The sequence below is a fragment of the Gluconobacter sp. OJA genome (genome assembly GCF_039638325.1).
GTDB classification, from domain to species: domain Bacteria; phylum Pseudomonadota; class Alphaproteobacteria; order Acetobacterales; family Acetobacteraceae; genus Gluconobacter; species Gluconobacter cerinus.
In genome coordinates, this window is the sequence record NZ_JBDIWI010000004.1 from 1 (window position 1) to 112,800 (window position 112,800).

108 protein-coding genes and 11 pseudogenes (1 of these 119 only partly in view) are annotated in these 112,800 nt (G+C 59.0%); 50 read left to right on the top strand and 69 right to left on the bottom strand.

Annotated elements, in window-relative coordinates:
- Positions 1-132 precede the first annotated feature (132 nt).
- The 5 genes from ABDK75_RS15110 to ABDK75_RS15130 all read right to left on the bottom strand — a co-directional run bounded on the left by ABDK75_RS15110 (position 133) and on the right by ABDK75_RS15130 (position 3,465).
- A complete protein-coding gene (locus ABDK75_RS15110; RefSeq protein WP_346006317.1) occupies positions 133-957 on the bottom strand; it encodes an IS5 family transposase in 825 nt (274 codons plus the stop codon).
- A gap of 262 nt (positions 958-1,219) precedes the next feature.
- Positions 1,220-1,573 (bottom strand): DUF1223 domain-containing protein, encoded by a 354-nt coding sequence (locus ABDK75_RS15115; RefSeq protein ID WP_346006318.1) that lies wholly within the window; start codon positions 1,571-1,573, stop codon positions 1,220-1,222.
- A gap of 38 nt (positions 1,574-1,611) precedes the next feature.
- The gene (locus ABDK75_RS15120) at positions 1,612-1,962 is read right to left on the bottom strand and encodes a pentapeptide MXKDX repeat protein (RefSeq protein WP_346006319.1); all 351 of its coding nucleotides are present in this window, start codon (positions 1,960-1,962) and stop codon (positions 1,612-1,614) included.
- A gap of 103 nt (positions 1,963-2,065) precedes the next feature.
- Entirely contained in the window at positions 2,066-2,815 is a 750-nt protein-coding gene (locus tag ABDK75_RS15125; RefSeq protein ID WP_346006320.1) for a molybdopterin-dependent oxidoreductase, read from the bottom strand.
- Positions 2,812-3,465, bottom strand: coding sequence for a cytochrome b/b6 domain-containing protein (locus ABDK75_RS15130; RefSeq protein ID WP_346006321.1), 654 nt, complete (start codon positions 3,463-3,465; stop codon positions 2,812-2,814). The genes ABDK75_RS15125 and ABDK75_RS15130 overlap by 4 nt, the downstream gene beginning before the upstream one ends.
- A gap of 178 nt (positions 3,466-3,643) precedes the next feature.
- Between ABDK75_RS15130 and msrB the strand changes: the two genes are divergently transcribed.
- The 4 genes from msrB to ABDK75_RS15150 are packed head-to-tail and all read left to right on the top strand — an operon-like array spanning position 3,644 to position 6,017.
- Entirely contained in the window at positions 3,644-4,105 is a 462-nt protein-coding gene (gene msrB / locus ABDK75_RS15135) for a peptide-methionine (R)-S-oxide reductase MsrB (RefSeq protein WP_048849175.1), read from the top strand.
- 13 nt (positions 4,106-4,118) lie between these two features.
- The gene (gene msrA / locus ABDK75_RS15140) at positions 4,119-4,826 is read left to right on the top strand and encodes a peptide-methionine (S)-S-oxide reductase MsrA (protein WP_346006322.1); all 708 of its coding nucleotides are present in this window, start codon (positions 4,119-4,121) and stop codon (positions 4,824-4,826) included.
- A gap of 29 nt (positions 4,827-4,855) precedes the next feature.
- Entirely contained in the window at positions 4,856-5,386 is a 531-nt protein-coding gene (locus ABDK75_RS15145) for a sigma-70 family RNA polymerase sigma factor (protein WP_077806977.1), read from the top strand.
- Positions 5,376-6,017: a DUF1109 domain-containing protein gene (locus ABDK75_RS15150; RefSeq protein WP_346006323.1), complete on the top strand. Its 642-nt coding sequence runs from the start codon at positions 5,376-5,378 to the stop codon at positions 6,015-6,017. The genes ABDK75_RS15145 and ABDK75_RS15150 overlap by 11 nt, the downstream gene beginning before the upstream one ends.
- 71 nt (positions 6,018-6,088) lie before the next feature.
- Here the strand turns inward: ABDK75_RS15150 and yghU are convergent, their stop codons facing one another.
- From yghU to ABDK75_RS15180, 6 genes are all read right to left on the bottom strand, one after another.
- On the bottom strand, positions 6,089-6,964 hold the full coding sequence (gene yghU, locus ABDK75_RS15155; RefSeq protein ID WP_346006324.1) for a glutathione-dependent disulfide-bond oxidoreductase: 876 nt from the start codon (positions 6,962-6,964) through the stop codon (positions 6,089-6,091).
- 18 nt (positions 6,965-6,982) lie between these two features.
- Entirely contained in the window at positions 6,983-7,681 is a 699-nt protein-coding gene (locus ABDK75_RS15160) for a glutathione S-transferase N-terminal domain-containing protein (RefSeq protein ID WP_346006325.1), read from the bottom strand.
- A gap of 165 nt (positions 7,682-7,846) precedes the next feature.
- Positions 7,847-8,557 carry an SDR family oxidoreductase gene (locus ABDK75_RS15165; RefSeq protein WP_346006326.1) on the bottom strand — a complete coding sequence of 237 codons (711 nt, stop codon included), beginning with the start codon at positions 8,555-8,557 and terminating at the stop codon, positions 7,847-7,849.
- A 93-nt stretch (positions 8,558-8,650) separates the two neighbouring features.
- Positions 8,651-9,067 (bottom strand): carboxymuconolactone decarboxylase family protein, encoded by a 417-nt coding sequence (locus tag ABDK75_RS15170; RefSeq protein ID WP_077806982.1) that lies wholly within the window; start codon positions 9,065-9,067, stop codon positions 8,651-8,653.
- A gap of 90 nt (positions 9,068-9,157) precedes the next feature.
- Positions 9,158-9,832, bottom strand: coding sequence for a peroxiredoxin-like family protein (locus ABDK75_RS15175; protein ID WP_346006327.1), 675 nt, complete (start codon positions 9,830-9,832; stop codon positions 9,158-9,160).
- Positions 9,833-9,939: 107 nt separating this feature from the next.
- Positions 9,940-10,269: a hypothetical protein gene (locus tag ABDK75_RS15180; protein WP_346006328.1), complete on the bottom strand. Its 330-nt coding sequence runs from the start codon at positions 10,267-10,269 to the stop codon at positions 9,940-9,942.
- A gap of 363 nt (positions 10,270-10,632) precedes the next feature.
- Between ABDK75_RS15180 and ssb the strand changes: the two genes are divergently transcribed.
- The 5 genes from ssb (at position 10,633) to ABDK75_RS15205 (ending at position 13,317) form a co-directional block, all read left to right on the top strand.
- On the top strand, positions 10,633-11,127 hold the full coding sequence (ssb, locus tag ABDK75_RS15185; protein WP_346006329.1) for a single-stranded DNA-binding protein: 495 nt from the start codon (positions 10,633-10,635) through the stop codon (positions 11,125-11,127).
- A gap of 29 nt (positions 11,128-11,156) precedes the next feature.
- A complete protein-coding gene (locus tag ABDK75_RS15190; RefSeq protein ID WP_010505526.1) occupies positions 11,157-11,435 on the top strand; it encodes a hypothetical protein in 279 nt (92 codons plus the stop codon).
- The gene (locus ABDK75_RS15195) at positions 11,428-11,553 is read left to right on the top strand and encodes a hypothetical protein (protein ID WP_255376059.1); all 126 of its coding nucleotides are present in this window, start codon (positions 11,428-11,430) and stop codon (positions 11,551-11,553) included. Before ABDK75_RS15190 ends, ABDK75_RS15195 begins: the two co-directional genes overlap by 8 nt.
- A 152-nt stretch (positions 11,554-11,705) precedes the next feature.
- The gene (locus tag ABDK75_RS15200) at positions 11,706-11,882 is read left to right on the top strand and encodes a hypothetical protein (RefSeq protein WP_346006330.1); all 177 of its coding nucleotides are present in this window, start codon (positions 11,706-11,708) and stop codon (positions 11,880-11,882) included.
- Positions 11,883-12,648: 766 nt separating this feature from the next.
- Positions 12,649-13,317, top strand: coding sequence for a hypothetical protein (locus ABDK75_RS15205; protein ID WP_346006331.1), 669 nt, complete (start codon positions 12,649-12,651; stop codon positions 13,315-13,317).
- A gap of 211 nt (positions 13,318-13,528) precedes the next feature.
- Here the strand turns inward: ABDK75_RS15205 and ABDK75_RS15210 are convergent, their stop codons facing one another.
- Positions 13,529-13,885, bottom strand: a complete 357-nt coding sequence (locus ABDK75_RS15210) for a hypothetical protein (protein WP_346006332.1) — start codon at positions 13,883-13,885, stop codon at positions 13,529-13,531.
- Positions 13,886-14,167: 282 nt separating this feature from the next.
- Here ABDK75_RS15210 and ABDK75_RS15215 point away from each other — a divergent pair, with 282 nt between their 5' ends.
- Positions 14,168-14,428 (top strand): hypothetical protein, encoded by a 261-nt coding sequence (locus tag ABDK75_RS15215; protein WP_346006333.1) that lies wholly within the window; start codon positions 14,168-14,170, stop codon positions 14,426-14,428.
- Between the two features lie 97 nt (positions 14,429-14,525).
- Here ABDK75_RS15215 and ABDK75_RS15220 read toward each other — a convergent pair whose 3' ends face one another.
- The gene (locus tag ABDK75_RS15220) at positions 14,526-16,001 is read right to left on the bottom strand and encodes a Fic family protein (RefSeq protein WP_346006334.1); all 1,476 of its coding nucleotides are present in this window, start codon (positions 15,999-16,001) and stop codon (positions 14,526-14,528) included.
- A gap of 7 nt (positions 16,002-16,008) precedes the next feature.
- Positions 16,009-16,224, bottom strand: a complete 216-nt coding sequence (locus ABDK75_RS15225; RefSeq protein WP_063905511.1) for an antitoxin VbhA family protein — start codon at positions 16,222-16,224, stop codon at positions 16,009-16,011.
- A gap of 126 nt (positions 16,225-16,350) precedes the next feature.
- Here ABDK75_RS15225 and ABDK75_RS15230 point away from each other — a divergent pair, with 126 nt between their 5' ends.
- Complete coding sequence (locus tag ABDK75_RS15230) at positions 16,351-16,629, top strand: hypothetical protein (RefSeq protein ID WP_244901505.1); 279 nt, start codon at positions 16,351-16,353, stop codon at positions 16,627-16,629.
- 84 nt (positions 16,630-16,713) lie between these two features.
- On the opposite strand, the gene ABDK75_RS15235 is transcribed toward ABDK75_RS15230, so the two are convergent.
- The 5 genes from ABDK75_RS15235 to ABDK75_RS15255 all read right to left on the bottom strand — a co-directional run bounded on the left by ABDK75_RS15235 (position 16,714) and on the right by ABDK75_RS15255 (position 20,139).
- Complete coding sequence (locus ABDK75_RS15235; protein ID WP_346006335.1) at positions 16,714-17,109, bottom strand: hypothetical protein; 396 nt, start codon at positions 17,107-17,109, stop codon at positions 16,714-16,716.
- Positions 17,110-17,144: 35 nt separating this feature from the next.
- A complete protein-coding gene (locus tag ABDK75_RS15240; RefSeq protein WP_346006336.1) occupies positions 17,145-17,948 on the bottom strand; it encodes a hypothetical protein in 804 nt (267 codons plus the stop codon).
- A 109-nt stretch (positions 17,949-18,057) separates the two neighbouring features.
- On the bottom strand, positions 18,058-18,624 hold the full coding sequence (locus ABDK75_RS15245) for a hypothetical protein (RefSeq protein ID WP_077804182.1): 567 nt from the start codon (positions 18,622-18,624) through the stop codon (positions 18,058-18,060).
- Entirely contained in the window at positions 18,624-19,469 is an 846-nt protein-coding gene (locus tag ABDK75_RS15250; protein WP_077804183.1) for a hypothetical protein, read from the bottom strand. The genes ABDK75_RS15245 and ABDK75_RS15250 overlap by 1 nt, the downstream gene beginning before the upstream one ends.
- Positions 19,470-19,584: 115 nt before the next feature.
- Positions 19,585-20,139 (bottom strand): hypothetical protein, encoded by a 555-nt coding sequence (locus tag ABDK75_RS15255; RefSeq protein WP_149026844.1) that lies wholly within the window; start codon positions 20,137-20,139, stop codon positions 19,585-19,587.
- 448 nt (positions 20,140-20,587) lie between these two features.
- Between ABDK75_RS15255 and ABDK75_RS15260 the strand changes: the two genes are divergently transcribed.
- The 3 genes from ABDK75_RS15260 to mobF are packed head-to-tail and all read left to right on the top strand — an operon-like array spanning position 20,588 to position 24,880.
- Complete coding sequence (locus ABDK75_RS15260; protein ID WP_346006337.1) at positions 20,588-21,346, top strand: Bro-N domain-containing protein; 759 nt, start codon at positions 20,588-20,590, stop codon at positions 21,344-21,346.
- Positions 21,347-21,356: 10 nt separating this feature from the next.
- A complete protein-coding gene (locus ABDK75_RS15265) occupies positions 21,357-21,707 on the top strand; it encodes a hypothetical protein (RefSeq protein WP_346006338.1) in 351 nt (116 codons plus the stop codon).
- Complete coding sequence (gene mobF, locus ABDK75_RS15270) at positions 21,704-24,880, top strand: MobF family relaxase (protein WP_408874442.1); 3,177 nt, start codon at positions 21,704-21,706, stop codon at positions 24,878-24,880. The genes ABDK75_RS15265 and mobF overlap by 4 nt, the downstream gene beginning before the upstream one ends.
- A 48-nt stretch (positions 24,881-24,928) precedes the next feature.
- Here the strand turns inward: mobF and ABDK75_RS15275 are convergent, their stop codons facing one another.
- From ABDK75_RS15275 to ABDK75_RS15320, 10 genes are all read right to left on the bottom strand, one after another.
- The gene (locus tag ABDK75_RS15275; protein ID WP_346006340.1) at positions 24,929-26,290 is read right to left on the bottom strand and encodes a hypothetical protein; all 1,362 of its coding nucleotides are present in this window, start codon (positions 26,288-26,290) and stop codon (positions 24,929-24,931) included.
- Between the two features lie 538 nt (positions 26,291-26,828).
- Complete coding sequence (locus ABDK75_RS15280; RefSeq protein WP_346006341.1) at positions 26,829-29,144, bottom strand: type IV secretion system DNA-binding domain-containing protein; 2,316 nt, start codon at positions 29,142-29,144, stop codon at positions 26,829-26,831.
- A 4-nt stretch (positions 29,145-29,148) separates the two neighbouring features.
- Complete coding sequence (locus ABDK75_RS15285) at positions 29,149-29,589, bottom strand: hypothetical protein (RefSeq protein ID WP_346006342.1); 441 nt, start codon at positions 29,587-29,589, stop codon at positions 29,149-29,151.
- Positions 29,586-30,749 carry a hypothetical protein gene (locus ABDK75_RS15290; protein ID WP_346006343.1) on the bottom strand — a complete coding sequence of 388 codons (1,164 nt, stop codon included), beginning with the start codon at positions 30,747-30,749 and terminating at the stop codon, positions 29,586-29,588. The genes ABDK75_RS15285 and ABDK75_RS15290 overlap by 4 nt, the downstream gene beginning before the upstream one ends.
- Positions 30,746-31,243 carry a lytic transglycosylase domain-containing protein gene (locus ABDK75_RS15295; protein ID WP_346006344.1) on the bottom strand — a complete coding sequence of 166 codons (498 nt, stop codon included), beginning with the start codon at positions 31,241-31,243 and terminating at the stop codon, positions 30,746-30,748. Before ABDK75_RS15295 ends, ABDK75_RS15290 begins: the two co-directional genes overlap by 4 nt.
- Entirely contained in the window at positions 31,240-31,659 is a 420-nt protein-coding gene (locus tag ABDK75_RS15300) for a hypothetical protein (RefSeq protein WP_346006345.1), read from the bottom strand. Before ABDK75_RS15300 ends, ABDK75_RS15295 begins: the two co-directional genes overlap by 4 nt.
- Positions 31,656-31,904: an IcmT/TraK family protein gene (gene icmT, locus ABDK75_RS15305; protein WP_064273037.1), complete on the bottom strand. Its 249-nt coding sequence runs from the start codon at positions 31,902-31,904 to the stop codon at positions 31,656-31,658. The genes ABDK75_RS15300 and icmT overlap by 4 nt, the downstream gene beginning before the upstream one ends.
- Positions 31,904-33,070 carry an ATPase, T2SS/T4P/T4SS family gene (locus ABDK75_RS15310; protein WP_346006346.1) on the bottom strand — a complete coding sequence of 389 codons (1,167 nt, stop codon included), beginning with the start codon at positions 33,068-33,070 and terminating at the stop codon, positions 31,904-31,906. Before ABDK75_RS15310 ends, icmT begins: the two co-directional genes overlap by 1 nt.
- Entirely contained in the window at positions 33,067-34,065 is a 999-nt protein-coding gene (locus tag ABDK75_RS15315; RefSeq protein ID WP_346006347.1) for a type IV secretory system conjugative DNA transfer family protein, read from the bottom strand. The genes ABDK75_RS15310 and ABDK75_RS15315 overlap by 4 nt, the downstream gene beginning before the upstream one ends.
- Positions 34,058-34,510 carry a DotD/TraH family lipoprotein gene (locus ABDK75_RS15320; protein WP_346004419.1) on the bottom strand — a complete coding sequence of 151 codons (453 nt, stop codon included), beginning with the start codon at positions 34,508-34,510 and terminating at the stop codon, positions 34,058-34,060. Before ABDK75_RS15320 ends, ABDK75_RS15315 begins: the two co-directional genes overlap by 8 nt.
- 225 nt (positions 34,511-34,735) lie before the next feature.
- Between ABDK75_RS15320 and ABDK75_RS15325 the strand changes: the two genes are divergently transcribed.
- Together ABDK75_RS15325 and ABDK75_RS15330 are read left to right on the top strand one after the other, a co-directional pair.
- The gene (locus ABDK75_RS15325) at positions 34,736-35,032 is read left to right on the top strand and encodes a type II toxin-antitoxin system RelB/DinJ family antitoxin (protein WP_077804200.1); all 297 of its coding nucleotides are present in this window, start codon (positions 34,736-34,738) and stop codon (positions 35,030-35,032) included.
- On the top strand, positions 34,989-35,276 hold the full coding sequence (locus ABDK75_RS15330) for a type II toxin-antitoxin system RelE family toxin (RefSeq protein ID WP_408874443.1): 288 nt from the start codon (positions 34,989-34,991) through the stop codon (positions 35,274-35,276). Before ABDK75_RS15325 ends, ABDK75_RS15330 begins: the two co-directional genes overlap by 44 nt.
- Before the next feature lie 40 nt (positions 35,277-35,316).
- On the opposite strand, the gene ABDK75_RS15335 is transcribed toward ABDK75_RS15330, so the two are convergent.
- The 10 genes from ABDK75_RS15335 to ABDK75_RS15380 form a co-directional block, all read right to left on the bottom strand.
- A complete protein-coding gene (locus tag ABDK75_RS15335) occupies positions 35,317-38,421 on the bottom strand; it encodes an ATP-binding protein (protein WP_346004420.1) in 3,105 nt (1,034 codons plus the stop codon).
- Positions 38,422-38,434: 13 nt separating this feature from the next.
- The gene (locus tag ABDK75_RS15340) at positions 38,435-39,082 is read right to left on the bottom strand and encodes a hypothetical protein (protein WP_346006348.1); all 648 of its coding nucleotides are present in this window, start codon (positions 39,080-39,082) and stop codon (positions 38,435-38,437) included.
- A gap of 6 nt (positions 39,083-39,088) precedes the next feature.
- On the bottom strand, positions 39,089-39,520 hold the full coding sequence (locus ABDK75_RS15345; protein ID WP_099213461.1) for a hypothetical protein: 432 nt from the start codon (positions 39,518-39,520) through the stop codon (positions 39,089-39,091).
- Positions 39,521-39,623: 103 nt separating this feature from the next.
- Entirely contained in the window at positions 39,624-40,157 is a 534-nt protein-coding gene (locus ABDK75_RS15350; protein WP_064273044.1) for a hypothetical protein, read from the bottom strand.
- Positions 40,158-40,167: 10 nt separating this feature from the next.
- Positions 40,168-41,352, bottom strand: a complete 1,185-nt coding sequence (locus ABDK75_RS15355; protein ID WP_346006349.1) for a hypothetical protein — start codon at positions 41,350-41,352, stop codon at positions 40,168-40,170.
- Positions 41,353-41,419: 67 nt separating this feature from the next.
- On the bottom strand, positions 41,420-42,706 hold the full coding sequence (locus ABDK75_RS15360; RefSeq protein ID WP_346004460.1) for a DotG/IcmE/VirB10 family protein: 1,287 nt from the start codon (positions 42,704-42,706) through the stop codon (positions 41,420-41,422).
- Positions 42,703-43,680, bottom strand: a complete 978-nt coding sequence (locus tag ABDK75_RS15365; RefSeq protein WP_346006350.1) for a DotH/IcmK family type IV secretion protein — start codon at positions 43,678-43,680, stop codon at positions 42,703-42,705. Before ABDK75_RS15365 ends, ABDK75_RS15360 begins: the two co-directional genes overlap by 4 nt.
- Positions 43,681-43,691: 11 nt before the next feature.
- Entirely contained in the window at positions 43,692-44,321 is a 630-nt protein-coding gene (locus ABDK75_RS15370) for a DotI/IcmL/TraM family protein (RefSeq protein WP_064272965.1), read from the bottom strand.
- Positions 44,322-44,448: 127 nt separating this feature from the next.
- Positions 44,449-45,495 carry a hypothetical protein gene (locus ABDK75_RS15375; RefSeq protein ID WP_346004423.1) on the bottom strand — a complete coding sequence of 349 codons (1,047 nt, stop codon included), beginning with the start codon at positions 45,493-45,495 and terminating at the stop codon, positions 44,449-44,451.
- A gap of 98 nt (positions 45,496-45,593) precedes the next feature.
- A complete protein-coding gene (locus ABDK75_RS15380; RefSeq protein WP_063905465.1) occupies positions 45,594-46,370 on the bottom strand; it encodes a helix-turn-helix domain-containing protein in 777 nt (258 codons plus the stop codon).
- A gap of 163 nt (positions 46,371-46,533) precedes the next feature.
- Here ABDK75_RS15380 and ABDK75_RS15385 point away from each other — a divergent pair, with 163 nt between their 5' ends.
- The 9 genes from ABDK75_RS15385 to ABDK75_RS15425 are packed head-to-tail and all read left to right on the top strand — an operon-like array spanning position 46,534 to position 55,029.
- On the top strand, positions 46,534-46,950 hold the full coding sequence (locus tag ABDK75_RS15385) for a hypothetical protein (protein ID WP_152334238.1): 417 nt from the start codon (positions 46,534-46,536) through the stop codon (positions 46,948-46,950).
- Positions 46,951-47,004: 54 nt separating this feature from the next.
- Positions 47,005-47,391: a hypothetical protein gene (locus ABDK75_RS15390; protein ID WP_346004424.1), complete on the top strand. Its 387-nt coding sequence runs from the start codon at positions 47,005-47,007 to the stop codon at positions 47,389-47,391.
- Positions 47,388-47,930, top strand: a complete 543-nt coding sequence (locus tag ABDK75_RS15395) for a hypothetical protein (RefSeq protein ID WP_346006351.1) — start codon at positions 47,388-47,390, stop codon at positions 47,928-47,930. The genes ABDK75_RS15390 and ABDK75_RS15395 overlap by 4 nt, the downstream gene beginning before the upstream one ends.
- Entirely contained in the window at positions 47,930-49,123 is a 1,194-nt protein-coding gene (locus ABDK75_RS15400; protein ID WP_346006352.1) for a hypothetical protein, read from the top strand. The genes ABDK75_RS15395 and ABDK75_RS15400 overlap by 1 nt, the downstream gene beginning before the upstream one ends.
- 1 nt (position 49,124) lies before the next feature.
- Positions 49,125-50,663 carry a hypothetical protein gene (locus tag ABDK75_RS15405; RefSeq protein ID WP_346006353.1) on the top strand — a complete coding sequence of 513 codons (1,539 nt, stop codon included), beginning with the start codon at positions 49,125-49,127 and terminating at the stop codon, positions 50,661-50,663.
- 3 nt (positions 50,664-50,666) lie between these two features.
- Positions 50,667-53,009 carry a DotA/TraY family protein gene (locus tag ABDK75_RS15410; RefSeq protein WP_346004428.1) on the top strand — a complete coding sequence of 781 codons (2,343 nt, stop codon included), beginning with the start codon at positions 50,667-50,669 and terminating at the stop codon, positions 53,007-53,009.
- A gap of 11 nt (positions 53,010-53,020) precedes the next feature.
- Positions 53,021-53,443 carry a hypothetical protein gene (locus ABDK75_RS15415; protein ID WP_346004429.1) on the top strand — a complete coding sequence of 141 codons (423 nt, stop codon included), beginning with the start codon at positions 53,021-53,023 and terminating at the stop codon, positions 53,441-53,443.
- Between the two features lie 48 nt (positions 53,444-53,491).
- Entirely contained in the window at positions 53,492-54,505 is a 1,014-nt protein-coding gene (locus ABDK75_RS15420) for a thiol:disulfide interchange protein (RefSeq protein WP_346004430.1), read from the top strand.
- Positions 54,502-55,029 carry a hypothetical protein gene (locus tag ABDK75_RS15425; protein WP_346004431.1) on the top strand — a complete coding sequence of 176 codons (528 nt, stop codon included), beginning with the start codon at positions 54,502-54,504 and terminating at the stop codon, positions 55,027-55,029. Before ABDK75_RS15420 ends, ABDK75_RS15425 begins: the two co-directional genes overlap by 4 nt.
- 33 nt (positions 55,030-55,062) lie before the next feature.
- Here ABDK75_RS15425 and ABDK75_RS15430 read toward each other — a convergent pair whose 3' ends face one another.
- Positions 55,063-55,362 (bottom strand): hypothetical protein, encoded by a 300-nt coding sequence (locus tag ABDK75_RS15430; RefSeq protein WP_339408636.1) that lies wholly within the window; start codon positions 55,360-55,362, stop codon positions 55,063-55,065.
- A gap of 992 nt (positions 55,363-56,354) precedes the next feature.
- On the opposite strand from ABDK75_RS15430, the gene repC reads away from it, so the two are divergent.
- From repC to ABDK75_RS15445, 3 genes are all read left to right on the top strand, one after another.
- Positions 56,355-57,599 (top strand): plasmid replication protein RepC, encoded by a 1,245-nt coding sequence (gene repC / locus ABDK75_RS15435; RefSeq protein WP_346004357.1) that lies wholly within the window; start codon positions 56,355-56,357, stop codon positions 57,597-57,599.
- Between the two features lie 52 nt (positions 57,600-57,651).
- On the top strand, positions 57,652-57,936 hold the full coding sequence (locus tag ABDK75_RS15440) for a DUF2312 domain-containing protein (RefSeq protein WP_061490889.1): 285 nt from the start codon (positions 57,652-57,654) through the stop codon (positions 57,934-57,936).
- Between the two features lie 69 nt (positions 57,937-58,005).
- Positions 58,006-58,197, top strand: coding sequence for a hypothetical protein (locus tag ABDK75_RS15445; RefSeq protein ID WP_346006354.1), 192 nt, complete (start codon positions 58,006-58,008; stop codon positions 58,195-58,197).
- On the opposite strand, the pseudogene ABDK75_RS15450 reads toward ABDK75_RS15445, so the two are convergent.
- The 3 genes and pseudogenes from ABDK75_RS15450 to ABDK75_RS15460 form a co-directional block, all read right to left on the bottom strand.
- Positions 58,105-58,754 (bottom strand): annotated as a pseudogene (locus ABDK75_RS15450) (recombinase family protein). The gene ABDK75_RS15445 and the pseudogene ABDK75_RS15450 sit on opposite strands and share 93 nt — an antisense overlap.
- A 135-nt stretch (positions 58,755-58,889) precedes the next feature.
- Complete coding sequence (locus ABDK75_RS15455; RefSeq protein ID WP_004213255.1) at positions 58,890-59,450, bottom strand: recombinase family protein; 561 nt, start codon at positions 59,448-59,450, stop codon at positions 58,890-58,892.
- Positions 59,451-59,620: 170 nt separating this feature from the next.
- Positions 59,621-60,043 (bottom strand): helix-turn-helix domain-containing protein, encoded by a 423-nt coding sequence (locus ABDK75_RS15460; RefSeq protein WP_014072603.1) that lies wholly within the window; start codon positions 60,041-60,043, stop codon positions 59,621-59,623.
- A gap of 76 nt (positions 60,044-60,119) precedes the next feature.
- On the opposite strand from ABDK75_RS15460, the gene ABDK75_RS15465 reads away from it, so the two are divergent.
- From ABDK75_RS15465 to ABDK75_RS15490, 6 genes and pseudogenes are all read left to right on the top strand, one after another.
- On the top strand, positions 60,120-60,515 hold the full coding sequence (locus ABDK75_RS15465; protein ID WP_004213251.1) for a mercuric transporter MerT family protein: 396 nt from the start codon (positions 60,120-60,122) through the stop codon (positions 60,513-60,515).
- A gap of 12 nt (positions 60,516-60,527) precedes the next feature.
- Positions 60,528-60,857: a heavy-metal-associated domain-containing protein gene (locus tag ABDK75_RS15470; protein ID WP_004213249.1), complete on the top strand. Its 330-nt coding sequence runs from the start codon at positions 60,528-60,530 to the stop codon at positions 60,855-60,857.
- A 37-nt stretch (positions 60,858-60,894) separates the two neighbouring features.
- Complete coding sequence (gene merA, locus ABDK75_RS15475; RefSeq protein WP_004213247.1) at positions 60,895-62,313, top strand: mercury(II) reductase; 1,419 nt, start codon at positions 60,895-60,897, stop codon at positions 62,311-62,313.
- Between the two features lie 91 nt (positions 62,314-62,404).
- Positions 62,405-65,378: pseudogene (locus tag ABDK75_RS15480) on the top strand (Tn3 family transposase).
- A 335-nt stretch (positions 65,379-65,713) separates the two neighbouring features.
- Positions 65,714-65,971, top strand: a pseudogene (locus ABDK75_RS15485) (Tn3 family transposase); the annotation flags it as partial.
- 311 nt (positions 65,972-66,282) lie between these two features.
- On the top strand, positions 66,283-66,693 hold the full coding sequence (locus ABDK75_RS15490) for a hypothetical protein (protein WP_007284540.1): 411 nt from the start codon (positions 66,283-66,285) through the stop codon (positions 66,691-66,693).
- A 143-nt stretch (positions 66,694-66,836) separates the two neighbouring features.
- Here the strand turns inward: ABDK75_RS15490 and ABDK75_RS15495 are convergent, their stop codons facing one another.
- The 10 genes from ABDK75_RS15495 to ABDK75_RS15540 all read right to left on the bottom strand — a co-directional run bounded on the left by ABDK75_RS15495 (position 66,837) and on the right by ABDK75_RS15540 (position 76,370).
- A complete protein-coding gene (locus ABDK75_RS15495; RefSeq protein WP_007284539.1) occupies positions 66,837-67,949 on the bottom strand; it encodes a Fic family protein in 1,113 nt (370 codons plus the stop codon).
- A gap of 263 nt (positions 67,950-68,212) precedes the next feature.
- Positions 68,213-68,974: a hypothetical protein gene (locus ABDK75_RS15500; protein ID WP_007284538.1), complete on the bottom strand. Its 762-nt coding sequence runs from the start codon at positions 68,972-68,974 to the stop codon at positions 68,213-68,215.
- Positions 68,971-69,699, bottom strand: coding sequence for a hypothetical protein (locus tag ABDK75_RS15505; protein WP_007284537.1), 729 nt, complete (start codon positions 69,697-69,699; stop codon positions 68,971-68,973). Before ABDK75_RS15505 ends, ABDK75_RS15500 begins: the two co-directional genes overlap by 4 nt.
- Positions 69,700-71,835 (bottom strand): 2Fe-2S iron-sulfur cluster-binding protein, encoded by a 2,136-nt coding sequence (locus ABDK75_RS15510; protein WP_346006355.1) that lies wholly within the window; start codon positions 71,833-71,835, stop codon positions 69,700-69,702. It lies immediately after the preceding gene.
- 133 nt (positions 71,836-71,968) lie between these two features.
- Positions 71,969-72,532, bottom strand: a complete 564-nt coding sequence (locus ABDK75_RS15515; RefSeq protein WP_007284535.1) for a cytochrome c — start codon at positions 72,530-72,532, stop codon at positions 71,969-71,971.
- A gap of 66 nt (positions 72,533-72,598) precedes the next feature.
- Positions 72,599-72,991 (bottom strand): hypothetical protein, encoded by a 393-nt coding sequence (locus ABDK75_RS15520; RefSeq protein ID WP_018307592.1) that lies wholly within the window; start codon positions 72,989-72,991, stop codon positions 72,599-72,601.
- Between the two features lie 80 nt (positions 72,992-73,071).
- Positions 73,072-73,878: a copper resistance protein B gene (locus ABDK75_RS15525; RefSeq protein ID WP_062268971.1), complete on the bottom strand. Its 807-nt coding sequence runs from the start codon at positions 73,876-73,878 to the stop codon at positions 73,072-73,074.
- Positions 73,875-75,611, bottom strand: coding sequence for a copper resistance system multicopper oxidase (locus ABDK75_RS15530; RefSeq protein WP_346004361.1), 1,737 nt, complete (start codon positions 75,609-75,611; stop codon positions 73,875-73,877). Before ABDK75_RS15530 ends, ABDK75_RS15525 begins: the two co-directional genes overlap by 4 nt.
- A 76-nt stretch (positions 75,612-75,687) precedes the next feature.
- Positions 75,688-76,062, bottom strand: coding sequence for a hypothetical protein (locus tag ABDK75_RS15535; RefSeq protein ID WP_062268967.1), 375 nt, complete (start codon positions 76,060-76,062; stop codon positions 75,688-75,690).
- Positions 76,063-76,097: 35 nt separating this feature from the next.
- Positions 76,098-76,370: a metal-sensitive transcriptional regulator gene (locus ABDK75_RS15540; protein WP_061491050.1), complete on the bottom strand. Its 273-nt coding sequence runs from the start codon at positions 76,368-76,370 to the stop codon at positions 76,098-76,100.
- Between the two features lie 43 nt (positions 76,371-76,413).
- Between ABDK75_RS15540 and ABDK75_RS15545 the strand changes: the two genes are divergently transcribed.
- Positions 76,414-78,840: a heavy metal translocating P-type ATPase gene (locus tag ABDK75_RS15545; RefSeq protein WP_082783004.1), complete on the top strand. Its 2,427-nt coding sequence runs from the start codon at positions 76,414-76,416 to the stop codon at positions 78,838-78,840.
- Positions 78,841-78,932: 92 nt separating this feature from the next.
- Here ABDK75_RS15545 and ABDK75_RS15550 read toward each other — a convergent pair whose 3' ends face one another.
- Both ABDK75_RS15550 and ABDK75_RS15555 read right to left on the bottom strand, forming a co-directional pair.
- The gene (locus ABDK75_RS15550) at positions 78,933-80,210 is read right to left on the bottom strand and encodes a hypothetical protein (RefSeq protein ID WP_061491049.1); all 1,278 of its coding nucleotides are present in this window, start codon (positions 80,208-80,210) and stop codon (positions 78,933-78,935) included.
- Between the two features lie 497 nt (positions 80,211-80,707).
- Positions 80,708-83,026, bottom strand: a pseudogene (locus ABDK75_RS15555) (Tn3 family transposase); the annotation flags it as partial.
- 72 nt (positions 83,027-83,098) lie between these two features.
- On the opposite strand from ABDK75_RS15555, the gene ABDK75_RS15560 reads away from it, so the two are divergent.
- The 4 genes from ABDK75_RS15560 to ABDK75_RS15575 all read left to right on the top strand — a co-directional run bounded on the left by ABDK75_RS15560 (position 83,099) and on the right by ABDK75_RS15575 (position 88,611).
- Positions 83,099-84,454 (top strand): IS1380-like element IS1247 family transposase, encoded by a 1,356-nt coding sequence (locus ABDK75_RS15560; RefSeq protein ID WP_006473457.1) that lies wholly within the window; start codon positions 83,099-83,101, stop codon positions 84,452-84,454.
- A 282-nt stretch (positions 84,455-84,736) separates the two neighbouring features.
- Positions 84,737-85,573, top strand: coding sequence for an alpha/beta hydrolase (locus ABDK75_RS15565; protein WP_346006356.1), 837 nt, complete (start codon positions 84,737-84,739; stop codon positions 85,571-85,573).
- Between the two features lie 79 nt (positions 85,574-85,652).
- Positions 85,653-87,086 carry a coniferyl aldehyde dehydrogenase gene (locus ABDK75_RS15570; RefSeq protein WP_346006398.1) on the top strand — a complete coding sequence of 478 codons (1,434 nt, stop codon included), beginning with the start codon at positions 85,653-85,655 and terminating at the stop codon, positions 87,084-87,086.
- A gap of 55 nt (positions 87,087-87,141) precedes the next feature.
- A complete protein-coding gene (locus tag ABDK75_RS15575; protein WP_408874446.1) occupies positions 87,142-88,611 on the top strand; it encodes a catalase in 1,470 nt (489 codons plus the stop codon).
- 19 nt (positions 88,612-88,630) lie between these two features.
- Here ABDK75_RS15575 and ABDK75_RS15580 read toward each other — a convergent pair whose 3' ends face one another.
- The 3 genes and pseudogenes from ABDK75_RS15580 to ABDK75_RS15590 form a co-directional block, all read right to left on the bottom strand.
- Positions 88,631-88,861, bottom strand: coding sequence for a hypothetical protein (locus ABDK75_RS15580; RefSeq protein ID WP_346006400.1), 231 nt, complete (start codon positions 88,859-88,861; stop codon positions 88,631-88,633).
- Positions 88,809-89,030, bottom strand: a pseudogene (locus ABDK75_RS15585) (chromosome partitioning protein ParB); the annotation flags it as partial. The gene ABDK75_RS15580 and the pseudogene ABDK75_RS15585, both read right to left, overlap by 53 nt.
- Positions 89,031-89,038: 8 nt before the next feature.
- Positions 89,039-89,629: pseudogene (locus tag ABDK75_RS15590) on the bottom strand (DUF4158 domain-containing protein); the annotation flags it as partial.
- A gap of 125 nt (positions 89,630-89,754) precedes the next feature.
- Here ABDK75_RS15590 and ABDK75_RS15595 point away from each other — a divergent pair.
- Positions 89,755-90,369, top strand: coding sequence for a recombinase family protein (locus ABDK75_RS15595; protein ID WP_010512305.1), 615 nt, complete (start codon positions 89,755-89,757; stop codon positions 90,367-90,369).
- A gap of 377 nt (positions 90,370-90,746) precedes the next feature.
- Here the strand turns inward: ABDK75_RS15595 and ABDK75_RS15600 are convergent, their stop codons facing one another.
- Genes ABDK75_RS15600 through ABDK75_RS15615 form a run of 4 tightly spaced genes read right to left on the bottom strand, consistent with a single transcriptional unit; the run spans position 90,747 to position 98,418 of the window.
- Positions 90,747-93,803: an efflux RND transporter permease subunit gene (locus ABDK75_RS15600; RefSeq protein WP_122048740.1), complete on the bottom strand. Its 3,057-nt coding sequence runs from the start codon at positions 93,801-93,803 to the stop codon at positions 90,747-90,749.
- A 2-nt stretch (positions 93,804-93,805) separates the two neighbouring features.
- Positions 93,806-94,969, bottom strand: a complete 1,164-nt coding sequence (locus tag ABDK75_RS15605; protein WP_031241571.1) for an efflux RND transporter periplasmic adaptor subunit — start codon at positions 94,967-94,969, stop codon at positions 93,806-93,808.
- A complete protein-coding gene (locus ABDK75_RS15610) occupies positions 94,966-96,198 on the bottom strand; it encodes a TolC family protein (RefSeq protein WP_346006358.1) in 1,233 nt (410 codons plus the stop codon). The genes ABDK75_RS15605 and ABDK75_RS15610 overlap by 4 nt, the downstream gene beginning before the upstream one ends.
- A gap of 60 nt (positions 96,199-96,258) precedes the next feature.
- Positions 96,259-98,418 (bottom strand): heavy metal translocating P-type ATPase, encoded by a 2,160-nt coding sequence (locus ABDK75_RS15615; RefSeq protein ID WP_346006359.1) that lies wholly within the window; start codon positions 98,416-98,418, stop codon positions 96,259-96,261.
- 75 nt (positions 98,419-98,493) lie between these two features.
- Between ABDK75_RS15615 and ABDK75_RS15620 the strand changes: the two genes are divergently transcribed.
- On the top strand, positions 98,494-98,937 hold the full coding sequence (locus ABDK75_RS15620) for a helix-turn-helix domain-containing protein (protein WP_010666084.1): 444 nt from the start codon (positions 98,494-98,496) through the stop codon (positions 98,935-98,937).
- A 50-nt stretch (positions 98,938-98,987) separates the two neighbouring features.
- Positions 98,988-99,209: pseudogene (locus ABDK75_RS15625) on the top strand (cation transporter); the annotation flags it as partial.
- Positions 99,210-99,250: 41 nt separating this feature from the next.
- Here the strand turns inward: ABDK75_RS15625 and ABDK75_RS15630 are convergent.
- Positions 99,251-102,226 carry a Tn3 family transposase gene (locus ABDK75_RS15630; RefSeq protein ID WP_408874444.1) on the bottom strand — a complete coding sequence of 992 codons (2,976 nt, stop codon included), beginning with the start codon at positions 102,224-102,226 and terminating at the stop codon, positions 99,251-99,253.
- Between the two features lie 139 nt (positions 102,227-102,365).
- Between ABDK75_RS15630 and ABDK75_RS15635 the strand changes: the two genes are divergently transcribed.
- Both ABDK75_RS15635 and ABDK75_RS15640 read left to right on the top strand, forming a co-directional pair.
- Positions 102,366-102,950: a recombinase family protein gene (locus tag ABDK75_RS15635; RefSeq protein ID WP_010516174.1), complete on the top strand. Its 585-nt coding sequence runs from the start codon at positions 102,366-102,368 to the stop codon at positions 102,948-102,950.
- Complete coding sequence (locus tag ABDK75_RS15640) at positions 102,947-103,726, top strand: DUF4019 domain-containing protein (RefSeq protein ID WP_035979553.1); 780 nt, start codon at positions 102,947-102,949, stop codon at positions 103,724-103,726. The genes ABDK75_RS15635 and ABDK75_RS15640 overlap by 4 nt, the downstream gene beginning before the upstream one ends.
- Positions 103,727-103,866: 140 nt before the next feature.
- Here the strand turns inward: ABDK75_RS15640 and ABDK75_RS15645 are convergent, their stop codons facing one another.
- Together ABDK75_RS15645 and ABDK75_RS15650 are read right to left on the bottom strand one after the other, a co-directional pair.
- The gene (locus tag ABDK75_RS15645; protein WP_062105609.1) at positions 103,867-105,675 is read right to left on the bottom strand and encodes an FUSC family protein; all 1,809 of its coding nucleotides are present in this window, start codon (positions 105,673-105,675) and stop codon (positions 103,867-103,869) included.
- A gap of 93 nt (positions 105,676-105,768) precedes the next feature.
- Positions 105,769-106,665, bottom strand: coding sequence for a LysR family transcriptional regulator (locus ABDK75_RS15650; RefSeq protein WP_062105610.1), 897 nt, complete (start codon positions 106,663-106,665; stop codon positions 105,769-105,771).
- A gap of 166 nt (positions 106,666-106,831) precedes the next feature.
- Here ABDK75_RS15650 and ABDK75_RS15655 point away from each other — a divergent pair, with 166 nt between their 5' ends.
- On the top strand, positions 106,832-107,320 hold the full coding sequence (locus ABDK75_RS15655) for an IS5 family transposase (protein ID WP_346006360.1): 489 nt from the start codon (positions 106,832-106,834) through the stop codon (positions 107,318-107,320).
- 211 nt (positions 107,321-107,531) lie between these two features.
- Positions 107,532-108,610 (top strand): annotated as a pseudogene (locus ABDK75_RS15660) (IS5 family transposase).
- 67 nt (positions 108,611-108,677) lie between these two features.
- Here ABDK75_RS15660 and ABDK75_RS15665 read toward each other — a convergent pair.
- A pseudogene (locus tag ABDK75_RS15665) lies at positions 108,678-109,040 on the bottom strand (transposase); the annotation flags it as partial.
- 12 nt (positions 109,041-109,052) lie between these two features.
- Positions 109,053-109,223, bottom strand: coding sequence for a hypothetical protein (locus ABDK75_RS15670; RefSeq protein WP_346006361.1), 171 nt, complete (start codon positions 109,221-109,223; stop codon positions 109,053-109,055).
- 125 nt (positions 109,224-109,348) lie between these two features.
- Between ABDK75_RS15670 and ABDK75_RS15675 the strand changes: the two genes are divergently transcribed.
- From ABDK75_RS15675 to ABDK75_RS15685, 4 genes and pseudogenes are all read left to right on the top strand, one after another.
- The gene (locus ABDK75_RS15675; RefSeq protein ID WP_346006362.1) at positions 109,349-109,732 is read left to right on the top strand and encodes a DUF488 domain-containing protein; all 384 of its coding nucleotides are present in this window, start codon (positions 109,349-109,351) and stop codon (positions 109,730-109,732) included.
- Positions 109,729-110,001: a DUF1971 domain-containing protein gene (locus tag ABDK75_RS17860; protein ID WP_408874445.1), complete on the top strand. Its 273-nt coding sequence runs from the start codon at positions 109,729-109,731 to the stop codon at positions 109,999-110,001. Before ABDK75_RS15675 ends, ABDK75_RS17860 begins: the two co-directional genes overlap by 4 nt.
- The gene (locus tag ABDK75_RS15680; protein WP_346006363.1) at positions 109,961-110,728 is read left to right on the top strand and encodes a Crp/Fnr family transcriptional regulator; all 768 of its coding nucleotides are present in this window, start codon (positions 109,961-109,963) and stop codon (positions 110,726-110,728) included. The genes ABDK75_RS17860 and ABDK75_RS15680 overlap by 41 nt, the downstream gene beginning before the upstream one ends.
- Positions 110,729-111,016: 288 nt before the next feature.
- Positions 111,017-111,211: pseudogene (locus ABDK75_RS15685) on the top strand (IS5/IS1182 family transposase); the annotation flags it as partial.
- Positions 111,212-111,342: 131 nt separating this feature from the next.
- On the opposite strand, the pseudogene ABDK75_RS15690 reads toward ABDK75_RS15685, so the two are convergent.
- Positions 111,343-111,771 (bottom strand): annotated as a pseudogene (locus ABDK75_RS15690) (transposase); the annotation flags it as partial.
- 35 nt (positions 111,772-111,806) lie between these two features.
- Positions 111,807-112,800 carry the 3' portion of an IS110 family transposase gene (locus tag ABDK75_RS15695; protein ID WP_062105607.1) on the bottom strand. Its footprint extends 344 nt past the window's final position, so 994 of the gene's 1,338 nt are visible here — the last part of the coding sequence; the start codon falls outside the window, past its right edge — the gene reads right to left on this strand; it ends in the stop codon at positions 111,807-111,809.

The window sequence follows — 112,800 nt, forward strand, 5'->3', positions numbered from 1 at the left end:
GTCGCCATGCCAGTCCGTAAAGCCACTGCGCGACCCTCGGCTTCAGGTGTCAGGCCCGCGTCTGCTGCAGGGCCGCACGCGACCCCGCATCAGCCGCAAACCTGCCCCCTTGCTCAGAGCCTTTTTGGAAATTCACGGATGGGCGTTTCTGCGTAGCATGAGGCTGCCCATGGCGATATGGATCATGGCCTCGGAGACATCGACGCGCTGCTCGTAATCCCGCACGAGACGTCGCCAGCGGGTCATCCAGCCGAAGGTCCGCTCGACGACCCAGCGGCGGGGCAGAACCTCGAAGCCTTTCGCGCCGGCCGAGCGCCGGATGACCTCGACGCTGAAGTCCAGGAACGCTGCCTTGTCCATAAGCATCGCCCGGTCGTAGGCGCCGTCGGCGAACAGCTGCTTTACCCACGGCCAGCGCTTGCGGATCGCGTTCAGGATCATCTGGCCGCCGGCGCTGTCGGAAATATCCGCGGGCGTCAGGTGCACCATCAGCAGGCGGCCGTCGGTATCGACGGCGATATGCCGCTTGCGCCCGACGATCTTCTTGCCTGCGTCATAGCCTCGCGTCTCTGCGTGAGGCGCCTTGATACTTTGGCTGTCGATCACACCGCTCGTCGGGCTCGCTTCACGTCCTTCAGCTTCACGATCGAGCATCGTGCAGACGTCATGGATCGTGCGGAACAAGAACCGGCGCATCAGACGGCGAAACCACCAGTAGACTGTCTGCCAGGGGCCGAAATGAACAGGAAGCATCTCCCACCCGCAGCCTGAGCGCACCAGATAGCGCAGGGCGTTGAGGATCTCCCGAAAATCGACGCTCCGCTTGCGCCCTCGCGGGCTTGCAGGCGGCATCAGAGGCGCAATCTGTCCCCACTCCTCGTCGGTCAGATCAGATGGGTAGCGCTTCGTCTTGCGGGATAGAGCGGCCATGCGTGCTCGGGCTTGAGGTGTCCACATCCCAAGGGTGAATCACCTTTCAGACCCAATGCAAACCCCCATACCCCCAATTTCCAAAAGGGCTCTTAGGCCGCTGCGGACGTTCTTTAGCGGCTCTTAGAACAGCTGCATTATTTATTCGTCGTACCGTCATTTTTGGTCAAAACTACCCGATGCAGAAATAACTCGCCTCGTATTTTATAGAGATTGCCATGAATCCTTTTGATGAATTACCTCGCCGCAATCAAACCCATGAGATAGAAGATGATGCGTTAGTCGCATTTCAAAAACGCCTATCCGCGCGACCGTTGACGACGATTTCCGGCGTGAACACCTCGCGCCGATGGAACGCGTGGGCATAATCCCACTGGCGCGCCGTGAAAGCCGGTGCGCTGAACGTATCTTTCCAGCCGAGATCGTCCCAATAGGTTACTTCCCACGACAGGGTCAGCAGATCGGGACGATCGGACAATGCCAGAAGATTGGCATTCGCGGGCGGGCAGGACGAACAACCCTGGCTTTGGAACAGCTCCACCACGGTCGGGTGGTCCGGGTCCGCAGCCATGGCCGGTACCGATGTGCCGACAAGCGCCAACATGCCGCCCAGTGCGGTGGATATGACGCTTTTCAGCTTCATGAATACGCCTGCCAGCCGGATAATGCGCGAAGCCCGGCTTAGTTCGGCTTCGCCATGCTGTCCTGCGGCGCGGCCATCGCGTTGTCATGGCTCATGCTGTCGTGGCTCATGCTGTCGTGGGACATCGCGTCCTTCTTCATGCCGTGATGCGCCATGCCACCATGCTTCTTCATGCCGCCATGAGACATGCCGTTATGCGACATCGCATTCGGAGCCATCGCATCGTGCGCCATGCCGTTCTTCGACATGCTGTCATGCGCCATCGCGTTCGGCGCCATCTGGTTCGGGGTCATCGCATCGTGCGACATGGCGTCCTGTGCGTGAGCAACGCCACCCAGAGCGACGGCGGACGAGAAAGCGGCGGCAATGGCGATATTGCGAATAGACATGGTAATTTCCTGATCTGTCGATGATGTGGAGGAGGAAACATTCCGCCTCTCTGTTCTATTCTTCGGTGAGGCCCGTCGTCGGGTTACAGGGGCGCGTCTTTTTTTATGACCCGCCAAACCAGTCGTAACCCTGATCTTCCCAATAGCCGCCCGGAAAGCGGTTGGTGACCTCGATGGACGCGAGATATTTCGGATTCTTGTAGCCGAGCTTCGTTGGAATCCGGACCTTCATCGGCGCGCCATAGGCAGGCGGAAGGGCACGGTCTCCATAATCCAGCGCCAGTATGGTCTGCGGATGCAGCGCGGTCGCCATGTCGATGCTGGTCGAATAATCGTCGAAGCAGCGAAAATTGACATATTTCGCACGCAGATCCGCGCCGACCCTTTGCAGGAACATCGAAAGCGGCACACCGGACCAGTCGCCGATCGCACTCCATCCCTCGACGCAGATATGGCGTGTAATTTGCCGTTTCTGCGGCAGCGCGCGGAACTGCGCGAGCGACCACGGGCGTTTGTCCGACACCAGACCGTCAACCTCCAGGCGCCAGCCAGCGGGATCGACAGTGCGAACCTCGCTCTCGTCGTAATAGGCGTTGAACGGGAATGGATGCGTGATCCTGGATGCGTCGAATTCCCGCGCGAGCCGCTGGCGGCTGAACAGCATGGCCTGCATCCGGTCGGTGAAACGCGACATCGCGCTGAGCGCACGCTCCACGGACGGCTCGTCGTCCAGCGCACAGCCGGACAGCATCGACAGCCCACCGAGCGACAGGGCGCCTTTGAGCATCAGGCGGCGCTCGATCCGGCGCAGTTCGGGAGCGATCGCCGAGCGATCGAGGCGGTTGTGACTCATCGGGCGGTCCCCTCCTGAATGCTCGCTTCCGACGCCGCGCTCAGACGGCGGCCGAACACCATGCCGAACAGGGTCGACGGCACAAGCAGGGCGAGCACGATGTGAATGACGAGAAAGGCGACGATCAGCGTCATCATCGCGAAATGAATGCGGCGGGCGATATCGTAACCGCCGAACAGCCATGTCAGCCATCCAAGCTGCACCGGCTTCCAGATGGACAGCCCGCTTGCAACGGTCAGCAGGGCGACAATCAGCACGCCGGTATAAAGCAGCCGCTGGACAGCGTTGTAATGACCGACGGCATGGGACAGCCTGAAGCGCAGCGCCTGCGCCATATCACGACCGATGGCGCGCGGGCCGACGGGCCGCAGATCGCGGCGGAAATGCCCCGACAGCACACCATACCCCATGTAAACGACACCGGCAGCCATCAGCACCCACATCGCCGCGAAATGCCAGGCGATCCCGCCGCCCAGCCAGCCACCCAACGTGGCCCAGGCCGGGAATTCGAAAGGCAGGATGGGCGAGGCATTATAGATCTGCCAGCCACTGCCGATCATGACGAGCATCGACAATGCGCCGATCCAGTGGGTAATGCGAATAACGGGCGATGGCGTGCGGCGCGATCGCACGCGGCGTGATGAGAGCATGTCCGGGCTTTCCGACTGAATGGTCAGGTGTTGATGCGGATGCGTTCGTCAGCCAGGCGCGAAAGGTTACAGTTTCCGCCATCTCCTGACGGAAATAAAAAATTCTTCCTGCCCGCGTAACCGGACAGGGAATTTTCGCGAAGAACGCTGTGACAACCCAAAACAAGGGGGACACAACATGACATCCCGCCGCCAGTTCTTTCTTGCCGCCGTTGCCATGGCGGCATTCGGCCGCGCACGGGCCACCGGGCATTATCCCGTCACGCATACCGACGCCGAATGGCACCGCCTGCTCACGCCCGCGCAATACAATGTGCTGCGCGAGGCAGGCACCGAAATGCCGTATTCGAGCCCATTGCTCACCGAGCATCGCCCCGGCCGCTTCGCCTGTGCCGGATGCGACACGGCAGCCTTCGACGCCCGCACGAAGTTCGACAGCGGCACCGGCTGGCCGAGTTTCGACAGCGCCCTGCCGCACGCCGTGCAGGAACGTGGCGATGACAGCCTGGGCATGGAACGCACGGAGGTGCGGTGCGCGACCTGCGGCAGTCATCTCGGCCACGTGTTCGATGACGGACCGCAGCCAACGGGCCTGCGCTACTGCATGAACGGCGTGGCACTCTCGTTCCATACGGCCTGAAGGAGCTGAAATCATGACACGATCAGGACTTTTCGGCGTTTCCCTGATGGCGCTGACCACATTCGGCGCCGCCTGCCACACGGCAATGGGCGAACCCGGTCCCCGTATTCTTCCGGCACCCGTCCTGGCGGAACCGGCACCCGCGACGCACCATGCCAGCGCCGTCTTCGCGGGTGGCTGCTTCTGGGGCGTGCAGAGCGTGTTCGAACATATCCGTGGCGTGACCGCGACCCGCGCGGGTTTCGACGGCGGCGCGCGCGACACGGCGGATTATGAAACCGTCAGCAGCGGCGATACGGGACACGCAGAATCGGTCGAAGTCGATTTCGATCCGACGCAGGTCAGCTACGGCACGCTGATGCGCATCTTCTTTTCCGTCGCCCTCGACCCGACACAGGTGAACCGCCAGTTCCCGGATGACGGCACGCAATATCGCTCCGTGCTCTATACCCGCTCCACCGAACAGGCACGGGAAGCGCACGCCTATATCGCACAGCTCGACGCGGCGCATGTCTTCGCGCGGCCCATCGCAACGCAGGTGACGCCGGATCATGGATTCTACCCGGCCGAGGCGGATCACCAAAATTTCGCGGCCCGCTATCCGGATCACCCATATATCGCTACATATGACGCACCACGGATCGAGGCGCTGCACGCGTTGTTCGCATCGTCCTGGCGCCCGCAGCCTGTGCTGACGCTGGCCGACGATGGCGGGAGCTGACTCCCGCCGTAACCAGGGATGGAGGGTTCGTGACGGAAGCGGATTGGAGCCGCTGGATGGCGGCGGCTCAGGCGGGCGATGCCGATGCCTATCGCCGCGTGCTCGCCGAGGCGCAGGCATGGCTGAGACGCTTCTTTCTCCGGCGCCTGCCGCCATCCATGGTTGACGATGCCGTGCAGGACACGCTGCTGGCCGTTCACGAGAAACGGCATACATTCAATCCGTCCCAGAAGTTCGGTCCCTGGATCGCGGCAATCGCCCGATACAAATGGATCGACCGGTTGCGGGCCACCAGCCGGGTGGACGATGCACCGCTCGACGACGACCTGCCGGTGCAGGATCATGAGGAGCAGGTAACGACGGCCCATGCGCTGGAGCGCCTGCTCGGGCAGCTGAAGCCCGCGCAGGCGGAAACCATCCGCCTCGTCAAGCTGCGCGGATTGAGTATCGAGGAGGCGGCACGCCAGACGGGACAGTCCGCCACGCTGGTCAAGGTCAACATTCATCGCGGTCTGAACCGCATGAATGCTTTAGTAATGCGAGGTAGTGATGTCGACTGATCCCCTGATCGATCGGCTCGCGACCGGCCTGCGTCCCGTCAGACGGCGGACGCCGTGGCGGGACGCGACGATCCTGCTGGCGCTGGGCGCGATCGAGATCGTCTTCGTGCTGAAGCTGGGCCTGATGCGTCCGGACATGCCGCACGCCATGGGAATGCCGAGCTTCTGGTGGAAGGCCGCGAGCCTGGCCGTGATCGCCGCCGTCGGCGGGACGACGGCGCTCCTGTCGCTCGACCCCACACGCTCACCACGACGGGGTCTGCGCATCGTGGGCATGCTCGCCCTCGCGGCGCTCGCGCTCGGCTGGCTGGTGGACGTGCTTCAGGCCGGCCCCGCCGTGCTCTGGCAGCGCCTCGATCCGGCGCATGGCATTCTCTGCGCACGGAAAATCGTGGAATTATCCCTGCCGGCGGTGCTGGCGCTCGGCCTGTTCGCGCGGCGCGGCGCACCGGTGGATGCGCGCGGCACGGCCTGGGCGGTGGGCATCGCCGCCGCGGCCTTTGGCGCGCTGGCCTTCGCGCTGGCCTGTCCGTTCGACGACCCACTATATGTCGCCGTCTGGTATTCGGCGGCCTGCGGCGTCGTGACACTCGTGACGCGTCTGGTCCTGCCGCCGCTGACCCGCTGGTAGGGTGAACACCGCCATCCGGATCCGGATGGCGGCCGGGGACCGGTTTTCAGCGGGACCGGTCCACGAAAACATCAGCCCCGGGCAAGCCGGTCCTGCGTTTTCGTCTCGAAGTCGGACGCATCGTGGCGTTCGTGCAGCTGGCCTGACGGCTCGCCGACCATACGGTTGACCATTCGACCACGCCGCACGGCCGGGCGTTCGAGCAGCCGGTCCGCCCAGGCCCGGACATGCGGATAGTCCTGTACGTTCAGGAACGTGGCGGCATCGTTGTACATCCAGCCTTCCACGAGGCCGCCATACCACGGAAAGATCGCCATATCGGCAATCGTGTAGTCGTCGCCCGCGATGAACGGGCTTTCGGCAAGCCGCCGATTGAGAACGTCGAGCTGACGCTTGGCCTCCATGGTGAAGCGGTTGATCGCGTATTCGATCTTCTCCGGCGCATAGGCATAAAAATGCCCGAAGCCGCCGCCGATATACGGACCGCTTCCAACCTGCCAGAACAGCCAGTTGAGACAGGTCGTTCGCCCCACGATATCCTTCGGCAGGAACGCATCGAATTTCTCGGCGAGATACAACAGGATGGAGCCGGATTCGAACACATTCAGCGGCCTGTCCAGACCATGATCCACGAGCGCCGGAATCTTGGAATTCGGATTCACGTCGGTAAAACCGGAACCGAACTGGTCGCCCTCCCCGATGCGGATCAGCCACGCATCATACTCGGCGCCCGCATGACCCGCCGCCAGCAGCTCTTCCAGCATGATCGTGACCTTCACGCCGTTCGGCGTCCCCAGCGAATAGAGCTGGAGCGGATGGCGACCGACAGGAAGCGCCTTCTCATGCGTGGGGCCTGCGACCGGGCGGTTGATGCTGGCGAATGCGCCACCATTCTGGGCATTCCATGTCCAGACCGGCGGCGGCGTATAGGTGTTCGATGAAGACATATAACGGACCTTTCGCGATTATGCCGGGAAATTCGAAGGATAGAGCGCGCGCAGCGCCTGCTCGTCCATCTCGCTCTTGAAGGTATGGGTGGCCATCAGGGCGCGGGCACGGGCAACGGCCGGACGTGCGTTCACGAGGTTCATGAAGCGCACCAGATTAGGCCAGGGTGCCAACGGTGTGTCTGACCCTTTCATCACGCGCGGCGCGCGGTCGAGCCAGCCCCATGCCGACATGTCGGCAATGGTGTAATTCTCGCCGACGACGAAGGCGCGGCCTTCCAGATGGTCGTTCAGCACCTGATAATGCCGCTCTATCTCCCGCCGGTAGCGGTTGACGGCATAATCGAGCCCGCCGGGCGCGGCATACTGGAAATGCACGGCCTGACCGGAAAACGGGCCGAGGCCGGTGCCCAGAAACATCAGCCAGGACAGGAGCTCCGGGCGGTCGGCATCGGTGCCGAGGAACCGATCCGTCTTTTCAGCCAGATAAAGAAGAATGGCCGTGGAATCGAAGACGCGCGCCTCATGGCCGCCGGGGCCGTCCGTATCGACGATGGCCGGGAGCTTGCCGTTCGGATTGATCCTGCGGAAAGCCGGCGCGTGCTGCTCCCCCTTGCCGGTATCGATCGGTACGGCTTCATAGGGAAGTCCGGCCTCCTCCAGGAACAGCGCGATTTTCGCGGGGTTCGGTGTCGGGTGGTAGTAGAAGCGGATCATGGGCGTCCATCCTTTCGATATGTCGGCCGGGATGCTCATGGTGGATAAAATGACAACTGGTGTGGAAACGACCGGCGCGGCACCGGCGTTTCATTTAGCCGCAGGGATCGTTCCTGCAGGACGGGCGGAACCCCGTCAAAAACCGGATCGGACGCCAGCGCCGCCTCAGGCTCTCCCGATCGAAGCGCCACCGTCGATATGCAGGGTCTGGCCCGTCATGAACGATGCATCTTCCGACAGCACGAACGCGATCGCCGCCGCCACTTCCTCCGGTCTTCCGAACCGCTTCATGGGAACACCCGACAGATAGCGTTTTTCACCATCGCTGCCGGGCATGTTGTTGGCGCGAAACAGTTCGGTCTCTGTCGGACCAGGAGCGACGGTGTTGACCGTGATCCCGGTCGTGGCAAGTTCGAGGGCCCACCCCCGCGAAAAACTGATCAGTGCCGACTTCGCCGCGGCATAGGCGGTCCGTTGCACGGCCCCAAGGGCTGTCAGGCTGGATATGTTGACGATGCGTCCCCAGCCACGCGCCTTCATCCCCGGCAGAAAGGCCTGGGCCGTCAGGACAGCCGGGTGAAGATTGACCCGCATGACCTCGTCGAGAGCGGACAAGGAAACCTCTTCAAGATATTGCGCTCTGACGAGGCCGACGTTGTTGACGACACCATCGAAATCGTACCGCTCCGCAAGCTCGGCGCACAGGCGTGCCGTTGCATCGCTATCGGCAAGATCCGCCTGCACAAGGGTGCCAGGAAAGCCATCCGTGCGATTGCGCGCCAGGCCGATGACGCGATGGCCCTGCTTCGCCAGATTATGCGCCAGAGCAAGCCCGATGCCCTTGCTGGCGCCGGTAATCAGAAAGGTTCGTTGCATTGTCAGGTCTCCGGGATTGGGCGGGAGGCGGCGAAAAAGAGATCGCAGACCAGGTCACGTCGCGTTTCGAAGCCTGCGGTCCCCTGCCTTTTTTCAGAGGAGGCCGCGATGTCCGGCGTAACCGGCCGTCTTGTCCAGGCCGCGCTCTGCGATGATCGTCGTTGCGATCGGCAAAACGCTCGAAATCGCCGGAAAGCCGACATAAGGGAGCATCTGGATCAGCGCTTCCTCTATCTCGCGAAGCGGCATGCCATGATCGAGCGCGAAATTCATATGCAGGCCGAATTCATGCGGCTGTCGCAGCGCCACCATGACCGTCATGGTGATGAGACTTCTGCGCGCCTGATCCAGGCCATCGCGCGTCCAGATATCGCCAAAAACGTGATCGATGGCGTATCCGGCAATATCGGCCCCAAACGTGTTGGACGCGGCGGCGGCGGCAAGCCGCTCGGACGGCGCAGCCCCCATCAGGGCGCGTGTTGCCGCATTGCCTTTTTCTCTCGGTGTCATCGTCTGTCTCCCATTTTGCAAAGCCTCTTTCCAAGGCACCTGACGTGCGCCGGGCCGAAGCGATCGCTCGAACCGACCCGGCGCGCCGGATCAGGCCGTGACGCTCGCCGCCTTGCGCAGGGCCGGCAGCATGTCTTCAGGCTCCGGGCGGCGGGTATAGTCCGGGTTGACCTCGGCATAGAGAATCACACCGTCCTGACCGATCACGAAGCGGCCCGGCATCGGCAAGGTCCAGCTGTCGTCACCGTTGAAGCCCGGCAGATCGTTCTTCAGGTTCTGGTAGAGTTCAACGAGATAATCCGGCAGGGCGAAACGCAGGCCGAATTTTGCGGCCACATCGTTATGCGTGTCCGACAGGATCGGGAAATCAAGCGCGTTCTGGCGCACCGACTTGCGGCTGTTGACCGCCGTCTGCGGCGAGATGGCGATCAGGTTCGCGCCAAGTTCGCGGAACGACGGCAGCGCGGCTTCGAGCGCCTGTAGTTCCATGTTGCAGTAAGGGCACCAGACACCGCGATAGAAACTCACGACCAGCGGGCCCTTCGCCAGAAGATCGGCGGAGGAAACGGGATTGCCTTCCGGATCGTTCAGCGTGAAACCCGGGGCCCTGTCACCGGCCTTGAGCGCCTTCTCGGCAGCACCGGCGGCAATCAGTTCGGCAGTGGCACGGTGCATCACTTCGATGACCGCATGCGGCACGTTATAGGGCGGCTTGCCGGCTTCGAAATCGGCCTTGAAAGCATCGAGTTTTGCCTGAAGTGACATGGTCGTTTCCTTTGTCAGTCGTTGCGATATGCTTGAGATAGAGCGGTCTGCTGCATGGGGGATGACGGCTCGGACGACTATCGGTCATTCCGGGCCGGAATGGGATTTCAACCGACGGATTCAAGCGCCGGATAATCGGTGTAGCCATGCGCATCGCCGCCGTAGAAGGTCGAACGGTCATAAGGGTTCAGCGGCAGATTGCGCCGCAGACGCTCCGGCAGATCGGGATTGCTGATGAACGCCCGCCCGAAAGCGACGGCATCGGCGTCGCCTGCCCGGATGATCGCCTCGGCACTGGCGCCATCGAAGCCGCCGGCGGCGATGAGCGTGCCGCTGAACGCACCGCGCAAATGCCGGGCCGCGACCGCATCACTCTCGGCGATCAGTTCCGTGCCCTTGATGCGCGGTTCGACGACGTGGAGATAGGCGATGCCCATTTCGTCCAGCTTCTCCGCGACATATCCGAAGGTCTCTCAGGACGCTCCGGGCTTGACGGCCTGTCCCGTCGCCCGTCTTGGCCGTTGGCAGGATGGGCTCAGGAAAACGCCACCTCCATTCCTCTTTCGTCGCCGTCAGTGTGCTCGCCGCACGGGCAGGATGGGTCTAGGAAAACATCAAATACCCATTCAGTATTCAACAAGTAAATCGTCAATTTTTGAGGCCGTATTTTCTTGAAAACGGCGGTTTCCTGCGGTTTTTCGTTGACTGCGCGCAAGTAAAAACCTAGTATCTATTCATGGGTGGAGGCAATAGCGCCGAAACAGTCCAGTTGATACGTTCCCTATTTCTTGGAGGCTCTCATGGCTGGTTCCGTTAACAAAGTCATTCTCGTTGGCAACCTCGGTAAAGACCCGGAAGTCCGCAATACACAGTCCGGGTCCAAGATCGTGAGTTTTCCTCTGGCTACGTCCGACACATGGAACGACCGCCAGAGCGGGGAGCGCCGTGAGCGCACCGAATGGCACCGTGTCGTCATCTTCAATGAGCGGACTGCCGAGGTGGCGGAGCGCTTCCTCCGCAAAGGCCGCAAGGTCTATATCGAAGGCGAACTCCGCACCCGTAAATGGACCGATCAGGGCGGACAGGAGCACTACACCACAGAGGTTGTGATTGACCGTTTCAGCGGTGACCTCGTGCTGATCGACAGCAACCGTGGCAACGGCGATGCGGGCGAGGGCGGCTTTGGTGCTGGAAACAGTGGCGGCCGGTCCGGGGGATCGTCTGGCAACGGAAACCGCAATGCGGGCTGGGACGCACCGGGCGGGAACGACCTCGATGACGAAATCCCGTTTTGAGTGCCGGGGAGAAAGGGGCATAGCGTAAGATGAACAAAGACCGCCTCATGGCGCTGCTGCCTCCGCCGCAGCGCTCCAAACATAAGGAAGACCGCTACAAGGCGATTGCCAGCGTCCTTCAGACATTCGCGCTCAGCGCATGGGGGCTCGGCATCGTGACCCCACTCATCTCCGGGACAGGGCCGTTGACCCCCATGCGTGCCGTCACCTGCTTCTTTCTGGGGGCGGCGCTTGAGGCAATTTCTTTGACTTTTCTCGCGTATATCCCCTATCCTGAAGACAAGACGGAGGCGAAAACCAATGGATAACGTGACCCAGAGTATCCTGTTTATTCTTCTTCCTGCCGCTGTTTTCACCATCGGTCTGGGGCTTGCGATCGGACCGATTGCCACCCGGCTCGCAAAGTTGCGAACGTCCCATCAGTGACACCGACAGGCGGCCTCCGGGCCGCTTTTTTTTGTCCGCTCGCCCGATTTAGTCAGGCGGACGCGCCTCGACGGCGCGAACTTTGATGCCCCCAATGCTCGCCCCCCACAGGGGGGCTGCGCTAGGATAGCGGAAAAGGCTAAACTGGCCCCATGTCACGACAAACCGTCATTCGCATTGGTGCGCTAATCATTCAGGCCGCCATCCTTCTCCTGATCTGGCAGGGCGTTCTGCACCCAATCCGGGGAGGTCTGCTGGTGCTTGCCGTGGGTGGGGGAGTATTTTTCCTGACCCGGGATTCTTCCGGCACAAGTCTGGGCCGTAAGTAGAAAAAGCAAAGGAAGGGTCGGGGCGGCCCTGAAGGGTTCGCGCGCTCTATTCCGCTAGGCTCCTGCGTCGCCAAGCTCCACCGAGCCCCGACGTCCAGCCGCCCTCAACCGGGCGTCTGGCCCCCGGGTCTCGGCCCTTCCGGGTAACGGCTTGCCCGCATCCTTTTCCAATAGCGGGCGGTCCTGGTCTGGGTGATCGGTTCGTGAGACGGCTCCTCAACCTCCCCGGCCAGTCCTTCGGACTGTCCGGGGAGGCACGTTCCATGGAGGCGGCCTCGCATCCAGCGTTCAGTCTGACAGTCGCCGTGCCAGTCCGTAAAGCCACTGCGCGACCCTCGGCTTCAGGTGTCAGGCCCGCGTCTGCTGCAGGGCCGCACGCGACCCCGCATCAGCCGCAAACCTGCCCCCCTTGCTCAGGACGCTCCGGGCTTGACGGCCTGTCCCGTCGCCCGTCTTGGCCGGTGGCAGGATGGGCTCAGGAAAACGCCACCTCCATTCCTCTTTCGTCGCCGTCGATGTGCTCGCCGCACGGGCAGGATGGGTCTAGGAAAACGACAGGTATTCAGGAAGTAATCAAGAAATCTTTTTACTTGTCACGCGAAAATAAACCGCGTTTTATGGTGGTTTTCTGCGCTTTTCCTCTTGTCATGAGAGGCCGGAAAGGCTATCTTTTACTTGTCGAGAGGGATTGGCCCTCAAGACAAAGCGCCCCGGTTAGTGCTGGAACACCAAGCCGGGACTTCGCTAGACTAGAAAGGCAATTTTCATGTCCGACGCGGCAACCACAATCGCACCGAAGGCCCAGAACAGCAAGGCCGCAAACAAGGCCAGCCCTTCCGCCGTCCGCCGTTTCAACGAAGCTCGCGACCGCACAAAGGCCATTGCCTCCCCCACGCTGGCGGACGTTCTCCGTCTTGCCCCCAACGATGACAAGATTGCCGCCATTGTTCAGCATTTCGGTTTCGAGGCTGGCGACTATGACGAGCTGATGGGGGCCGGTTTGAGCATGATCCGCGACCAGTACGCGCTTCTTGAGGACGTTCTGATCGTCACCGACTTCCGGGGCGAGCGCAATTTCAAGGCCATGGAAATGCACCTTGGCCGCCTCGTGGACGGCATGGTCCGCTCTGCCTATGGGGCCGCCAACTTCTACGAGAACAAGCGCCAGATTGCCCGCGACGAGCAGAACTCTTTCAGCAACGAAAGCCGCGACGAAGACCGGCAGGGCATCGACGGCGGGGAAAACCGCGTTGACCGCGCCGTCCGCTTTGCAGCAGCGCAGGCCCCGAAGGCTTACGCGCTCGCCGTCATGGCTCAGGGCGCATGTGACGCCTACCGCGAATTGTTCGGAGAAGACTGGAAGCCTTACGTGAAGGACAACGGCCGCACCCTTACCGAGAACGTCCGCGCCGCACAGTGGGGGGCCGTTCTCTAACCCTCACAGGCCGGGCCAGCAGGTCCGGCCACCCACCGGGGCCGCGCTGACGGCCTCGGCTCTGCCCTCGGCCTCTTCTCCCGTCCGCCCTTTTTCATCTCCCGTCGTTTTTTCCGGGAAGGCGGACGCGCCTCGTCGGCGCGGAGTGTTTTGCCCCCAATGCTCGCCCCCCACAGGGGGGCTGCGCGAGGCAATCGAAGAAGGATGGTGCTTAGATTTCTTCGATCATGGACGAGACTAATTCGAGGAGCCAGCCGCCAAATCCGGCCATCAGAGCCACATCAAGAGCGCTGATCGCCTCTTTCTCATGCCCCAGAAGATAGAGGCCAAGCGAGAGAACTGCGCACAGCGCCGTAACCGGAACCGCCACGAAAAGAGCGTAGCGCGTCGAGCGGCGGAGCCAGAGCATCATCGTTGCCATGCCCGCAGAAGCGATGTGGAAGAGCGCAAAAGGCGTGCCAAGAAACTTGGTGTTGTTTCGCTCACGAATGATTGCGATCAGCCATTGGAGGCCAAAGAGAAAGAGGAAGTACGGCCAGACTTTCGGAATGGTGAGCATCTGTTTCATGTCCTTAATCACGAAGCGGACGCCTCGGATGAGGGCGTGTTTTTTGCTTCAGAAGGGCAGAATGACGCGGAATGATGCGACTGGCAGAAAAAGGGTTCGGGGCGGCCCTGACGGGTTCGTTCACTCTATTCCGCTAGGCTCCTGCGTCGCCAAGCTCCACCGAGCCACAGGGTCCAGCCGCCCTTGGTCGGGCGTCTGGCCCCTGCGTCTCGGCCCTTCCGGGTAACGGTTCACCCGCATCCTTTTCCAATAACGGTCGGTCCTGGTCTGGGGGATCGGTTCGTGAGACGGCTCCTCAACCTCCCCGGCCAGTCCTTCGGACTGTCCGGGGAGGCACGTTCCATGGAGGCGGCCTCGCATCCAGCGTTCAGTCTGACAGTCGCCGTGCCAGTCCGTAAAGCCACTGCGCGACCCTCGGCTTCAGGTGTCAGGCCCGCATCTGCTGCAGGGCCGCACGCGACCCCGCATCAGCCGCAAACCTGCCCCCTTGCTCAGGACGCTCCGGGCTTGACGGCCTGTCCCGTCGCCCGTCTTGGCCGGTAGCAGGATGGGATCAGGAAAACGCCACCTCCATTCCTCTTTCGTCGCCGTCAGTGTGCTCGCCGCACGGGCAGGATGGGTCTAGGAAAACAGGGGGCGATCAGCCGGGGCCGGGTGTTCGGGCAGACGAAAGAGACGGGCGGCTTGTCGGGTCTATCGTGGCGGTCAGGGCGGGCTGGCCGGTCAGGGTCTGACTCAGCGAGCGGCCCGGTTCAGAGGTGGGTGTCCGGCTGGCATGGCGGGCGATTTCCCGATCCGTCCCGGCCAGGTCGGTCAGGATTTCCGTTTCCCGACCGTGAGCCGCGCCGAACGCAAAGGCCTTTTCCCGACTGTCGCCATAAGCGGCCATGTCCTTCTGGACCTTGCCCAGCTCGCGCGCAAAAGCGGGATTATGCCGAAGTTCCTGTTTGATGGCCTCCCCAAGCGCCGCGTGAGGGCCTCCGGCCTTCATGCCGGTAAAGGCCTGTGCTGCATCGCCGCCCTCCTGGCGGATCGCGGTCTCGATGTCGCGGCAGACGAGGGAAGGCGGGGCCGACCAAAACGCATGAAGAGAGGCAGCGGCCTTGCGGCCGTCCTCTTTCGCCCGTGCCAGGAGCGCGCTTTCTCGCTTCTCTTCCGTAGGCCCGAAGACAGCCGGGATGACCGGACGCGGTACGGGCCGAAGCACTGGAGCAGCAGAGGCCGTCAAAAAATCGGACTGCACGGTGACGGTGTACCCGCCGTCCTTTCGGACAGCGTTTCGCAGATCCGCGACAGGCACCGCCACGATCCCGTCAGGCGTTTCAAACGCACCGGAGAGGCTGGTCCGTGTCTTGAAGATCCCCGAAACAGTTTCCCCAGGCGCGGCCGTGCGGATGACGAGGTCATCCAGCGGCCTTGCGGCAGGGCCGGAGCCCATGTCGTGCATCAGCTCCTTCAGAGCACGGGTGCGGGCGGGCGAACTGGCGTCCGTCAGCAGGGCCGCCATGGCCGGATGGTCCGGATCCTGCGTGCCGGCAATGGACGCGGAGACCATGCGGGCTCTCGTGATGACGGAGAGGTCCATGTTATGCCCGTAATGACGGCCGAGTTCCGCGACAAACGCCTCCTGCGTTCTGCCGTTGCCTTCCCGGAACGGGTGGACGTAATTGAGTTCGTTCAGAACCTTGCCGGCGATGGCCGCAAACTGCTCCGGCGTTGAGGCCTTCAGGACGTCCGGGTCGCGGATGGGCTTGAAGGCCTCGGTCAGGCCCATGTCGATATGGGAGCCGGGCAGGAAGGTGGTCGCGCCTTTGCGCATCGAGCCGATCGGTTCGACCCGTGCCCCGTCCACGACCGGCCTTTCGTGGCGCATGTGGCCCGCCCATTCATAGACGTCCTGAAAGATATGCCGATGAATGGCCTTCAGGTGGTCGGCATCGAAAGAGCCGGATGGCCCCATTCCAAGCCGGATTTCCAGAATCCTGTGGCTGGTGCGGCGGTATTCTTCAGGATGAAGTTCGGAATGGCGGCGAAGGCCGAGCCGGTTCCGCAGGACGTCTGTCTGGTCCGGATCGTCGGAGACGTTCGGGTAGGTGTAACCGTGGACGGGAGGCATCGACGCGTCAGAGGGCGGGATTCAGTCTCCGCCCCAGTTCAGCAAGGTCGATCTGCCCCGCAACGAACGACTGGCAGGCATCCTCGATAAGCGGATCATGCGTGTAGCCCTGCCGTCTCTGGGCCGCGAGAGTCCACTCGACCGCGTCCTGGCGGCGCGCGCGCTCTTCATCCGAAAGAGCGGAAAAAGGCGTCGGAGCAAAGAGGGTTTTGGCTGAACTCATAGGAAGAAAATAGCGGTTTTTGTCCGGAATGGCAAGGTTTTCCGGTGGTTCGAGGCCATTCTGAAGATGTGTTTCAAGGCGAGATTTTTTGCGTTCAGTCGCAGAACGCGGCGGCAGGATGCTCTTATGACGAAGAGCCTTTCCCCTCTCGATAGCCGCCCGAAGCACCTGACCGGGCCGCGCCTGTCTCTTGCCCTGTTCCGGATCGGATGGTCCGAGCGTCAGGCTGCCGAGAAATGCGATATGCACCGCAACCAGTTCCGGCGCTGCCTGGACGGCACGTCCTCACTTCCGGCTGATCTGTCCGTGTGGCTTCTGGATCTGGAAGCGGCCCATCTGGCCTATCCCTGTCCCCGGCAGAGAAAGGCCGATCCCATTCTCGCCGAGATCCGCAAAGCCGGGTGACATTGCCCGCGACGTGGTGGGTTCCGGTGTCTCCACGTCCAGGCTCAGGGGATATGAAAAAGGCAGCCCGGAGGCTGCCTCTTTTTATTGGTTAGCGAAAACAAAGCCTACGCTTCCGTTGGTCATGACGTATGGCGTGCAGGTCCGTCCCGGATGGACATTGGCATAGGGCTGTAACCACTTCGCCGAAATCCACATGGTCTTCCGTGCGAGGTTTACCGTCTGATAATATCCGTTAACGGGCTGGACGGCAGTGTTCACCGGGACGAGGGTGGTTGCAGGCGCCACCACCGCAGCCTGATCGGACGGGCTTTCGCGGAATGGAATGGAGAAGTTCGGATCCATCATCTGCGCATCTGTCGCGTTGAGAGTCAGGCACTTATATCCCGCTAGGGGGCTGACAGGCTTGATCGGCGATGCAGATGCACTGAAGGAATAAGACGCCGCCAAAACTGCCAGAAGGAGAAATTTATGTTTCATGGTGATTGGGTCTCCGGTTCTCTGTCTTCTGTCATTTAACTCTGGAGTACGGGAGCGTTTGCACCGGTCCCCATCTTGTTCGCAGTGCTCTGCCGCCATTCGCCGACTGTCGTTCCTGATGAGATGTTATTATTGCTCATGGCAGTAGAGGAAATGAAGTCCGACATCAGGGCGCTGTCATCGGCTTGTGCAACTTGAGCTCCCGCATGACTACCGAAATTATACATAGCTCTCGTGTCCAGCGCCGTTGGATTGCTGATCCCCTGCGCCTGCAAGGTGGTCGCTTCTTCCTTCATGTATTGGGCGGCGGCAACAGCCTGTGTGGCTGGATCCTGCTGACCTGCTGTGCCTGATGTGATGGTACTGGCAAGTCCTGGATTGGATGCGAGCGCCTTGTTCATCTCCTCTGTGTATGTGCCATTTGCCATCTGGAACGCGCCTGTGATGGTGTGGCCTGATCCGGTGGCCGTATAGACATTCTGACAGCCGGACTCCACCTGACACGTCGCGGCCAAAGCAGCCGGGTTCACGCCAAGGGAAGAAGCATTGTCAGCGGCCTGATAGCCCCATGCGCGGCTGTAGAGCGTTTGCAATGAATCCGATCCGGTCGAAACGGGCTGAGTGGTCTGGATGACCTTACCGTCTCCGCCGATCTGCTGGACGGTTCCGGCTGGGACCGTGAAGTTCGGCAGGCCGACTTCCGGATAGACGACATGCGGGACTTCCGGCAGGCCGTTAGGCACTTCGATCGACTGCGCCTGGCACGAACCGCTGAGGCCAAGTCCAGCCGAGAGGGCCAGACCTGCGATCAGAAAGGATTGTTTGACGGGGGGCGGCATTGAGCACTCCTGTGTTGGGGTGCTCAGTATCCGTCTGTCGTCTGCGACTTTGAGGGCTGTTTGAAACGCTGTCTGATGGCGCGAGGTGGTGTGTCCGAAACGGACACACCTAAATGAGGTGATCGAGGATAATTCCGAAGACGGTTCCGCCCACGATCATGGTGGCGAACCATCCGGCCCGCTTGCTGATTTCGTCCCTTCGAACCCGGGTGCCCGCCATCACGATCTGGGCCTTCATGCTCTCGGCAATTTCGCCTTTGACCGTGCCAAGGACTTCCGCGACCTTTGCCTTGACGGTCTTTTCGTCAATCTTCTGAAGCTGGCGAGAGGCTGCCACGCCTTCATGGAGAGCACGCCTGACCTCAATCACCTCCTCCGTTGCCGAGCGTGTGCATTGATCCAGCAGGCTTTCACACTTCGCGACACACTGCTCCATCCGCTTCTCGGCCTCCTGAAACAGCGCTCTGTGCGCTGCTTCGGAGTGTTCGCGATCCTTGAGGAGGAGGGCCTGATGAAGATTGTTCATCTCCATCAGAATCATGAGGCCATCCAGAACCTTGGCCTCAGGTGAACGCGGCCGAAGCGTCCACCGATGCGTCTGCTCACGGAGCGCATCCAGTGAGCTTTCAAATCTGGCCTGACAGTCGGAAATCCTCTGGGTAAGGCCGTCAGACATTACACGTCACTTTCGGCCGGAACAGGGAGACCCTTAGGCATATTCGGCAGACGAGGCTCGCCTAGCTCCCGCAGGAAGACCGGGAAGTCACGGCGATACCAACGGTCAATCGCGAGCCGGTCAAAGATTGAAGTGGTCGGGAACCCGTCCTTTTGTTCACCCTCGGCATAGGCGCGGAATGTGAGCGTTCGGTCACAGACGTCTTTCATGGGCTCGGCAGCCGGATAGAGGACGAGCTTCGCGCCGTTGTCCATGGCTTCGACAACCGCGGGGTGAATGGCAACCTCTTCAAAGACGTCATCCACGTCCAGGGAAGGAGGAATAAGGCCTTCGTTGAGAATGACTGCGGCGTTCCGGGGCGAGAACTTCTTGTTCGTTTGGAGGTCTTCCAGATAATCGAGATCTGCGCGTTCATGGCCGATGAGGAAAGCCACTGAGAGCGTGATACCCATCATGTCGAGGGCGCGTGTCAGTGATTCCGTGCTGATTAACTCATGCAGCGCTGTCCATCCGCCGCCGATGTCGAGAATGGCGTCATGGCGACTTTCCATGAGAGACTGGATCTTTTCTTCCAGCCATTTCCGCTGACGTTTCGTGTCACCGCCTGTGGGGCTTTTCGCATCATGGAAACTGGAAATGGAGTGCGACCGGTTCAGCAGATCGGTGTTCCAGATTTCGGGTGTGCCGCCCTGCTCGTGGATCGTCTGGGCGAGAGCATTAAGCAGGGTCGTCTTCCCGACCCGCTGACGGCCAATGATCGTAAAAATAACCGGCTTGCGCTTGGGGGCGGCTGCCTTCTGGTCGGCAGCGCCTGTGGGGGCTTTGGCGGCAATATCCTTGGTCATGGATGGTCGGCTCCTGATGAGGCAGCCCCCTCACTGTGAGATGGGCTTCTCTTCCTCATTCAGACGCCATAGTGCCGGGCCATTCTGCGACTTAACTCCGCCGCTCAGAAAAAAATCAGTCTGGCGTGAGCCTTCTTTTCTCTTCTCTGCGCGCCCGGAGCTTTGCCCGGATGTGTTCCAGAGACTGGCGACCCTCAGCAGAAATGTTCGTATGCGGGTCCGCGTTTCTGGAGGACGGTGACGTTACGGCGGCCGAAATGGCGGGCACCTGTGGCGTGGCGGCAGGTGGCGGCGCGACGGGTCTTTCTTCGCGTTCCGCGTAATACTCTTCCACAGCGGCAGGCCGCCAGTCTGCCGGGGTTCGGCTCGGCGGTTCTGGCGTCTGATCGGGTGCGTCGTTTGCCGGTTTTCCGACTGTGATTTTCTCTCGCTCGCTCTTGAGGCGTGACCACATTTTTCTGATGGCCCCAAGTCCAACCGGAGAGAGTTCGACCTCCACACCATCCTTTTTCGCGGCTTCGGCGATCATCTCCCAGGTGGCGATTTTCGCCTCGCGAAGTTCAGACACGATGTCCTGATTTTTTCTGAGCCACTGATAGACGGCTTTCGAGTGCGGTTGAGCAGGGCGTGTCTTGTGTGCCTCCTGAATCTCTCTCAGTGCTTTGGACATGATCACTTTCGCCCCCGCTTTGTGTCCGTTCTGGACACACCTCGCACTCTGAACCGTTTTCACGGCCTCTGGTGCGTCGGACCTCTTTTGCAGGCGAGGCATCTCCGTGTCAAGTTCGAGGCATCATGGAAGCATCTACGAGGCGTCTCCGAAGCCATTTCGAGGCTAGTGCGAAGCGACTACGAGGCATGATTGAGAATTGACGAGGCAACTATGAGGCAAAGAAAAGAGCTTCTTCATAGACCATTGCACCGTTGGTGCGGACGGCTCCGCCGTGCGGGCTTGGAAGGGCGTCGGAACTAACGACGCCCTTTGCTGTCTCCAAAGCGCGCAAGGCCGGTTATTTCAGGCATCTTAGTCGCAGACTGGCCCGGCACCATGGCAGCCGAAAGAGGAAGAGAAGCCCACCTCACAGTGAGGGGCCTGCCTCATCAGGAGCCGACCATCCATGACCAAGGACACGGATACCGAAGCGGGATTTGTCGCTGCAGAGCCAGTTCATGATGCTGCCCGTACCACCGAGTTTATGTTTCAAAACCACTGTTTGGAGGGCGTGGTTCACGAAGGTAAACTCTGGCTCCGGGCGAGCCAGGTTTGCATGGTACTGGGGCTCTCGAATTCACGCGATGCAATGCTGCGGCTGGATGATGACGAGCACACTTCAATGAAGATGATGACCCATGGAGGTTTGCAGACGGTCAACGCGGTCAGCAGAAGTGGTGCCCTTCACCTCACCTTTGTCTCTCGCTGTCCTCATGCGAAGGCCTTCCGTCGATGGGTTACCGATGCGGTCTTGCCGGAAGTTTTCGAGACAGGCTCCTACCTCGGCAAAGACCGTGCTCGGACCGGTGTTGAGGGAGCCGAGATGATGCGGCTTCGAGAGAGGCTCCGACTGCCAGGCCGGTATATGGTTCTGAACCTGCCGGGTCGGCCTCTTCACATCGAAGCGCGAGATCTGGACGAAATCCTTGTCGAGGTTGATCAGGCCGATGTGCAGGCGTTGGTGAGTTCTGCCCAACTGGTCGGCTCCTTGTGGCGGAACTTCCGAACAGAGGACGTCATCCTGAACAAGGCCGTGACAGAAAATTCCTGCGGCCAGCAGCTTGATCAGGCCATCTCTCTGAGCACTCGACTGGCGCAATGGGTCACGCAGGCGGCCATCACCGCACAGAGGGAGAGGGAACGGCCTGACGCCCTGACGAAATGATCTCAGTCGCATGAGGGCTTTCTATCCTGCCCTCATGACAGATCAGACCCAGACCCCCGACCGCGCTCCCGAGACCGATGTTTCGGATCGGGAGCTTCTTCAACATCTTCTCTCGCGCTCTGACGAGCAGGGAGAAGAGATCCGGTTCATCAGCGAAAAGCTGAGTATCCTGATTGAGCTTCTGACCCCCTCGGAGAAGGGGGACGGCCCGACACTGGACGACATTCTTGCGCGTCTGGTCGAGCTGATGAAGGATCAGGAGCCGGTCATCAGGCGCATCGACCATACGACCGCCCGCAACAACGATCTGCTTGAAGGCCGCAAGGTTCGCCCGAAAGCAGAGGACGGCCGCCCGTCATGATGACCTTCCGCAAGATCTCGGCGGAGTGCAACGGCCGGTTCGTGGCCGCCTACTTCACCGAGGGCGCGCCGGATCCGGAGCACGATTTTCGCACGGACACCGGCAAGGTGCCTGACGGCGACGGTCAGCGCCTGACAAACTACTACCTCGGCCGGGATGGCAGGGCGTCGTTCAACCCGGGCATGAGCCAGAAGATGGCCGATGTGCTTGGCGTGGATCGGCGAGCCATGCCCACGACCGAAACACTTGCGGCCCTGTTCGAAGGCAAGCGCGCCGACAATGGCGAGCAATGGTCACAGGCCAAGCGGAAGATCAGCGCCTACGACCTGACCATGGCCCCGCACAAATCGGTCACGCTGGCTGCCGAGTTTGCGCCAACACAGGCCGAAGGGGCCGCGATCTGGAACGCAGTGCAGCGGGCCAATGACGCGACCATGCAGTATGTGGCCCGTGAGCTGGGCTTTGCCCGACGCGGCCACGGCGGGGAAGACGGAGAAGAGGCCGGGGAAGTCGCCTGGACGTCCTACCGGCACCGCACGTCTCGCCCGACCCTGACCCTGCATGATGCCGAGACCGATACGACCTATCTGCGTGAGGCCCCGACCGGGGGCGATCCGCACATGCACATCCATAATTCGCTCTACAATGTCGTCGTCACCGACAGCGGCCATGTAGGCTCGCTGGACACAAAGCGCCTGCGATCCCGCGTCCATGAGTTCGGAGCCTTCTTCCAGGCGGAACTGGCGGATGAGCTTCGTAAGCTCGGGATCGCGCAGTCCTATGACGCCAAAGAGCAGGCGACCGTCATTTCCACCGTCCCGCAAGAGGCCTGTGACGCGTTCTCCAGCCGCACGGCCGAGGTGACGCGGGCCGCTCGGGCCTATGCCGAGAAGGAAGGTCACGACTGGAACGCCATGACGGCCGAGCTGAAGAACAAGATGCTCAAGGCCGCCAGTCTGGCACATCGGCAGAAGAAAAATGAGTCCGCCGACGACGCTCAGGCCTGGCGCGAGCGTGCCGCCGAGATCGGGTGGGAGCATCATAGCGTTCTCGATACATCCGAGGCTCCTGCACTATCGGTCGCGGAGCGACACGAGCAGGCCTATGCGTTTGCGGCCAAACATCTTGGCAAGGAGTTCGAGACGGCTGCCGTGCTCGATCACGACAAACTGCGGATGTACGCGGCACGCGGCCTCATCGGTGCGGGGATCTCAGGTGGCATTGAGGACATTGACCAGGTCGTCAAACTGATCGAGGACAAGGGCCTTGAGGTCCGGGGCGAACAGGTCAGCCTCGTGTCCTGCGTGAAGAACGATCGGGTCCGCGTGACCAATACGGCCCAGATCCGGGTCGAGGAGACGCTCGCCAAAGAAGCCGTGCGGGCCTCGGCGGATCGCAGCGCTTCCCTTTCGGATGCCCAACTCACAGAGGCCATCGAGCGCTGCGACCTTGATTTCGACAACGAGCACGGCCAGTCCCAGAAGGCAGCGATTTATGCTCTGGGGAAGGCCGGAAAGATCTCGATGCTCACGGGCGTTGCCGGCTCTGGCAAGACAACGCTGCTTCAGCCGCTCGTGGATGCCTGGAAGCGCGACACCCGGTTTTCGGAGAAGGGCCGTGAGATGATCGGCCTTGCGACGGCCTGGCGTCAGGCCGATGCGCTTGGCGATGCCGGCATTCATCAGCGCTACGCCATGATGCCGTTCCTCAGCCGCCTTGAGAAAGGCGAGCAGACCGTGGACGAGAACACGGTGCTGGTCATTGACGAGGTCGGGCAGATCGCGCCGCGTCAGATGCTTCAGCTTCTGGAGCTGCAACGCGCGAGCGGCTGTACCATCAAGGCCTTGGGTGATCGGGAGCAGGCACAGTCCATTGAGGCCGGTGATACCGTCGAGATCCTGCGCAGGGTTCTAGCCAAGGAGGATATGCCGGAGCTGCTGTCCACGGTCCGCCAGACGACCGCCCGCAATCGTGAGATTGCCGGACTGTTCCGTGGCGAGAAACCCGATGCGGATGCGCTGGAAGCGCTTCGACCCAAAGGGAAAGCAGCCTACGCCAACCGGGACGAGGAAAACTCGGACGATCCCCGCAATGCCTTTCACCTCGAAGAGGTGCGCCGCGCGATCGACATGAAGCGGGAGGATGGCACGATCCGGCTGGTCGGCGGCGATCAGGACGAAGTGCTGCAACAGATTGCCGAGCTGTATGTCACACGCCGCGACGCTCTGGCCGCGTCCGGTTCAACGCGTGGCATCAGCATGTCGGTCCTGACCAATCAGGACGCGGCCGATCTCAGCCGCGCCGTCCGAAGGATCCTGCAAGAGCGTGGGGAGATCTCCCGCGATGAGGTCAAGCTCGATGCGGTCGATCAGCGCGGCGAGGCCTATGAGCTTCAGGTGGCGGCCGGAGACAGACTGCGTCTGTTTCGGCGCACCTGGGGGGCGGTCGAAGGGAAGGGAACCACGGTTGGTAACAACGGCGATGTCGTGGAGGTTGTCTCTCACGGCAAGGACGGCCTGCGCGTCCGGATGAAGGATGGTCGGGAGGCAGATGTTGAGTGGCGTCGGCTGAAGGACCACAAGACCGGCCGGATCCTGCTTGGTTTCGGTCATGCCATGACCATTGACGCCGCCCAGGGCCTCACCTCAGACGAGCATATCAACGCGCTTCCACGAGGTGTCGCGACCGCAACCGGGTTCACGTCCTACGTGGCGGAGAGCCGGGCCAAGGGCACGACCTGGACCATGATCTCGGACGGCGCCACGTTCGAGGCCGTGCGTAATGGCCGGGCGCTAGGCGACACGACGGAGATCACCAGCGACGATCTGTGGAACCATGTGGCCAAGGGCATGTCCAACAAGCCTTATAAGGCGCTTGGCATGGATCTGCCTTTTACGTCGCAGGAGGAACGGGAGAAGCACGTTCAGGAACTGATCCGCCTCGGTAAGATGCAGGAGGAGATGGCGCAGGAGGATCGGGATTATGGGCGCGAGGTGGCCAACCGCGTGCAGGCGATTACATTTGAGAAGACCGCTGCGCCTAAATTGAAGGAATTGGACAAGCAGATTGAGCAGCTTTTAATTCAAGCCGGTCCCTCAGTACCAAATATCGAACAAGAACTGCGCACGAGAAGAGCAAAAATTGTAAATGCGAGGTTCCCAGACATTTTATAATATTAACATGAAAATTATATAAATTCCGATATTTTTATACGGATTTTTCTATCTTCGGTCTCGTATCTTCTTCTTTGCTATTATTATTTCGTCTTTCCATATTGACTCGTAATGTTCAGAAAATAGAAAGCTTTTCACATTTAAATCGGAGAAAATACGAGACGCTCGCGGTATTATGGAATGTTCAAATTTCCCTTTATAGATGATTCTATCCATACAGTTTTTTATTCCTATTATTCCAATTGCCTGACAAGCATATTCGAATTCGTTGGAAGATAGAACAGAGAACGGGTATTTATCTAAATATTCAACATTAATATGTTCAACTTTCATCTTTTCAGTAACTGCAAGAAAGAGCCTTTGAGATAGATACGGATTAACGAAATACCAATCTTCCATAGTTATTATCATTGAATAAGAAGGGAGATCATTGACATTGAAATTTGTGAGGCCGTTATATATATCTTTTATATTTTTATAATTTTGAACGATGGCTTCAGCTAGTATTTTTATATCCTTATCCATGTGTTGAGGGTCTATAGTTGTTTTTGATTGTAAAGTTAATCTTTTGGTCTTCGTTTCGATAAATAAGTTTGCTGATGTATCGGACAAAATCCAGTCTACTCCATGTCTGGGACTCTTATTTACTGTATATGGCTTTATTTTTGTGACAGAAAACCGCTCTTTATCACAAGCTGTATTTATAATTTCCCCAACGAAATTTTCAAAAGAGGATCCAAAAGAATTGGTAAAACGTTCATTGTTAACGAGATCATAAAAAATACCGGACGTTGATCTTCTTAGTAAATACATAGGTATCGGACAAATTACGTGGTTCCGTTTTTGTGAATCTAAAATAATTAAAGGATTTGAGATTAGAGGATTCCACGTATATGCCCAGTTCTCGTTGTATTGTTGAGTTAAACGCAGCTTTTCTTTTAGGTCTTTTAGTGAGATTATTATTTTTTCGAATATCCGACAAGACTGTTCTTGATTTATTGAAAAACGATCAAAGTTGGTTGATGTGTCAAAGTAAATGTTTCTAGATATCATAGATTTTAAAATTATCATTAGGAGTAATATTTTTTCAATTCCGAGGCCGTATTCCTCTTCAATCAATTCTCTTAAAGTTTCTTTTCCAAAAACCATGCTGGCTTTCGTAATTGATAGTCCTTCAGGGTCGTTTTGCCATATAATTTGCCTGTGAATAATACGGTCAAGTTCTAAATTATCGAACTTATTATTTATTGATCCAACGGTCGCCGCTAAATTTTCTATTTCTCGCAGCATTTCTATCGCTTTAAAGAAATGATTCCAAACACTGAGAGTCTTAGTGCCATAGGTATTGCCGTTTAATATCACCTCGCGAATTAAAATTTCTATTTCCCATGAATGGATATGCTTTTTCATTAGGGAAATATTACTTCTATGCCACGAGCAAAAATATGACGGAAGAGCGGTGTCTTCTTGTAAGAAAAGCAATATGTGCTTCAGAGCATTTAGGCTGTCGACGATCTCGAAGTTACGGATATAGTTCCTGAATGGCTTATACTGTTCGTAAAAATCCATTATTATCCTCGATTTGATGATATAGGATGATATATTTATTGTTCTTGCTTAGCAAAAATATTGCTATGTTTTTGAGATGGCATCACTCAGTCTACGAAGATCGACTATCTTATTACAAATTTATCAAAGATCATCAACATGGACGCTCTGTTCCAAAGTTAAGATTATTCCCGATACCAGCGAAGCCTAAGTGGAATCAGACTGTAATCACTGGTTCTGGTATACCCACCGCCGCGCTTTAGCGTTACGTAGGATGCACGGCACGTCGTGCCATGCATAAGCGGGTGACGGTGGACATAGTGTAGAACGCGTTTTTGGCTCCATGCCTATGCCTATGCCTATGCCTATGCCTATGCCTATGCCTGATAGACACTATAAGTCACGCCTTAAGTCTGTCACCAAGCGTCTTGGATGCAGCCAAGATTTCTCTTTCGCTCGCCCCTTTGGCGCCAGCCGTGTTGGCCGGAAGAGCCCTAAGCTGATCGCGCGTCGCCAGAACCAGCACAGCACGCCGGCGAGGCGTCCGCCCTGTCCTGCTTCCCACGAGGCGCTCCAGTTGTTCAACCTTCCCCAGAAAGGCCCCGTCCATGGGCTGAGACGGCACAAGGCTTTCATCCTTGTTGTCATCGCGATGGTAGCGGGCCCAAGCCAGCATCCCTGCAAACGGCGTGCTTCCGTCCGCCTGTCCCTGTGTCGTCGCAGTCCGCAGGTACGATGCGATTTCCGTCAGGTTCGTGCTGACATCGCCCATCAGGGCCAGATCGTCCCGGTGATTTTTATTCGCGATCTTGCCGATCAGGGCCTTGACCTCTGGCGGGAGGTCCGAGCCAGAGGTCTCGATCTGGAAGTCGCCGTTTTCCAGCGTCTCGACAACGCCCCAGGTCTCGGCGTCCGGATCTACACCATGGCCCGACTTGGGAGAGGGGAGCATGACCGGACGGGCGCGTCGGACCTCGCCGGAGCGTCCATTGATGTCGGCAAAGAAGGTCTTGGAATGAATGACGCGGCCGCCGAACATCGTCACGGCCTCACCTTCGATCAGGCTTTGCAGATCATTCCAGGGCAGGCGGGAGACTTCGCGGACCTCAGCCCCTGAGCCGTTGTAATAGCCGTAGCCATCATTCTCCACGCGGGTTGCCTGTGTCACCTCAACCTTGTCGGCCTGCTGTTCCAGCCATTCGCGCGTCTTCATGGCATCCTGAAGCCGCAGTGCATGGGTCAGGTTCGCGTTGCCGAGAAGGGAGAAGGCCTTTTCGCCAATCCGGGCCGTCAGGCCGGGAAGATCCTGAAACGAGATCCAGAACATGCAGTTCAGGCCACGGCCCATGGCGAGCATCCGGTCCATGCCGTCCGTGACATAGGCGGCCAGCTCGTCAAAGAAGATCTGGAATGGCGCATCACCAGCTCCGGCCTTCAGCTTGAACACTTCGCTCGCAGAGCCATGCAGCTTTGCCCCGAGGAGCTGGGCCATGACACCGCGCAAAGAGGCCACGACGATCTTGCCCAGGCCCGCCAGACTGTCTGATGAGTTTTCCAGCGAGGGCAGGATGACGATCAGGATGCGGCGGTTCAGGACCACATCGCGCATGATGATGTCGGCCGTCTCGGCACTGAAGATATGTCCAAGGCTCACGCCAAGCTGGGTGAAGACGCGCGAGAAATACATCTTGGCATAGCCGTGCTGCTCGGACGGCTTGTTTTCTTTCTGGGCGTTCCACTCCAGAGAGGAATCATATCCGGGCAGTTCACCGAGATAGGCCTGAAGCGGCCACAGCACATCGTCCGGAATATCCTCGACCCTGCGCTCGATGGCCTGATTGGAGCCGGGATTGCGAATGAGAAAGACCTTATGCCGGGCAAGGGTGCCGATCCAGCGCAGGTCGGTCGCATAGCGGATCGCGTCGATATTGATGGGGATGCCGTGCGTGTCGCGCATCCAGACGAGGGCCGGAACCACTGTGCCGATGAGGCCGACAGCGCGGTCGCGGAAGACGCCATTGGAATCATTGGCCGACTGTTCGCCAAGCTGGCTGACCAGCATTTCGCGGATGGCGTCCGCATTCCCGGTGGCAAATGGATTGAATGTGTTGGAATCCCGAGTGCCAGAGGCGGCGAGGAAGTTCAGCGCCAGCACCTGGTCATCGAGCCCGAACCGCCGTGCAAGGGCCAGCACATCGCCGTAAACCGTGTTGTCGCCCTTGGCGTCCACAAGGATGCAGCCCGAGCCATGGGCCAGGGCGTTCGTCATCAGGGAGACAATGGCCGTGGTCTTACCGGATCCGGTGGTACCCGGAATGGCCGCGTGCTGACGGGCTGCGTCCGAGGACATCCAAAGCTGGCGTCGGGTGCGGGCTTCCGTACCGAGATAGAGAATGCCGTTGGCCTGACGGGCCTTGCGATCTTTGGGGTTGAGATCGTTCGCATCCTTCAGCCCGCTGTAACGCGGCATGTGGAGCGGGAGGCGCTCAGGACGGAGCACCACCCAGGCCGCGACGGCCGGGGCCGCGAGAATCAGCGCGCCATCTATCGCGGGCACGAACCAGCCCAGGCCAACACCGACCAGTCCAAGCCATCCGGCCAGAGGGGAACGCAGCTCTTCCTTCGTCTTTGTCCAGAACGGGCGGGTATCGCGGTATGTCTTTCCCCGCTCGACCTGCTGATGGCCAAGCGGTGCACCAATCTTGCGAGCCGTCATGGTTTCAGTTCTCCAGCCCGAATGGCGAACCGGCCTGTGCCGGCGCGGGTGCCGGGGACGGCATTTCCAGATGCGCGGGCTGGTGCAGCGCCTTCAGAATCTGCTGTGGTGCCGTGGGTGCCGCAGCTTGCGGCTGAGTCTCCAGCGGGCCGCTGGAGGGCAACGGCGGAAGAGGTGCGGATTCCGGCATGGTAGGTGCCGACGCGTGCAGGCCGCCAAAGGTGTACAACAGACCTGCGCAGACGACGGCTGTTGCGGCAACCGGCAGGAAGCGGCGGATCCGGCCAGGCGCGGCGGTCTGCGCTCCAGCCGGGGCGATCTCGGCCTGAGCGGCCGCGAGCGGCAGGGCTTGCGGAAAATGGAGATGGATCGGGGCCGTGTTTCCCTCCTCGATGTCAAGCGTGAGGGGAGCGTTCTGGCCGTGCTGGAGAATGATGCGGGTCATGAAACTGTCTTCCAAGTGGAGCGGAGCGTGGAGAGGGCGCGATCAAGCACCGGGATGTAGAGGGGGCGACGCAGACGCTGTTCCTCGGACCAGTGGGCACGGGCGCCAGCGGCTTCGATCCGGGGATTGGGATGCACGTCTTCGTTCGGGTTTTCACTGGGGTAGCCCAGAGAGTGCAGGGCATACCAAAGCGTCCGGTCGATCAGCTTGACGATGGCGAAGGCGGGCGGCGCCAGCACACCAGCCTCAAAGCGGGCATCGCACAGAAGCGTCATAAGGGCGGTCGTGGTCCAGCCGTGACGGTCGCAGCTCTGCGCGATCGTGGCCTGCACATCGGGATCTGCAAGGAAGTCCTGCGCGTTCTTCAGGACCTCTGCGGGCACCTTCAGGCTGACCTTCGGGCCGGTATCGCCATCAAGTCCTGCGTCAGCCAGACCTTCTGACAGTTGCCCGAGCAGGGTCATGGCCTCATCGCGACGCTTGAGTTTGTGCAGCGCAAAGGCCGCAAAGAGCACCTGGGCCGCAGGTGGGGCCGCGCCCGGACCGGCCGTTGTGTAGTGCGGGCCGAGCTGACGCTCGAAGGCCTCCTGCGCGCAGACCTCGCTGAAACTACCATCGGCGGCCGTGGCAAAGCGGCTGCGCCATTCGTCAGCCGTCAGGGCCGGGTCGGCCGGAAGAGGTGCCCCGGTGGACGGCGCAACAAGCCGGGTGATGCGGCGCTTGGCGAACCCGCGCAGGGTCGGAAACATTTTTGCCTGCACGGCAATCAGGCCTTCGAGATCGAGGACAGCCCGCAGCGCCTTGTTCTCCCCGAAGAAGAGACACAGACCTGCGCAGATCCCCCCGACCAGGACTGCAACCCACCGGAGCTGCAGACCGACGATGGACAGGCCGTAATAGAGCTGGATCAGGCGAATGGACGCCGGATGGTGCAGGGCTTGGTGAAGCTGGAGGTTCAGACGCGCAAGGTCAGGCGTAGGCGACAGGATGCCGATCTGCCAGATCAGGGCCTTGCAGTAAAAACGGCTGATCTCGGTGTGGAAGGTTGACCAGACCATATAGGCCAGGACAACCATGCCCATCAGCGCAACACCGGCCAGCATCAGGGTGAGTTCTCCTGACGAGCGCGAGCCTGAGGACCGCGAAGCTGTGCCACTCATGCCGGGTCTCCTTGATGGCTGGTTCGGATCAGGGTCTGGGAAATCTCGTAAAAGCGCTTGAGATAGGCCGTGCCAAAGCGGGGCGTGTGGGAGTGATAGCCCGCGACGGCCTGCCAGAGATCACCCCGGGCCTTGGTCATTTCCTGCCCGAGGATCCAGCCGCCTGCCTCAAGATTGGCGCAGGAATTGTTCCGCAAGGCCGCATAGGCGCGGGACGGGGTGGTGTGCCAGTGCCGCGCGATCTCAGGGACGTGAATCGTATTGACCTGCATGGGGCCAAGATCGGACGTCCCGTTCGTATTCTGCACGGCCTGTCCGGGATGACCGCCTTCGACATAGAGCAGGACCAGCATGACGCCTGCTGGCACATGCGCGTTATGGGCTGACTCTTTGAGGCAGGCCACGATCTGGCGTCCGCCATCGTCCTCGGCCGAGGCAGCCGGGGCTGCCATGAGAGCCGCGAGGGCCAGTGGAAAGAAAATCAGGGTTTTCATGCGGCTTGCTCCTTCTGGACAGAGACCGGCTGAAGACGCGCCATGCTCGCCTGCCAGAGGCCGTTCAGATCGCACAGGTTGATCTGCCCGTTCTGAACCGGGAGCGCGTCCAGCACATCGAGCAGGCAAAGCAGGACCGTCACGACAGACTGCGCGTCGTGGTCGAGGACGGTCACGCCGAGGGCGGCTTCAGGATCATCGACCAGCTTCAGCCCAAAGCCGTGCCGCGTCATTTCAAACCACAGCGCCTCGGCGGTGATCAGGAACGCTGGCAGGAAACCGCTGCTGGACGCCGCGACCGTGCTGGCGCAAGGGGTTGAGTTGGTGGCATCGCTCAGAATGACGCCGAGGCCCTTCCGGTCGATGGCCCGGACCAGAACGTCTGACAGGAGCGTGAGGGCAGGAGACGGTGTCATCCGTAGCGCCTCCGTTTCCAGGTCGGCCGACCGGACCGGACGGGGCCGGTGATGAGGCGACGGACAGTTCTGAGGGCAGCGGGCAGTGTCAGGCCAAAGAAGCTGATCGTTGCAAACAGGGCGGTGCCCAGAACGCCGATATACAGCGTCGTCCAGCTCCAGTACGTGACCGTCACAAGGAGCGGGAGACAGGCCCGGCCATCAAGGATGGCCAGGCGGACAGGTTGTGCGGTTGCGCGCCACATCAGGCGTCTCTCCTCCAGGCGTCGTTGGCGGTCTTTTCAGTAATCACCCCCTCTTCCAGGGCTTTGCGGATGGCTACGGCGTAGCTCTGGCCGTCGCTCTCGATGGCCTGCGCCACAAGGTCGGGCCAAAGCTCGCTTTCGGTTCGCATAAGCTGACGGCGCAGATCCTGATGAAAGGTCAGGAACTCGCGCACAGCCACACGGCCCCCGCCGACCCGTTCCAGAAGACGCTGGTTGATGACAAAGCGCAGGGACTGCGCCAGCGCGCTCACGAGGTTGTCGCGTTCAGCCCGTGGGCACAGCGCAATGGCACGCTGGATCATGAGCGGGCCGTTATCAGCATGAATGGTGGTCGAGAGTTTCCCGCCCGTAATGGCGCAGTTGATGGCCGCTTCCATGGTGGGGCCGTCACGACATTCGCCAAGGACCAGATCCGAGTTTTCACGGCGCATGGAGCCCTCGACAAACAGGGGCGGTGTCAGATTGGGCGGACGGATCTCTGTCTGGGTGATCCTGTTGCCGTTGGGCGGCTTGAGGCTATCGAAAAGGAACTCGATCGGCTGCTCGCCTGTGGAAATGTTGCACGAGACGGTCGGATCCATCAGCCGCTCATGGATCAGCCCGAACTGTAGCGTGGTCTTGCCCGAACCCGTCGATCCTCCCGTGAGCACCATGCCGCTTCTGAGCAGGTTGGTGTCGCGGATCTCCTGCTCGACCCGCTGCTTATCCAGACTGGGCGGAAGGGTCGGGATGGGCCGAAAGACCAGATTCTTGCCTGGGCCGCGCATGGTCTGCACGGGAAAGATGTTGATACGAAAGCGCAGGGACTCACGGCGGTTGAGCGTGACGCTATAGGCCGTATCGAGCTGAAGGCTGATCAGGACACGCGCCGAGCCGTCCGCGCCATAGACGTGATCCACGATCTGCTTGAGATCCAGCGATGTCGTGGGGTCCATGGTGGCGTAGCGGTTGCGGCCATGAACCGTCAGCGTGGCGCGATGACCGGTCAACAGGTCAATCCGCGACGCGCCGAGGCCATGCGCCCATTTCAGGAAGTCATCGAGACCGGGCGCATGTTTCCGGGCTTCAGCAACCCAGGGGTATTCTCGCTTCGCCCGTTCGTGTGCCCAGGTTTCGGTGTCGCGCAGTTTGAGGACGGCGCTCATCGGCAGTCCTCCGGATAGGCGACGCGGGTGCGGGCCTGGAGGCCGGGCTGTCCGGTGATCCGGATGACGCGGTCGCCGAGATGCAGACTGTCGCCGCCGCCCACGGCCTGACGGTTCTCGAACACCACGCGCGGTTCTTCGACACGACCGGCCCGCAGAAGCACGCGGTAGCGGGCCATGCCGGTGATGTCGCGCTGAAGACGCGAGAGATCGGACAGGTAGATCTCATCTGCCACCTTTTCTCCGGAGGCCCAGCCTTCAGCCACCCAGTCGTTCCAGTGCCGCACTTCCTTGTCGGTATGCGGCAGAGCGGATGAGGCCGGATGACGCGGCTTGTTCCAGGACCGCACGAGATAGGTCCGCCAGTTCGGCGCGGCAGAGGTGAGCTGCGCCTCACGGGTAATCTCGAAGACGCAGCGGCTTTCATGGGCGATGGTGCCGGTATCGTTCAGCGCAAACGCCATCTGCGCCTGGCTCACGATCGGGGGCTGCATCAGCGTCTGGCCGTCACCCACCGGCAGGACGAAGGGGCGAAAATCGAACGTCGTGTCGAGGATAGGCTCGTTGTGGCGCAGCATTTCGTTGATGGCGAAAGATCGCGCCGCCTGTCCGCCCTGTGCGCCGTAGGTCAGTGCGGCCTGACGGATCTGCTCGCGTCGGCCCGGCTTGAGATCGTCGCCGGCTTCATCGTTCGGCCGCGCGTCCTGCAAGGCTTCGAGAGACGGCGGGGCCTCGCCGCCTGTGATGCGGTCGAGCTGAAGCGCGCCTGTGACCGGGGTGTTGGCCGGATTGCCTAGGGCTTCATCGTTGGCGTTGACCTGATCCGCTCCTGGCTCAGGTGGGTTTGGCATGGAAACGAGCGTTCCGCTCCGGGCTGGCGGAGGAAGAGAGCTGGTGGACGGCATGATGGTGCCGTTGTCGGCCGCACCTGCGAGGGAGGGGAATGCGAGAAGGGCGGCCGTTGCGAGGCCGCAAAGCAAGGCGCGATCAGCCATGGTACGTCACCGAGATTGCGTGGGAGAGGGGATCGACAGAGACGGTGGCCTGTTCTCCCGCCTGCTCGCCGAGCGTGCGCAGGTGGTCAATCACCGGGGCCACGGCATTGATCTGGACAATCACCTTCCGATGCGGGCCGAACGCGGTCACGCTGTAGCCGATGTCCTTGCCGAGTTTGCGCACCGCAGGCTCAAGCGGGCCTTGCCAGACAAACCAGACCTGTCGCTTGAGGTCAGCCGGAAGGCCGGGATCCGGCGTCATGGGCGGCGGGGTAGGGCGCAACGTGCCGAGCTGGGCCAGATCCGCGTCGGTCGTGGCAATGGCGCGTTGCAGCGCAAGCTCGGGATTGGCCATGCCTGTTGTCGCGACAGGCTCGGGCGGTTTGGTGGCGCAGGCCGAGAGGGCCAGCAGAAGAACGGGTGTCAGAAGGTAGTGGTGTCGCATGGATCCCTCCAGATGTTGGAAGGATCATCGCGGGTCGATCTGCGACTTTCAGAAAAAACTTTACGGCGGTTCATCGCCACTCAGTGATAAGTCTTGTTTACCCCGATGTTTTTTGTGTTGCTTTTGTTGAACATATGTTTGACAGATATTTTTAGTAAGTCGGTCCCATAGAGAAGATACGCGAGTGCCAGTGAGTGCCGCAGAGTAAAGAGAGATCCCGACACGATGCCCCAGATCACTGCAAACACAGCCCATTTCGGAATGCGGCTCGAAGCCGATTTCAAAGAAGAGTCTTTCAGGAAGGTCAAGGAACTCGGAACGACGCCTGCTGACCTGTTTCGGGACGTTCTTGAATATGTCGTCAGAAACAACCGTCTGCCGATCCGCAAGGAAGTCGTGAGCGACGATGACGCCGTTCTTCTTGATCTGGTCAAGAAACGCCTGAAGAACCCGGGGGAAATTATGAGGAACGTGAGCCTTGACGATCTACTCTCTGGACATCCCGGAAGTCGTAAGGGATGAACTGTACGCTCTGGATTATAGCGTTGCAGAACGGTTTGTAAAAAAACTTCGCAAGATCCTGCACAACCCCCATGTTCCAAAGAACAAGCTACGCGGTTTACCGAACTGTTATAAAATCAAACTGCGTGATGATGGCATCCGGGGCGTTTATCAGGTGCATGATCAGGAGATCAGAGTGCTTTTGATCGCTGTCGGCAAGCGCGACAAAAGTGCAGTTTATGAAACTGCAAAAATCCGATTGTGAAAACAGGGGGGCTCTTGCCCCCTTCTTTTGTCGGTGTGGCCTAAGCCGCCGCCCGTTGTTGCTCATCCATGGCTTCCAGGCGCTCGTACAATCCCCCAGCAATCCCCTGGCCTGACAGGATTTCCTCGACCAGAGCATCCATGACCCCCTGCTGAGCCTGTTCGTCCTGAAGAAACGAGCTTTTCATCGCCAGAGCCTTGCGGCGTGCCAGTTCCTTTTCCGCACTCCCGCCTGGAAACACGATGGCAAGGCACCGCAAAGCGCGACTTGAGGGCATCCGGGCAAAGAGACGCGAGCGCAGCGCTGTATCGTTCGGCGTGCTGGAGAAGGCCCAGAGTTCAATGGGGCCGAGCACATTGACCAGAAGCTGCTCGTATTTTCCTTCGGCCGCGTTCATCACCACGAAGAACGGCGCACCGTTGCGGCCTGGACCGGGCAGGCGGTTGCGGACCACATAGGCGCTGGCAGGCGTGAGCTTGAAGTTCTCGATCATCTCGTTGGCCTCGCGCTCGTCGCCGCATTTCAGGATCCAGCGGGCCGTGGACTGGCCGACGAGATCGGCGCTGAAGTCGCCGCTGCGCTGGCTGATGAACGAAAGCTGGACGTTGTGCTTGCGGCCTTCACGAACGTCCCGGATCGCCTGCTTATCAACCTGCGGGGCCTCCTTGGGACGATGCCATTCTTCGAAATCGAGGCGCTTGATCGTCTCCTTCATCTCGGTGAAGCGGCTGCGATGATACTCCCGCACATTGTCCGGCATGACCGGCAGATCCGCATATTCCGGATGCAGGAAGAAGTTCCGGCCGATCAGGTAACGGCCGAGCATATACATCAGGGCCGTCTGCCGGTTTGCACTCTCTGATCCCTGTGGCGCGACACGGGCCAGGTCCAATACGATAATCCGGGCATCACCGAGATCAAGCTGGGTCGGCTCGGAGAGCGTCGGATATTTCTTAATCGCCGCCATAATATAGCGCTCGAACGCATCAATGAGCGTCTCGTGTGTTGGCAGGATGATCTTGGAATAGCGATTGAAGATCTCCGGCGCGCGGGCCGCGGCAATCAGATCCTGAAGAACCGGAACGGCGTGACGTTGGGCAATCCCCGCCAGACGATGCTCGCCCGCAGCGATCAGGGCCGTCACCACGTCACGCCACCAGGTCGGATCCGCGCTGTCGAGATCGCCTTCGGCCGCAGCATGGTGCGGGAGCTGGAGGCCGAGGTGGTGGATGGCCTCATCCACACTGGGTTCGATGCCCTCGCGGTAGTGCTTCGGATTGCCGCCGGCAACACCCGTGCACTGACGATAGGCCTCCGCAATCACGTCACCGACGAGCTGATCCATGCCCTCGAACGGGTTGCCATCCAGCGGCGTGGCCAAGAGCGACACGAAGTTGTCGATGGCGACCTCTTCAAGCGGCAGCGGATATTCCAGGCCCACCTGAAGGTCGAAGATATTGACCTCAAAGCCGGGCGCCATCTGCATTTCCACGAAGATGGCCTCATGGGCACGATCCGGCCCGAGCGCGTTGCGGACCATTTCGATAAAGCCGAGAGACGCATGGCCGATGTCCAGCTTCGCCAGCAGCGGCAGCTTGACGCCATTATTGCCCATGGCCGCAGAACTCAGGAGCAGGCCGAGAAGAATGGTGTTTCCGAGCACGGTCTTACCGCTGCCTGGAGGGGCGACGATAATATCCGCGATATGTTCACGGACACCGCCGCCAGTCGGATCGAACGGCCAGATCCCGCCATCGGGCTTGCGAAAGAGGATGGAACCTTGCGGGAAGGGGGAGGCGCTTCGCATCCACGGCATCATGCCCATGGCATCCCCCAGAGGCGCAAGAGCCGGGGTGGCCGTGGAACCCAGAGAAAGCACCGGCACCGACCCCATGGCGGCCTCAAGCGGGTCGCCCGGAACACGGGTGGTCTTGCAGCCGCCCCAGCTTTCGAGGCCCTGAGATAAATCGGCCGCACGGCGACGCAGCAGCTTGTCTTCGCCGACCGGTGCCCATGTGCTGGCGGTCATCCGCATCCGGACGGAATTATGATTTTCCGTCTCGCGCATACGTTTGATGGCCTGAAAAGCCCGCGTGATGTCTTTGTTACCCGGAAACATACCAAGCATGGTGGCCCCTGTTTCCTTGATAGCGAACGCGGCTTTGCCACCGCCTTCGAGGATCATGGAACTGCGCCAGGGCAGACGCTTGCGGCCCAGAGTGTTGAGCAGTTCCGAGAACGGGCGCGGATCCTCGGGGCCGAGAAGCATGTCCACGGGCGCATAGGTGTAGTCACCGACCGTCACGAGCTGGCCGCCCTGATTTTCGGCATCCGCGTTGAAAATCTGATCGCGCAGGGACGGCCAGAGCAGGTTTTCGGTCTTTTTGCTCTGTTTTTCGTCATCCGGAAGACGCGGCATGACAGGGTCGCCCACCAGCGTGGGCTTCCAGCCGCTTCCGGCCGTCTCTCGGTAGAGCGTTTCACGCGCCAGCGTGATGGATTCATCGGCCCGTAGCAGTGTTGTGGAGATGCCGAGATTTGACATGCTGTCCTGCACACGCGCCACAAACGCATCATGTCGGCCTGCCATGAGTTCGGAGCGCAGTGTGAAGCGCTGACCGCTCCCCGCTTTTGGCCAGGCCTTGACCTGATCTTTCCGCTCCGCCGCCACCTGTTTCTTTTCTTCGCGGGTCAGCACGGCGGGTCGGGTCCACAGGATGTAGCAGGCATCTTCCCACCGCATCACCTGAGGCCACCGCAGGCGGCGCTCATTGATGATGTCGTGGAAGTCGGCATTCATCATGCGCGAAATCTGCTCACACCCGTTGAGTGCCAGCAGATCCACGGCGACGCGGGCCTGATCCGGGTCGGAGATATACCAGCCTTCGATCACATGACCGGTGCCCTCGAGCAGGCCCTGAAGTTCGATGCGCTGCTGTTCGGCGACGGCCTCCACGTCTGCACGCGAGCACATGGTGCGCAGACCATTGACGCGCAGGACAGAGACATACTCGCCCCGGAGTGTCACGAGCCGGTCCTGATGGACGGCGTCCGTATGATTGGTCTCGACATCGCAAAAGGATTCGAGGGGCTGACGAAGGAAGAGGCTCGCGCTGGCAAGCAGTTCGGTCAAAAAGCCAGACATTGGAAACTCCGCGTCAGGATGGGGTGAGAGCAAGGGCCTTGTCGAGAAAGGCCGGATAAACGTCAGCGCCAGCGTCGAGCAGTCTGCCGGTCGGCAGAATACGAAGGCCTGCGCGGAGCAGATCGAGATTGCGTCGGACGGCTTCATCGGCGCTGCCACACAGGCGCATGGCCGTTGTGACCTGACGGATGGAGCCCGATTGCAGCCGGTGCTCGGCTTCAGCGCGCCGACTTTCGAGCAGACGCAGGAGCGTCATGGGCGTGCGGAAGGAGGGGGAAAACTGCGTGCCAAGCAACGGGTCCGGGATAGCCTTGAGGATGGTTTCCCAGAACTGGCGGTCAGACTGACCCTGCTGACGGGCCATCAGGCGGAGCGTCTGATGGGCGGTCCGGGCGAGAAACATCAGGCGCGACTGAGACATCTCGGGCCACCAGACGAGCATGGCTTCGGCGTCGATGGCTGCACGCGATGTGTCCTGAAGAAGATTGCACACCTGGCAGACCCTGAGACCGGCCCCTGAGGAGGGACCGGTCCATGGGAGACCTGCACCGGGCGACGGCAGGCCGCAGCACGCGCAGGTAAACGCGCCATCCGACCCGTCTTTCCCGGGCCGGATCTCCTGGTCGAGACCAGGCTGGAGGAAGAACGGATCGGAGGTCATGTCGGCTTACTGGAACTGGTAGCTCTTGGCGGTATTGCTGATTTCAGCATTCCCGTTGGAGGCCGTGTTTGCAGAGTTGTTGATCCACTTCGGACCCGTTGCCGCCACACCGGCCAGAACGAAGCAGACGACGCCGGCGATTGCCATGCCAGGGCGCTTCGTCTCTTCCTTCTGGGACTTGTAGAACAGCACGATACCCGTCACGAGGGCGACAATGGCCAGAGCGTAAAGGGTTGCGGCAGACCCGACACCGATGGTGTCCGTGCCTTCCTGCGCCATGTTCTGGATCTGATGGCCAAGACCGTTGCTGGAGGCTGTGCCCCCTGCGGCAGCAAGGGCTGTGCCAGCCATCACCATCGGCAGCATGGTTGCTGTTGCAACGGTTGCGCCGATCTTGGTGAGGGCGCGGGAAGAAGACGGGGCTGTCTGGGATGTCATGAGTTGTTTCTCCGCTGTGAGGGACAATCCCCTCTGCCGACGACTCTGACCGCGTGATCTGCGACTGAGGCGGGAGAGGGGTTTTTTTTTTCGTCAGCCTGTCTCAGGGCCAGAAAGAGAGGATCCAGGTCGCGTCCTTGACCGGATTGAGGAGCATGACGCCAAAGACGTACTGAATCCCGCAGCCAAGGCGCTCGCGGTTCGATCGGCCTTTCTGGATGGCAAACCAGGTCAGGACGGCGAAAAAGCACGTCCAGGCCCCGAACATCTGAAAGAACAGGGCAAAGTCTTTGACGATCGCCATGATCGCGTCTTTGGGGCCGGTGCCGGTGATCAGGCTGTCGGCCGTACTGTAACTGGTGGCAGCGTCGCCCAGAGTGACCTGCACATCCGTTCCGGCCGAGGCCGTGCTTTTGGTGAGGATGACGTTGAACGAGGCGAAGACACCGCACAGGACAAGCGACAGATAGGGCAGCCACGGCTTGTCCTGCAGGGCCTGAATGGTCGGGTGGTAATACTGATAGATCCCGATCAGGCTGAAAATCAGGCAGGACACGGCCGCCGCGTAGCAGGCCGTTGGCAGGAGCCAGCCCATGCCAACGGCGATTTCGTGGACGAGATTGACAAGGCCTTCCATGCTGGCCTCCTCAGTTCAGGTCGCCATGAGCCGTGTGCAGAACCCAGGTGGCGCCCTGCTGGCTAATGGTCAGGACCGCGCCGTAGCCCGGGATGACCGTGCCAACACCCACCTCGAACTGGCGGGCCTGCCCGCTTGGGGCCGCACTGTCCTCAATCATGGCGAGTTGCGGCGAGGCCGCGACGATCCGGTAGTGATGGACCCACGCAGGCTTTGGAGCCGGACCCGCCACGGCGGCCGGAGCGGCTGAAGATGTTGCGGCCACTGTCGCAGGCTTGTTCATGGCGGCGCTCAGGGCCGCACGCGCCTTTTCGGCGGCGGCATGGGCCTGGGCGGCTTCATCCGCACCGGGGTTTTCAGCGCCTGTCACGGCATGGTTGGCTTCGACCAGAGAGACGCGCCGCGTCAGATCGTTCAGCCGGTCTTCTTCGGCCTTGCGCTGTCCGGCAAGGGACTGGCGCAGCTCTTCGACTTCGCCGCGCTCGCGTTCAATCACGCGGGCCTCGGCCGTGACGAGCTGAAGCACGTCGATCTGCTGCTGCGTCGCCATGGGCGCGGCCTGAAGGGTCTGGGCTGTCTTGACCGGATCGGCAGGCGGTGCGGGCGGCACAACGGCCGGAGCCTCAGTTCGGGGGGCGTCAGGCTGGGCTGACGCAGACTGCGATGCGGCTGACGGCGTTGCAACGACGGCCGTAGGCGGCGCTTTCGGGGACGTCGCAGTGTCGGGCGGGCTCGCAGCAGCTTTCGGATGGCCGAGGGTCTGCATTTCTGTAAGATCGGCGGTTGCAGGAGGGGCCGCTACCGGAGCCGGTTCGGGGGCCTGAGCCACGGGCGCTGCCGACTGATCCATGCCGACTTCCTGGCCAGGCGCGGAGACAGCGCGATGGTGGTGCCCATTTGTCGCCAGAATCCCCACGAGGAGAACGGCGCAGATCCCGAGGCCCGAACCGCCGTAGAGTTTCTGGCGGGGTGTCAGTGCCTCGTAGCGCGAGATGATGGGCGTGAGAAAAGAAGCAGAGCCGGACGATGCAGGGGCCGTCGTGTGACTGTCATCATGGCCCGTGGCTTCGGGGGTGTCCCCGTCCGGACCGTCAGACACCGTGTCGTGCTGGTGAGGCGGTGGGGGCGCTGCCGGGACGGGATCCATCCGGCGTGGCGTGACTTCGGTGTTCAGGTGGTGAACTGTGGAACTCATAAAAAAGATCCTTCTGGCTGAGACTGCCAGAAGGATCGGGGAACGATCTGCGACTGAGTGCGAAAAATCAGGGCTTGTCGAGAACAGGATCCATGAACATCACACCTACGTTCACGTTGGCGGCGAGGATGATCCGCGCGCGTGTTGGCGTGTCCTGTGTCAGGGCACTGTTGACGGCCGAGGCGGCACTTCCTGCGGCGACACCGAGCTGCTGACCCATGTTCAGGCGCTGGATATAGTTCATGCCGCCCAGGGCGCTGTAGCTGCCTTGGACATTGGACGTGGTTTCGATGGCCTGCCCAAGGCCCTGCACGAAGGCTGCGGCGGCAGGCATGACAAACCGCTGGAAAATCAGGGGATCAACGCTGGAGGCGACACCCTGCTTCATGGTGTCGGGCGCCATCACCACGCCGTTGGTTGCGAGAGTGCGGCCCTGATGAATGATCTTGTTGACCTGCACGACCAGGAGCTGCTCGTTTCCGGGTGCCCGCGCAACCGTTGCAATCATGCGGTCGCCCGCAATCGGGCCGCTATCGGCTTCCAGCACGATCTGCCCTGACAGGTCACTGTCGGTCGCTGTGACGGTATGGGCATAAACCCCTCGACCGGCCGGAATGAGCGCTGGCGCGGCGGCTGTATCATGTGAGGCCGTGGCCGCTGCGGAGGCTCCTGCCGCACCACGCGAGGCCATGGCTTTCTCGGCCTGGGGCTGCGCCTCCTGCTCTGGCTTGAAGACGGCTTCCTGAAGATCCGAGACAGGCGGCCGGGTCTGAAGGCCGCTTTCGATGCGCGCGATCTCTGCGACATAGCGGGCACGGCGCTTCTCGCGCTCCTGCTGCTCGGCCTGAGACGTCTCACCATTCCCGGATGCGGAATAGGCGGGATCGGTCTGGACCAGCGGGGCTTCCGGCGCGTTTTCGATGTGTGGAGGCCTCGGTGGTGGAGCTGGCGACGGTATCGGAGCGCTGTATCCGACTTCCTGGGAGTGAGGCGCTTCGGCTTCATGCGGAAGAACCGCATCCGTCCGCTCGCCCTTGGTGTTGCGTGTTACTGCGGGAGCGAGATCCGGGGTGTAGGATTTCCCGTCCCCCTCGGATTGCTGTGCGGCCTCAGTGTTTTGCATCTGGCGCAGGCGATCCTGCTCAGGGTTGGTATTGGTCCCACCGGGCAGAGCGTTCATCTCCACGATCTGCCCTGGATTGGATTTGGGCATCTGCTTGGTCTCATGATGTGAGACGAGAAGCACCAGAGCGATCACGGAGACGGCCGAGGCACCGAGCAGAATCAAGCGGCGGTTTCCTCCGCGTGTTGCGCTCGACAGAACGGATTTGAATTTGGGAAGCTTCGGGATCATGGCGTCATGTCCTTGAGAGACGCGGACACGGTCCGACCGGAATCCGACAGGAGAATGTAGGGGGTCTGGCGGAAGGCATAGAGGGTGTAGCCGTCTTCGCCACGCTCTGAACTGTCCCAGGCAGGCGTCATGAGCGCCAGCCGCGTGCGGATGTAGAGTTCATTGCCCATGCGCCACGCCCGCACATCATCAGGAGAGAGCCCCTCGACGCTCTGGGGAACGGCGGAGGCCGGAGCGATCCCGGACAGCATGGCATTCATGAACGGCTCTGCCGTGCCGGGGGCGGCTTCCGGACCCACTTCCTGTTTCGCATTGGGGCCGTCTTCGTTCACGCGGACCGTCAGGTTGTCATCATAGGTGCCGCGCCCTGCCAGAAGCAGGAAAGAGATCGGCTTGATTGCGCCCTTCAACGTGACGAGCAGGCCGCCACGCGGTGACAGCGACAGTGGCTCGATGTTGATGGTGTTGCTGCCAGCATAGGGAACACAGGTGTAAAAGCCTGTGGTCTGCACGGCAGGCGATCCCCCTTTGCCACCGTCCGAGGAACAGTTCTTCAGACCGTCAGAATTGGCGGATGTGCTGGTCGTGTTCCAGGCAATCGGCCAGGGTGCGCCCGAGCGGTCCACAAAAGAGACGGCTGTGGGATAGCCCTTGGTCGTAAAAATCAGGGATGTCTGCTGACCGGGCGCGAAAGAGACGCGGATGGCCGGTCGGCTGGTCGGTGCGGCGACTTCCGTAGCAACATCTTCACGCGCCTTCTGGTTCTCTTTGAGGCGATTGCCGAGACGGCGGATCATCTCCGGTGTCAGGGGAATGGCTTCGTCCTCGGCAGCCTGCTGGTCCTGCTGCTCTGGAGAGAGGTGTGGCGCGGCTGGCGCGGCATCTGGAGCAGGTGCAACCGACTGTGCCATCGCGGTGAAGGGCAGGAGGCCCATGAGGCCGAGAAGAGCCAGCGAAAAAGAGCGGGTTTTCATGGCGCGGATCCTCACTGCGGGCTGGCCACAAGCTGGGTGATGGCAATGCCGTCGGGGTGATCCTGATCTTCGACCCTTTCCACATGCACGGTTGCAATCAGGGTCTGCGAACTCTCCTGATTGACGTTCTCGCAGGTCTGAACGAACGGAAACTGCACGACATAATGGTGATGGCCGTTGACCATGCTCTGCTGGCGAATGGTTGCGGCGCGCGTTGGCTGTGCGTAGCAGAGCAGTTTGGCTTCTTTCATTTTCGCCAGATTGCCGTCCTGAACGAAGGACTGCGCGAACGTATTCCAGCCATTGATGGTGAAATGCGAGCCTGCTGCGTTGAGCTGCGACGGATAATCCCGGTAATTGATGTTGTACGGCTTGAGCGACCACTTGATGACCCAGGACAGGAAATCCTCCTGACTGAGGATCGGGCTGTTCAGCGCGATAGCCGGGCGAGGGGCGTTGATCCCGTCCACGAAGAAATACTTCGGGTGCGGATGGTACGACCAGGCACGGGCCAGGAGCACGGCCAGCACCACCACGACGGCGGCGAGGGCAATGGACGTCTGCAAGGAACGCTCAACGATCTTACCCTGAAAATCAGGATCGGTCAGGCGTCGGCTCAGGGATCCCGAGGAGCGGCTCATGGCGCGGTGTCTCCGTGGAACGACAGCGGGGCTGCGGATGGCATTTCAAACCTCATGATGACTGTGTCATCGTCACCGTGACCCGTTGATCTGCGACTGAAGCTGAAAAAACAGAGAAATTTGCGGATTAATCGCCCGAGCGCATGACGGCGGTCTGCTGGTGCAAGCGGCTGATACGGCGGCCGTTACGGCGGGTGGTCCAGAAATAGAATCCGGCCTTGCCGAGGCATTCGCGGCGCACGTAATCCATCTTGTTCAGATAGACCTCATACAGGTCCGGATCGAACGTGTTGCGCATGTCTTTCTTCGAGCGGCGAGGCAGGTGCAGCCATCCGGACTGACTGACAATGGTGCGATCGGTCAGGAGGAAGTCCTCGGCCACAGCGTCAGGGGACTGGTGGGCAAAATGCCGCATGGCCAGTTCGTGCTGCATTTCGACGGACCAGCGTGTGGTGCAGGCATTCCGGCTGAAGCCAATGACCAGCCCGGTTGGTGAGTTCCGGACCTGCCATCTGCGGCCACGACGCTCTTCTGGCGTCAGGCGCGAGGCCTGTTCCCAAGTCAGAACGACGGATGGGTCGGTGGGAATGGCCAAAGAGTCAGCGGCAGGACGGAGACTGACGAGCTTCCGTTGCAGGCTGCGGACACTGCGTCCCATTTGCTTGGCAATGCGCTGCAACCCAATGCGACGCTCACGATGTGCGAGCAGAGTAGCAACGTCGGCATCAGTCCAGACGACCTCGGCATAGCGCTCTCGTGCAGGCAGACCGAGCGCAGCGCGCTTTTTGCGAACTGCCATGACTGTGCGGTCGAGGCGCTTTGCTATGGCGGACAGGTCTTCGCCGTTGGCCCATGCGCGGCTGAGGCGGCTGATGTCGAGAAGAGACCATGCCCGAGGGCTGTTCCTCAGCGCGGTGCGCTTGAGAGGAAGTCCTTCCTCTCGCGCAATGGCCTCGATTTCCAGGCGGCTTATGAAAAGTGCGGCCGCTATGTGTGCAACGTTTACACCACGGTCAGCCATCTGAATTGCAAGGTCGCGGGTCTTATCAGCAGACCAAGGCGACTGCTGAGAGTGATAGGTCCGCGCCGGCTTTCCGGCTGAAATGCTTAAAGCGCGTACTGCGAGATCGCCAATCGGTGACGACGTGAAGACGGTGCTGGGCGCGAACAACATTACATAAACCCCGATGAGCGACATAGCGGATGTCTCACTATCGGGTATTAATCAATCCGATTCAAATGATAATTTACCGGATGATGAAAAAACTTCCGTTAATTTATCGAGGCTTTGTTTATTTTCTCGAACGCATTGAAGTGCATCTGAAAGAGCGAAATTTGCTCTCGCGCGCTTTGGAGGCAGCTATAGAGGCCAAGAACTCGCAACGCGTTGAAGCTTTCGTGCTGTCCGGGGAGGCCAGGAAAAAGGTCAGCCATTTCCACTTGGAGTGCAGCAGCAATTCGCTTTAGAAACTCTACTGACGGATTACGGAACCCGACTTCCAGCAGTTGAATTACTGAAGCATTATTTTTGCTGGCAAGTGCGAGATCGGCCACGGTGAGCTTTCGTGCAAGACGAATATCTCGGATTCTGTCGCCTAATTCGATAAGGGCGGGCTCACGGGGGTCTGCGGGCGCTTCGGCAGCGTTCGGCTCCGAATCATTCTCGTTTCTGCTAAGGCGATCCATTGTGTCTATAAGAGACTTAAGTGGCTCTGCCACTTTTCCGTAAGCACGAATGAGTTCTTGGTATTTCTCTATCTCACCGGATGTTGTTTCGGCGTCTATTGGTATGACTTCGTGGTCATCTCTCGGCAAGATCTGCTGGGCCGAAATCTTCAGTGCCGATAGTATCTTGTGTAGAGTAACATAGGACGCGTTTTTACCCCTTTCTATATTGGATATGGTTCCAACAGACAGGTCCGTTGTGAAGCAAAGACTCATTACATTCATGTCTTTTCCTTCACGAACTTCCTTCAAGCGGTTTCCTAGTTCCAATAGGTAATCACTTGATTGGCCGTCACTTACCTGCGTCTCTGTTTTCTTGTTCATGGCTAGTTCTCTCTCTCGGCAGGCTTACACACCAGACTTCGGGTCCGGATACTGCAAAATACCCACGAGAGCGCCCCTGACAACTGAGTTCGAATTTAACATTTCTCCTCAGTCGCATGTCGATCTGCGATTTAGAATTTTAAGTTATTTCAGGAGAGACCATGTGTTTATAATCTTGCCCCCCGCCCATGTGCAGCCAGCTCCAGCGATGCCCAAAGCAATACTGACGGAAGCGGCCTTCGAGATCAGTCACGCCCCCCCGCCCCTTCCTTCGCCAGCCCCTTCGGGACCGGTCTCTCTTGCACCTCCCGCAGAACCATCCGTGCAGACGGATCCGCCGAAGGTGGTTCATCACTTCCGCATGACGTCCGGCTATGGCCATCAGGTGCCACTCTCGTTTGCGATCAGGCAGATCGTGCCATCAGGTGTGCGTGTCACCTACGGTGCGGGCGTTGATCCAGGTGAGGCCGTTGACTGGCAGGGCGGTCGGGAATGGAACAAGGTTCTGGCCACAACGGTCAGCCCGCTCGGCGAGCGTATCGAGGTCGGGCGCGCACACGTCACTATTTTGAAGAAATAAGCGTTAGTCGCAGATCGAACTGCTTCTCTGCTGGGACTTACCCAGGAGAGAGGCATGTCACCAGACGATCCAACACCGCACAGGGACACCCCGCAGAGTTCTCTGGCCCCTAACCTTGCTCTTGCACGGCACAATCTGCTTGAGCATTTCCGTGTCCGGAATGGACACACTTCCGGCACGGACGGGGCGATCATCGCCTCTCTGGCCGATCTCCTTGTGTCTTTACCGAGCGAGGAGCGACGGACCTTTGTTTCCGAAGTGGTCTCGACCGTCAGCGGCGGAGAGGATCTTGTAGCATCTGCGGTCTCCAGCCGTGCTGTACTGGTCGCATGGACAGACAGTCAGAAAAGGGCAGAGCTGTCCGCGCGCGTCTTTTCTGAAGATCGTCTCGCGCTTCTGCGCGACCTTCTCGATCCAGAAGCAGAAAGGGCGGCCGCATGAAACGGACATCCTTTCTTCTCGTGGCCGCTACTCTGTCGGTCCCTCTGAGCGCATCTGCCGCAACACAGGGCAGTCAGGCCTGTGCAACCCTCACGCAGGCCGCAGCAGACGCCGTAAACGGGCGCATCAAGGCTAACAATGCTTATGAGAAGCAGCCTGAAAGTGTCAGTGGCCTCTCCTGCCTGAACAAGTTCTTCAATGGAACGGGCCTCAATCTTCTGACGAACATTGCGAACCCCGCAGCGCTGATCAATGACGTTGTCGGGCAGGTCGAAGGAGAAATCTGCTCGGCCGCCCAAACCGAATGGGACAATACCGTCGGAGCAGCCCAGCAATGCGGGTTAAGCCTGAACGGTGTGAATGTCGGTCTCGGCCTGTCAGGCGGAAACGGCCTCATGTGCCCCTCCCTGAATTTTGGCGGCAGTGGTCCGCAGCTTGCGGCCGGGAGCCTCGGGAATGGCGATTCAAACGGGTATGTCCGGGGGGAGCCACGTCTGCCGACCGGCTACACCAGCACCTCTCTGGACGGGGTATTCTGATGAAGATCCGCCTCAATCCAACAATCGCAACGATGCTCCTCTGCACGACCGTTCTTGTCGCGATGCCGAAGCCTGCGAATGCGTTCATCGGTGAAGCGGCGATCGTCGCGGCCATCAGCGCGTTGCAGAAATTCACTGGCAACGCCCTGTCCTCTATGACCAAGACGCTGACGTCGCAGTTGACCAGCTCGATGGATAGCCTGACGAACCCCAATTCCGTCAGCTCCATGCTGAACAAGGGTTTTACCCAGCTCAGTAACTACGAAAAGGCGGGTGTCGCTGCTCAACAGCGCATCGCGGATGCGTCCAATACAGCGATGGCGGAGTTCGCTCGCCGCCAGCAGGATACCACGATCCGCGACGAGCACATGATGAACCCGGAGTTCTGCACAGGGATCGACGGGTCGCAGGCCACCCAGGGCGCGTCTCAGTCAGCCAGAACGGCAACCCGCGCGATTGCGACGATTACGGACAGTCGCGGAGAGGCCGACGCCGGAACGCCGTCTTACTATGGTAAGGGCCAGGGTGTGGCATCGAGCATGGCGCTGCACGGGCGGCGGTATTGCTCGCAGGAGGACGTCACAGCCGGTCTCTGCTCGGCTCTTTCCCGTCTGCCCAATGCGGACCAACGAGCCATTTCCCTGTTCGGGCAGGACACCCTGTCGGCTGATGGTGGTGTGGACGCCGCCAACGATTACAGCACCACACTTATCCAGCCTGTGGCTCCGGCCGCACTGCGCGGCGAGCAGCTTACGTCCACGTCCGGACGCGAGGCTGCGTTGCGTCGTCGCGCCTACAACGCCCGCATGTCGCTCTCGCGCTACGTGATGAATTTCATCACCTCGCTAGAGATCCCGTCGATCAACCTGACCGATGTGCAGAAAACCGAGATGCAGGCCGAGGGCATGACTGTCTCGGATCAGGCCTCGTGGCTGACGTCGATGAGCCTTGAGATCAATCGCCGTGTCTCTGGCGTGACCTGGAACAAGAACCTTCAGCAGATGCCGCCCGCAACGGTCATGCGTGAGCTGGCTATCGAGCAGGCGCAGGCCAACTACCTCGCCCTGCAGAATTACCGTCTCGGCCTTTTCCAGTCTTCGCTCGCCGCAACGCAGGTGGCCCAGCACGAAGAGGAAAGCGAGGCCAAGAGACTTGCCCCCATCCCGTCCCCCAACGTCAATCCCGGAGGCTGACATGGCCCAGAACGATACGCAGATCCCTGCCCTTGCGGACGTCTTCCAGAGCCTGGAGCGCGTGCGACCGCAACTTGAGAAGGATGCGCCCCAACTGGCTGGGCAGATTACCTTGCTTGCCCAGAAGCATCAGGATCCGGACCTTGCATCCAATGATCGGTTTCGGACCAACGTGGCCTATGTGCTCCAGGACGCCGAGCGTCTGGTTGGGCCTGTCCTGCCACAGGAGAATGGGCTGCGCGAGGAAATGACACAGCGCGCCATGACCGTACCTGGCCTGACGTCTGAGACCCTCAAAGGCTTCATGAGACAGACGCCTGACCTCATGGATCAGCGGCTGGTGGACACGGTGCGCTCTGTGTCGGAGCGCGTCGCCTCTATGGGTGCCGACCAGCAGGGCAATCCGGAGATTGACGAGGTTCTCCACTCTCTGTCTGACCGCGTTGCCAATGCAGCACGGTTCTCGACGCACGACCCTGACGCGCAGGCCGTCAGACAGGATGAACAGGCAGACGTCAAACCCGTGGAACCGGCGTCCGAGTTTGATGGAAGCCCTGAGCCACCACCTTTCGATGATATTCCGGACGCCCCTGCGCCAGAGGATAGTGAGGATCCACGCGTGCAAGAGGGTGAAACCCAAACTCATCCTTCGGGAGAAAACGCTGATCCACGGATGCACGCCTCTCCTGGCGGAGGCGATCCGGCTGCAGATCACCCACAGGCCCAACGTCCCGGGCGGCCCCCCGGGACTGAGGCGAAAGAGAAAGTGGCTCCTGAAACCCCAAACAAAGGTCAGGCTGGCTCGAAAGCGCAGGCCAGACCTGGGCCGGAGAAGGAAGAAGTAAAAACTTCGGAAGACGATGCGAAGGAACAGGTTGTCTATCAGGTGCGCGGCCCGGGTCTCTTTACCCGTCTCGCACAGGCCATTCGTCCTGAGGCCGTGCAGCAGACCGTCACGCCCGGGTCTAACTGGATGGCCAAGGCCCAGACGATGAATGCGGCCCACGGGCAGCAGGCCGACGCCAATCATCTGGATCAGACCGAGGCCCTCGGCCTGAAGGCGCAGAGTGCGCTGGAAGCCGTGCAGAATACGCCTGCATCGTCAGTCATGCGGGAAATCGCTGAGGCCGCAAAATCCGAGCCGAACGGTATGGATGGTGTGTTGAGCGAAATGCGGCCGGGAGGTCGGCATGAAGGCCTGCAATCGCGATTTCAAGCCGAGCGGAGCACCAACCAGGCGTTCGCAGCGCAGTTGAAGGAAGCGGGTGAGGCGGTCGCGGCCTACGGCGCTCATCGTGAGAAAGCTGCCGATATTGGGGTGCAGCGCGGGACAGAGGCTCAGGTCGAGCAGCGCTTCAACGGCCTGGACAGCAAGATTGGCGAGCTTGCCAAGGGGGTGCCGGGAAAGGAAGCCGGGACCAGCATGGTCGAAGATCTCTCAGAGAAGGTCCGTGAGCTGGTGAAAAAGGCGGTTGAGGCCGTCGCCTCTGTTTTCCGGCCGTCCCCTTCTGCGTCAGCCAGCGCCAGCTTGGGATTATAAGTGATGACTTCTCTCAGACGCTTCAGAAACACGGGTAGGGCGCTCAGCGTCCTGCCCATCTTACTCGCGACAGGGGTGGCTCACGCACAGTCGGTCACAGGCAATTCGACGTCGGGAAACTCCACCTATGGCGTGACCTGGAACATGCTCGATCCCGGTGATGACTGGGCCGCGACCATGATCAAGTCGGTCTTTCCGGTCTTCGGATCATCCTCGACGTCCACCGGCACCGAGGCCACGGTCATCGGGACCATGCTGGGCGACCTCTCCGGCTTCGTCATGGCGCTGGCCATGGCCTTTGTCTCTTACGTCATGATGATGAACATGCATCGCTCGGCTGAGACGTCGAAGGTGCTTGGATCGAATCAGACCTCCATGAGTATCGTGCGCATGGCCTTTGGCGCCATCATGATGCTTCCGGTCGCAGGGGGTTTTAGTGCCGGTCAGGCTGCGTTCGTTCAGGGCTCGCTCTGGGGGGTCGGTATGGCGAAGACGGTCTATTCCTCCGCCGTGCAGGCGATTGGTCCGGACGGAAAAACCATCGCACAGCCCATGGTGCCGGGTACGAAAACCATTGTGGCTGGCCTGATCGCCAATGAAATGTGCCGGGATCTGGTCAACCTGGCCTCATCCAATTCGAGCCTCGTGCCAGCCCCGACCGGGAGAACCGTAAAGGCCGTATCCGGCTCCGATCTGGGTATGATTACCTATCCGTATCAGATGACCACGGGAGACGGGCAGCCCGTTTGCGGTTCTGTCACCATCCAGGCTCCGCGCGCCGCGACGAAGATTCTGGGGATCACGGTCGATACGGCCTCCATGCAGCAGCAGATTCTGGATAGCGTTCTGGTGGGCGAGATCCGGCCACAGGTCCAGCAGGTTGCAACCCAGTTCTGGCAGACCAAGAAGTCCTCCAGTCTGGCACCGCTCGTGACCCTTATGACGCAGGCGACCAATGACTACACCAGCAAGCTGACGGCCAAAGCTGCCAGTATCCGCCAGCAGGTTCAGGCAGCCGTCACACAGCGTAGTACCAGCTTTCAGGCGTGGAACAGCGGGACCAACGGAGACGCGGCCAACACCAAGGGCCGTCTGGATAGTCTCGGCTGGACAGGTGCGGGGGCCTACTACCTTGAGTTTGCCCGTCTCAATGGGGAAACCATGTCCCTGATGGCATCCACCCCGACTGTCAGTGCTCCGACCTATGTTGGACTGGGCGAGGACGTGCACGGAGATATTGCGCCGATGATGCAGTCGATTGGCGCACTCCTGGCCAATATCTCCAATATGGTCGCCACGCAGGACGGCATGAATGCTCCAGGCGGAAGCAGTGATCTCTATGCCGGTGTCACTCCGAGCGGTGATGGCGCAGGGGTGCTGTCTCAGGTCGCGCGGTCTTTGCATCTGAGTGACTACACGCTTCAGACGGTCATGGCGTTCATCGAGCCTTCTGGCGCTGAAGGCTACTGGACGGATCCGTTCGGAAACCTCATGGGCCTCGGGAACTGGATGATCACCACGGCCCTCCTGGTCATGGCGTCCGCCGCGCTTCTCAGCTCGGACGCTGGATCTGCGGTGACGGCGGCTGGAGCAGCCCTGACGGGAAATTTTGCGGGGGCTGCCGGGATCGGAGTGGGACACGTCGTTGTGCAGTTTCTCAGCACGCCGATCCTGACGGGAGCGATGGCGCTTCTCCTTCCAGGTCTCACACTGGCCTTTGTGCTACCGATGATCCCCTGGGTGATGTGGATGGCTGGCGTTGCTGGCTGGCTCATTCTGGTGTGCGAAGGCGTGATCGCTGTCCCGCTCTGGATGCTGGCCCACATGACAATGTCCGGCGAAGGTCTGCATGGGCACGCGAAAGCAGGATATGCCCTGATCTTCAACGTCCTTTTCCGACCGACCCTGATGCTGTTCGGGCTCTTCCTCGGCTTCTTCGTGTTTGATGCCATGTCCTGGCTGATCCATCAGACATTTGGTGTGGCAGCAGGGTTCGTGCTGTCGCATGGCTGGATCGTGACCAATCTTATTGGCGTTGTCGTCATGCTCGGCATGTACGTCACGGTCCATATCACGCTGGCCCTGATGTGCTTCAGGCTGATTGCGATCCTGCCAGAGCGTGTTCCCGCCATGATTGGCTTCCATGAAGGCAACCGTGTCGATCTGGATCAGTTCTCTAGAGATGCGGCCGTCGTTGGTATGGCGGGCACTTTACAAGGTATCCAAAGATCACTTGCGCCGCAAAAAGGTTCCAACGATGGACAACGACCCTCGGCACAGTTAGTGAATGGGGTACGTAATTCTCCCGCTGGTGGTAACGACACGACCATGCAGCGCATTACTTGAAGGTGAAGGTAATGGCTGAAAGTGAGGGCATGGGTGCGTTAGCAGGCTATATGCTTGGTCGCGCTTCGGTTCAGCAGGACCAGTTTATAGAGAACTGGTCTTCGCGGCTGCGCAGGCGTTCAGGGCCAACTTACGAGCAGCTTACCCATGAGCTTCTTGCTCAGAGAGACGCCCTAAACAGCACGTTAGCCAACCTACGGGAGAAGTTGCATCAGGCTTCTTTGAGAGAACGAGCACTTGAGACAGAGCTGTCTCAAGTGCGTTCCGACTATGCAGGGCAACTCTCTCTGACCAAGCAGTGGAAAGATTTCGGCGATAAGTCGGAAGCTAACTACGACGAGTTGAAAGCTTGGGCGGAAAAGGCCGAGGTTTCACTCAAGCAGTACCGCGCCCTCTACGGTCCACTGCCAGAGACCTTAAAAAACGGCTCTTAGTCGCATCTCAGCCCGATAGGGTCTCCTTAATTCTTCAGGAGACCCTTCATGCGTTCTCGTACCTCTCTTTATCTCGCCGGATCGCTGTTCCTGGCAGCGCCGGCAATGGCGCAGACCCAATGCGCTGTTCCTTCCCCGCCTGCCCAAGCATCAGCACCTCAAAAGGCCGCTTCACGTGATGCTCAGCCGACTGACGCGATCCAGCGGCTGGTACAGGCAGGCAGCGAGATCCTGTGGGCAGAGCCACAGCACGGCCTCCAGACTGGCGTTGCTCACGGCGATAACCAGCTTCTCGTGTTCTTCACACCGGAAAATCACAGCTTCATTATTGGCGGGACGCTCATTCCCGTCCCCTATGATCGCCTTCACGAACTGATAGGCAAGCGGGCGACAGATCTTGAGGTCTGGCGCGGCACCAGAGGCATGTTTGTGCGCAATGGCGACCGTTTCCAGGTGGTCTATGCGACGCCAGACGGTCAGGCCGCGATTGCGGGCACAATATGGGATACCGCAGGTAAAAACGTCACAAGGCAGCAGATCCGCTATATTCCAGGGGCCGTCCCCACGGTTCGGATTGACGTCCCGGGAGGCGGAAAGGCCTCGGCCGGTTCGTTGTCCGCGCAGATCTATGCTGGTGTGATCGGCCAGAAGGGTGCGCCGGAAGTGATCATGTTCATTGATCCGCGCTGCACGTTCTCGATCCGGGCCATGCAGCTCCTTCAGCCCGCCGTTGACAGTGGGAAGCTACGTTTGAGGGTCGTACCGCTTTCGCTCCTGGACTATGAGGATGGCGGCGCAAGTACGCGTTACGCTAAGGCCATGACCTCGCTGCCTACGGATGCGAGCCTGGTTCAGGCCTGGACGTCTGGCGGCCTCTCGAATGTGCTGGATCACCCGTCTCCTGAAGCGCAGTCTCGAGTTGATGCCAATATGGCAGCCGCTAAAGCGGTATCGCTGACGGGCACACCGACCTTTTTCTGGAAGCATCATGATGGGTCTCTGGGGCGTCTCGACGGCGTGCCTCCAGACCTGAACAAGTTCCTGACGGATGTCAGCCAGTGAGTGGGGCGAGCGAAAAGAAGGGAGTCCTGGCCAAAACAGGCCGGGCAGCCCGTTTCGTTGTAGGCTCTCCATCTGTCGCAGTCGGGGCCACGAGTATTCGTGACGGCTACAGTCTGCTTCGGACACTGTGGCTCATCGTCCGGAGAAAGCCTGAAGCGGACGACGGGTTTCAGGTTGATGAATCGGGTCGCATCGACATTGTTGCGACGGCTGACGTGTATGACGTCAGTCCGGCCGCGGTAGAGATCTATCTCCAGAACCAGCAGGCCAAGACGTATCAGCGCGCCTGGGCCGCAGCTCTCATCGGGGCTTGCCTTCTCTCAGCGTGGATCATTGTCGGCCTCAGCGGGTCATGGCGGAGCCAGACGCTTGTGACCGCGATCGAGATGATGCCGTTCTGGTTCGCTCTGGGGCTCTATATTTTGCAAAATGGGTGGATGAACTGGCAGTTTCGTCAGCGGAGGAAGGCCGGGATGCTGGCCTATATCAGAGAGGCCGACACCCTTTTTCCTCGACGATCCTGAAACAGGAAGCGGCCCCAGAGGGCCGCTTTTCTTTTAGAAGGTTCCGGGTGGGTGCGTGGAGTTGTTGTTGGGGCCACCAATGGCCCAGGCCGCGTGCTCGTAGTCTTCACGGCCTCCAGAATTGCGGGGATCTTCCACCTTTACGATATGACCTTGCCGATCATAGACGGGGGGCGCCCAGACCGCTCGGGCTGATCCATAGGCCGCGCCCGGCTCATAGCGAGCGTGTTTGAGTGGCGGCGGCTTCGGGCCGTGACCATGATCGGCCGAGACGTTGCCAGAGCAAGCCCCTAGCGCCAGTAGCAGTGGAATGCACACATGATAATGCTTCATGACTTCAGTCTCCTTTGCGATGCGTAGGAGACTGAAGGCTTCATCTGCGACTTTCTTCAGGAAATGATCTCGGTCTTGAAATCAAAAGAAGATGCCCGAGAAGAAGTACAAAACTCGCCAGAGCTATCAGCTTCGAAAATAGCAAATTTTGCGAGACACTCGTTCGTACACTTCTGGAGCATCGGATTGGAGGACTCTAGCATTTTCAGACGGTGCATGCGTCGCTCACACTCAGTAACCTGCAAAGCATAGTCTTGTAGGACTGAAGGAGATTTGACTGTCATATTTGAAATAATCGAGAGCGTATAAATAACACAATCTATGCTTGACCGTGTTTCAGCGCAGAAGGATGCGGAATCAAAGTCATCCGACAGAGAACTTGCTTGATTATTCTCTGGTATAAAAACCGAACCCATCCGTCACCTTTACCACAATACTAGGACATGAGGTCAGATCGCACCAGAGTCCTGGATACAGTCTCTTTATGGACTTTATCTGCTCTCTCTTTCTTCCCTTTCGCTCTAGCACGGGCTAGCGCAAAGAAAAAAGGTTTCCTTAACGAATTGTGAAAAAAAATTACGGAAGGCCGCTTTTGTTCTCATCACTCCCTTGCGAGCGTGAAACAGACTCATGTTACAGATGAAAGTCGCAGATCCTTGTGGCGATGTCTCAGCGGCCGGGAGACTCTGAAAAGGGCCTTTCTTTCTCGCTACAGGAGAAGCATAAAGGCAAATCGCCTATTTGGGCTTGAAGAAGGAATTGTTTGAGTGAGTTAGCCAGAGCCCAGATACGTTTAAGGCCCCGCTTTCACGAGGCCCTAAGAACGTAGTCCCATCGGTCGCCAAACCGATTGAACTGGATTGAAATTCATCTGCTGAATTTTCAATCCTACATTTCAGCTTCGAATGCAAGAGTTTTTGCAAACGGGAGGGGCTTGTTTGAAGGGTTGGAGAGCAGGGCTTCGGAAATCCCGAAATCCTGAGAAGTTTTCCATGACCTATTCTCTTTCGCATGACCCCCATCAGGCCGGGTTGAGGCGCATCACCCCGGCCATGATCCTGGCCGAAATGCAGTGTGAGGCCCTGCCCCGCAGCGGCGCCACCAAAGCCCAGATCCTCAGCGCCTTGCATACGGAGCCCCGAGCGCTTGGTCTTCAGCCGCGCCAGTCCGATCTGCTTGGCTTTCTGATCAGCCGCACGAAGCCGGTGGACTGGGAAGACGACAATCTTACCATCTGCTCTGTGCGCAATCGCGACATCTGCGAGCGGTTCGGGATCGAGAGATCCACGGTCAAACGGTGGCTTCGTGGCCTCAGCGAATTGGGCTGGATCATCATGCGCGATAGCCCGAATCAGCAGCGCTGGCTAAGGCGCGAGGGCCGCAATGGTGCGATCCTAGAGGGATACGGGTTCGATCTGTCGCCGCTGTCTCGGCGCTACGACGAAATGCTCCAACGCGTCGAGGCCTTCAGAGAGCGGGAACGCGAAGGAAAGCGTCTGCACAAGAGAGCCATGGTCTTAGGTCGCCGCATTACGGCCCTTTGTGCCACGGCCCTGGAGACGACGGCTGACAGGCCGACGGTGATGAGCATCCAGCAGAACGGGCATCAGCTCCTGGCGCTGCGTGGCAATGACCACGACCTGGACATCCTGTCGCCGCTGGTTGAGCAGATGGAGGGTTTGGTCGAGCGTCTGGAAGCCATGATTGCAGGGTCTGACCCTGTGGAAATGGACCCCATGGGGCGCACTGATGGACCCCATAATACTGATACAAACCCAAATACTATAACTAAAGTTACTGTAAGCGGAGCCGGCTGCGCCGGCGTTGGCATAGACGAAGTGGTAGTTGGGTCTGACAGTGCCTCCCGTTCCAAGGCTTCACCGCTTCGGGGCTTTAAGGCCGGACCGAATTTCCTTCTCCAGCTTGTTCCTGATTTGCGAGATCTCTGCACAAGCAGTCGCCCACATGAGGCCGAGCTGATCGAGGCCGTCGAGATGCTGACAGGTTCTCTGGGAATTTCGTCTCATGCCTGGCGTCAGGCGTGCAGCGTCATGGGCCGATACGAGGCGGCCGTCGCCGTCTGCGTGATTTCCGCGAAGTCCCGAAAAGGGAAAGTGCGGTCGGCTGGTGGCCTGCTTCGGGCCATGATCGAACGTCACCTTGACGGAACGCTTGCTCTGGACCGGACCCTCTATGGGCTGGCCTCGGATCTTTCGACCGACCGAACCTACCATTGACGCATCAGTCGCAGATTGAGCTTGCAGAATGGGCGAGTGAAAGGAGAACTCTATGTTGGCACATGAAGAACAGGACACAGCATCTGCTGAGACCACCGTTCAGACCGGAGGAATTGCAGCGGATCGCCTGAGATCCATCATTGAACGGGTTGAACGCCTGGAAGAAGAACGAAAGGCGCTGGCCGGAGACATCAAGGACATCTTCAGCGAAGCCAAGTCGGCCGGGTTCGACGTCAAGATCATCAAACAGATCCTGAAGCTGCGAAAAATGGAGCCCGCCCAGGTCGAGGAACAGGAAACCCTTCTGGACATCTATCGCCGTGCTCTGGGAATGTGACTTACCGGTGTGTCCATTGCGGACACACCGAGAAGGAGAGACCAAATTTCTACGCCAGCAATAGCGGCATTGTCCTACCGTGTGGCCATGGTATCCGGGATTGTTGGGATCAGTTTGATCTTGGCCGGCTATGCGCGGGTGAAGTATCTGCGGTCTAACCCATCCCCGTCAGGCCTGTCGTCTGCGGCGGTTGAGCGACTTCTTCTGATTGTTTTCTGCGGTACGCTCGTCAACATCACCGTCGCTTTCCTCACCCTCTGAGCGTGGTTGCCAGCCAATCCGCTCAAGAGTGTTCAACAGGGTCGTGCGTGGGATTGTGAGGCGTCGCGCAACGGAGAGCTTACTCTCACCCTTGTTGAGGTGTCGAGCGCCATGTCCAAACGCTCCTGACTGATCGACGGGGGCCGTCCGCCTATTCGGCCTCGACGTTTTGCGGCCGCAAGCCCTGCCATGACACGCTCATGAATCAGAGCGCGTTCGTATTGAGCCAAAGCGCCAAACAAAGAGAACATCAGCTCGCCATGAGACGTTGTTGTGTCCATCTGTTCGGTTAAGGAACGGAAGGATACAGATTTGGCCTTCAGATCTTCTATGATTGTCAGGAGATGCGGAAGAGATCGACCCAGCCGATCCAGCTTCCAGACAACGAGTGTGTCACCACTCTTTATATAAGAGAGACATTTTTTAAGACCGGGTCTGTCATCGCGTGCTCCAGAAGCCTTGTCCTGGAAGATGTGTCGCTCATCGACGCCCGCCTGCACCAGAGCATCGCGCTGCAAGTCCACTGACTGGCGATCATCGACAGAAGAAACGCGCATATAGGGGTCGTTTGCGGGAGGGGGCGAAATCCTACGCTAAGGATTTAGGCCAGCGATATTCGCCGGTGAGGTTGGCGTCACCTCAAGCTTTGTACGCTGAACAACGATTTTCCGGACATAATGTGAACATTGGTGTCAGGCAGCGGCGCGAAGGTACTGGTAGAGGGTTTCGCGGCTGATGCCCATGTCGCGCGCGATGGTCGCCTTGCGTTCACCGGCGGCAACGCGGCGGTGCAGATCGGCAATCATCTCATCCGAGAGCGACCGTTTCCGCCCCCGATAGGCGCCGCGCTGCCGAGCGATCGCAATGCCTTCGCGTTGCCGTTCGCGGATCAGGGCGCGCTCGAACTCAGCAAACGCACCCATGACCGAGAGCATCAGATTGGCCATCGGGGAGTCCTCCCCCGAGAAGGACAGGCTTTCCTTCTCAAACTCGATCCGGATACCTCGCTTGGTGAGGCCCTGGACCAGCTTGCGCAGGTCATCCAGATTGCGGGCCAACCGATCCATGCTGTGGACGACGACGGTATCGCCTTCGCGGGCGAAAGTGAGCAGAGCCTCAAGCTGGGGGCGGTTGACGTCCTTGCCCGATGCCTTGTCGGTGAAGGTCCGATCGAGCGACTGACCTTCCAATTGGCGATCCACATTCTGATCGAACGTGCTGACCCGGACATAGCCGATCCGTTGCCCCTTCACTGCGCACTCTCTCCATCAAAATGTCAGGTTGAAATCTATGATACGCAACGACATTCGTCAACAAATTCCGTTTAGTACCCTAATCTGACAGAAACCGCGGTAGCGCCCTGACGTCCGGTTAGGCTATACTCCAAGCTGACATCACAAAATCAAATCCCTCAAAGATGGCGTCAATTGCCTTGATGGGGTAAAAACTGGAGTGCTTCCAGGATGGGACATTCGGCAACGTCATCTCCAGTGCATCTGGCTAACGTGGTCGCCAGCGTCACCTCTATCTTCTGCAAATCTGCAATGCGGCGGCGGACATCTTCAAGGTGGAGTTCGGTTCTCGCCATAACCTCCGCGCAGGTTTGTGCACCGGTATCGGTGAGCGACAACAATGACCGTATCTCATCCATTGCATAGCCAAGGTCGCGCGCGCGCAGGATGAACTGCAACCTTTGCACCAGTTCCGGCGAATAGACGCGGTAGCCGTTGGAACTGCGAGGCGGCCCCGGCAGCAATCCCACCTTCTCGTAATAGCGGATGGTTTCGAGATTGCAGCCTGTTTTCCGGGCAAGCTGGGCACGCAAGATGCCGACCTGTTGCTCCATGAAAATACCTCTTGAGTCTGTAGTGGCTACAGAGCCTACACTGCGAATCACTCAGTTGGAACAAGGGATTCAAGCCATGGTCTCAACGCCGGAAGCGGGACAGCCAGCCCTCACCGAAAACCACGAGCCGAAGCAGGCAAACTGGGTTGCGGCGGGCGCATTGATCGGCGCGGGGCTCGCCTCGGCTTGCTGCGTCGTCCCGCTACTGTTGGTTATGCTCGGAATTTCCGGCGCGTGGATCGCCAACCTGACGGCGCTCGAACCTTACAAGCCCTATGTCGCAGGCGTAACGCTCGCGCTGCTCGGCTACGGCTTCTGGCATGTCTATTTCAAGCCGAAACCGCCCTGTGAAGACGGTTCCTACTGCGCTCGTCCACAATCGGCTTGGACCACCAAGGCGGTGCTGTGGCTGGGCCTTGCCGTCGCCATCCTGGCGCTCACCATCGGCTGGTGGGCACCCTGGTTCTATTGAAAGGAAATACCCATGAAAAAGACAGTATGTATCGCTATGGCCGTGCTGGCTATGGCTGGCGGCGGGGTCGCCTATGCAGTTAGTGGCACGGCGCAAGATCGCCCCGCGGCTACCGCAACCGCTCAGAAGCAAACCACCTTTGCCATAGAGAACATGACCTGCGCCACCTGCCCGATCACCGTGAAGAAGGCGATGGAAGGCGTCGCCGGGGTAACGGCGGTCACGGTCGATTTCGCAGCCAAGACCGCGCGCGCAACCTATAACCCGCGCCGCACCAATGCTGCTGCGATTGCCGCTGCATCAACCAACGCGGGTTATCCGGCGCGCGCTATTCAAAACTGAGCGGGGCGCCGCCAGCGCCTCAAGAAAGCGATAAGCAATGAACGACTGTTGCAACCGCCCCGGGCAGGAAGGATTTGACGTGGCCGTCATCGGCGCGGGTTCTGCCGGGTTCTCCGCCGCGATCGCCGCTGCCGATCTGGGCGCGAAAGTGGCGCTCGTCGGTCACGGCACGATTGGCGGCACCTGTGTCAATGTTGGCTGCGTTCCTTCCAAGACGCTGATCCGCGCCGCCGAAGCGGTGCATGGTGGGCTTGCCGCCGCGCGCTTTCCCGGCCTTGGGGGCGCTGTCCAGATGGATGACTGGTCCGTATTGGCGGCGTCGAAGGACGATCTTGTCACGACGCTGCGCCAAAAAAAATATGTCGATCTGCTGCCCGCCTATGACGGTGTGAGCTATATCGAGGGCAAGGCACGCTTTGCCGATGGTGCGCTGATTGTCGGCGATGCGCCCATGAAGGTCGGCAAGGTCATATTGGCGATGGGTGCGCACGCCGCCGTGCCGCCGATTCCGGGGATGGACAGCGTGCCCTACCTAACCAGCACATCGGCGCTGGCGCTGGATCGCTTGCCCAAATCGCTGCTGGTGATCGGTGGCGGGGTGATCGGGGTAGAACTGGGACAGATGTTTTCGCGTCTGGGCGTTGATGTCACCATCTGCTGCCGAAGCCGCCTGCTCCCCGAAATGGACCCGGAAGTGAGTGCCGCGCTGAAAAACTATTTGGAAGCCGAGGGCGTGCGGGTTTGCGCAGGTGTCGGCTATCAGCGTATCGCCCAAACACAGAGCGGGGTCGAATTGACCTGCGAGGGGCATTGTGACACCGTCGCGGCGGAACAGGTGCTCATCGCCACCGGACGCCGACCCAATAGCGACGGGCTTGGGCTGGAGGAGCGCGGCATAGTGCTTGCCCGTAATGGTGGAATCGTCGTCGATGACCACCTCGAAACGTCGGTTCCAGGCATTTACGCGGCGGGCGATGTAACGGGACGGGACCAGTTCGTCTACATGGCCGCCTATGGCGCAAAACTGGCCGCGCGCAACGCGGTGACGGGCAACCAATACCGCTACGACAATTCCTCCATGCCATCCGTCGTCTTCACCGACCCGCAAGTCGCCAGCGCCGGCCTCACTGAAACGACAGCACGGGCGCAAGGCCTGGACATCAAGGTTTCGCTGCTCCCGCTCGATGCTGTGCCAAGGGCACTGGCAGCACGCGATACGCGGGGTCTCATCAAACTGATTGCCGACAAGGCGAACGACCGTTTGCTGGGCGGCCAGATCATGGCACCCGAAGGCGCGGATTCGATCCAGACACTGGTGCTGGCGATCAAACACGGCATGACCACCCTGGAATTGGGTGCAACGATATTTCCTTACCTGACCACTGTGGAAGGCCTCAAACTGGCGGCCCAAACGTTTGATAAGGATGTCGCCAAACTGTCTTGCTGCGCCGGGTGATTGCTCGGGGATCAACCGGCAACGAATGGCCTCCCTCCAGTGCAAGCCGCTTTGGTGTCAATTTTGTTATTCGCCTCAGCGGGAGAGCAAAATGGCACGACGCCGACTTCTGACCGGAGACGAGCGCCGGCGCCTGTTCGATCCTCCTGTCCAAGAAACCGCGATCATTGGGCATTATACCCTTTCTGCGGAAGATGTTGAATTGGTTGGGCGCCGCTATGGTCCAGCAAATCGCCTCGGTCTGGCTGCACAAATCGCTTTGATGCGACATCCCGGCTTTGGTCTGCAACCCGAGATCGGGCTTCCCGACGTCATTCTTCAGTACCTCGCGGCACAGTTATTCGTCGATCCTTCCTCCTTCTCTGCATATGGTCAGCGCGCGCAAACCCGTACCGATCATGCCGATCTCGTGGCGCGTTATCTTGGCATACGCCCGTTTCGACGCGGCGACCTGGCACTTGCCCTGAATCTTGCCGCGCAAGCCGCCGAGTATACAGACAGAGGTGAACCGATTGTTCGCGCCCTCATGGTTGGCCTGAAGGGTGAGCGGTTCATTCTTCCGTCAGGCGACACACTGGAACGCGCCGGTCTTGCTGGCCGGGCACGCGCACGCAAAGCTGCCGCAGCCGCAATCGTCGAAGGCCTCAGCTCTGCTGAACTGACACGGCTAGACGAACTCGTAATCAACAACCCGGATTTCGGCATGACACCGCTGGCGTGGTTGCGTAATTTCGAAGAAGCCCCGACTGCGGCCAATATCAATGGCTTGCTTGAGCGCCTGCGCTATGTTCGCGGCATAGGTATCCACCCGGTAGTTGGGGGCGCCATTCCGGAATTCCGCTTTGCCCAATTTGTCCGCGAGGGCGGCGTGGCACCGGCATTCCTGCTTTCGGATTACAGCGTCAATCGCAGGCGGGCGACGTTGACGGCCGCAGTGATCGACCTTGAGGCCAGACTTGCCGATGCCGCGATCCAAATGTTTGACCGACTTATCGGCGGCATGTTCACGCGCGCGCGGCGTGGGCGCGAGCGTCGCTACCAAGATAGTATTCAGTCGGTGGGGCAACTCATGCGGCTGTTTGGCGCCACGATTACAGCACTTGATGAGGCTGTCCAGAATGGCGGCGATCCGCTCGAATTGATTGACGAAGCGGTGGGCTGGCACCGGCTTGTTGCGGCAAAGGCCCAAGTAGATGCCCTTGCTGATCTTGCCGGCGAGGACGCACTGGTAACGGCAACCGAGCGTTACGCCACGCTACGGCGTTTCAGCCCGGCATTTCTGGACGCCTTCACCTTCAAGGCGTCTGGAACAGGGACGGCACTGATCAAAGCCATCGATGTCATTCGCGATGCGAACACACGAAAGTCGCGCGACCTTCCCGATGGCGTTCCACTGCCATTCCCCAATCGGCAGTGGAAGCGTCTCATCACCGAAAGCGGCCGTATCGACCGCCGACGTTATGAAATTGCGATCATGGCAACCTTGCGTGATCGTTTGCGCGCCGGTTATGTATGGATCGAGGGAACCCGCAACTATCAGCGCTTCGATGCCTATTTGCTGGGTCGGCGCGACGCCGCCAAAGTGGCGGATGTGCTTCCGTTCGATTCAAATGCTGCATCCTACCTCGCTGACCGGGCACGAAATCTTGACTGGCGGCTGCGCCGATTTGCCAAGCAGTTGAAAACAAACAAGCTTGAGGGAGTGTCGCTCGAACGAGACCGGCTCAAGCTTCAGCAAATGCCGCCTGTCACCCCACCGGAAGCTGAAGCCCTCGATCGCAAGCTCGATACCCTGCTTCCCCGCGTGCGCATCACCGAGCTGCTGCTTGAAGTCGCCGAACGCACTGGTTTTTTGAACGCATTCCGTGACCTGCGCTCAGGCAAGGAGCACGACAACCCCAGCACGGTACTCGCCGCAATTCTGGCTGATGGCACCAACCTCGGGCTGGAGCGGATGGCCAATGCCAGCGAAGGCGTCAGCTATGCCCAACTCGCATGGACCCACAACTGGTATCTTTCACCCGAGAACTATCAGGCCGCGCTGGCCATGATCATCTCAGCCCATCACGAATTACCCTTCGCGCGGCATTGGGGCGCTGGCACCAGTTCGTCGTCCGATGGCCAGTTCTTCCGGTCGGGGCGGAGCCGTTCAGGGGCGGCGGACGTCAATGCCAAATATGGCGCCGAACCTGGCGTGAAAATCTATTCTCACCTTTCCGATCACTTCGCATCATTCGGATCACGGATCATGTCCGCGACGGCAGGTGAAGCGCCTTACGTGCTCGACGGGCTTGTCCTGGGCGCCGGCAACCTTCCGTTGCATGAGCACTATACCGATACCGGCGGCGCCACCGATCATGTTTTCGCACTCTGCCACCTACTCGGGTTCCGCTTCGCGCCACGGCTGCGCGATATTGGCGACCGCAAGCTGGGTTCGATCGCTGCGCCATCGACATAGTAACAAGGGCATCGAAAATCTGATGGGCCGCACCATCAAAACGGCAGCGATCGAGGCCGATTGGGATGACATCGTCAGGATTGTCGCCTCAATCAAGGATGGCACGGTGGCGCCGTCAGTAATCTTGCGAAAACTTGCCGCCTACAAACGCCAGAACAGGCTGGATTTTGCATTGGCTGAACTGGGCCGTATCGAGCGCACTTTGTTCACGCTCGATTGGCTTGAACAACCGGAACTGCGACGTGCCTGTCAGGCCGGTCTCAACAAAGGCGAGGCGAGGCACACGCTTGCCGCCGCCATCTATACCAACCGGCAGGGTCGGTTCACCGATCGCTCGCTGGAAAATCAGGAATTTCGCGCATCTGGGCTGAACCTGCTGATTGCGGCGATTTCCTACTGGAACACGGTCTATCTCGACCGGGCCGCCCAGCACCTCAACGCTGTCGGCACGACGTTCGATGCGGCACTGCTTGCGCACCTTTCTCCGATGGGCTGGGCGCACATCAGTCTGACCGGCGATTACCTCTGGGAGCAGGCCAGGCGACTTCCAGCAGGTGAATTCCACCCACTCAACGAGCCAATGGCGCGGTTGAAGCGTGTAGCGTAGCCCATGTTCCGCTTATGTCCGAGAAATCGTTGTCTGGCGAACAAACCTTGAGGTGACGCCTACACGAAAGTGCGTGTTGCGTACGCTTGGGGTGAACACCTATGGAACGCTCTCGCAGAGTCCCTACTGTGAAAGACGTGTTTATGCCGAAATCGGTAGCGTTCGACATCCTGTGGCGGGGCGAGCGCCGGATGCGTCACTGGGGTGTAGATATTGGCACTGTTTCGTAAGAGATACATGCCACAAATTATAATGCGTTGTGCCTCGTCTATATGGGGGATGTCAGCATGTGAAATAGTCATGGGTGTCACGTTGAACCCCAGATGCGAACAGGGGATCGGCGTTTTGAAAATCAGGCCTATCGGGCGTCAGGTTTAAACCTGCTGGTGGCAGCGGTTATCCTATGGAATACGCGCTATCTTCAGTCTTCCATCGTAACGCTCGGCATTTCCGATGACCTGGCGCGGCATATTGCACCCCTCGGTTGGGAGCATATCTCTCTGACAGGGGACTATCGCTGGAATGTCGATGAACAACCCGACGTCGACGCGTTACGACCGCTTCGGGTGCTTGCATCCCTGCTTGTCGCTTGAACCCCAATGCTGGCGGTTCTGTAGGTGTTCACCCTAAGCGTACGTAAAATACACTTTCGTGTCGTGACCCCTATGTGCGGTGACCTCACGGTTTGCCTCGGGCACTTATGATGCACACACCGATTGCCACGGCAGTTGCCTTACGCCGTGGATGCGCGTGTTCGGGCACGCCGATCACATCTTTCTCTCACGAGGCTGACGCCGCGCCCTCAGAGGGCGTTTTCAGGACGACTGTCTGGTCCCGGCGTCAATGCAGCGCCGTGGACCAGGCCTCGCTGCATCTGATCTGAATACCGAACAGGAAATGAATCATGTCCGAGATCACCATGGACACAGAGAGCCATTACGGCGCGGGACACCGTCTTGAAACGGCTCGCACCGAGGAGGGCGTCATGCCGTTTTTTGACGTTACCCTTATCGAACGTGTCGTGACCTCAGACGAAGTGACCTTCAGGGTCGCGGCTGCATCGGCGGAAGCGGCTGCGCGTCTCGTCCTTGCGGCGGTTCCCGATGACACGGAACCGAATGGCGTGCGCCGGGTGAGGTTGCCCGATGGTCAGGAAGGCGGTCTGGAACCGGAGGAGGTCACGCATGGCGAGATCACGGCCCGCGTGAGTTTTGCCGGCGTTGATGAATGCTGCGGTGAATTCGGTCCTTCGAGCTTTTATGATCCTGGCATCGTGGACAGGATTGCCTCTCAAATTGCAGCAATCGCAATTTGAGAACAATGCAGGATTAACAGGACGTTTTGACAGACTTTTTTCCGTCTCGGCCTGATCTCATTTTTTATCTCATCGCCCAGCCCTACCAACGCTACAGTAAATCTACCGCACTGGGACACCTCCAGTTACCCCGGGTCGATGCTCTACACCTCAGGGAAAACCAGTACGTAGCTCGTGCTTCTGCCTCCTGCTGCCTCCCTGGCCAGAATATCGCGCGATACGAGATCATTGATATCACGCAGGGCTGTATCCGGTGACGTCTTTGCAAGCTTCGCCCATTTGGAAGAGGTCAGCTTGCCCTCGAACCCGTCCAGCAGACGGTTCAGCATGAGGCGTTGCCGGTCATTGATCGATTGCCCGGCCAGATTGTCCCAGAAACGGGCTTTCTGGATGACTTTTCCCAAGACCAGATCAGCACGATCAAAGGCCCGATCCAGAGCCCCCAGAAACCAGAGCAGCCAGGCCGTGATGTCCATATCCCCTTTTTGAGTGGCCTCAAGGATCCCATAGTAATCCTTCCGCTCCTGACGGATCTGGGCTGACAGGCTGTAGAAACGCTGGTCCGTCTGCTCCGAGCGCGCCAGCATGAGGTCGCCGATAGCCCGCGCCATGCGCCCGTTTCCGTCTTCAAACGGGTGAATGGTAACAAACCACAGATGTGCGATGGCTGCCTTCAGCACAGGATCCAGCGCTTGTCCGGCATTGCACCAGTTGAGGAAGACCTGCATCTCCGCGGGCACCCTGCTGGCTGCTGGCGCCTCATAATGAACCTTCTCTCGTCCGACAGGGCCTGACACGACCTGCATCGGGCCGGTTCTGTCATCACGCCATCCTCCGACCAGAATACGTGACATGCCGTTTCGGCCGGTTGGAAACAAAGCCGCATGCCAGGCGAACAGTCTTTCTTCGGTCAGCGGATCGGCATAATGTCGGGTCGCATCCAGCATCATCTCCACGACGCCTTCGACATCCCGATCCACCGGTGCCAGTGCGCCAATATCCATGCCCAGTCGCTGGGCGATGGAAGAGCGCACCTGCTCACGATCGAGGTTTTCGCCCTCAATCTCGCTCGACTTGATGACATCTTCCGTCAGGGTCTGGAGCACGGCTTCCGACCTGAAATCGAAGCCGAGACTTTCCATACGGCCTAGGAGGCGTCCCTGCCGATGACGCACCGCGGCTAGTTCATGGGCAATGGTATCCTTGTCCCACTGAAAGCCGGGCCAGTCTTCATGCTGATGAATGTATCGCGCCATATTCCCTGCACTCCTTGCGGAGAATATGGCGCTTAATCACCGCAAACCGCAAGGCTATATCCGCATGATATGCGGAAAATAAGTGAGTTCTTCCACCCATCTGTTCGAAACTCGGAAGAGAAGTCATCAATGAGTCAAGCCCCCATGTCACTACAACTGGTCTTCCGTGAATCACCGATCGCATCCGTTGGGAATCCATATTCCGAATTTTCTGCCAAAGTAGTGCTAAACACGTAGGGTAAGTTTTCGTGACTCAGTCAAGATTAATGGTGCTTATACCACCCGTATCCTCGAATATTGTTCCACGCATCGGTGGTATGACACGCATAGCAATGCTCCACTGGCGCATCCTGATGTGCCACGTGCTGCGAAATCATTTTAAAATGCATCATGTAATGGCTGGGCGGCGCCTTGTGACATTCGTTGCAATCCGTCGATGTCTGATCGGCGGGATGCTCAAATGATGAGATCAACCACGTATTTGTAGCGTGGCAGGTCGCGCAGTCAGGGCCAAAGCGTGCGCGATGAGGATCGACGTTGGAGTGACAGCTTGCGCAATTCAGACGCTGGGCGGAGTTACCAACCGGAAGATGCCCGACCGGCATAGATGATGCCCCGACGATCCCCACTGCCTGCAGTTTTGCGACAGTGTCTGACCAAAACTCCGTCCTTGTCAGCGCCCCGTGATCCATCATGGTCATGTGTGGCCTTTCGCCGTGCTCCACATGACAGGAGGTGCATTGCGTCGCCGCAACATGAAACCGGGTAGATTGCTTATCGGCGAACGACGCCAGAGAATGACATGTCACGCAGTTATTACTCACAACACCTGAAAAGGGCTTGTGACAGGTCTCGCACTGGCTCGCTATAAACTGATGCGCCTTCGAGACCGGTCCCGGACTCACCAGTCCTTCCCAGCCTGGAATGGCGTTACTGCCGGAATGATGCATGGTAAGCGGCACCGCCACACCAACGATTAAGGCCGCGGCCGCAAAAATCGTATAGAGCAGGACGACGGGCTTCATATCCACCTCAACCCGTAATACACGCCCGACCAGATATGAAGAACCAGCAGAAAATAGAGGATCGTCGCAAGAACAATGTGGACCTTACGCCATCGCCCGAACAATGAATTCACGACGTTCTCCGATCTGACAGCGTACTCGACATCTGCCAGCGCGGAGGCGATGGTGGCTTCGCTATCCAATGCACCCCGCGTACCCGGATAGGCCGATGTCAAAAGAAGACGCTGAACGATGTTGCGGGGCGCATCCGACGTCTCGGACATCAGATGCGCCATCCCGGCACCGGCAAGTGCGGCGCGAAGTTGTGCCAACTCCTGGGCGCGGCCACGCAGTCCACGGCCGATCTGAATCAACATGTAACGTCCGACATAGCCGCTGATGACGAGGACGAGCATGATGCCGGTGAGGGAAATCCCCATCGGGCTGTCGAATTTGTGGGCCGCGTGGATCAGGCCGAGAATAGGAGCCAGAACGCCGGCATAGATATGCACCGACAGCAGAGTGCGGCTCTCAATCCGAGGTGCAAAATAACGATGCACGACAGGAATCCGCTTTCCCGCCACATAGATCAGCGGCACCAGCATCAGGATGGCGGCGGAAATGCCAATCAGACTGCCGGCCAAGCTTCCGGGAAAGCGCGGTGCGACATGCACCAGAAATCCCAGCGGAAACAAGACCAGCAGGACAACCAGAGCACCAACGACAATTGCGCTGCGTTCCTGCATTTATGCCTCCACCACAAGCGGGCCACCGGTCGTCTTCGCCTGGCAGGCCAGGATGAAGCCCTTGGCCTTGTCGGCCGGATCGAGCCCATCCTCAACCGCCATTGTCACCTGGCCTTGCAGCAGGTGTGTCATGCACATGCCGCAGATCCCGGACCGACAGGAGGATGGAATAGTGACGCCGGCCGCGTCCGCCGCGTCGAGAACCGATTCATCCAGTTGCAACGGGGCCGATTTCCCCGATGTGGAGAAAGTAATGGTCGTCGCCGCAGGGGTGGTTGCTGGCGACGAGGATCCCCGTGTCGGCGTTGCAGCAACGGCCGCTGGTGCCGGCTTCATCGCAGCCGGTCCGAATGCCTCGCTGTGAACATTGGCAGCCGGTACGCCAAGATCCGCCAGCATCGTCTTCATGCTCGCCATCATACCTGGTGGCCCGCAGACATGGATGCGTCGGTTTACAAGATCAGGCACTGACTGCTGGAGCAACTCCTTCGTAATGCGCCCTTCTGGTCCAGACCATTCAGTTCCCGGCGATCGCCGCATGGTCGCAATTACACGCAGCTTGTCGTTACGGCGTTCCAGCCATTCGATTTCCTGGCGAAAGACATAGTCCGCGCTTTCATGCGCAGAATAGACAAAGTAGATGTCGCCCGGCCAGACGATGTCGGTCAGATATCTTAGAACTGCCATCATCGGCGTAATGCCAACGCCACCGGACAGCAGGACAATGGAGTCCGCTTCCTCACCGGTAAAGGTAAACATTCCAGATGGACCAGCAATCTTCAGAAGGTCGCCTTCCTTGACCGTATCGTGCAGGTAACGCGAGACGAGGCCCTGTTCTTCGCGTTTGATCGTCAGTTCCAGATGTTCGATTCGACCCGGCGATGATGCGATCGTGTAGGATCGGGTCGCGGGCTTGCCAGATGTCGGCTCGATCGTGAGCTGGACGAATTGGCCCGGTTTGAAATCGAATGGAATCCGCCCCCCATCAGCGGGCACTAGATAGAAGGTCGCGATCGCCGGGGTCTCCCGGATGACACGAGCAACTTTCAGGCTACCACGCCAGAGCCCCTGCCGAGGTGGAATAACGGTCGACACGACGGTCCCATCGCCTGAACCCGGAGTGGGTGGCACCGGTGGCTTAGGGCCGTTGTTCATCGGCGATGGGGGCGCAGGCGGTGAGGGGGGCTGCGGCACAGACACCCTGGTGGCATTGAGGATCTCCTGCACCCGGTGCAACCGCAGGATCTGCAAAATCAGCAAAGCGATCGAAACCAGGATCAGGATCGTCATGAACACCAGGTGGGCCGGCGTCAGTCCGAAAAATAGGCCGTTTTGCTGGCTCGCCGCGATTGTCGGCAGACCCATCTGTGCCGTGAACCAGTTGAATGCCACCATTTGAGGATTCACGAGGCCGGTTGCGGCCGCGCGCGCGGCCATTCCGCTATCGAGCAACGCAACACCCTCATGGAGATGTTGGCTGGACCGACGCATCGTGTCCCACGACAGGGACTGAGCGGCATCGACCGATGCAGCGCCGACTTCGCGAAGACCGTCTTGAAGCCTCTGTGCCGCAATATCGGCCAGCATCTGACGTTCGACGTCGGTCAGCTTCGGATGCGTCATCATGAAAGTATAAAGCGGCGTGTGACCGCGCGCTCCGCAACAACCCGCGTCGGCCTTGTCTGCTCCGGGAACCGCACTCAATGCCTGCCCAGCCTGAGGCAGCATGCGGCTCATCATATCGCCCTGCTCAGCCGGCCTGGATGATGGCGCACCGGGGGGGACCGCCGCGCCCATGCCAGGGTGATGGCTCGCATGCTCGTCACCACCCATCGACATCATGCTGCCCATGTCGGACATGCCTGAGTCGGGTCGAGCGGGGGGCGTCTTCATTCCGCCGGACGATTCGGCACCCCGGTCGGCATCCCGGGGCGCTGCCATAGGCCCATCGTCCTCCGGCTGATCCCGCCGCAGCGCCAGAGAAGGTGGCGGACTGCCTGCCGTAGGCCCCGCCATAGTGCCGCTGGACATGGCCGGAACAGTGGGAGACTCACCCGGAGCCTGAGCGAGTCCCTCTGACATGCTGACGAGCAGCGTCATGATCACGACACTCACGCTCGAAAAGATGCGCCTCATGGTTTCTCCAACACGTCATCATCCTCGGCAAAGCGCATACCGACCCATTTTCCGGACGTCGTCAGGAATAAGAAATTACTATACGGGGGTATGGCATATTTTCCTTGATCTCGATCAATTATCGCAGCGGCATCTACGGTCGGGGCATCGGCATATCCATGTCGTGATGCGTATGATGTCCGCCAGCTGCTCCTGCCTGGGCGACCAGCGCCTGGTAGTCAGAACTGTTCATTCCCGGAAGGCTCCCGAGAAACGCAACGATGTTCCAGAGATCATCATCACCATGATCCGCCCAGGACGGCATGCCCGACATCTTGATGCCATGCTTGAGGATCCAGAACAGTTCGCCCGGTGTATAGCGTTGCGCCACATCCTTCAGAACCGGCGGCTTCGGATACATCCCCACCGCCATATCCTCGGCCTCGACGCCCGGCGCGGAATGACAGGAGGCGCAATGCGTCGAAAAATGCGATGCGCCGCCGACGAGCCGTGCCTGCGTTTCAAGATCGACAGGTGCGGTAATGCCCTCGGCGTGATGCCGGATTGAATGGAGGCGTGCCGTTTCCAGAACACGATAGGTCAGCCGCCAGTGCGGCGAGGTGGCGCCCACATCATACAGGCCACCGAAAACGACGGTCGCTCCTGCGCCGATCCCAAACAGCAGGATACCGGCGAACCCCCAGATCAGTCTTGTCATACGTGCCTCCCTTGGCCTTTCCAGGGGCGACGCTGATGGCGCCGCCCCGCTCCGGTCTGGACCCGATCAGCGCTGATGAACCGCGTCAGGCATGCCCTGCGGCCCCATCGGCATCTTCATGCCGCTTTCCTTGTCACCGCAGCCCATTTTCATCTTGTGATCTGACGGCGCCATGGCGTGGCCGTTCGACATATTCATGCCCTTCATCTTCATACAGTCTCCCATCTTTCCCTTCATTTTCATGCCCTTCTCCATGCCCTCCATGCCGGAACCGGACATGCCGTCCATTTTCATCTTGTCGTGGTCCATCCCCGACATGCCGGACATGCCCTGCATCCCGGACATATCCTGACCCTGCGGCTGGGCCGGTGCCGGAGCGGGGGTCTGGGCATGCGCAACCGAGACCGTGGCCAGAAGTGCGGCCAGAGCGGCCGAGAACCTGAAATTGATAGTCAGCATTTGTAAGTTCTTTATCTTTTGTTATCTGAAACGGGGCCGCACGGAGCGCCCCGCAACGACTTCACATCGGGCAGGAGCGGTCAGAACCACGTCCTGATCCCGAAGGTGAAATTCAGGTCATGGACACGCTCATTCCTTGAACGCGCCATGTCGGCGGCCTGACCGAACGTGCCGGAGTAACTCACGCCGATATAAGGCGCGAATTTCCGATGCCATTCGTAGCGAAGCCGCAATCCCGTATCGATATCGGACAGCCCGGTTCCGACGCCGCGCGCACGATCGGACGCGGAATAGAAGTTCATCTCGACCTGGGGTTGGAGAATCAGGCGATTAGTCAGCAGGATATCGTATGAGCCCTGCAGACGCCCCGCCGCACCCCGGTCGCTGAAATAGGCCGTGGCCTCCACATTGAAGAAATATAGAGCCAGTCCCTCGACCCCGATCGCGCCCCAGGCCCGTGTGGGGCCGTTGTCAATATCGAGACGCACGCCGGTCTGGACATCGAAATACCGGGAGATAGCACGATCATAAAGGGCCTCATGGTCTCCATCACCGAACTTGCCGTTTGTGCCGACCGTGCCTTCGGATTTCAGCCAGAGCTTGTCGTAGTCGGTGCCGAACCAAGCCTGCCCATCGTAACGGAACTGCCCGCCATCGGCACCAAAGCGCGCCTCGAACTGGTCGAGCAGCGCATGCATGTAGATGTTATGGTCCATGACCGGCTGGATGCCGTTGATATAGACCACGGGCGCGGGAGCCGAGGCGGTCTGCGCTTCCTGGGTTCCTTCGCTCTGGCGTGCCGGGACTGACTGGGCGCGTCCCGTGCCAGGTACCGCGGTAGCCAGTCCAGCGGCAAGGACCGTGCCACCTATCAGACCCCGGATCACGACACCACCACCGTGCGGAACATGCCCACCTCCATGTGGTAGAGCAGGTGGCAGTGATACGCCCACAGCCCGGGTTCGTCCGCCGTGACCAGGTAACTCAGCCGCTCACCCGGCTTGACGGTAATCGTGTGCTTGTAGGGTCGGCACTCGCCCTGCCCATTTTCCAGTTCACTCCACAACCCATGCAGGTGGATCGGATGCTCCATCATCGTGTCGTTGATCAGGACGAAGCGCACCCGCTCGCCCAGGGTGAGACGAATGGGCTCCGCTTCCGAGAACTTCTTGCCGTCAAACCCCCAGATGAAGCGTTCCATGTTGCCGGTCAGATGCAGGGTGATCTCGCGCGATGGCGGGCGCGGGTCCGCGCCCGGGATCGTCGCCCGCAGATCGGCATATGTCAGAACGCGGCGACCATTGTTCTCCAGCCCGTCGCCCGGTTCCGCCAGCCGGTTGATCGGCATCATGGCGACACTCTGCACCGCGACGCCGGGCTTCAGCTCTGTTTTATGCCGCGACGCAGCCGCCATGCCCGGCATATCCATCGCAGCGGCTCCGGGTCTGTTGGCCTCCTTCATGTCCATATTCCCCATGCCCATGTCGGTCATGGTGCGCAGCGGGCGCGGGTCCATGGGCGGGACCGGACCGGCAAGGCCCGGACGGGTGGCGAGCGTGCCGCGTGCGTATCCGGTACGATCCTCAGCCTGGGCAAAGACCGTGTACGGTCCATCGGCGGTGGGCTCGACAATCACATCGTAGGTTTCCGCAGGTCCGATGCGGAATTCATCGACAGGGATGGGCTCCACGTCATTACCGTCGGCCTGAACGACGGTCATCGTCAGGCCGGGAATGCGCACGTCGAACAGCGTCATCGCCGATGCATTGATGAAGCGCAGGCGTATGCGCTCGCCCGGTCGGAACAGGCCCGTCCAGTTTGCAGCAGGCGACTGGCCGTTGATCAGGTAGGTGTAGATGATGCCCGACACATCCAGAATGTCGGTCGGCGCCATGTTCATGGCACCCCATTGCAGGCGATCTCGGATCGTCGCACCCAGCCCCTGCCGATGTGCGTCACGGAAGAACGTGTCCACCGTACGCTGGCGGAAATTGTAGTAATCGCTCTGGAATTTGAGGTTGGAGACGATGTCCTCAGGATCGACGTCGGTCCAGTCGGACAGGACCATCACATAATCGCGGTCGAAATGCTGCGCGTAACCGTCTCTCGGGTCGATGATCAGAGCCCCATACAGGCCCGTCTGCTCCTGGAAGCCGGAATGGCTGTGATACCAGTAAGTGCCGCTCTGATGCAGCGGGAAGCGATAGGTGAACGTGTCACCCGGCGCGATCCCGCCAAAGCTCAGACCGGGCACGCCGTCCATGTCGGCCGGCACCCGGATTCCGTGCCAGTGGATCGAACTGGGCTCATCCAGCCGGTTGGTGACATTCAGTTCGACTGTGTCGCCCTGACGCCACCGCAGGATCGGCGCGGGCGTGGAGCCGTTCACACCCACCGCGTGCATGCGCGCACCGGTGATATTGACCGGCACAGAACCGACCGTAAGGTCGAAACGGGTGCCAGGCAGCGGGTCGGGCCGACCCGACGCCGGTGTATAGACCGGAGCGTAGGCGCCCGCGCTGCGCTGCGGGACGGCCAGCGCCGCCCCCCACAGGCCCGTCCCGATGACGAAACGGCGGCGCGTGATCGCGCCCCGTCCCGTAAGTGATCGTATTGACATGAATAATAGTCCGCAAAAGAGAGAAGGCGGAACCTGTCATAGGTCCATGACCAGCCCTGACACTGTCAGAACAGAATCAGGCCATCTGTCTGGGCGGCGGCAGGGCGGGCGCGAACGCACGGCCGACCATGCGATCTGAGCGCGACATGCCGAAAGGCGCGGTAACACCTGCGTAATCAAACGCCCTGGTCACGGATGGTGGCATCAGCCAATTGGCGACGCAGGAACCCTGGACACAGCAATCGCCGCAATGATGACATGGGTGATGATCGTGGCACGGTTCATGATTGCAATGTGCGGTCGCCGCATCCGCATGAGATGGCATCTGCATCCCTGGCATGTCGACCATCGGCTGGGTAACCAAAGCAACTGTAGAAGACACCGTGCCGGCATGACCCGGCATGATGGACGCCAGCATCAGCCCCACCTGCAGAAGCAGGCAGGCCAGCAACCGTCCCAACCGTGTCGCGCCGATCCCTTGCACGTCTACCCCGTTATCTTGCTGACCGTTTCGATCAGTTCTCCGATCTTTTCCTGACGCTCCACCGGATCGCCGGATTCGATCGCCTCTACAACGCAGCCCGCGATATGTTCGCGCAGAACAAGCCCCTCGAGCCGATGCAACGCCGCCTTGGCGGCCCGAAGCTGAAGCAGAACATCCACGCAATAGCGGTCGTCGTCCACCATTTTCTGGATGCCACGCACCTGACCTTCGACCCGTTTCAGGCCCTGTGAAATCTTTACCCGTGACTGCCTCATTGCAATATACCCTACCGGGGCATACCTTGAAGTGCAAGCGATTATGGCATACTTCGACGCCGCGGCTGGCGGCCACAAGCAAGGGGGCTTCATGACGAACGACAATACAGCAGCTTGCGCGTCCCATCTCCATGGAGATGGTCCCACCCCGGCAGCGACCGGAGTTGACGCGCACCTGGTCAAGGATCCTGTGTGTGGCATGACGGTCGATCCCGCGACGGCGACGCATCATGCCGACCATGATGGCCGGACCTGGTATTTTTGCAGCGCGCACTGCCAGACAAAGTTCGAGGCCGCCCCCTGTCATTACCTGCACAAGGCGGACACGACGCCCATCAAGCCTCAGCCCAGGCGGGCCGGGATGATCTGGACCTGCCCGATGCACCCCCAGATCCGACAGGATCACCCCGGCTCCTGCCCCATCTGCGGCATGGCGCTGGAACCGGAGGAGCCATCCGACGCCGACATGCCCAACCCGGAACTCGTGGATTTCAGCCGGCGCCTATGGGGAGCGAGCATATTGGCGGTCCCGCTCGTCGTCATCGCCATGGCGGCGGATATGGGAGGGCTGGCATTTTTCGATGGCGGCCTGACGAACTGGATTCAGTTGGCGCTTACGGCACCAATCGTGCTGTGGGCCGGCTGGCCGTTCCTCGAACGCGGCTGGATGTCTCTCCGCACCCGGCATCTGAACATGTTTACGTTGATCATGCTGGGCGTCGGCGCGGGCTTTCTCTACAGCATCGCCGCGACAGTAGCCCCTGGCCTGTTCCCTGCTGCCTTCCGCATGCATGACGGGTCGGTCCCAGTCTATTACGAAGCCGCAGGTGTTATCGTGGCCCTGGTGTTGGCCGGGCAGGTCCTGGAACTGCGCGCCCGCGCCCGTACCAGTCGCGCCATTCGCGCCCTGCTGGATCTCGCACCGAAAATCGCACACCGGGTCGGCGCGCAGGATCGCGAGGACGACGTACCGCTGGCCCAGATCGTGCCCGGCAATCGGCTCCGCATCCGGCCGGGGGAAAGCATCCCGGTGGACGGCACCGTCATGGACGGGCGCTCCAGCGTGGACGAAGCCATGCTGACAGGAGAGCCAGCACCTGTCGCCAAGGGCCCGGGTGACAAGGTGACGGGCGGAACCATCAACGGCACCGGCAGCCTGCTGATGACGGCCGAGGCCGTTGGCTCGGACACGATGCTGGCCCGAATCGTCAGCATGGTGGCGGCTGCGCAGCGTACACGGGCACCGATCCAGGCGGTGGCGGACCGGGTCTCCGGCTGGTTCGTGCCGCTGGTCGTGCTTGTGTCCCTGCTGACCTTCGTCGTCTGGCTTCTGGTCGGTCCGCAACCGCGCTTCGGACACGCACTGCTGAACGCCATTGCGGTCCTGGTGATCGCCTGCCCGTGCGCGCTGGGCCTGGCCACTCCGATGTCGATCATGGTCGGCATGGGACGCGGGGCGCGAGCCGGCGTGCTGGTTCGCAACGCCGAAGCACTGCAGGCGCTGGATACGGTCGATACGCTGGTGATCGACAAGACCGGCACCGTAACGGAAGGCAAGCCCCGGCTGATCGCGACCGAAACATCAGGTGCATGGGATTCCAGCATCGTCCTGCGGTTGGCGGCATCACTGGAAACGCAGTCCGAGCATCCGCTGGCCCAGGCGCTGGTCGCCGCGATGACGGCGCAGGGCCTTCAGGCCGCATCGGTCGGGGATTTCGCCTCTCAGACCGGCCTGGGCGTGACCGGCACCGTGGACGGGCATGCCGTCGTCGTCGGAAACCAGGCCCAGATGCGGCAGCAGGGCATCGATGCGTCAGCATTGATCCCTGTCGCGGACAGCCACCGGGCGGAGGGCGCGGGCGTCATGTTCGTCGGCATCGACGGACAGGCCGCTGGGTTGCTGGTCGTGGCCGATCCGTTGAAGACCGACGCGAAGGAGACCATCGCGGCACTGCACGCAGTCGGCATGCGGATCGTGATGCTGACGGGCGACAACGCCCGGACTGCGGAAGTCGTCGCCCGTCAGGCGGGGATCGACGAGGTGCATGCCGACCTCAAGCCTGAGGACAAGGCCGCAATCATTCGTGACATGCAACACAAGGGAGCCCGTGTCGCCATGGCGGGCGACGGCGTCAACGACGCGCCGGCCCTGGCCACCGCCGATATCGGAATCGCCATGGGCACAGGCACCGATGTCGCGATCGAAAGTGCTGGGATGACACTGGCACAAGGCAGCCTCGCCGGACTGGTACGCGCCCGCCGCCTGGCACAGGCAACGATGCGCAACATCCGGCAGAATCTGGCATTCTCCTTCCTGTTCAATGGGATCGGCATTCCACTTGCCGCAGGTGTCCTGTATCCCGTCTTTGGCCTTACGCTGTCGCCCATGTTCGCGGGAGGCGCGATGGCCCTGTCATCCCTGGCCGTCGTGACAAACGCACTGCGGCTCAATGCCCTGAGACTTCGATAAAAGCAGATTGCCTATTTCGTTCGGAAGGCATGCCTATCCGCGACAGGAACCCACACGAAGCGATGACCCGTTCATTACAAGAGCATAGATTTTCACGCAGGGATCAGCAGATGGGATATAGCTTGAATGGGTTTCATACCCTGCCCAAAGCGCTCAATGGCCTTACGATCCTTCTCAAGCGCCCCGTAAGGCAGATACCGGACTTTCAGATCGGCAATCCTGCTGAAAGCCGGTCGCCGCAGTTGTTCCCGCACATCGGCTTCCCGCTTATCCGGCGCAACAAGGAACAGTCCCTCCAGGGCCTGCGCCTCTGACCCGAGAGCAAGATCCAGCATCCGCACGATGCCGGAATAGATGGTCGTTGAATGCTCAACCTCGAAGGCTGCCACAATCCTGTGGCTTTCCCGACCGAGCCACAGAACATCGATCAGGCGCACGGATTCCGCTCCCTGCGTTTCCGTCGTGAACCCCGGCAACATCGACAGACAGCCATCTCCCAATTTACCGTCCTGCCATGGACGGCCACGATCATTGGCAGCAATCCAGACATCATACCCTAGGGAAAGCCCCAGATCGCGAAGCCAACCCTGAATTTCGGTATGGGTGTGATCCGTTTCCCGCTCTGCGGCGAGTATCCGGGCTTCTTTTGCGCTCTGCTCCCTCACCTGGTGAAGATCGGCTTCCCAGAGTTTTCGCGCTGTTTCATCATCATTGAGAGGCGGCGCCGTATAGCGTCCGCTTCCGACGTCAAACAGCAGTCCTCCAATGGCGCCCAGATCATTGGACAGCAGCGAACGATAAGTCGCATTCAGCTTCAGGATGCCCTGCCGCATGGCAAGATATTCCTCCCAACGCCCCAGCTTCACCTTTGATCCGGTCAGGGCATTATAGCCCTTCACGATCGCCGTATTGAAAGGCGGCATGATTGTGGGGTGCAGGAAATACAGCAGATTGGCGACGGCTGGCCCCAGTCCCTTTATCTTGCGGGCATCAATCGCATGAATGGCCGAGACCACATGCTCTTCGGTATTGCAGCACAGACAGGTATCAAGAAGCAGCCCGAATGCTTTCTGGTTGGCAGGATTTTCGTAGATATCGGGAATGCGCAGCTTCGGCTTCCACAGGAAGGCGTGATCCGCACCCTTGAAAATCTGGCGCTGCTCCGCAATCGAATGAACGACCGTTTCCAGAGAGGAACCACGATAGGCGACCCCGAATGTGCTCTCGGCTATCTCGGCAACGACCTGCTGCAGACCACGGCGGATAGACCGAAAATTCTTGATACGTTCGTCCCACAGAAACCAGCTCTGATAGGTCCCTGCCGGATCGTCCCGCCAGCGAAGGATAAGGTCTAGAATCAGGTCGGTCATCAATCCAGAAACTAAAATTACATTCGTTTCTAAGCCTGATTGTAACAGCGGCTCACGTCAATGCGGATAATCGCAAGAGGTTGCGCGGTATGATACCCCCGCTTTGAACTTATTTCCCCTAAACATCTGGAATTAAAAAATTCTCTAGAAGATGGCCTCAGTTTACGCATAGCAAAACCCCGCTGAGTCAGCGACTTAGCGGGGTTTCAGAAACTGTAAGTGGTTGCGGGGGGGCGCGTGCTCTCCGTCGGGTTCTCGAGCGCGCCATTTTGGACACGACTTATCCTGAGGGCCACGCCGTCAGCCAGCGTCTGCTCCTTTGGCTGAGGGAGCAGGGTGCGTGAGTGCGGTCAGGCGGTTTCTCGATCTTGGGTCGGGCCATCTTCCGCGTGTGGATCGGGAGAGACTGGATGAAGCGGTCCGTTTTGGCGGACTGGGTGCGCCGGGTGCCTGTATGGCCGGCCCGTACGGGGTCGTTTGCGGGAGGGGGCGAAATCCTACGCTAAGGATTTAGGCCAGCGATATTCGCCGGTGAGGTTGATGTGTTCCCATCCCAGCGGTGAGACATGGGCGAGGAGATCAGGCGGGATGATGATGCCGTCCACGGCGCGTCTGTCCACGACCTCCCCGAGTTTCATGGTGTTCCAGAAGATGATGATGGCGGCGAGCAGGTTCATGCCGGCAATACGATAGTGCTGCCCTTCGCCTGAGCGGTCGCGTATCTCACCTCGACGATGGAAGCTGATGGCGCGCTTGAGGGCATGATGGGCCTCGCCCTTGTTGAGACCGATCTGAGCCTGGCGCTGGAGACCGGCGTCGAGAATCCAGTCGATCATGAACAGGGTGCGCTCGATGCGACCGATCTCCCGCAATGCGAGGGCCAGCTCATTCTGGCGCGGGTAGGAAGCGAGCTTGCGAAGAATCTGGCTGGGGGCGACGATGCCCGCTGCGATCGTTGCCGTGACGCGCAGGATGTCGGGCCAGTTGCGCTCGATGAGCGGTTCATTGATTTTGCCGCCAACCAGCGCTCGCACATTGGCGGGCGTCGCGTTGGGCGTGAAGGCATAGAGTCTTTTCTGAGAGAGATCTCGGATACGCGGTGCGAACCTGTAGCCGAGCAAGGAGCTGGCGGCGAACACATGATCGGTAAAGCCACCCGTGTCGGCAAAATGCTGGCGGACGCGGCGGCCTGCGTCATTCATGAGCAGCCCATCGAGTATATAAGGTGCCTCGCTGACCGTTGCCGGGATGACCTGGGTAGCGAAGGGCGCATATTGATCGGACACATGGCTGTATCCCTTGAGGCCTGGGACGTTGCCATATTTCGCGTTGATCAGATTCATCGCTTCGCCCTGCTCGGTAGCAAGGAAGAACTGCCCGTCGCTGGATGCGGATTTCCCTTGTCCCCAGAAGGCGGACATAGGCAGAGCGGCATGGGCTTCCACGATCATGGCGAGCGCCCGATCATAGGCGCTGCCTTCGACATGCCAGCGTGCGATCCGCAGCAATTCCCAGAAGCTGTGCGTATTGGTCGCCGCTGCCATCTTGCGTAGACCAAGATTGACGCCTTCCGCCAACAACACGTTCATCAGGCCGATCTGGTCGCGGCAAGGCACGCCAGTGCGCAGATGCGTGAAAGCCTCGGAGAATCCGGTTCGCTCATCGACTTCCAGCAACAAATCGGTGATCCTCGTGGACGGGAGCTGTTGATAGAGATCGAGTACGAGATCCTCAGTGCCTTCGGGTGTGTCAGCCTTCAGCTTGTCGATGTGCAGCTTGCCGTTCTCGATGATGCCGCCTGGGATCGTACCGGTTCGCGCCGCGCGGCCAAGCGCCTTCAGTTGCGTATCCAGTCGAGCCCTGCGCTCGGCAAGCCATTCGCCGGGTTGCAGCGGCACAGCGAACCGCGCGGTCTGCTCTATCGCCTGTGGCGGGACCAGGATCTGCTTGAGGTCGCCATAGCGGCGCGATTTTGCCAGCCATATGTCGCCGGACCGGAAAGCGTCGCGGATATGGAACAGCACCGCGATTTCCCAAAGTCGGTAGTCGCCGGCGGGCGCAGCGCGAAGATGGCGATGCCATTTGGAGTTGGGACGTAGAAAATCCATAGGAGGATCGGATTTGATCCCGCTCTGTAGCAGCGCGATAGCCGTCAGAAGAGGCTTGGCAATCGGCGCCGCCTGCATGTCGAGCAGGCGCAGCATCCTGGGCGCATAGAGGCGGAAGCGATGATAGCCGTCCAGCACACGGCTGAGCGGGTCGGCAGCGAGCACATTGGTCAACGCAGAGGCCGTGGCGACAAGGGTTCTGAACCGTTCCCAGCCTGGACCGGTGGTGATTATCCCGTCCAGGGATGCGCCATCGTCCTGCGCTCCAAGCAAAGCACCACCGATTTCAGCAAAAGACTTCAGCGTGTCCCGAACGGCCGCCTTTTCGTCGGCGATCTTGGTGCTGCAAAGGCGTTCGGAGACCCGATAGAGACGGCCTACGATGCGATCGTGGGTCTCCACGATGACATCAGCCAGAGATGACCGCCATTCCATGGTGCAGACAGCGAGGATTGCAAGCCGCCTGCCTTCGGGCAGATCGCGCATGCCGTCGGCGTAATAGCGCTCGCCCTGCCGGCGAAGGCGGGTCACACGATGCGCGGGAACGCCGTCCAGCAAATCTGCCGGAAGATCGAACTTGTGGAGATATTCCAGTCGATCCATCAGCCGATTGGCCGCCGCCGAATTTGCGCCAACTTCGAACTGTCGCAGCCATACGAAGCGGGTGATGCGACCATCCACCGTATCCCACATTTCCCAAGTAAGGCGCTGATTTCGCTGTCCTGACCATTATATTTCCTATATAAAACATGGTGTTGAAGGCTGCGAGGGGCGCGTTTCATGGATCACCCAGAGGGTGCGGGCTTGCAACGGGCAGATCGGGTGGATTTCGACCCTCGCGTGCGGCTGGAATTTCGCGGCACGCAGCTCAGTTCCGACGGCGGCCTTCTGGTGATGCGCGAGCTTGATGACGCGCTCGGGTTGTCCGATTTGGCGTCAGCGGCGCTGCGCGATACTCGCTCTGGCAAGAACACGGTCCATCGGCTCGACGGCCTGTTCCGGCAATCAGTCTTTGGGCGGCTGGCCGGATACGAGGATGTCAACGACGCCAACCGTCTCGCCTGCGATCCGGTCATGCGCCAAGTTGTCGGCGGCAGAGCGGTCGATGCACAAGCGGCCTCGGCATCGCAGATGGGACGGTTCGAGACCGAGACGCTGGCTCTGGCCGGGAACCGTGCCGCGCTGGCCGACCTGAACGGGCAATGGATCGACCGGTTCCATGACCGTAACGGGCTGAAGTACATCGTTCTGGACATGGACAGCTCGGTCAGCCCGACCCATGGCGACCAGGAAGGGTCCGCCTGGAATGGCCATTTCGACTGTAGCTGCTATCACCCCAACTTTCTGTTCAACCAGTTCGGGATGCTGGAACGCTGCGCCCTGCGCCATGGCAACGTCCACAGCGCCGATGGCTGGCGTGATGTTCTCGACCCCGTCATTGCGCGCTACGCGGAGCGCGACCTTGGTGGCAGGTTCTTCCGGGCCGATGCTGCCTACGCGATCCCGGCGATCTATGAGCGATTGGAAGAAGCGCGGTTCTTCTACGCCATCCGGCTGCCCGCAAACGCGGTCCTCAAGGACAAGATCGCGCATCGGCTAACGCGCCCTGTCGGGCGGCCGTCACTGACCAAGGTCAAGCGGTTCTTCGAGGAATTCGAGTATCAGGCGGCGTCCTGGGACAAGGAACGCCGGGTGATCGCCAAGATCGAATGGCATCCGGGCGAACTGTTCCCGCGTGTCGGCTTCATCGTCACCAACCTGCCGATGGAGCCGGACTGGGTGGTGCGGTTCTACAACCAGCGCGGCACCGCCGAGCAGCACATCAAAGAGGGCAAATACGCCTTTCGCTGGACGCGGCTGTCGTGCCGGAAGTTCCGCGACAATGAGGTGCGGCTGCAACTGCACGCCCTGGCGTACAACCTGGCCACCTTCTTGCGCTGCATCGAGCTGCCCGAGGCCATGGCCGACTGGTCGTTGACCAGCCTGCAACTGAAGCTGATCAAGATCGGGGCACGTGTGGTCCGTCACGCCCGCACCATCACCTTCCAGCTGGCCGAGGTCGCTGTCACCGGCACGATGGTACGCGCCATCCTCGCCGCTATCCGCCGATTGCGAGCGCCACCGCTATGCGCATGATCGCGATCCACGCTCAAACTGAACGAAAGCGGCTGGACAGATCTGTCCGCTGCGCTGAAAAACGCCGCCCTTGGGCAAGGAAACAGCGGCTTCGCGGTCTGATCCGTCCAGATCCAGCAGTCTGCGCGACCGCAGGTGCCGCTTGCGGCAGAAAATCCTTGTCTAGCGCTCGGATACAGGCGATCTTCACCTCAAACGACACGCCACTTGGGGAATGCAGGTTTACATGACAAGCTGAGTCCGGCGTACCCTTCATCAACCCACCATACTGGAGTTACCGACATGCCATTCGTCACCACACAAGACGGCGTAGAAATCTTCTACAAGGACTGGGGCGCAAAGGACGCGCAGCCGATCATGTTCCATCATGGCTGGCCGCTCAGCGCCGACGACTGGGACGCGCAGATGCTGTTCTTCCTGTCCAAGGGGTTTCGGGTCATCGCCCATGACCGGCGCGGCCACGGACGGTCGACGCAGGTCAGCGAGGGGCACGACATGGACCATTACGCGGCCGATGCCTCGGCCGTGGTCGAACATCTCGACCTGAAGAACGTCGTTCATGTCGGTCATTCCACCGGCGGCGGTCAGGTCGCACGCTATGTCGCGCGCTTCGGGCAGCCGCAGGGGCGCGTCGCGAAGGCGGTGCTGGTCAGTTCCGTACCGCCCCTGATGGTCAAGACCGATCGCAGTCCCGAAGGCGCGCCGATCGAGGTGCTGGACGGCCTGCGGGCCGGGCTTGCCGCCAACCGCGCGCAGTTCTTCCTCGATGTCCCGACCGGACCGTTCTACGGCTTCAACCGGCCGGGTGCTGCGATCTCGGAAGGCACGATCCGCAACTGGTGGCGGCAGGGTATGATGGGCAGCGCCAAGGCGCATTATGAAGGTATCAAGGCCTTCTCGGAAACAGACCAGACCGAAGATTTGAAGGCGATCACGGTGCCGACCCTCGTCCTGCAGGGCGACGACGACCAGGTGGTTCCCTACAGGAACGCGGCTCTGCTCCAGCATCAGTTGATCGCCGGCAGTGTGCTGAAGATCTACCCCGGCTATCCGCACGGCATGCACACGACCCATGCCGACAAGATCAACGCCGATATCCTGGCCTTCATCACGGGGTGAGGGTCGCCTCATCATTGTCTGACCATCGCGGGTGGCGCCGATGCGCCGCCTGCCCCTCGTTTCGGGTGACGTGACAGCCATGTTGAAAGACACCGATCCTTTGGCCGCGATGACGGAGACACTTCATCGGCAACGGGCTGCCTTCCTGCGTGACGGACCACCCACACGCACGGAGCGTCGGCGCGACCTCCGACGGTTGCGCGCCATCGTGCTGGAGCACCGCTGCGCGATCGAACAGGCGATCGACGCCGATTTCGGGCACAGGTCGCGCCATGAGACCGACCTGATGGAACTGGTCGGCGTCGTGCAGGCCATCGACTACCTGACCCGCAACCTCCATCGCTTCATGCGGACGGAGAAGCGGCATGTGAGCCTGATCTATCAGGGCGGCCGCGCGCATGTCACGTATCAGCCGAAGGGTGTGATCGGCGTGATGGCCCCGTGGAACTATCCGTTTTCACTGGTCATGATCCCGCTGGCAACGGCCATCGCCGCCGGGAACCGCGTCATGATCAAGCCATCGGAGACGACGCCGCGGACCAGCGCGTTGATCCGGATGATGCTGGCCGAGGCATTTGGCGACGAGAAAGTTGCTGTCGTGCTGGGCGGTCCGGATGTGGGCGCAGCCTTCAGCCGACTGCCCTTCGACCATCTCCTGTTCACCGGCAGCACCTCGGTCGGCCGGCACATCATGGCGGCCGCGAGCGAAAATCTTGTTCCCGTGACGCTCGAACTGGGTGGCAAAAGCCCGGTCGTCGTTGCGCGCGGTCATGTCAGCGACAATGCGATGAACAGCATCGTGTTCGGCAAACTGTCCAATGCCGGGCAGACCTGCGTGGCCCCCGATTATGCGCTGGTGCATGAAAACGATCTGGAGGCGTTCATCACCTCCTGGGATCGCGCGGTGACCCGGTCCTATCCCGATGGTCCGACCAGTGCCGATTATTCGTCCATCGTCAACGACCACCATTACACGCGCCTGACGGGGCTGATCGACGAGGCGCGGCAACGGGGGGCCCGGGTGATCGAGGTGGGTGCCCGGCCTGACGCTGCCCGGAAACGGACCCTCACGCCCACGCTTGTTATCGGCGCTGAGGACGATCTTGCGGTGATGAAGGAGGAGATTTTCGGTCCTATCCTGCCGGTCCGGACGTACCGCACGATGGACGACGCGATCGATTTCATCAACGCGCGCCCACGCCCGCTGGCGCTGTATTATTTCGGTGCGCGCGATGCCGACTGCGCCAGGCTGCTGGCCCGGACGACGTCGGGGAATGTCGGCATCAACAACACGATGATACACGTCGCTCAGGACGATCTGCCGTTCGGTGGCATCGGCGCCAGCGGCATGGGCGCCTATCATGGCATCGAGGGGTTTCGTACCATGAGCCATGCCAGGGGCGTGTTCATCCAGAGCCGCTGGAACCTACCCGCCCTGCTGCGTGCACCGTTCGGACGTCTGGCGGATATTGCCCTGCGCGCGACGCTCGGAAAATCGCGCCGACACGCTTAGAAACAGAATGTCAGCGCGGATTCACATTCAGAATAACCGTTCGAAGGAAACTGTCATGACGACTGAGCAGACAACAGCATATCATACGACGGAGTCCGGCATTCCCGTCTCCAGCGACGAGCATTCGCTGACTGTCGGTGCCGATGGCCCGATCCTGCTGCACGATCACTACCTGATCGAGCAGATAGCGGCATTCAATCGTGAGATGATCCCCGACCGTCAGCCCCATGCCAAAGGCAGCGGCGCGTTCGGTCGGTTCGAAGTCACCCACGATGTCAGCCGGTATACCTGCGCCAAATTCCTGCAACCGGGCGCGAGGACGGAGGTCGTCGCGCGCTTCTCGACCGTGGCGGGAGAGGCCGGAAGCCCGGATACGTGGCGCGATCCGCGTGGATTTGCCCTGAAATTCTATACGGAGGACGGCAATTTCGACATGGTCGGCAATAACACGCCGGTCTTCTTCGTGCGCGATCCGCTGAAATTCCAGCATTTCATCCATTCGCAGAAGCGCCGTGTGGATAACGGCCTGCGCGACAACGACATGCAGTGGGATTTCTGGACACTGAGCCCGGAGACCGCGCATCAGGTGACATGGCTGATGGGCGACCGTGGCATCCCGGCAAGCTGGCGTCATATGGATGGCTTCTCCAGCCACACCTACCTATGGGTGAATGCGGCTGGCGAGCGGTTCTGGGTGAAGTATCACTTCAAGACCGATCAGGGCATCAAGTGCCTGACGCAGGAGCAGGCAGGTCAGCTTGCGGGCGCGGATGCCGATTATCACCGGCGCGATCTCTATACGGCGATCAAACGTGGCGAGCATCCGAGCTGGACGCTCAAGATGCAGATCATGCCGTATGAGGACGCGAAGACCTATCACATCAACCCGTTCGATCTGACCAAGGTCTGGCCGCAGGGCGAATATCCGCTGATTGAGGTCGGCAAGCTGACGCTCGACCGGAACCCGACGGATTTCCACTCCCAGATCGAGCAGGTCGCATTCGAGCCGAACAATTTCGTGCCGGGAACCGGACTGTCACCCGACAAGATGCTGCTGGGGCGTTCGTTCGCCTATGCGGATGCACATCGGGCGCGGCTCGGGGTGAATTACAAGCAGATTCCGGTCAACGCGCCGAAATGTCCGGTTCATGGCTACACGAAAGGGGGCGCCATGCGGATACGCGAAGCCCATGATCCTGCCTACGTCCCCAATTCCAAGGGCGGCCCGACGGCCAACCCGCAGCGCTTCCCGGAAAACGCCGTCTGGGCAGCAGACGGCGACTTCGTGCGTGCGGCCTACACGCTACGTACGGACGATAACGATTTCAGTCAGGCCAACACCCTGATCAACCGCGTCATGGACGACGCAGCGCGTGACCGTCTGGTGAACAATATCGTCGGGCATGTGTTGCAAAGCGTCGAAGAGCCTGTTTTGTCGAGGGTCTTCGAATACTGGTCGAAAATCGACGCGACGATCGGAGCACGGGTAAAGGAAGGTGTGCTCGCCGAACGAGCAGGAGATTAAGATTGTTTGGCGTTCATCCCTACGTCATAAATTCGGCCTGAAGAAACAACCCCGCAGATATCCGCGCTACGGTCATCTGCTTGGGAGACTCCACGTCGGGAATGAGGGCGGAAGCAGAAGCACTGCCGAGTAGCATGACAGCATGAAAAAAAGCGGCTCCCGGAGACCGGAAGCCGCCATTTTCATTCAGGGAAATGCTATTCCGCAGCGACCGCGGCAGGCCCGTCTGCTGAGTAATCAGGGACTTCATCAGTTTTCATCTGCGCAGACAGTCCTTTCGTCCGCAGAGCCTCCGGTAGCCAGCCGGTGCCTTCAAACAGCCTTTCGGCCGCCTGCGCCATGTCGTTCTTTTTCAGATGTGCGATACGCTCGGCTGCCTCAGTTCCCCGCGCCTCACGCACGGCTTCGAGAATACGGGCGTATTCTCTAACAGATGAGCCAAATTCTCGCTCAGGGCTGGTGTTATGCGATGGGCGATACGATCTTCGATCCTGCGTTCGGCCTTGACCAGTGCATCGGCACAAAGGCGCTCAATCGTTGAGAAACCGGGAAGGATTGTGCGGGTGCGGCGACACTCTGCAACGAAGCGACGGGCAAGATCCTCATTCGATGTCGCCGCCTCGGCTTCCCGAGCGATCCAATCGCGCAAATCCCGTGCGCCCCGCCCCGAAAAGGAGCGATAGCCGTAGATCCGGCGTAGGTCCGCCAGATGCTCATGCCGGGTCTCCTCGCGCGCGGCATAGAGGAGTAGATCGTCACGGCTCAGCCCGAGCTGGGCCGCGATGAAATCCGATACCTGTGCCGGGATCAGCTCGCCAGGGGTGAGTACCCGGCCCGGGTAGCGCAGGACGCACAGTTGCAGCGCGAAGCCGAAACGGTTGTGGGCGCGCCGGCGCTGGCGGATATGCCCGAGATCCTCATCGCTAAGGGTATAGTGCCGCAGCAGATCACCTTGATCGACCGGTAAGTGAAACAGCGCCTCGCGCTGTCGATCGGTCAGGGTCACGCGACGCGGCATACATGCTCCTTATTCTTTCCAAGGTAAGGTTTGAGATAGTTTGATTGCGATGCTGGTTAAGATACACAATAGTGCAAGCTTATGTGCTCATGTTCGTCACCGCTTCAAACCAACGTTTAAGAAACATGCTGATCGGATATGCCCGCGTCTCCAAAGCCGATGGTTCCCAATCCCTCGACCTCCAGCACGACGCCCTGCGTGCCGCCGGTATCGAGCCAGGTAATATTTATGATGATCGTGCATCCGGTAGCCGCGATGATCGGCCCGGCTTAGCTGCATGCCTCAAATCCTTGCGCGACGGCGATGTGCTGGTGGTCTGGAAACTCGATCGCCTCGGGCGCTCGCTCGCCCACCTGGTCAACACCGTGAAGGATCTGTCAGACCGCAGGATCGGCCTGCGTGTGCTGACCGGAAAAGGCGCTCAGATCGACACCACGACCGCATCCGGCCGCATGGTGTTCGGTATCTTTGCCACTCTGGCCGAGTTCGAGCGGGATCTGATCCGCGAGCGCACCATGGCTGGCCTTGCCGCAGCCAGAGCGCGCGGACGAAAGGGAGGGCGAAAATTCGCCCTGACCAAAGCACAGGTGCGTCTCGCCCAGGCCGCCATGGCGCAGCGCGACACGTCTGTTTCCGATCTGTGCAAGGAACTCGGGATCGAGCGCGTCACTCTATACAGATATGTCGGACCGAAGGGCGAGCTCAGGGATTATGGGAAGCGCGTTCTCAGCTTAGCGTAGGATTTCGCCCCCTCCCGCAAACGACCCCTGGATCACCTCATGACGTTGGGGCCGCAGGACCGTGACTTAATTCACTGATCGGTCATGGAAGGTATTCGGAGATGGACATCGAGTCTGAGGACCAGATCGTCAAATTCTGGATAAAACAGCATTTTCGTGCGCGGTTTGGTAGCATTATCAATGAGCCCGTTCCTGATGCACTTCTAGGTCTTCTTCGTGAATCGAACGAGTGTACAGACTTTGAAATTCCTGATGATCGGCCGCATCCTAACCGACCGACATCCACCGCACAGGAAGGTTAGTGTGGGATGCAAACGCCATGGTTGGCGGCAACGGTGAAATGAAGTAGTCACAAAAGGCTCGTATGTCCTCTGAATTCAGCGCTTCCGAAACAGGCTAGCATAAAGGGTTGGTAGAACAAGCAAAGTGAGCAGGGTCGATGTCACAAGACCTCCAATCACAACAGTCGCAAGCGGCCGCTCGACCTCCGCGCCCATGCTTCCCGAAAACGCCATCGGGAAGAAGCCCAGACTAGCGACGCTTGCGGTCGCGATGACAGGCCGGAATCGGGCGCGTGCTGCCTCGAATGCCGCCGTTGCCGCATCAATGCCGGCTTCCTGAAGCGCGCGGATCTGACTTACAAGAACGACGCCATTGAGAATGGCCACACCAAACAGCGCAATGAAACCGATGCTGGCAGCAATACTAAACGGCAACCCACGCAAGGTCAGTGCGAAAATTCCTCCCGTCGCTGCTATAGGGAGATTGATGAATACCAGGGAGGCCGCCCTGAATGATCCTAATGCTGCAATCAGGAGCGCAAATATCAACAAGAGAGCGATGGGTAGAACCAGACCCAGACGTTGCATTGCCGATTTCAGGTTCTCGAACTGTCCGGCCCATTCAAGACGATAGCCTGACGGGAGTCTGACCTTCTCCGCAACCGCTTTTTGCGCCGCTGCGACAAAGGAACTGACGTCCCGCCCCCGGACATTGGCCTGAACAATGACGCGCCTATGAATACGGTCCCGATCAATCCGGGAAGGGCCGTCTATCACCTGTAGTTTCGCAATATCCGACAGCAAGACCCACCCTTGTCCGTCCAACCTGCGCACGGGCAGATTTCCGATCATCGAAACTGACAGGGTCGAAGTCGGATCAAGGCGGATCTGAGTTGGTATGATCGCGTTGCCCACAACAACAGGTTTTCCGATCAATCCACCGATAGCCGTGATCTGGGCAAGAGCGTCGGACACGGCCACCCCACGTCTGGCTGCGGCATCCCGATTGATGTCGATATGCATGAAGGGCACTGTTCCGTCGCCCTGTGGGGCAACATCCGCAGCCCCCGGAACCGCCGCCACGGCTGAGGTCACTTCATCGGCCAGTTTCGCCAGTTCCTCCAAGTCATCGCCATAAACGGAGATAGCTATTTGAGTGCGAACACCTGAGAGCAATTCATCCATTCGCATCTGGATCGGCTGTGACCATTCGTAATTGGCACTGGGGAGCTTCGCCTTGAGGGTGTCGGCCATCGCCTGAACCAACTGATCCTGGGTCCGCCCGGTCTTCCACTGCGAGAGGGGCTTCAGAATGATGAAACTGTCTGACTCGTTGGGGCCCATAGGATCTGTCGGAACAGCCGGTGTGCCAATATTTGTTACCACCGTCTGAACTTCAGGGAACGAACGGATGATTCGTTCCTGTTTCCCGATTTCATCAATGACGGTAGGCAGTGAGGCGCTCGGCCAGCGCGTGACCGTTGTCGTCAGGGAGCCTTCTTCCAGCGTCGGTATAAACTCCCCACCCAACCGCGTGGCCAGGCCAACCGAAACGAGGAACACAGAGATCGTGACGATGATCACTGTCCTGCTATGCTTTTCGCTCCAGGCCAGCATCGGCTCGTAATAGCGTCGCACAAACTGCACGAACCTCGTCTCCTGGTGAGACTTCGGATCACGCAGGAGTACTGCTGCAAGGACGGGGATGCAAATGAAGCAGTAAATCAGTGATGCCAGCAACGCCATGGCGACGGTCTGCGCCATGGGGCGGAACATCTTGCCCTCGATATCTTCCAGAGTGAGGATCGGCAGGTAGACCATAGTGATCACGAAAATCGAAAATGTCACCGGCCTGACGACAGACTTCGCCGCTTCAATAGCTGTGTCCCGCATGGAACGCTTTGTGCCTTCAGCCTCCCTCAACGTCATGAAGTGCTCGACGACAACGAGAGAGCTGTCGACAATCATACCGAAATCAATTGCGCCGAGGCTCAGCAGGTTGGCCGAGACCCCGAAAACCCTCATGCCGATGAAGGCTGACAACAGCGCGGCGGGGATGGCGGAGGCAATGACCAGCGACGCGCGCCAGTCACCCAGAACCACGATAAGAACGACAAGCACCAGAGCCGCGCCGATCAGGAGATTTTCCTTGACGGTGGAAATGGTTTCTCCCGTTAGCGTCGAGCGCATATAGTAGGGGTCAAGCGTCACGCCGGCTGGCAACAACTTCTGGATACCAGGAAGTGCTTTGCGGATATTTGCAAGAACGGCATTCGAGCTTGCTCCGTCCTGCATCATTACCGCGCCCTGGACGATCTCTCCGTTTCCGTCCCGGGTCGCCGCGCCGAGGCGCGTCCGCGGACCCAGTGCGATACTCCCCACGTCCTGGACCCGGATGACATGCCCGTTCCGGCCGATTCTGACCGGGATCAGACCGAAATCATTCAGGTCGCCGACCAGGGCACGGCCAACAATCACCTGCTGCTCGGCCTGGTGGGCAATCCAGCCACCACCAGCCGAGGCGTTATTACGGTCAACTGCCTGATAGACGTCTGTCACCGTGACTCCGTAGGTACGCAGCCGAAGCGGGTCGAGCGTGACCTGAAAGGTCTGTTCCGCGCCACCATTGATATTGACCTCGGCCACGCCCGCTAGAAGTCTCAGTTCAGGCGCGACCGTCCAGTGCATGATGCGGTTGAGGTCCATGAGCGAATAGCCAGGTCCGCGGATCTGGAACTGCATGATCTCGCCCATGCCGGTCGTCCGCGGCCCCATCTGAACGCTGACACCCGGAACGGCGACACTCTCACGAGCGGCCGGCAGACGTTCGGCGACACGTGCGCGGTCCAAGTCGATGTCTGTCGCATCGTCGAATTGTAGATAGACCGCAGATACACCCGTCCTTGATACCGAGCGCAAATCAATGAGACCCGGAAGAGCAGTCAGACTGGTCTCGACCGGAAAGGTAATCAACTTTTCGACTTCCTCGGTCGCAAGCCCGGGAGCAGTAACCGTCACCATGACCTGGCGGGGTGAAATGTCGGGAACAGGCTCGACAGGAAGCCCTTCGACACAGGCCAGTCCGGTTATCAGGAGGGCAAAAATCAGACCGAAAACAAAAAAGCGTTGCTTCTGGAAGAATTCAAAGAGCATTTTCAGTCTCCATCGAGACCGGACAGAAGCGCCATCGCCTTGAGCGTAAAGCTCCCCTTTGCGACGATAGTGTCATCAGGCTTGAGATCTCCGGACACCACGCTCTGCTCTGGCCCTTCGAGGAGCACACGAACGGGAACAGGTTGAAACGTATCGGCGCCGGTCTGCCGGTACACCACCATATGCCCGTCGACATTCTGCGGGGCGGCGGACGGCACGATCAGACCGCTGGCCTGCTCCTGCGCAGGAAGCCAGGCATTGAGCTGGGTGCCGGGCCGGAATCTCCGACGCGGATCCGAAAATGTCGCGACAACCTTCACCAGCCCAGTTTCGGGATCGGCAGTACCTTCAATGGTCTGAACCTTTGCCATCGCGGCTTGCGCGGGATCGGCTCCCACGGGCATGAACGTCATCTCAGTGCCAATTGAAATGTCTGATGCATCTTCGGGGCGGACGTTAGCCACGACCCATACGGTTTCCAGACTCGTAATCCTGATTACGACGTCTGTGGGCGAAATATCATTATCGACAGCCGTACCGACCTGTTCGACCATGCCATCAACCGGCGCGATCAGGACCGAATTTTCGAAGTCCACGATCCGTTCCGTTGGCGAGGTGAATTCTTCCTCAAGACGATGGGTCAGGGTTTTGACCGCAGCGTCCTGAAAGTGGACAGCGTTCTGCGCCTCGTGCATCACGGCAAGGCGACGCGACACTTCGCCCGCGGAGACTGTGGCCCCGGCCAATGACTTACCACGACGGTACGCCAGTGCAGTATCAGCGAGGTTGGCCTGGGCGCTGGCCAGACTAGCTTTCGCCTGGGCAAGCTGGAGATCGACGACATGCAATGAGTGATCAATATAGGAGACGAGCGTCTGGCCGACGGTGACTTGCTGGCCGGGCAGGACGTAGACCGCGCGGACTTTGCCATCGCCTGCCGGCCGTATGGACACGGAACGCGCGATGTTCTCCGTTACACTCGCCATCGCCTGAATTCGGGGTCTTACGGAGCCTTTTTTAACCTTGACGGTTTCAAGACCCTCGGCCTGCCGGGCTTCTGCATCCATGGTCACGGTCTGCTGCCACCCCTCTGTTTCTTCCGCCAAAGCCAGGTGAGGTAAAGCCACGAATAGGGCTGCGACAACGAGGATACAGGTCGATCTCATGGTATGTACCCCAAGGCGATAACAGTTCTGACGATCGCAATGCGATGATCGATTTCGGCCTGGCTGAAGGTCAGCAGGGCGTTATAGGCATCCATGCGGGCACGAAGCGCCTCTATGAGTGATGTTTCACCGGATCGCCACGACCGCTCCATGGCGTCCGCGCGCGCAAGCATCTCGTGCGCGGCCTGAGCCGTACTGACGATCGAGGCCGATGTGTTTTTCAGATGTGCCTGGACGCGCGCCATCTCGGCCCTGACGGTCCTCTGGGTGGCGATCTCCTGCCGGATGGCGGTGGAAAGCGCACTCTGAGCGGCCGTTCTCACGGGAACCGATGTGACGTCACTTGGGATCGGCATCCTGAGACTGACCCCAACCTGCGTGTCCCATGGCGAACCGTACTGGCCCTGATTGATCACGCCGACGCCGATTTCCGGATTGGGCATATAACTGTGAGCGGCAAGATGATCCTGTTCCGTGGCGACCGTGACGCTCTGGTGAGCCGCACGCACGCGCGGGTCGTTCGCCTCGCTCCATGGCCGCGCGGTCGCTCGCAGGAATAGCGGCCAGTGCGTGTCGATTTCCGACAGACCGGCTTTCGTCGGATGGCCGGTCAGAATATCCAGATTGGCCTGGCCGGCCTCGACTTCCTCGTCGATGGCATTGCGATCGCTTTCCGAAAGAGCGATCCGCGCATCCACCGCCTGCTGTTCCGCCGATGTGCTTTCTCCTGCATGGCTCGATGCCCGCACGGCCCTGGCCATGCGTCGCAACGCAGCCAGTGTGGAATCCATGGCAGATCGCCGTCGCTCGGCGAGCAGGACAGCCCCGATGGCATCCGTGGCACGAATGGCCACCGCCATATGGGCGACATCCTTCTGTACTACAGCGGCCTGTGCATCGGCTTCAGCCACATGCTCAGTTGCCGTTCCTTGTCCTGGCAGCCAGAGAGGAACGGAGAGACCCACCTGTGTCGTGCGGTACGCATAGTTACGGCCGCTGGGTCTGTCGTCATAATATTGAGCATCGACCGATGGCCCACCTGCGAACCAGGATTTCGCGGCACGCTGGCGTTTCTTTGCCCCAGCTTCCTGAGTCGCGAGATCATTCTGGGCAGGATCATTCGTCCATGCTGCTGCGATGACATCATGCAAGGTGGCGGGAATCGCTGTCGTATCGTCGGCTGTGGCCACGCCACCCGACACCAAAGCCATTGCGAGGCTCGCCGCCACAGATTTCCACCGACACCGAACACAACACACGGACATTCGACTGAAAATTCTCATAATATTTTACGATGTTGCATCGAGGCTGCGGGAGCGCAGCAGCCTCAGCGCGTTGAGGGTGACGAGAACGGTTGCCCCGGTATCGGCCGCAATGGCGATCCAGAGCCCTGTCAGCCCCGCGATGGTGGCAATCAGGAACACTCCTTTCAGCCCAAGAGCGATCGAGACATTTTGACGAACATTTCGCATGGTCGAACGGGCGAGGCGGATCAGCGCTGGAATATCGGAGACTCTGTTCCGCAGGATGGCGGCGTCGGCTGCCTCCAGGGCAACATCGGTCCCCGAGCCGATTGCGACCCCGACAGTTGCCTGTTTGAGTGCAGGCGCGTCGTTGATGCCATCTCCGACCATCATAACACCGCCCTGCGCGGCCAGAGCCCGTATTTCGGCCAACTTCTGCTCCGGCAGCAGTTCGGCCTTGTAATGCGCCCCCAGCATTGAGGCGATCGCGGCGGCTGTCCGGCTATTGTCGCCCGTCAGGATGACCGGCGTAATACCGAGGTTGCGTAACTGGCGCATGGCTTCTGCCGCGTCCGCGCGCGGCTCGTCACGGAGGGCAATCAACGCGAGTGCCTTGTCACCATACAAGACGGCAACGGTTTTTCCTTCCGCCTCAAGTTCGGTGGCACGTGCGGTGTCAGTAGCTGACAACGCGCCGTCGCGTACCGCCTGAAGGGGGCTGGAGATCGTGAAATCCATTCCGTCAATGCGGCCTGTCACCCCTCTTCCGGGAATTGCCCTGCTCTCCTGTGCAAGGGGAATGTCGATACCCGGCCCGTTACTCTGGGCTCGGCGCAGGATAGCCTGGGCCAATGGATGGCTGGACGCGCCTTCAACGGCGGCGGCGACAGCAAGAACCTGAGTTTCGGGCAAGCTGTCCAGCACGATGATGTCGGTGACGTCAGGCCGTCCCAGTGTGAGGGTTCCAGTCTTGTCGAGTGCGACTGTCTTCACCCGCGCAGTGGCCTCGATGACCGCTCCTCCCTTGATGAGCAGCCCGTTATGTGCCCCCAGGGCCAGCGCGGACGCTATGGCTGCGGGAACCGATATGACGAGCGCGCAGGGGCAACCAATCAGCAGAAGGGACAACCCGCGATAAACCCAGACCGACCAAGCCTGAGCAAACGCCAGTGGGGGAAGGCATACGACGACCGCCGAAAGCACGACGATCGTCGGCATGTACCAACGGCTGAAGCGGTCGATGAACCGTTGAGTCGGTGCGCGTGCCTCCTCGGCCTGCTCTACAAGATGGATGATGCGGGAGATGGTGTTGTCCGCCGCAGTGCGGGTCACGCGAACCCGCAACGCAGCTTCCGTGTTGACCGAGCCGGCGAAGACGGCATCCGTCGGCCCACGCGACACTGGCACGCTCTCACCAGTGACCGGACTTTCATCAATGCCACTTACGCCGGAAATAATCTCTCCATCCGCCGGAATGCGGTCTCCCGGCCGGACCAGGACCACATCGCCTAGTCGGAGTTCGACAGCAGGAACCTCCCGGATACCGGCAGTGTCTTCGCGCAAGGCGATTTTCGGTACCAACGCTCCGAGCGCGCGGATACCATCACGGGCATGACTGACGGCAACGCCCTCAAGGAGTTCCCCGACCGCGAAGAGGAAGACGACGAGTGCAGCCTCCTGGGCCGCGCCGATAAATAGCGCACCGATCGCCGCGATCATCATCAGGGCTTCGATGGAAAACGGCTGAGCAACCCGGAGCGAGGCTAAGGCGCGGCGGGCAACCGGAAAAAGCCCTACCAGGCAGGCCCCGACAAATGGCCAGGGTTTCATCTCGTTTGGTGCGATCAGGCTGATACCCCAGGCCAGCACCAACAAAATACCGGTCGTGACAACAAGTCGTCCCTTTCCGGTTTTATACCAGGGCGTATCAGGCGCGCCGGCGTCATTCGTCGCATCCTGAGCAAATACAATGTCAGCTACAGTGGCAGGATTGAGGCGCCGGATACCATATCCCAGGCTCCTGACCATCTCTTCGACTTTGGTCACGGAAATCGCATTCTCATCCATGGTCAGTCGCAGTTTCTGAGACACCAGGGAAATCTCTACATTCTGGACGCCTGCGATTTGACCAAGCGCGCCCTTCACCTTGCTGACACAAGCAGCACAGTCCATGCCCGTGACATCCCACTCGCGCCTGTCCGGCATCCGGATTCTCCTGTTCACCCAGCAGCGAATCCGTTATCTACTTCCTCTAGTCGCTAGAGGTTCAAGGGGGCTTTTATGTTCAGTATCGGAAAATTATCCGGGTCAACTGGCGTCAAGGTGCCGACCATCCGCTATTACGAGCAGATCGGCATCCTTGAGGAGCCCGACCGAAGTGAAGGAGGGCAGCGTGTCTATGGAGAGGAAGCAAAAGAGCGCCTGAGTTTTATTCGCCATGCGCGGGAACTTGGATTTTCACTAGATGAAATCCGTGAATTACTAGATCTTGCTGACGATCCCAATCAAAACTGTATGGCCGCATATGAGATAGCAAAACGCCAATTGATCGAGGTCAGGAACCGTATTGCCCGCCTGACGGCTCTCCAGGGCGAATTGCAACGCATGTTGGATCAGTGTTCATGCAACACAATCGGGACCTGTCGGATCATTCAGGTCCTGAGCGATCATTCTTTATGCACGTCAGAACATCTCGGCACGGAGGCAGGGTGCAAAGCGTCGTAAACAAATCATCGAGTATCGCAAACGGGTCGCAGCATGCAGGAGTAGTCCCCATGAACCGCACCATAAAGACCGCATGGGGCACACTTGCCGTCAGTCTGGTCGTTCTGGCCCTGAAGCTTGCCGCCTACTGGATGACGGGCAGCATCGCGCTTTACTCGGATGCGCTGGAAACAATCGTCAATGTAGCGGCCGCCGTCGGCGCGCTTATCGCCCTGTGGGTCAGCGCACAACCCGCAGACGCAAACCATCCCTATGGAGGCCATCGTGTGGATGGTACGCTAAACAACGTTTGGCATGAACAATAAAGGAACGATCAGGCGGCACGAGCCTGTTTCGACAGATTGAGCGTCTTGCGGCCCGCAGAAGCTGCGGCTTTGTCCCAGAGGAAGTCTCCGGAAAAGGCGATGTGCTCCCATCCCACCGGGGAAGTATGCGCCAGCAGGTCCTCCGGGACGACCGCCGATGTTGAGCGCAGATGTGTGACGGCGGTTTGCAGATAGACTGTATTCCAGTAGACGATCGCCGCGATGACGAGATTGAGGCCCGACGCCCGGTATTGCTGGGCTTCATGGCTGCGGTCGATGATCCGTCCCTGGCGGAAGGTATGGATTGCCTGGGTCAGCACATGCCGCTGCTCGCTGTTGTTGAGCCCTGCCTGACATCTCTGCCGCAGATCAGGGGTTTCGAGCCAGTCGAGCATGAACAGAGTGCGCTCGATCTTGCCGATTTCCTGGAGTGCGACGTCGAGCCGATTCTGGCGCTCATAGGCAGCAAGCTTGCGCAACATCCTGGAGGGCGCGACATGCCCGGCCTTGATTGATCCGACAAGCCGCAGCACGTCCTCCCATTGTTCCCGAATGATGTCGGTGCAGATGGTTTTGCCAAGCAGCGGGCTGATGGAGGCATAGGAACTGGCCGGTGCGATGGACGCCAGGCGTCTATCCGGAAAGTCGCGCAGGCGTGGGCAAAAGCGAAAACCCAACAGGGCGCAGAGCGCGAAGACATGGTCGGTGGCACCACCCGTGTCGGTATAATGCTCGGTGATTTTAAGCCCCGTTCCATGATTGGTCAGGCCGTCGAGCACGTATGGCGCTTCGTGTGTCGCAGCCGAGATGACCTTCACATGGTATGGGGCGCGCTGATCAGACACATGCGTGTAAAAGCTGAACCCATGGTCGACGCCATAGCGGGCATTGACGTCTCCGCCTGAGGCACCGCGCTTGGCCCCGCGAAAGAACTGTCCATCGGAGCTTGAACTCGAACCCTCACCCCAGATGCGGGAAAATGGCAGACGATGGTGAGAGTCGATGAGGATAGCCAGCGCCTTGCGGTAATTTTCGTCGCGGACGTAAGCGTCGTGGGTCCAGAAGAGCTGATCACGGGTAACGCCGTGACTCGCGGCAGCCATGCGTGACAGCCCCAGATTGGTAGCGTCCGCCAGAATGGCAGCAAGCAACGCGTTCTCGTGGGGGCAGGCTTCGCCCGTGCGCAGGTTGGTAAAGGCGTTCAAAAAACCGGTGGCCTGCGCCACCTCGTGCAGCAGCTCCGTGATGCGGATTGGCGGCATCAGGGCGTTGAGCTGTTGCGCCAGGTCTTCCGCCTTGGGAGGCGTTGTTGCGCGTATCGGCGATATCTGGAGGTGCCCGTCTCGGAATCGTACGCCTTGCAAAGCGTCGCGTTTCAGGCTTTGCGCAAACTTCTTCAGGCGTTTATCCAATTCGCGAGCGCGCTGATCCAGCCATTCATCCGCCGACAGGGGAAGGTCAAGTTCGGCAATGAACGGTTTTGCCTGCTCCGTACTGAGCATGTAGCTGTCGAAGCGACGATAATTGGCCGACCGCTCGATCCACACATCACCGGAACGCAGCTTGTTGCGCAAATGCGCGAGCGTCGCGATTTCCCACAGACGCCGGTTGGGCTTGTCATCCAGATCGATAACGATCTTCTGCCATTCCTTGCGAAACGGCATCGGTGCGTCGCCAGGTAAATCGCGCTTGCCTGCTCTGTTGAGGTTCCGCAACAACGTGATCGCAGCCAGGGTCTTGGCGCCTCCTCTTCCTGCCTGGAATTCCAGCGTTTCCAGCAGATCGGGCGCGAATTTTCGAAGGGTAATATAACGCTCCGCAGCGGCTGTCAGAGGATCGAGGTCGGCAGTCCTGGCGATCGCCCCAACCTCTGACCTTGCTTTCAACAGGGTCGCCCATCCGACCGTGGCATCCAGAGTTTCCATGGGATCTCTGCCGTCGCTGGCCGCCTCGGCCAAGGCATCGATGGTCGCCTGAAACAGGCGCATCAGGCGTGCGACGTTCTTCGACGTTGCCGAAAAGCTGCGGGCCTTTGTGTTCCGTGCCCGGGTAAAGATGCTGCCGACCAGCTTGTCAGCCATGTCCAGGGCGCTGTCCGTTAGGCGTTCCTCAGCATCGATCAGGAAAGCGACGAGCGTGGCGTAACGGCGTGATGGCGTGTAGCGCTCGATCATCGAGGCCGGAGATATCCGGCCTTCCCGGACGTATTGGTGAAAACGGTCGATGTGAATGCGCTTGGCGACGACGGGATCAATGCCGATCTGTCGAACCTGTCTCAACAATTCCAGAATGCGCTTGATGTGATCCGGCTTGACGGCAACCGGTATGGTCTTGAGCGAGGCAAGTTGGCTGATGCTCCCTTCAGGCGTTGTGGCGAAAAGCCGATCCAGCGCCGTGACCTGATCGCCTGTGAGGCCCTGCGTTAACGCCTGCGCGGTCTTCCGTCGGGCCCGCGCCCGTCCCGCAATGCTGGCGCGTTCGATGGTTGAAATCGAAGGGAGTGCGATTTTGGCATGGCGTAGCGCGTCCATCACGGCCCGGACGATTACGATGCCGCTGTCCGTGGCCCAGGCTGCGTTTGCCGCAGCCTCGATCATGAACGGGATATCGGCTCTCTGGGGCGCGCGCAGGCCAAGGATCGTCATCAGATCGCGGGCATGATCGGTCATCGTCTGCTCCCGCGCGGCGTAATCGGCGAGGTCGCTGCCGGAAAGCTCAAGTTGGTCTGCCACGAAGGCGACCAACGCGGATGGCGTCGATCCGACATCCTGCACAAACTGAGCCAGTGTTGTTCCCGGGTGCCTGAGTAACGCCAGTTGCACCGCAACGCCCATCTGGGTGCGTCGCCTGCGCCGGGAACCGATGATATCCAGATCCGATGGCTCGAAAGTGTAAAGGCGGACCAGACTGTCCCGGTTTGTCGGGATGGCGAGCATCTGATCTCGTTCCTGGGCTGTCAGCAGGTGATGTTTGAGCCTGGTCACGCTGTTATTCCGTCCACAAAAGGTCAGTCTCGGCTATGGACAGCGGAGAGTAAAGAGACGCATTATGTGGACGGATATTGTCGATCCGGAATGGTCATTCACTCAGTGTCCACAGAACGGTCGTTTGGGAGACGGTGCCATGGGCGGCATTCTGGGATACGCGCGTGTCAGTACCGGTGATCAGGATGTGGCCGGGCAGCGTATGCGATTGGAAGAAGCCGGTACGATCCGTGTGTTCACCGATGTGATGTCGGGCAAGAGCATGGAGCGACCAGGACTGGACGAGCTGCTGGAATACGCACGCAAGGGCGATACGCTTGCGGTTGTGCGGCTCGACCGCCTCGGTCGTTCACTGGGAGAGTTGCTGACAACGGTGACCATGCTCCGCTCACGCGGAATAGCGTTGCTCAGCCTGGAGGAGAAAATCGACACTTCCTCCGCAGCCGGAGAGCTGATCTTCCACGTCTTCGGCGCCATTGCGCATTTTGAGCGGCGACTGATCTCAGAACGTACACGCGACGGGATTGCAGCGGCGAGAGCAAAGGGCAGGCTGCCGGGGCGGCAGCCGCTCGACAACGACAAGATCAGCGCGGCGCTAAAACTTATCGCGGCGAGCGTGTCGCCGACTGAAGCGGCGCGTCAGCTCGGGATCGGGCGATCGACTGTCTATCGCGAGATGAAGCGTCTTGGCGTCGCGCGGCCGACACCATCGGCTGTATCATGACAACAGACGATCAAGTGGTTCTCAGCGCGCGCGAGAAAGAAGCTCTACGTCTGCTTCTGGTCGGCCATGACGCGAAATCCATCGCCAATACGCTTGGTCTGTCGGTGCACACAATAAATGACCGCCTACGCGATGCGCGGCGCAAGCTGGGCGTTTCGAGCAGCCGTGAAGCTGCCCGACGTCTCGCCGAGATGGATGGGGGCACCCCAAATAATGTCGGCCCCAAAGAAATTGGGGGTGCCGAAGCAACTTCTTCGGTGGATAGAGCCAAAGAGCCAGCACCGCCGCGATCGTCGGGGCATCGCCTGGCGTGGCTTACCGGAGGAATGCTTATCATGTCTCTTATCATTGCGGCCGCAGCGCTTTTGACCATCAGCGGGCAGGACGACGCCCGGGTTTCCGCCCAGAATATTTCGACAAGCATTGCCCGTCCTGCCGAAACAAAGGCATCGGCCGATGCCCGCAAATGGGTCGAATTGCTTGATGAAGGGCAGTGGGATGCAAGCTGGCAAGCCGCAGGCACACTGTTCAAGGCAAAGATCACCCCGGCGCAGTGGGCCACTACGATCCAGTCTGTACGACAACCGTTGGGACGCCCGTCATCACGCACTTTCCAAAGCGTGATGCAGACAAAAACGCTGCCGGGCGCGCCAGCGGGTGACTATCAGATCATTCAGTTCCAGACGCGTTTCGCTAACAAACCCAACGCGGTTGAAACCGTCGTACTTTCGCGTGAACAGGCATATTGGCGCGTTAGCGGATATTTCATCCGCTAACTTCCGTGCTGCTTGCCGTTGTTCAACAAAGAAACAGCGGCTTGCCCTCAGGCAAGATCACGCTACCCAGACGTTCTTCTACTGTTCATGCTAAACGTTGTTTAGCGTACTTTCCACACGATGGCCTCTAGTTGTCAGATTTACGGGTTCAATTTCCTTACAGGCGCCTTCGAGAGGCCACGCAAGGCAGTCAGTAGCTCCTCCGAGACCTGAGAGGTTCTTTCGAGGTTTCTTAAAACAAAAGCAGCCTTCGTGAGATCAGTGTCACCGGTGCGAGACCATGATCGCAAGACAACGCGCAGCCGATTTCTGATAGGCTGTGGAGTCTGTTTCGTGGTCGCAATTGCCCATAATTCAGTAATCCACATACCCAGAACCATGATCTGCATGTGTCTGTCTATATAATCCAGTAATACCTTATGCGGCACATTTTGAGATGTCTCAATCAAGCGGACCATACTGTTCGCATTGGAAGCAAGCCATTGTTCCACAGATAAACGCGGTTTGGATATTCCCAGAGCACGCAAGCTTCGCTCCATTTGGAAAGTCCTACGTTTTAGCCGCTGATCGGCCCGAAATGGAAGCACTACGCCGAAAGTGATCCATACAAACAGAACGGCGCCCAAAAACGCGCTCGTCCCGTTCAGAAAGGAAATCTCGTCATAACGACCCGAATTAGAGGGACCAATCAAAACAGGCAAAAACATATTGAAGGAGAATGCATGATTCACAAGAAATGGGGTGCGCGCAGCTAATCCACCAATAATCATAGGAATCATAAGCAGGACCGTGAGATATTCGGGCGCCGTCACTGACGGAATGATCAGGAATACATACAATCCGGCGACCACAGTACACCAGACTGCGCCCTGAAAAAAACCGCCAGACGCAAGAACCGGTACGTCCCGCGTTGCAAGAAGGCCGTAAATCAGAGCCACAAAAGATACAAATGCAGGCCCGGAAGACCAAGCGGTGACTTCCCACAACAGCCATGCTCCAATAATCCCTATAGCAGCACGTATCCCGTTTTGAAGGGCTTCAGCTAAATGGCGTGGAGGTCTGGCTTTAAACGTAAAATGATCCTGCGTTCGAGGAACCTCTATAGCTTGAATATGCGATCTTATGACCTCTATATTCCGCTCTAGCTTTTTTTGTCCTTCGCCCCCTCGCGCACTTACCAGAACGGTTAGCAAGTGTGCGAGTACAGCCCGGGCATGATCTGGTGCCCGCCGTGCGGCAGGCCCCATTTCAAGAGCATCAAATTCTATTCGGGTATCAGATGCCACCACCTTCTGCAAAAACCGGGTTTCGTCCTCAAGATCGGTTTTATAAAAGCCTTCAGTCAATATGTAGGTCTCAATATCGTTCGTGAGACCAGAGAGTTTTTCCAGAAGTCGTACACGTGCTTTTTGGGAAATATTGTTCAGAAACAGAGCCGCCATAACGGCTTCGCACACATTACCCAACACAATGTAGGTGCCGCGTGATATCGCGACATCAAAAACATTATCGGGGTTTTCAATGGCACCCGTTGCAACAATTGCGGACGTAAACCCGACGACTAGCAGACCATAGCGCCGATACCCATTGAAGAATGTCGCACTTCCACAACAGAGTCCGATCCAGAAAGCCAGAGAAATGAAAAACAATCCTGACTGCTGAGGAAAGCAGGCCATAAGACCGACCCCCATGAAGCAGCCAATACCGGTTCCAATCAGTCGCCAGCGGGCTTTGGAAAGTGACTCTCCGCGTGATGCGGTAGCAACCACCCAGACGGTCAGAGGTGCCCATTGAGGACTGCCAAGCTGCAACCAGATTGCAATAAAGAGCGAAAGAATAGCTGCCACCGAGGTACGAACTGCAAAACCCAGATTAGCAAGAGACGGCGTCAGAAGCCACGTCAACTCGATCTTTCGGTTTATGGCCTGAGGACTTCCTCCTTTTTCCATAACGGTAATACTTTTCCTTTCATCTGGAAAAGCACAGAGACGTGGAGACGAAAAAGATCAAAGTCTTTGTTTTGATTTCATCATAAGTATTGCTTATGACTCAAGCGTGTCGCCCAGACATAAGTCACAAGCCAATTCCCAACTTTTTATCATAAGAGCCGTCTGGACCGGTTGCGCCAGACGTACAATCCCCACTCCAAATGCTGGACATTGTTTCATACGCATGATGTTCAGACGAGAACGATCGGTCGGTAGCGCACCAAGAGGCAGAATTCCCGCTGATCGACCAGAAAGAAGTTCAGCATAAAGGAGTTCCAAAGAGTTCGTTTCCAGAAAAACCGTTGGTTCGACACCAATGTTCTTGAAGCACTGATCCACAATCTGACGACTCCGCATCTCTTTCCCCAAGAGACAGAGCGGCTGTTTTCCGACGTCGGACCAGTCATAAGCATCTCGACGCGAAGCCTGAACCTTTTCAGACGTAACAAAAAAATGCTGTTCAGAATAGAGTTCATGCGTTTCAAACACGTCGGTCTGCGGCACCTGGTCAAGATATACCAACCCCATCTGGATGCGTCGCTCTTTGAGATCGTGAATAATTTTCGCGTTCGGTGCGACAGACACTTCAACGCGAAGTGAGGGGATAAACGCGCGCAGACGCTCAATCAACAATGGTGTAATCTGTAGTGCTGGTGGCATGACACTCACAGACAACGTGCCCCCCGCTACAGCTTGGGAGAATGACGCTTCCTGTCGCAGACCGTCCAAGGCTGCGACAGTTTGCCTGGCCCAGACAAGAACCCGTTGGCCTTCCTCCGTCAAACCAAAAACACGGCGATTACGCCGTACAATAGGGAGTCCAAGCTCGTCTTCAAGCTGGCGAATTGCCATGGACAAAGCAGGTTGGGAGACGCCACAATGTTCCGCTGCCCGTGAGTAGTGACGAAATTTGTCAAGCGCAATCAGATAGGTGAGTTGTCGAATGAACATTACATCCTGCGATGGAATAGTTTTCTTGATTCCGGCACTCTATCTCGCCCGGTAAGAAAAATCCTAGAAATCGTTGAAGTTACAGAAGGTTTTGGTTCTGTTGACAAAAGGTCCTCTCAGACTGGCCTGGACGTGATTCAACGTTGGTCGTTGCGGAGGCCTGTGGATGCGTGGCGATCTGACGGATCAGGAATGGGCGGTGATTGGCCCGCTTCTGCCGCCTGAGCGTGGACGTTGGGCCCGTCCAGCCAGAGACAACCGCCTCGCTCTCAATGGCATGCTGCATGTTCTGCGGACCGGCTGTCTCTGGCGTGACATGCATGAACGCTACGGCAAGTGGAACTCCGTTTATGTCTGGTTTCGCCGTTGGGCCGAACAGGGCGTGTGGGATGCCTTACTGCAAACCCTGGTAGAGCTGGGGCTGACCGATGACTGGAAGCATATGCTCGACAGCACCGTAGTCCGTGCCCATTCGCAGGCCGCTGGGGCAAAAAAGGGGCTCATGCGGAAGCTTTTGGTCGGTCACGCGGCGGCTTTACGAGCAAAATCCACGCCCGATGCGACAATCAGGGACGTCCGCTTGGCTTTGTCCTCACAGGCGGCCAGGTCTCGGATTACAGAACAACAGAAGCTGGAGGGATCGAAAAACCGTTGATTGGCGGCGTCTGGCTCCTGATTTCAGGGTTGTGGCGTGCAGATTGACGGTTTCCGGGGTGACTTTCGCTCTGCGTTTTGAGCAGATCCCGGCCCATCGCCAGTGGGATGACTACGCGCTCGCGTTCAATCTGGAGGGTTCGAAAAACCCTCTGGTTTTGAGGTCTGCTCTGTGATTCCATTCGTCTGGTTCTGACGGAGGGAATGGCGCTATGAAGCAGGCGGGATTTTTTGACGTTGAAGAGCGGCCTGCCCGGCTGAGCGGGCTCGGTGATCAGCTCGAAGCATTTGCCCGGACTGTGGATTTTGAAGTGTTCCGCCCGGAACTGGAGAAGGCACTGGCGTATTCCGACGGAAGCAAGGGCGGACGACCGCCATTTGATCCGGTGCTGATGTTCAAAATCCTGCTGATCCAGACGCTGAACAATTTGTCTGATGAGCGGACGGAATATCTGATCAACGACCGCCTGTCGTCCATGCGCTTCCTTGGCCTGGGGCTGTCGGACCGGGTGCCTGATGCCAAAACACTCTGGCTGTTTCGTGAACGCCTGACGCAGGTGGGAACGATCGAGGGTCTGTCAATCGCGTTGATACAACCCTGCGGGACGCAGGCTATCTGCCGATGTCGGGCCAGATCCTGAATGCCACACTGGTGGCTGCTCCAAAGCAGCGAAACACCAATGCAGAGAAAAACGATCTTCGGAAGGGACGTATTTCCGAAGACTGGCAGGACAAGCCGTCAAAGGTGTCGCACAAGGATCGCCATGCGCGCTGGACGCTGAAGTTCACGAAAGCAAAACGGCAGGATGACGGAACAATCCCCACAACGGATCTCGCCATTCCGTTCTTTGGCTATAAATCGCATGTTTCCATCGATCGGAAATACCGGTTCATCCGGAAATGGAAAACAACGCATGCCGCCGCCAGTGATGGCGCGAGATTGAGAGAGGGGCTGCTGGATAAAACCAATACGGCCTCAAGTGTCTGGGCTGATACAGCGTATCGCTCAAAAGCCAATGAAGACTTCATGGAAAAGCAGGGATTTGTTTCCAAGGTTCATCGCAAAAAGCCGCATTTCAAACCGATGCCCCGGCATATCCAGAAATCAAATGCTGGAAAGTCGGTCATCCGCTCGCGCGTCGAGCATGTCTTTGCCGATCAGAAGTCACAGACGGGGCTGTTCGTTCGAACCGTCGGCATAACGCGAGCCGCCATGAGGATCGGGCTGGCCAATATCGTCTACAACATGCGCCGCTTCCTCTTCCTGGAAAGATTGAACGCGAGCGCGTAGTCATCCCACTGGCGATGGGCCGGGATCTGCTCAAAACGCAGAGCGAAAATCACCCCGGAAACCGTCAATCTGCACGCCACAACCCTGAAATCAGGAGCCAGACGCCGCCAATCAACGGTTTTTCGATCCCTCCATCTGAAAGCCCCAGCCCAAGGAAGCGCATGAACGACAGGCGATCGTTGATCAGATACTCCGTCCGCTCATCAGACAAATTGTTCAGGGTCTGGATCACCAGGATCTTGAACATCAGCACCGGATCAAATGGCGGTCGCCCGCCTTTGCTTCCGTCGGAATACGCCAGTGCCTTCTCCAGTTCCGGGCGGAACGCGTCAAAATCCACAGTCCGGGAAAACGCTTCGGGCTGATCGCCAAGCCCGCTCAACCGGGCAAGCCGCTCTTCAACATCAAAGAAACCAGACTGCTTCATGATCCATGCCCCCAATCAACTCAGGGGAAATGGAATCACAGAGCAGACCTCAAAACCAGAGGGTTTTTCGAACCCTCCAGCTATTTTTACTTCTACATCATGTTCTGGGAGATGTTTTTCGTCGATTTCTGAAATTTCAGTTGCGTATACTTCCGAATTTTTTTTGATTAAAATGGCTTTGAACATACTGTGTTTCCTCGATTTTTTCTTGAAATGTAGCCAAGTATACTGAGGTTGGAAATGGGATGAAAGCTTGCAAAATCAATAAGGTATATATATAATACATCTTATTGATGAGTAGGCAGGTATATATGATGAAATCTGTTAGACCTGAAGTGGCAGTGAAGCGTGTCTACGATGCTGTTGATACAACAGATGGTCTTCGCGTTTTGGTTGATCGCCTTTGGCCGCGCGGTGTCCGTAAGTCTGACCTGCACATGGATATGTGGCTTAAGAACGTTGCGCCCAGTCCAGATTTGCGGAACTGGTTTGGTCACGACCCTCATCGATGGGAAGGATTCAAACGCCGCTATCTTGAGGAACTGGAAGACGGCAATGATGATGTGGTACGTCTCGTTTCTCTTGCGAAAGAGCAGCACGTAACTCTTCTTTTTGCTGCACATGACACCGAGCATAACCATGCAATCATTCTGCAGGATTTTATAAATAAAGCCTTACAGGTTGCCCCGACATGAAACCCTATAAAACAACAGAGATATTTGATCAAAATACGGCTCCTCAAGGTCTTTTGCGTCAACATTTTACAAAAAAAGGCGTATGGGGAATTATTAGAGTTTACGAAGGCGATCTAAAACTTGTCTATACTGGTTCCTCGCGGGAAATGATATTGTCTCCTTCGGTAGCCGGTCTAATAGTTCCTCTCGAGAAGCATTATATTCATTTCACAGGATCTGTTCGGTTTTGTGTTGAGTTTTACAATCAAGACCCAAAATCTTCTCTTTAAGAATGCAATTACTGTGGAAACCGTTTCTATATTTTCAAAAATAGAACAGGCGTTCTATTCTACCGGGATAATAAATAATGTGTCTGAACATGCTCGACAAGAACTCTATAAAAATTCAAAAATAGAAAAATATTGTTTTGGGTCATTTGTTTTTAGATGTAGAGAAGAGTCTAAAAGTCTCTTTTGGATTTTAAAGGGAACTGTACATCTCTGCATGAAGAAAAAAACAGGAAGTATGATCTCGATTACAGCGGCATCTTCTGGAAGTTTTCTTCTTCCTGCCGACGTCGTTATACAGAAACCATACTTAATGGATAGTTTTTGTGTCTCTGATGTTTTGGTGCTGCGAATTGACTCTGCCGTAGTACGGTCATTATTAATAAACGAATCAAAGTTTTCACTCGACTTCTTCCAGAAAATTTCCTCTCAGTCGCGCGAAAATACTCGTCTGCTAGGACGCAGCTCTTCACAGACTGCCGCACAACGGTTTGCTTCGTACGTTATACGTCAGATTAACCTTCAGCATAGAAGAGACCTAATAATTCTGCCATATAGCAAAGCATTAATTGCCGCAGAGTTACGAATAAAACCTGAGAGCCTATCACGAATTATATCAGAGCTACGTAAAACAATGATCAATGTGAAAGGATCAACAATAATTATTCATGATTATCAAGGGTTAATAAATTTTAGTAGAAAAGAAATCCCAAATTGGGATGAGGAATAGATTATAAATAAAAGATATTGCCTCATGGATAATAAACTTCATGAGGCAAAGGAAACTTTAAATTTTCTAATTTTAGCGAATGCGCCTGATTTCACCGCAGGCGATTGGTAGCGTAATATGAGCTGGCACCGGTGGCAGAGATTGGACAGGTGTAGGAAATTCATGACTGTTTGAGACGCCGTGAACATATAGGACACGCTTGTCCAGGTGGAGGGTTCTAAAAACTCCATGGTTTTGAGTGCGTATCTGTGATTCCATACCTCCTGTGGTGATTGGGTGGATGAATGAATAATGAAACAGCCTGGTTTCTTTGATGTTGAAGAGCGGCTTGCTCGTTTGAGCGGTCTTGGCGATCAGCTTGAAGCGTTTTCCCGGACTGTGGATTTTGAGGTGTTCCGCCCTGATCTGGAGAAGGCTCTGGCCTATTCAGATGGAAGCAAGGGCGGGCGACCGCCATTTGATCCGGTGTTGATGTTCAAGATGGAGGGATCGAAGAACCGTTGATTGATGTGCTTGGCGGGTAATTTCTGGCTTTTGGCGATTTGATTGACGGTTTTTGCGATGGCATCCGGTCTGCGTTTTGAGCAGATTGGGAGCTGTTACCCGCTTGATAGCTACGCTGTGGTGCTGATCCGCTGCAGGAAGAGGAAGCGGCGCATGTTGTAGACGATATTGGCCAGCCCGATCCTCATGGTGGCCCGGGTAATACCGACAGTTCGGATGAACAATCCCGTCTGTGATTTCTGGTCGGCAAAAACATGCTCGACACGCGAGCGGATCATGGACTTTCCTGCATTGGACCGCTGGATATGGAGTGGCATGGGTTTGAGATGCGGCTTCTTCCTGTGAACCTTTGAGACAAAGCCATGCTTTTCCATGAAGTCTTCATTGGCTTTTGAGCGATACGCTGTATCAGCCCAGACGCTTGAGGCCGTATTGGTTTTATCCAGCAGCCCCTCTCTCAATCGCGCACCATCACTGGCGGCGGCATCCGTCGTCTTCCATTTTCGGATGAACCGAAACTTCCGATCGATGGAGACGTGATCTTGTACCGAGAGCGCAAGCAATTTTTCCGGTTTCAGGAGTTCTTTTCGATCCGATTGGAACGACGTCCTGCTCTGATGTTTTCTCCGACAGTATAGCGCTCCAGAATGATGGCTTTTGCTTCACAGAGGGTGATGCTGTTTCCCTCCCTGTCGCGCACTTCATAAGGCTTTCCTCGTTTGAGAACGCTGAAGATCCGGTTCACAATACGATTGGCAACGGCACATAAAGCCTGTTTGTGATGATGACCTTTCGCCGTCATCAGCCTCCAATAAAGTTCTGCCAGTTCAGGATCTGTTTTTCGTGCCGTATCAGCAGCAAGATAAAGTGCATGTTTGATGCGGTTATTGCCACCCTGGGTCAGGGTCTGGCCCGCTCGCTCCACACCACCACTATCAGCCCTCCGGGGAAACAGGCCACAAAAACCTCGTAAATGTTTTTCGGAATGAAACCGTTCAATGTTCTGCAAGATACCAATCAGGGTCGGCGCAAGATGTCGGCCGACACCCGGAATACTGAGCAGAAGAGCCTGTGGGTCGAGGTGTTTGTAGAGATCGGCAATATGCTGCTCAAGATCTCCAACTATTTGAATTTTCTTCAGAACATTCTCAATTTCCGTCGCAATTTCGAATTGCAGTTCCGAAAAATCAATGTGTGCCCCATGAAGGTTCTGGGCGTATTGCGCCGCTTCACGTAACCCTGTGATCAGCGTTTCCACAAAGGGCCCACTGCGCGGATGGTTCCCTCCTGCATGGGCTGCAACATATTTGGCGAGTGTCGTACGACGCGCCTTCAAAACATCCGAGGGGTGAAACCATTTCTGCAACAGGGCCAAAGAGAGCCGTGTTCCTAAGTCGGGCAAGACTGCTTCAAGCCTGGGGGATGCCCAACGAATGAGATCAAGCAGGCGCCGCCTGGCATCCGCGATCTCGTTCTGAAAGCGGCTTCTCTGTTTGGTTAGACGTTGAAGAGCGTGGCTTTGCGGATCCGGAATGTGGACTGGATCAAGACGTGGTCCACCAAATGAC

Bases quoted from the DNA above. Each gene is read 5' to 3' on its own strand.
- ABDK75_RS15110 (WP_346006317.1), bottom strand. From the start codon at position 957: ATGTGGACACCTCAAGCCCGAGCACGCATGGCCGCTCTATCCCGCAAG.
- ABDK75_RS15115 (WP_346006318.1), bottom strand. From the start codon at position 1,573: ATGAAGCTGAAAAGCGTCATATCCACCGCACTGGGCGGCATGTTGGCG.
- ABDK75_RS15120 (WP_346006319.1), bottom strand. From the start codon at position 1,962: ATGTCTATTCGCAATATCGCCATTGCCGCCGCTTTCTCGTCCGCCGTC.
- ABDK75_RS15125 (WP_346006320.1), bottom strand. From the start codon at position 2,815: ATGAGTCACAACCGCCTCGATCGCTCGGCGATCGCTCCCGAACTGCGC.
- ABDK75_RS15130 (WP_346006321.1), bottom strand. From the start codon at position 3,465: ATGCTCTCATCACGCCGCGTGCGATCGCGCCGCACGCCATCGCCCGTT.
- msrB (WP_048849175.1), top strand. From the start codon at position 3,644: ATGACATCCCGCCGCCAGTTCTTTCTTGCCGCCGTTGCCATGGCGGCA.
- msrA (WP_346006322.1), top strand. From the start codon at position 4,119: ATGACACGATCAGGACTTTTCGGCGTTTCCCTGATGGCGCTGACCACA.
- ABDK75_RS15150 (WP_346006323.1), top strand. From the start codon at position 5,376: ATGTCGACTGATCCCCTGATCGATCGGCTCGCGACCGGCCTGCGTCCC.
- yghU (WP_346006324.1), bottom strand. From the start codon at position 6,964: ATGTCTTCATCGAACACCTATACGCCGCCGCCGGTCTGGACATGGAAT.
- ABDK75_RS15160 (WP_346006325.1), bottom strand. From the start codon at position 7,681: ATGATCCGCTTCTACTACCACCCGACACCGAACCCCGCGAAAATCGCG.
- ABDK75_RS15165 (WP_346006326.1), bottom strand. From the start codon at position 8,557: ATGCAACGAACCTTTCTGATTACCGGCGCCAGCAAGGGCATCGGGCTT.
- ABDK75_RS15170 (WP_077806982.1), bottom strand. From the start codon at position 9,067: ATGACACCGAGAGAAAAAGGCAATGCGGCAACACGCGCCCTGATGGGG.
- ABDK75_RS15175 (WP_346006327.1), bottom strand. From the start codon at position 9,832: ATGTCACTTCAGGCAAAACTCGATGCTTTCAAGGCCGATTTCGAAGCC.
- ABDK75_RS15180 (WP_346006328.1), bottom strand. From the start codon at position 10,269: ATGGGCATCGCCTATCTCCACGTCGTCGAACCGCGCATCAAGGGCACG.
- ssb (WP_346006329.1), top strand. From the start codon at position 10,633: ATGGCTGGTTCCGTTAACAAAGTCATTCTCGTTGGCAACCTCGGTAAA.
- ABDK75_RS15190 (WP_010505526.1), top strand. From the start codon at position 11,157: ATGAACAAAGACCGCCTCATGGCGCTGCTGCCTCCGCCGCAGCGCTCC.
- ABDK75_RS15195 (WP_255376059.1), top strand. From the start codon at position 11,428: ATGGATAACGTGACCCAGAGTATCCTGTTTATTCTTCTTCCTGCCGCT.
- ABDK75_RS15200 (WP_346006330.1), top strand. From the start codon at position 11,706: ATGTCACGACAAACCGTCATTCGCATTGGTGCGCTAATCATTCAGGCC.
- ABDK75_RS15205 (WP_346006331.1), top strand. From the start codon at position 12,649: ATGTCCGACGCGGCAACCACAATCGCACCGAAGGCCCAGAACAGCAAG.
- ABDK75_RS15210 (WP_346006332.1), bottom strand. From the start codon at position 13,885: ATGAAACAGATGCTCACCATTCCGAAAGTCTGGCCGTACTTCCTCTTT.
- ABDK75_RS15220 (WP_346006334.1), bottom strand. From the start codon at position 16,001: ATGCCTCCCGTCCACGGTTACACCTACCCGAACGTCTCCGACGATCCG.
- ABDK75_RS15225 (WP_063905511.1), bottom strand. From the start codon at position 16,224: ATGAGTTCAGCCAAAACCCTCTTTGCTCCGACGCCTTTTTCCGCTCTT.
- ABDK75_RS15230 (WP_244901505.1), top strand. From the start codon at position 16,351: ATGACGAAGAGCCTTTCCCCTCTCGATAGCCGCCCGAAGCACCTGACC.
- ABDK75_RS15235 (WP_346006335.1), bottom strand. From the start codon at position 17,109: ATGAAACATAAATTTCTCCTTCTGGCAGTTTTGGCGGCGTCTTATTCC.
- ABDK75_RS15240 (WP_346006336.1), bottom strand. From the start codon at position 17,948: ATGCCGCCCCCCGTCAAACAATCCTTTCTGATCGCAGGTCTGGCCCTC.
- ABDK75_RS15245 (WP_077804182.1), bottom strand. From the start codon at position 18,624: ATGTCTGACGGCCTTACCCAGAGGATTTCCGACTGTCAGGCCAGATTT.
- ABDK75_RS15250 (WP_077804183.1), bottom strand. From the start codon at position 19,469: ATGACCAAGGATATTGCCGCCAAAGCCCCCACAGGCGCTGCCGACCAG.
- ABDK75_RS15255 (WP_149026844.1), bottom strand. From the start codon at position 20,139: ATGTCCAAAGCACTGAGAGAGATTCAGGAGGCACACAAGACACGCCCT.
- ABDK75_RS15260 (WP_346006337.1), top strand. From the start codon at position 20,588: ATGACCAAGGACACGGATACCGAAGCGGGATTTGTCGCTGCAGAGCCA.
- ABDK75_RS15265 (WP_346006338.1), top strand. From the start codon at position 21,357: ATGAGGGCTTTCTATCCTGCCCTCATGACAGATCAGACCCAGACCCCC.
- mobF (WP_408874442.1), top strand. From the start codon at position 21,704: ATGATGACCTTCCGCAAGATCTCGGCGGAGTGCAACGGCCGGTTCGTG.
- ABDK75_RS15275 (WP_346006340.1), bottom strand. From the start codon at position 26,290: ATGAAAAAGCATATCCATTCATGGGAAATAGAAATTTTAATTCGCGAG.
- ABDK75_RS15280 (WP_346006341.1), bottom strand. From the start codon at position 29,144: ATGACGGCTCGCAAGATTGGTGCACCGCTTGGCCATCAGCAGGTCGAG.
- ABDK75_RS15285 (WP_346006342.1), bottom strand. From the start codon at position 29,589: ATGACCCGCATCATTCTCCAGCACGGCCAGAACGCTCCCCTCACGCTT.
- ABDK75_RS15290 (WP_346006343.1), bottom strand. From the start codon at position 30,749: ATGAGTGGCACAGCTTCGCGGTCCTCAGGCTCGCGCTCGTCAGGAGAA.
- ABDK75_RS15295 (WP_346006344.1), bottom strand. From the start codon at position 31,243: ATGAAAACCCTGATTTTCTTTCCACTGGCCCTCGCGGCTCTCATGGCA.
- ABDK75_RS15300 (WP_346006345.1), bottom strand. From the start codon at position 31,659: ATGACACCGTCTCCTGCCCTCACGCTCCTGTCAGACGTTCTGGTCCGG.
- icmT (WP_064273037.1), bottom strand. From the start codon at position 31,904: ATGTGGCGCGCAACCGCACAACCTGTCCGCCTGGCCATCCTTGATGGC.
- ABDK75_RS15310 (WP_346006346.1), bottom strand. From the start codon at position 33,070: ATGAGCGCCGTCCTCAAACTGCGCGACACCGAAACCTGGGCACACGAA.
- ABDK75_RS15315 (WP_346006347.1), bottom strand. From the start codon at position 34,065: ATGGCTGATCGCGCCTTGCTTTGCGGCCTCGCAACGGCCGCCCTTCTC.
- ABDK75_RS15320 (WP_346004419.1), bottom strand. From the start codon at position 34,510: ATGCGACACCACTACCTTCTGACACCCGTTCTTCTGCTGGCCCTCTCG.
- ABDK75_RS15325 (WP_077804200.1), top strand. From the start codon at position 34,736: ATGCCCCAGATCACTGCAAACACAGCCCATTTCGGAATGCGGCTCGAA.
- ABDK75_RS15335 (WP_346004420.1), bottom strand. From the start codon at position 38,421: ATGTCTGGCTTTTTGACCGAACTGCTTGCCAGCGCGAGCCTCTTCCTT.
- ABDK75_RS15340 (WP_346006348.1), bottom strand. From the start codon at position 39,082: ATGACCTCCGATCCGTTCTTCCTCCAGCCTGGTCTCGACCAGGAGATC.
- ABDK75_RS15345 (WP_099213461.1), bottom strand. From the start codon at position 39,520: ATGACATCCCAGACAGCCCCGTCTTCTTCCCGCGCCCTCACCAAGATC.
- ABDK75_RS15350 (WP_064273044.1), bottom strand. From the start codon at position 40,157: ATGGAAGGCCTTGTCAATCTCGTCCACGAAATCGCCGTTGGCATGGGC.
- ABDK75_RS15355 (WP_346006349.1), bottom strand. From the start codon at position 41,352: ATGAGTTCCACAGTTCACCACCTGAACACCGAAGTCACGCCACGCCGG.
- ABDK75_RS15360 (WP_346004460.1), bottom strand. From the start codon at position 42,706: ATGATCCCGAAGCTTCCCAAATTCAAATCCGTTCTGTCGAGCGCAACA.
- ABDK75_RS15365 (WP_346006350.1), bottom strand. From the start codon at position 43,680: ATGAAAACCCGCTCTTTTTCGCTGGCTCTTCTCGGCCTCATGGGCCTC.
- ABDK75_RS15370 (WP_064272965.1), bottom strand. From the start codon at position 44,321: ATGAGCCGCTCCTCGGGATCCCTGAGCCGACGCCTGACCGATCCTGAT.
- ABDK75_RS15375 (WP_346004423.1), bottom strand. From the start codon at position 45,495: ATGTTGTTCGCGCCCAGCACCGTCTTCACGTCGTCACCGATTGGCGAT.
- ABDK75_RS15380 (WP_063905465.1), bottom strand. From the start codon at position 46,370: ATGAACAAGAAAACAGAGACGCAGGTAAGTGACGGCCAATCAAGTGAT.
- ABDK75_RS15390 (WP_346004424.1), top strand. From the start codon at position 47,005: ATGTCACCAGACGATCCAACACCGCACAGGGACACCCCGCAGAGTTCT.
- ABDK75_RS15395 (WP_346006351.1), top strand. From the start codon at position 47,388: ATGAAACGGACATCCTTTCTTCTCGTGGCCGCTACTCTGTCGGTCCCT.
- ABDK75_RS15400 (WP_346006352.1), top strand. From the start codon at position 47,930: ATGAAGATCCGCCTCAATCCAACAATCGCAACGATGCTCCTCTGCACG.
- ABDK75_RS15405 (WP_346006353.1), top strand. From the start codon at position 49,125: ATGGCCCAGAACGATACGCAGATCCCTGCCCTTGCGGACGTCTTCCAG.
- ABDK75_RS15410 (WP_346004428.1), top strand. From the start codon at position 50,667: ATGACTTCTCTCAGACGCTTCAGAAACACGGGTAGGGCGCTCAGCGTC.
- ABDK75_RS15415 (WP_346004429.1), top strand. From the start codon at position 53,021: ATGGCTGAAAGTGAGGGCATGGGTGCGTTAGCAGGCTATATGCTTGGT.
- ABDK75_RS15420 (WP_346004430.1), top strand. From the start codon at position 53,492: ATGCGTTCTCGTACCTCTCTTTATCTCGCCGGATCGCTGTTCCTGGCA.
- ABDK75_RS15430 (WP_339408636.1), bottom strand. From the start codon at position 55,362: ATGAAGCATTATCATGTGTGCATTCCACTGCTACTGGCGCTAGGGGCT.
- repC (WP_346004357.1), top strand. From the start codon at position 56,355: ATGACCTATTCTCTTTCGCATGACCCCCATCAGGCCGGGTTGAGGCGC.
- ABDK75_RS15440 (WP_061490889.1), top strand. From the start codon at position 57,652: ATGTTGGCACATGAAGAACAGGACACAGCATCTGCTGAGACCACCGTT.
- ABDK75_RS15460 (WP_014072603.1), bottom strand. From the start codon at position 60,043: ATGGAGCAACAGGTCGGCATCTTGCGTGCCCAGCTTGCCCGGAAAACA.
- ABDK75_RS15465 (WP_004213251.1), top strand. From the start codon at position 60,120: ATGGTCTCAACGCCGGAAGCGGGACAGCCAGCCCTCACCGAAAACCAC.
- ABDK75_RS15470 (WP_004213249.1), top strand. From the start codon at position 60,528: ATGAAAAAGACAGTATGTATCGCTATGGCCGTGCTGGCTATGGCTGGC.
- merA (WP_004213247.1), top strand. From the start codon at position 60,895: ATGAACGACTGTTGCAACCGCCCCGGGCAGGAAGGATTTGACGTGGCC.
- ABDK75_RS15490 (WP_007284540.1), top strand. From the start codon at position 66,283: ATGTCCGAGATCACCATGGACACAGAGAGCCATTACGGCGCGGGACAC.
- ABDK75_RS15495 (WP_007284539.1), bottom strand. From the start codon at position 67,949: ATGGCGCGATACATTCATCAGCATGAAGACTGGCCCGGCTTTCAGTGG.
- ABDK75_RS15500 (WP_007284538.1), bottom strand. From the start codon at position 68,974: ATGAAGCCCGTCGTCCTGCTCTATACGATTTTTGCGGCCGCGGCCTTA.
- ABDK75_RS15505 (WP_007284537.1), bottom strand. From the start codon at position 69,699: ATGCAGGAACGCAGCGCAATTGTCGTTGGTGCTCTGGTTGTCCTGCTG.
- ABDK75_RS15510 (WP_346006355.1), bottom strand. From the start codon at position 71,835: ATGAGGCGCATCTTTTCGAGCGTGAGTGTCGTGATCATGACGCTGCTC.
- ABDK75_RS15515 (WP_007284535.1), bottom strand. From the start codon at position 72,532: ATGACAAGACTGATCTGGGGGTTCGCCGGTATCCTGCTGTTTGGGATC.
- ABDK75_RS15520 (WP_018307592.1), bottom strand. From the start codon at position 72,991: ATGCTGACTATCAATTTCAGGTTCTCGGCCGCTCTGGCCGCACTTCTG.
- ABDK75_RS15530 (WP_346004361.1), bottom strand. From the start codon at position 75,611: ATGTCAATACGATCACTTACGGGACGGGGCGCGATCACGCGCCGCCGT.
- ABDK75_RS15540 (WP_061491050.1), bottom strand. From the start codon at position 76,370: ATGAGGCAGTCACGGGTAAAGATTTCACAGGGCCTGAAACGGGTCGAA.
- ABDK75_RS15545 (WP_082783004.1), top strand. From the start codon at position 76,414: ATGGCATACTTCGACGCCGCGGCTGGCGGCCACAAGCAAGGGGGCTTC.
- ABDK75_RS15550 (WP_061491049.1), bottom strand. From the start codon at position 80,210: ATGACCGACCTGATTCTAGACCTTATCCTTCGCTGGCGGGACGATCCG.
- ABDK75_RS15560 (WP_006473457.1), top strand. From the start codon at position 83,099: ATGGATCACCCAGAGGGTGCGGGCTTGCAACGGGCAGATCGGGTGGAT.
- ABDK75_RS15565 (WP_346006356.1), top strand. From the start codon at position 84,737: ATGCCATTCGTCACCACACAAGACGGCGTAGAAATCTTCTACAAGGAC.
- ABDK75_RS15570 (WP_346006398.1), top strand. From the start codon at position 85,653: ATGTTGAAAGACACCGATCCTTTGGCCGCGATGACGGAGACACTTCAT.
- ABDK75_RS15575 (WP_408874446.1), top strand. From the start codon at position 87,142: ATGACGACTGAGCAGACAACAGCATATCATACGACGGAGTCCGGCATT.
- ABDK75_RS15580 (WP_346006400.1), bottom strand. From the start codon at position 88,861: ATGAAGTCCCTGATTACTCAGCAGACGGGCCTGCCGCGGTCGCTGCGG.
- ABDK75_RS15595 (WP_010512305.1), top strand. From the start codon at position 89,755: ATGCTGATCGGATATGCCCGCGTCTCCAAAGCCGATGGTTCCCAATCC.
- ABDK75_RS15600 (WP_122048740.1), bottom strand. From the start codon at position 93,803: ATGCTCTTTGAATTCTTCCAGAAGCAACGCTTTTTTGTTTTCGGTCTG.
- ABDK75_RS15605 (WP_031241571.1), bottom strand. From the start codon at position 94,969: ATGAGATCGACCTGTATCCTCGTTGTCGCAGCCCTATTCGTGGCTTTA.
- ABDK75_RS15615 (WP_346006359.1), bottom strand. From the start codon at position 98,418: ATGCCGGACAGGCGCGAGTGGGATGTCACGGGCATGGACTGTGCTGCT.
- ABDK75_RS15620 (WP_010666084.1), top strand. From the start codon at position 98,494: ATGTTCAGTATCGGAAAATTATCCGGGTCAACTGGCGTCAAGGTGCCG.
- ABDK75_RS15635 (WP_010516174.1), top strand. From the start codon at position 102,366: ATGGGCGGCATTCTGGGATACGCGCGTGTCAGTACCGGTGATCAGGAT.
- ABDK75_RS15640 (WP_035979553.1), top strand. From the start codon at position 102,947: ATGACAACAGACGATCAAGTGGTTCTCAGCGCGCGCGAGAAAGAAGCT.
- ABDK75_RS15645 (WP_062105609.1), bottom strand. From the start codon at position 105,675: ATGGAAAAAGGAGGAAGTCCTCAGGCCATAAACCGAAAGATCGAGTTG.
- ABDK75_RS15650 (WP_062105610.1), bottom strand. From the start codon at position 106,665: ATGTTCATTCGACAACTCACCTATCTGATTGCGCTTGACAAATTTCGT.
- ABDK75_RS15655 (WP_346006360.1), top strand. From the start codon at position 106,832: ATGCGTGGCGATCTGACGGATCAGGAATGGGCGGTGATTGGCCCGCTT.
- ABDK75_RS15670 (WP_346006361.1), bottom strand. From the start codon at position 109,223: ATGTTCAAAGCCATTTTAATCAAAAAAAATTCGGAAGTATACGCAACT.
- ABDK75_RS15675 (WP_346006362.1), top strand. From the start codon at position 109,349: ATGATGAAATCTGTTAGACCTGAAGTGGCAGTGAAGCGTGTCTACGAT.
- ABDK75_RS17860 (WP_408874445.1), top strand. From the start codon at position 109,729: ATGAAACCCTATAAAACAACAGAGATATTTGATCAAAATACGGCTCCT.